Raw genomic sequence first — 95,839 nt, 5'->3', positions numbered from 1 at the left:
TTCCCGGCCAGGGGGGGGGGGGCAGGGCGCCCCCGCCCCCGATGACGGGAACCCGCCGAAGCCACGGGGGCGCGGGTGACGGGCCCGCCGGAGCCGAGGAGGCGCGGGTCGCGCACGAAGGGCCCGCATCCGACAGGCGGATGCGGGCCCTCGAGAGGTGCTGCTGCTTACGCGGGGAGCACGAACTGGATCTCGAGCGTGACGGTCACGTCGTTGCCGAGCGTGAAGCCGCCGGCCTCGAGGGCCGCGTTCCAGGTGACGCCGAAGGCGGTGCGGTCGATCTTGGTGGTCGCCGAGAAGCCGAGCTTGGTCTGGCCGTAGCCGTCGACGACGAGGCCGCCGAACTCGCTCTTCAGGGTGACGGGCTTGGTGACGCCACGGAGGGTCAGGTCGCCGTGCACGAGGAACTCGTCGCCGCTCTTCTCCTCGATGCTGGTCGAGACGAAGGTCATCTTGGGGTGCTCCTCGGCCAGGAAGAAGTCGCCGGTCTGCAGGTGACCGTCGCGGTCCTTCTGGTTCGTGTTGACCGACGCGACGTCGATCGAGGCCGTGACCTTGCTCGCGGTGTGGTCCTCGGCGGTGACGAGGGTCGCGTCGAACGACTCGAAGCTGCCCTTGACCTTGCTGATGGCGAGGTGACGGACGCTGAAGGAGACCTCGCTGTGCGTGGGGTCGAGGTTCCAGGTGCCGGCGGGGATGGTCTCGGTGGTGATTGCCATGGTGTTCTCCTGTTGGTCTGGGTGACTGATGTGACGATGTCCGGTGGTGCGATGACGTCTGGGGTTTCGGTGACGTGTCACCGAAGGTCGGTACGAGTATATGCAAGTGCATCCACCCCTGACGAATTCCCGTGACGCCGGGTTTCTCCGCGCAGGGTCGCTCAGGCGGGTCGCTCGTCGGGCGAGACCGTCTTCGACGGGTCGGTCTCGGCGAGGTCGCCGAGCGCCGCGTCGATCGCGGTCATGACCTCGGCGGGCAGCTTCACGCCCGCGGCCTTGACGTTGTCGCCGACCTGCTCGGGTCGCGAGGCGCCGATGATGGCCGACGCCACGTTGTCGTTCTGCAGCACCCAGGCGATGGCGAGCTGGGCCATCGTGAGGCCCAGATCGGCGGCGATCGGCTCGAGCTTCGCGACACCGGTGAGCACCTCGTCGGTGAGGAACCTCTTGATCGAGCTAGCGCCTCCCTTGTCGTCCGTGGCGCGGCTGCCGGCGGGCAGCTCGGCGCCCGGCTTGTACTTGCCGGTGAGCACGCCCTGCGCGACCGGCGACCAGACGATCTGGCCGAGACCGTGCTGCTTGCTGGTGGGCACGACCTCCTGCTCGATGACGCGCCAGAGCATCGAGTACTGCGGCTGGTTCGAGATGAGCTGCACGCCGTACTTGACGGCCAGCTCGTGCCCGGCACGGATCTGGTCCGCGTTCCACTCGCTGACCCCGATGTAGAGCGCCTTGCCCTGGCGGACGACGTCGGCGAACGCCTGCATGGTCTCTTCGAGCGGGGTGTCGGCGTCGTAGCGGTGCGCCTGGTAGAGGTCGACGTAGTCGGTGCCGAGACGACGGAGCGACCCGTCGATCGACTCGAGGATGTGCTTGCGGCTCAGCCCGACGTCGTTGTGACCGCGGGGCCCGGTCGGCCAGTACACCTTCGTGAAGATCTCGAGCGACTCGCGACGCTCGCCCTTGAGCGCGTCGCCGAGAACCTGCTCCGCCGCCGTGTTCGCGTACGCGTCGGCGGTGTCGAAGGTCGAGATGCCGGCGTCGAGCGCGGCACGGACGCACCGCGCGGCGACGTCGTTCTCGACCTGCGAGGCGTGGGTCAGCCAGTTGCCGTACGTGATCTCGGAGATCTTGAGGCCGCTGTTTCCTAGGTATCTGAAGTCCATGTCGTCAAACTACGCGCCTCGGGTGGCCGACGGGCTGCCCCCCGACCGGGGGACGTTAACGGGAGATGACGGGAAGCTGGCAATTCCCCGGCAGCCGGGGGATCCGACCAAACCGATTTTCGAGCACCCCCCGAACCGGTGCCATACCCGAGGTGAGAACCCTCGGACGAGGGGCGCCGCCGACTGCCGCCCCGGCGCCGACCCCGAATCGCGCGACCTGCTGAGCATCACGCTGCTCGACGACACCCACGACCAACCCGACCTCTTTTGACAGGAGAGTGACCCGTGTCGACTGACCCGACGCACAATCCCGACCTGCTGGCAGCCGGTGAGCCCGCCCCGCTGCTGACCCCGCAGGCGCCGGCCTCGCCCGAGACGTTCGTCCCCAACCGAGGAGGCGCGGCGACGGCCGGCGAAGGACTCGCCGGCTTCCAGCTCCCCGACTGGTCCGCCCTCGAGTGGATCGGCTACTCGTCGCTCGTCGTCATCTCGCTGCTGCTCACCGCGGTGGCCGTCTCGACGCTCTGGTGGATGCTGCACGCGTGGCGCTCGAAGGACAACCTCGAGGGCAGCCAGTTCAGCGAGGACCCTCTCGACGCCGCGCACTCCTTCACCTTGCTGGTGCCGGGTCGGCACGAGGAGGAGGTCATGGGCCAGACCCTCGACCGACTCGCCCTGCAGGACCACCCGGACTTCGAGATCATCGCGATCGTCGGTCACGACGATCCCGGCACCGAGCGCGTCGCCCGCGAGGCCGCCGCGCGCCACCCCGAGCTGATCCGCGTGATCGTCGACTCGAGCGTGCCGAAGAACAAGCCGAAGGCCCTCAACCTCGCGCTGCAGTCGTCGCGGGGCGAGATCGTCGGAGTGTTCGACGCCGAGGACGAGGTCCACCCGCGCCTCCTGACGCTCGTCGACTCGCGTTTCACCGAGACCGACGCCGATGTGGTGCAGGGCGGCGTGCAGCTGATGAACTTCCAGAGCAGCTGGTGGAGTCTCCGCAACGTGCTCGAGTACTACTTCTGGTTCCGGTCGCGTCTGCACTTCCACGCCAAGGAGAAGTTCATCCCCCTCGGCGGCAACACGGTCTTCGTGCGCAAGGAGTGGCTCGACTGGTCGGAGGGCTGGGACGCCGAGTGCCTCGCCGAGGACTGCGAGCTCGGGGTCCGACTCTCGAGCGCCGGTGCGAAGGTCGTCGTGGCCTACAGCCCCGAGGTCGTCACCCGCGAGGAGACCCCCGGCACCTTCGTGTCTCTGCTCAAGCAGCGCACCCGCTGGAACCAGGGCTTCATGCAGGTCTACGGCAAGGGCGAATGGAAGAAGCTCCCCCGACTCCGTCAGCGTCTGATGGCCCGCTACCTGCTCACCATGCCCTTCATCCAGGCGGCCACCGGGCTGATGATCCCGATCTCGATCGCGCTGATCCTCACGGTCAAGGTCCCGACGGCGATCGCGCTGGTCTCGTTCATCCCCCTGGCGCCGACACTCGTGCTGCTGGCCGTCGAGTTCACGGGTCTCCGCGAATTCGGTCGCACCTACGGGCAGAAGGTCCGGGCGCGCGACTACTTCCGACTCGTCTGGGGTCTGCTGCCTTACCAGATCTTCCTGGCCCTGGCCGCCGTCCGGTCCGTCTGGCGACAGGTCCGAAAGCTGAACGCCTGGGAGAAGACGGAGCACACGGGCGCCCACCGACCTGCCGCCGTGCCCGCCCCGCTCGGGCACGCCGCCCCGACCCCGACGACCGACGCGGCGGGCCGTTCGACCGACGACCTCGCCCTGACCGGAGGTGGTGACCGATGACCAGCATCCTCGACCGACCAGCCGACACGACCGTCGCACCGGACGCACCGATCCGGCCGCGTCCGGCCGAAGCGGATCGCGCCCCCCGGGTGTCGTGGCTCCGACGTCACGGCGCCTCTCTGCTCTGGCTCCTGCCCGTCCTCGCCGTCGCCGCCGTCGTGCAGAGCCTCAACATGGCCGGCTCGCCGCAGCGGATCGACGACGAGGGCACCTACGTCGCCCAGGCCTGGGCCGTGCAGAACCTCGGCGAACTCGCCCATTACACCTACTGGTACGACCACCCGCCCGTGGGCTGGCTGCAGATCTCGGCGTACACGGCCCTGACCGGCGCGTTCTCGCGCTACAGCATCGCCGTCCTGGCGGGCCGCGAGGCCATGGTGTTCTTCACCGTCGTCGCGGTCGCCCTGCTCTGGGCGCTGGCCCGCAGGATCGGGCTGAGCCGCGTGGCCGCCTCGGTCGCCGCCCTCGTGTTCGCCGTCTCCCCCCTCGCCGTGCAGTTCCACCGCACCGTGTACCTCGACAACGTCGCGACCCCGTGGCTCCTCGCCGCCTTCCTGTTCGCCCTGAGCAGGCGGCACCAGCTGGCCGGCTACGCGGCGGCCTCCGCGTCGTTCGGCATCGCCGTCCTGTCGAAGGAGACGTACCTGCTGGCCCTGCCGTTCCTGGCCTGGGTCATGATCCGGGGAGCCGACCGCTCGACGCGTCGGTACACACTGTCCATCGCCTCGGCGCTGCTCGTGCTGATCGGCCTCTCGTACATCGCGCTCGCCGGGGTCAAGGGCGAGCTGCTGCCGGGCGCCGGGCGCGTCAGTCTGCTCGAGGGGATCACGTTCCAGCTCGGCACCCGCGAGTCGAGCGGCTCGATCCTCGACACGGGCAGCCTCTTCTTCGCCACCGTGTCGCAGTGGTGGCAGCTCGACATGGTCGTGATCGTGCTGGGCGCGGCGGCCTCGGTCGTCGGCGTCTTCCTGACGAGGGTCCGGCCGATCGCCGTGATGATGGTCTTCCTCATCGCGTTCATGTTCCGCCCGGGCGGCTATCTGCCCGTCCCCTACGTGATCATGATGCTGCCGTTCGCGGCGCTGCTGATCGCGGCGGTGTCGGACTCGGCCGTGCGCTCGCTCCGCGCCCGACGCGAGAGCCGGCTCGGCACGGCGGCCGGCCGCTCCGGCGCCGTCGTCTGGGTCGCCGTGACCGCGGTGGCCGCCGTCGCCATCGTGCCGCTCTGGACGACCCAGCTCCGCGGGTTCTTCCTCGCGGACCTCGACGCCCCGATGCGCGACGCGCAGGGATGGATCTCGGACAACGTGCCGAAGGACAGCCGACTGCTCGTGGACGACGCGATGTGGGTCGATCTCGTCGACGACGGATTCGCTCGGGACAACGTCATCTGGTTCTACAAGCTGGACACCGACGGCGCCGTCCGGGCGCAGTCGCCGAACGGCTGGCGCGACAGCGACTTCATCGTCACGACCGAGTCCGTCCGCACCTCGGGCGGCTCCTCCGAGGGCATCCGTCAGGCCCTCGACAACTCGACAGTCGTCGCGTCGTTCGGCAGCGGCGACCAGGAGGTCGACGTGCGTCGCATCGACACCGACGGGGCCGCCCAGGCCGCGACCGACGCCGACGCCGACGCCGCGGCCCGATCGCAGGTCGGTCGCGAACTCGCCCAGAACCCGTCGCTGCAGGTGTCCGACGTGTTCCGCCAGGCGCTCACCGACGGCCGGGTCGACCCGAGGGCGATGATCGTCCTGGGTCAGCTCGCCGCGGCCGGCCCGATCAGCGTCGCCGACCCCGCCTCGCTGCCGGGCGAGTCGGAGGGGCTCTTCCGTCAGCTGGAGATCATCCCCGCCGACGGTCGGTCGGTCGACGATCTGGCCGCCGTCGTCGACGGACTCGGATCGACCTACGCTCCTGTCGGCGCCGACCCGACCGATGACGGCCTGATCGCCACCTGGTCCGCCCTCCCGCCGAGCGGCCTGCTCGGCTGAGCCGCACGGCGGCGCGTGGTCGATCCGACGCGCGCCGCCCCTCCTCCCGCCGGCTCCTCCTCGAGCCGGATCCCGACCGGAAAGGAACCACCTCATGGCACCCGCCATCAGCACCATCCGAACCCCCGCCTCCTCCCGCCGCCGACTCACCGCCGCTCTCGCCCTGGGCGTCGCCGCGACCGCCGCCGTGGCCGCCTCGGTGGTGGGAGTCTCGCCCGCCCAGGCCGCCGAGGGCGACGGCTGGGTCCGTGTCGGCCACCTGTCGCCCGACACCAAGTCGGTCGACGTCACCCTCACCTCGATCAAGGGCGGTCAGGTCGTCATGGACCTCGACGACGTCACCTACGGTCAGGTCAGCCCCTACGAGGCGCTGCCCGCGGGCACGTACGTCGTCTCGATGACCGCCGCCGACGCACCGGCCGCCGAACCGGTGATCAGCACCAACGTCACCGTCGAGAGCGGGCAGCCGATCACCGCGCTGGCGTACGGCGAGAACGACGACCTCCAGACCGAGGTCTTCACGGACGACCTCACCGCCCCCGCGCCCGGCGAGGCGAAGCTCCGCCTCGTGCAGGCGGCGAACGTCACCGACACCGTCGACGTGGCGACCAGCACCGGCACCACGATCGCCAGCGACGCCCCCTTCGGCAGCGCCACCGGGTACGCCAGCGTCGACGCCGGCCCGTGGACGCTCGACCTGACGGGCGACGACGTCGAGGGTTCGGCCGACGTCGACCTCGCCGCAGGCAGCGTCAACACGCTGTTCGTGCTGGACAACTCGACGGGTGGACTGACCGTCGTACCCGTCGTCGACAGCGCGTCGACCGCCGAGACCCCGCAAGGGGGCGTGCAGACCGGAGGCGGCTACCTCGCCGAGCACCCGGCCGACGAGGCCTCCAGCGAGACGCGGGGCTTCTGGGCGTCCGTGCTCGGCTTCCTCCGCATCGGCTGACGCCGCGGCGGAGCGAATGGACGGACGAGGAGGCGCGACTCGGCGCCGCCGGGCACCGCGCCTTTTCGACCGGCACGACGATGACAGCACAGTGAGGAACGACATGACGAAGAAGACGAGACTGCTGCTCGCAGCGGCGGTCGTGGTGGCAGTGACCGTCACGGCCGGGATCGCCTCATTCGTCGTCGGCCCGTTCGGCGGTTCGCCGGACGAGGCGGGCGGACGGACGGGCGCGACCAGCGACCCCGGCATCACCCCCACCTCGGCACCCGAGCGGACGCCCGACCAGATCGGCGAGGCGTTCCTCGACGACTGGGTCGACTCCGACGGGCGCGTCGTCCGCCGCGACCAGGGCGACGACACCGTCAGCGAAGGCCAGGCGTACGGTCTCCTCGTGGCGGTCGGCGTCGACGACGAGAAGGCCTTCGACACCATCTGGGAGTGGACCACCGACAACCTCGTGCGCGACGACGGTCTGCTCGCCTGGCAGTGGGCGGACGGCGCCGTGGTCGACGACGGCCCGGCGAGCGACGCCGACGTGGACGCCGCTCGGGCGCTCGTGCTCGCCGGCGACGCCTTCGACCGCCCCGATCTGGCCGCGGCGGGCGTCGAGCTCGGCGGCGTCGTGCTCGACACGATGACCGCATCGACCGACGTCGGGCGGATCCTCCTCCCCGGGTTGTGGGCTCAGGGCGATGCGCCGTGGTCGTACAACCCCTCGTACGCCTCGCCCGCGACCTTCCAGGAGCTCGGCGCCGCCAGCGGCGACCCGCGCTGGGACGAGCTCGCGGCCGGCTCGCGCGCCGTGACGACGGAGATCCTCGACTCGACCGCGCTGCCCAGCAACTGGGCGCAGGTCGCACAGGACGGCACGGTCGTGCCCCTGCCGAGCGCCGACGGATCGAGCGGCACCGTCGAGTACGGCTACGACGCCGCCCGCCTGCCCCTGCGGTACGCCGAGTCGTGCGACCCGGCCGATGTGGCCCTCGCCGCGCGTCTGGCGCCGGTGCTCCAGCGCTACGACGAGCTGCCCATGCAGCTCGACCTGGGGGGCCAGTCGACCGGAGCCGACAAGAGCCCGTTGGCCTACGCGGCCCGGGCGGCCGCCGAGGCCGCAGCCGGCGACCGGCAGGCGGCGGCCGACGACCTGCGTCGCGCCGACGAGGTCGCCACCTCGACCCCCACCTACTACGGCACGGCCTGGTCGGCGCTCGCAGCCCTGCAGCTCGACGGCACGTCGATCGGTCCGTGCTCGCCTCTGGAGGAGGACTGACATGAACCCCACCACCTGGCTCCGCGAGCACACGAAGGCCGCCGTCGCGATCGGCGTCGCCGTCGCGCTGGCCGTCGGGGGCGTGACCGTCGCGGCCGTCGCGGCGCAGCCCGACGGCGCATCGTCGACATCGACCGGCACCGAGGAGGCGCGGGGCGGCTCGACCCCGTCCGTCTCGACCGAGGGGTTCCAGGACCCGGCGGCCCAGACGTACACCGCGCCTCCTGCGGGCGCCGAGCCCGTTCGGGTGCGGATCCCGTCGATCGGCGTGGACTCGGGGCTCGAGGATCTCGGCCTCGGGGCCGCCGGCGAACTGGACGCTCCCGAGGCGTGGATGTCGGCCGGCTGGTACGAGGACGGCGTCGTGCCCGGGGGAGTAGGCCCCGCGATCATCGCCGGTCACGTCGACTCGTCGACCGGGCCCGCGGTGTTCGTCGATCTGCCCGAGCTCGAGCCCGGCGACGAGGTGCTCGTGACCCTGTCGACCGGCGAGGTCCACACCTTCTCGGTGACCGGCAGCGAGACGGCCCCGAAGGCGAACTTCCCGACCTCGGACGTCTACGGGAGCACGCCCACCCCGACACTGCGGCTCATCACCTGCGACGGACGATTCGACTCGTCGACCGGGCACTACGAGGACAACCTGATCGTCTTCGCCGACCTGGTCTCGTGACCGGCTCGAACCCATCCGAACCCGACCCGACCCGACCCGACCCGACCCGACCCGAACGGGAGTAGACCCACCATGAACGACGCGCTCGTGATCATCCCCACCTACGACGAGAAGGACAACCTCGACTGGATCGTCGGCCGCACGCTCGACTCCGGCGCCGCGGTGGACGTCCTGGTCGTCGACGACGGCTCGCCCGACGGCACCGGCGAGCTGGCCGACGCCTACGCCGCCCGCGACTCCCGTGTGCATGTGCTGCACCGCACCGAGAAGGCCGGCCTCGGCGCCGCCTACCTCGCCGGCTTCGCCTGGGGTCTCGAACGCGGCTACGACGCGCTCGTCGAGATGGACGCCGACGGCTCGCATCACCCCGAGCACCTCCCCGGCATGCTCGAGCTGCTGCGCGACAACGACCTCGTGCTCGGCTCACGCTGGGTGCCCGGCGGCCGCGTCGAGAACTGGCCGATGCGCCGCGAGCTGCTCAGCCGCGGCGGCAGCTGGTACACCCGGGGCGCCCTCGGCATCCGCGTCGCCGATACGACCGGAGGGTTCCGGGTGTTCCGCTCGTCGGCTCTGCGCCGCATCGACCTCGACGAGGTGGAGTCGCGCGGCTACTGCTTCCAGGTCGACCTGCTCTGGCGTGCCCTGCAGGCCGGTCTCCGGGTCGTCGAGACGCCGATCACGTTCACCGAACGCGTCCACGGCGCCTCGAAGATGAGCGGCTCGATCGTCAGGGAGTCCCTGACCAAGGTGACCCTGTGGGGTCTCCGTCGCCGGTCGCTCGCGCTCGTCGAGCTGATCGTGCGGCACCGCCGCCTGCCGAGCGTCCGTGCGACGTCGCACCGAGTCGGACCCTCGAGCGGCGGCGTGTCGACGCGCTAGCGACCGACGGCGGACGGCGCACGCGCGCCCGGGCCGGTCGGGCCCGGGCGCGCGTCATCGAGGGCTCCGGCGTCAGCGGACGATCGCCACCGAGTGCGCCGGCAGCAGCAGACTGGACCCGGGTTCGATCGACGCGTCGCTGGCGAAGAGGACGGTGCTGCTCGGCACGGCGACCCGCGCCTCCTCTGCGGCGAAGTTGATCGCGATGCGGAGCTCGCCGCGCGTGAGCACGAGCCAGCGGGCGTCTGCGTCGTAGTCGACCGAGACGGAGTCGAAGCGGGGGTCGGTCAGGTCGGGCTCGCTGCGCCGCAGGGCGCCGAGACGACGGTAGGCGTCGAGCAGCACGGCGTGGCGACCCGACTCGAGCTCGGACCAGTCGAGCTTACTGTTCTCGAACGTCGACGGCTCCTGCGGATCGGGCACGGACGATTCGTCCCAGCCCATCTTCGCGAACTCGGCGATGCGGCCCTTCGCCGTCGCCTCGCCGAGATCGTGCTCGGGGTGCGAGGTGAAGAACTGCCACGGGGTGGACGCCGCCCATTCCTCGCCCATGAAGAGCATCGGCGTGTACGGGCCCGCGAGGGTCAGGGCCGCCGCGATGACGAGCTGACCGTCGTCGAGGCTGGCGGCGAGACGGTCGCCGATCGCCCGGTTGCCGATCTGGTCGTGGTTCTGGTTCGCGACGACGAGGCGCCAGGTCGGCATGTGGTCGGTGTCGACCGGCTGTCCGTGCGTCGCCTCGCGGAACGACGACCAGGTGCCGTCGTGGAAGAACCCCTTCGTCAGCACCTTCGCGAGCGCGCCGAGCGGCTCGAAGTCGGCGTAGTAGCCGGTGGTCTCGCCGGTCAGCGCGACGTGGACGGCGTGGTGGAAGTCGTCGCTCCACTGCGCGTCGAGGCCGTAGCCCTGACGGTGCTCGGGGCCGAAGCCGCCGCCGTCGCGGGGGGTGATCAGGGTCGGGTCGTTGAGGTCGCTCTCGGCGATCAGCGACAGCGGGCGACGCAGGTGCGCGCTCAGGGCGGCCGTCCGCTCGGCGAGCTCTTGCAGCAGGTGCACCTCGCTGTCGTCCTTCAGGGCGTGCACGGCGTCGAGTCGCAGACCGTCGACGTGGTAGTCGCCCAGCCACATCGCCGTGTTGTCGAGGATGAACTCGCGCACCTCGTGCGCACCGTCGTCGTCGAGGTTGACGTTGTCGCCCCAGGTGTTGGCGTGCTTGCTCGACAGGTACGGGCCGAAGAGCGGCAGGTAGTTGCCCGAGGGGCCGAGGTGGTTGTACACGACGTCCTGGATGACCCCGAGCCCCGCGGCGTGCGCGGCGTCGACGAAGCGCTGATACGCCTCGGGTCCGCCGTAGTTGTCGGTGACCGTGAACCAGTCGACGCCGTCGTAGCCCCAGTTCCAGCGGCCGTTGACCCCGTTGACCGGCAGCAGCTCGACGAGGTCGACGCCGAGGTCGACGAGGTAGGGCAGCTTGCCGATGGCCGAATCGAGGGTGCCCTCGGGGGTGAAGGTGCCGATGTGCAGCTCGTAGACCACGGAGCCGGCCAGCTGGCGGCCGGTCCACGCGGCGTCGGTCCAGGCGAAGGCGCCGGGGTCGTAGGTCTCGCTGAGACCGTGCACGCCGTCGGGCTGACGGCGCGAGCGGGGGTCGGGCAGGGGGGTGTCGCCCCCGTCGAGCACGAACCCGTAGCGGTGACCGGGCGCGCGGTCGAGATCGGGGGAGGCGCGCCACCAGCCGGTCTCGGGCTCGTGCGTCAGCGGCAGCAGCTCCCCGTCGAGGTGCAGCTGCACGGTGGTCGCTTTCGGGGCCCAGACGTCGTAGACGCTCATCGGTCTCCTCGGGTCGGTGTCGGTGTCGGGTCGGTGTTCGGCTGCGGTCGGTGAGTCGCGACATGCCGCCCACCTCGGGAGGTGAGCGGCATGTCGTGACTCCTCGACCAGGGGAGACGGTAGTCGGGCGCGGAGCGGCGCGGACGGGCGGGTCAGTCCTCTGCGGGGATCAGCAGGGCGACGGGGTACATGTCGAGCACCTCCGCCAGTCGCAGGCGACCGCCCTCGTGACGGCGACCCGTGAGGACGTCGCGATACGCGCCTCCTGCGGTCAGGACCTCGGTGTCGTCCCAGCCGCCGGCCTGCTCGAGGGAGACGGGGAGGCGCGTGGCGATCGCGATCGCGCCCCCGCGATCGACGGCGACGGCCGAGACGGCCTGCTCGCCGAACACCGGCAGCGCGGCGTAGCGGGTGAACAGGTCGGGGCGGTCGCGACGCAGCGTCAGGGCGCGATGCGTGACGAGCAGCTTCGCCGCGCCCGTGTCGTCGACCGGGGGAGTCGCGCCCGAGCGGATCGCCTCGAGGTAGAGACGACGCAGATCGAAGTCGACCGGGCGACGGTTGTCGGGGTCGACGAGCGAGAAGTCCCACAGCTCGCCGCCCTGATAGACGTCGGGGCTGCCCGGACCGATCAGCTGCATCAGCGTGACGCCGAGCGAGTTGCTGTACCCGGGGCCGCGGAGGACGTCGACGATGCGCTCGACCTCGTGCCGCACCTCCTCGTCGTCGAAGACGGCGTCGACGGCCGAGTGCATGCGCTCTTCGAAGGCCTCGGCCTCGTCGGTGCGGTCGGTCCAGGTGGTCGACGAACCGGCCTCGCGGGAGGCCTTCTCGGCGTAGGCGTGCAGGCGCTCGCGCGACGCGGGCCACGAACCGACGACCGTCTGCCAGAGGATGTTCTCGAACGGCCCGTCGCCCATCGGCGCGAGGTCGCGGAGGCGCTGGAGGGTGGCGGCCCACTCGTGCGCGACCTCGGAGAGCACCGAGATGCGCGCCCGCACGTCGGCGCTCCGCTTCGTGTCGTGCGTCGACAGGGTCGTCATGCCGAAGGGGCGCTCGGCGAGGCGGCCCTGCTGGCGGGCGTGGAACTGCGCCGGAGTCACCGAGAACTCGCTGGGGTCGGCGCCCACCTCGGTCAGCGTCGCGAGGCGGCTGTAGCGGTAGAACGCGGTGTCTTCGACGCCCTTCGCCATCACCATGCCGCTGGTCTGCTGGAACCGCACCGACGCGGGGTGCGTCTCGTCGCGCAGCACGGCGACGACCCGCTCGACGGCATCGGCGAGCTCGGGGCGGTGACGCGTCGCGACGGACGCGGCCTCGGTCAGCTGCTCGGAGCCCTGCGGGAGGTAGCTGCGGTAGACGGGGAACGCCGCGGCCAGCTCGGCCAGGGCGTCGACGACCTCGGGGTCGACGGCGCCGCCGCCCGCGATCAGTCGCGCGAGGCGGTTGATCTCGCTGCCGAGGATGCCGTCGGCGATGCCGCGCTTGGTGCCGAGGATCATCTCGTGCCAGTCGACCGCCTCGTCGCCGGTCGACTCGTCGGCACCGGCCGCGCGCTCGTCGGCGTCGACGCCGGTCGCACGGCGGAGGCGCGAGTCGAGCCCGTCGAGCGCCGCGGCGCCGCTCGGGTCGACGAACAGCCGGTCGAGGTCGGCGAGGGTGTCGTACCCGGTGGTGCCCGCGGTGGCCCAGTCTTCGGGGAGGCGCTCGTCGCCTTCGAGGATCTTCTCGACGAGCACGTGGGCACGACCCGTGAGGGCGGCCAGGCGGTCGAGGTAGCCCTTGGGGTCGGCCAGGCCGTCGGGGTGGTCGACCCGGAGGCCGTCGACGAGCCCGTCACGGAACCACCGCCCGATCTCGACGTGCGACTCGTCGAAGACGCGCCCCTCTTCGACCCGGATGCCGGCGAGCGTGTTCACCGCGAAGAAGCGCCGGTAGTTGAGGTCGGAGTCGGCGCGCTTCCAGTGCACGAGCTCGTAGTTCTGCCGCGCGTGGACGGCCGCAGCGTCGTCGCCGTCGCCTCGCGTGCCCGGGGCGATCGGGTACACGTTGTCGTAGTAGTGCAGCTCGTCGCCCTCGACGGAGAGGCCCTCGATCGACCCGTCGGCCGGCGCGGGCTCGCCGAGCACCGGCAGCAGCACCTTGTCGCCACCGGCCGCCCAGTCGACGTCGAACGCGTCGGCGTAGCGGGACTCGCGGCCGTGGGTGAGGAGGTCCCACCACCAGACGCTGGACTTCGGCGTCGCGACGCCGACGTGGTTCGGGACGATGTCGACGAGCACGCCGAGGCCGTGCACGTGCGCACGGTCGGAGAGCGTGTGCAGACCCACCTCGCCGCCTCGCGCGGGGTCGACCCGGCTGTGGTCGACGACGTCGTAGCCGTGGTCGCTGCCCGGCTCGGCCTCGAGCACGGGCGACAGGTAGACCCAGTCGGCCCCGAGGTCGCGGAGGTAGGGGACGACGTCGGCCGCGGCGAACAGATCGAAGGAGGCGCGGATCTGCAGGCGGTACGTCGAACGCGGGTGTCGGGTCGAGTCGTTTCGGGTCACTGGTCTTCCTCGGCCGTGGCTCGGAGGACGACGAGCGAGCGACCCACCACGGGGAGTCGGTCGCCGGCTCGCAGAGCGGTGGGCGTCTGCGGTGTCGAGGGGGGCTGGACGGTGGTGGCGGCGCGGGTGGCCGTCGGCGTGCGGGGTGCGGCGTTCGCCGGCGGCGGCGGCACGTCGACGGTGCTGTCGACGACGACCTCCCAGCCCTCGGCGTACTCGTCGGGCGGCAGCACGAAGGTGACCGTGTCGGCGCTGGCGTTGAAGTAGAGGACGAAGTTGACGTCGGTGATGCGACCGCCGCGGGCGTCACGCCCGCGGATGCCGTCGCCGTTCAGGAACATGCCGATCGCCTTGGCGTACGACTCGTTCCACTCGCCCTCCTGCATGGCGTCGCCCTCGGTGGTCAGCCAGACGATGTCGGGCAGGGGCTCGCCCTCGCCGCGGGTGACCGGTCGGCCGTTGAAGTAGCGCTGGCGACGGAACGTCGGGTGGTCGTGCCGCAGCTTGATGACCTCGGCGACGAACTCGATCAGATCGCGGTCGGCGCTGTCCCAGTCGATCCAGCTGAGCTCGTTGTCCTGCGCGTAGGTGTTGTTGTTGCCCTTCTGCGTGCGACCGAGCTCGTCGCCGTGCAGCAGCATCGGGACGCCCTGGCTGAGCAGCAGGGTGGCCAGGAAGCTGCGCTGGCGCTGCTCGCGGAGCGCGCGGACGGCGCCGTCGTCCGTCTCGCCCTCGACGCCCGAGTTCCAGGAGCGGTTGTGGCTCTCGCCGTCGTTGCCGTCTTCGCCGTTGGCGTCGTTCTGCTTGTCGTTGTAGCTGACCAGGTCGCGCATCGTGAAGCCGTCGTGGGCGGTGACGAAGTTGATGCTCGCCACCGGGCGGCGGCCGTCGCGCTCGTACAGGTCGGCCGAGCCGGTGATCCGGCTGGCGAACTCGCCGAGGGTCGAGGGCTCGCCTCGCCAGAAGTCGCGGACGGTGTCGCGGTACTTGCCGTTCCACTCCGTCCACTGGGGCGGGAAGTTGCCCACCTGGTACCCGCCGGGGCCGACGTCCCACGGCTCGGCGATCAGCTTCACCTGCGACACGATGGGATCCTGCTGCACGAGCTCGAAGAAGGTCGACAGCCGGTCGACCTCGTAGAACTCGCGGGCCAGCGACGCGGCGAGGTCGAAGCGGAAGCCGTCGACGTGCATCTCGGTGACCCAGTACCGCAGGCTGTCCATGATCAGCTGCAGCGAGTGCGGGTGACGGACGTTCAGGCTGTTGCCGGTGCCCGTGTAGTCCATGTAGTAGGTCTTGTCGTCGTCCATCAGCCGGTAGTACGCGGCGTTATCGATGCCCTTGAACGACAGGGTCGGCCCGAGGTGGTTGCCCTCGGCCGTGTGGTTGTACACGACGTCGATGATGACCTCGATGCCGGCCTGGTGCAGCACCCGCACCATGGTCTTGAACTCCTGCACCTGCTGACCGATGTCGCCCGTGGCCGAGTACGCGGCGTGCGGGGCGAAGAAGCCGATGGTGTTGTAGCCCCAGTAGTTGCTGAGGCCCTTCTCGAGCAGCGTGTTGTCTTGCACGAACTGGTGCACGGGCATCAGCTCGAGCGTCGTGATGCCGAGCTTCTTGAGGTGGTCGATGATCGCCGGGTGCGCGACGCCGGCGTAGGTGCCCCGCTCGTCCTCCGGGATGTCGGGGTGGGTCTGGGTGAGCCCCTTGACGTGAGCCTCGTAGATCACCGTCTCGTCGTAGCTGTACCGGGGGGCGCGGTCGCCCTGCCAGTCGAAGAACGGGTTGATCACGACGCCGAGCATCATGTGCGGGCCCGAGTCCTTGTCGTTGCGCGAGTCGGGGTCGCCGAAGTCGTACGCGAAGAGCGCTTCGTCCCAGTCGATCTCGCCGCAGGTCGCCTTGGCGTACGGGTCGAGCAGCAGCTTGTTCGGGTTCGCGCGAGAGCCCGAGGCGGGGTCGTACTCGCCGTGCACGCGGTAGCCGTAGCGCTGGCCGGGCTGCACCGTGGGCAGATAACCGTGCCAGACGTACGCGTCGACCTCTCGCAGATCGACCTGCGTCTCGACCCCGGCGTCGTCGAACAGGCAGAGGACCACACGCGTGGCGGCCTCGCTGAAGATCGCGAAATTCGTTCCGCTGCCGTCGTAGGTCGCGCCGAGTGGGTAGGGATTGCCGGGCCAGGTATGCATCGAACCTCCGATTGGGACTCGCTCAGCCTACGGGCGAACGGGGAGGGCGTCCGGCGCCGTGCGACGCGTACGGTGGCGACCATGTCGAACATCGTCGTTCCCACCCGCCCGACCCGCGCCTCCTCGGCCATCGCCCCGACGGGAGGGCGCTCGTGAAGATCGTCGTGCTCGGCGCCACCGGCCACGTCGGCGGCTACCTCGTCCCTCGGCTGGTGTCGACCGGTCACGAGGTGGTCGCGGTCAGTCGTGGCACGTCCGAGCCGTACCGCGCCCACGCCGCCTGGGGCTCCGTCGAACGGGTCGTGCTCGACCGCGACGCCGCCGAGGCCGACGGCACGTTCGGTGCGCAGGTGGCCGCGCTCGAGGCCGACGTCGTCGTCGACATGATCTGCTTCACCGTCGACAGCGCCACGCATCTGCTCGACGCGCTGCGCGGGACGGGGACCGCACTGGTCAGCTGCGGAACGATCTGGGTGCACGGCCCGGCGGTCGAGGTGCCCATCACCGAGGAGGCGCGTCGGACGCCGTCCGGCGAGTACGGCACGCAGAAGGCCGCCATCGAGGAGCTGCTGCTGCGCGAGTCGCGGCGACCCGGCGGCGTGCAGTCGACGGTGCTCCACCCGGGCCACATCACCGGACCGGGCTGGCCCATGATCAACCCGCAGGGCAACCTCGACCTCGGCGTGTGGGAGGCGCTCGCCGCGGGCCGCGAGGTCGTGCTGCCCGACCAGGGGTCCGCGACCGTGCACCACGTGCACGCCGACGACGTCGCACAGGCGTTCCAGCTCGCGGTCGACCGGTTCGGCCAGGCGGCCGGCGAGGCGTTCCACGTCGTGTCGGAGCGCGCCGTCTCGCTCCGCGGCCTCGCCGAGGCCGTCGCGCGGGAGTACGGGCAGGAGGCGCGGCTCCGCTTCGTCCCGTTCGACGAGTTCCGCACGCTGGTCTCCGACGAGGCGGGCGACGCTTCGTGGCAGCACGCGTGGCGCAGCCACTCGATGAGCATCGAGAAGGCGCGTCGGCTGCTCGGCTACGCACCCCGGTACACGACCGTCGAGGCCGTCGTCGAGGGGCTCGAGTGGCTGGCGGCCGACGGGCGGCTCACGCTGCGCTGAACGCGGTCGCGCCCGCACCCCTGTCGAGGTGCGGGCGCGAACGGGCGGGGTGTCAGCGCCTGGTCACCGCCGCGAGAGCGTCGACGACGCCCTCGCCGAAGTAGCCGTTGTCGGCGACCGTGCCGGTGCAGGCCGCGACGCCGGCGGGGCAGGCCGTGTCGGTGGCCTGCTTCTCGAGCAGGCGCGTCAGCTCGGCGCCTTGGGCCTTCGGGTGCGTGGATTTCAGCAGGGCGAGCACGCCGGCGACGTGCGGCGAGGCCATCGAGGTGCCGGACTTCGTGCCGTAGCCGCCGTCGAGCACGGTCGAGAGGATCGCCGAACCCGGGGCGGCGACGTCGATGACGCCCTCGCCGTAGTTCGAGAAGCTCGACTTCGCGCCCGCCGAGGTGGTCGACGACACGGTCACGACGCCGTCGAGCTCGGTCGGGATGTCTTCGCAGCCGGCGTCGATCTGCCGCACGACGGGGGTCGTGTCGTTCGGGCTGGCGTCGTCGACGGTCTTGTTCGCGAGGTCGATCGACGAGTTGCCGGCGGCGGCGACGTTCACGACGCCCTTCTTGTCCTGCGTGTACTGCACGGCCCGGTCGACGCTCGTCTTGACGGCGAGCTGGTCGACGTCGGAGTCGCACCAGAACTGCCACGGGTCGACGTAGTAGCTGTTGTTGGTGATGGACGCGCCGGTCGAGGCGGCGTACATGAAGCCGCAGATCGCCGCCTCGGGGTAGATGAACCCGTCGTCGCTGACGACCTTGACGGCCGAGATGCGCACACCGGGGGCGACGCCGACGATGCCGACGCCGTTGCGGGCGGCGGCGATCGTGCCGGCCACGTGCGTGCCGTGATCGCTCGTCGTGGGCTGCCAGGCGTCGTACGACCGGTCGGGCGTGCCGGCGAGGCAGCCGGCCGAGGCGCGGGTGTCGATGTTCGGCTGCAGGTCGGGGTGGTCTCCCTCGATGCCCGAGTCGAGCACGGCGACGAGCACCTTCCGGCTGCCGTCGGTGATCTGGTGCGCCTGGTCGGCCTTGATCGCCTTGTTGTCCCACTGCTGGGCCTCGAGCGGGTCGGCGACGACGGTGGTCTGCGCTTCGAGTCGTCGCTCGGGCGAGGCGGCGTCGGCGCGACCGGGCTTCCCGGGCTTGCCCGGCTTGCCGTGCCCCGGTCCGTGGCCGGTGCCGGGGGGCGTGACGCCCACCCCGAAGGTCGGGTCGGTGGCCGTGACCGGTGCCGTGCGGGTCGCCCCGACCGAGTCGACGCCGCGCGTGGCCCGCAGGGACGCGGCGAAGTTCGCGTTGTCGGACTGCGCCACGATCACGCCGATCTCGTCGTATGCGGCGATCACCGCGCCTCCGGCCGTTCCGACGGCCCTCTCGATCTTGTCTACCTGACCGCGGTTCGCCTTCTCGACGTTGACGGTGTAGTTCATCAGCGGCCCGGCGACGACCGGGAGCGTCGGCGTGACCGGCTTGCCGACCGGCGCGGACGCAGGAGGCGCGGCGAACGCGACCCCGGAGCCGACGGCGGTCAGACCGAGGGCGAGGGAGGCGGTGAGACAGGTGGCGAGCACGCGACGGCGTGCGCTGCGGGGGTTCTTCGGGAAGGACATCGGACTCCTCGTCGGGCGCCGGTGGGTCGGCGCACCTTTGATAGGGAAATCTAAGGTTCCCGGCGGCGTCGCGCAGCGGGCACTTCGCGGGACCGGCGTTGTCCCCCATCCGGGGCACGGAGGCCGAGGAGGTGCGGCGCACCTGGGCGCGCCCGCCCGCGCTATGCTCATCGCACAACACACGGGAGTCCGGTGAGCCGGGCTGAGAGGAAGCGAACCACGCTTCGACCGTCGAACCTGATCCGGATCATGCCGGCGCAGGGAGGAGATCACATGTCTGTCCGCACGTCCACCACCGGTCGCGAGGCCGCCACCGCGACGAAGACCCCGGCGAGGCGCTGGCGCGTCGTCGACATCGTCGTCGCCAGCGTCATCGGCGTCGCCTCGGGAGTCGTCTTCTGGGCCTGGGGCGTCGCCTACTACGGCACCGACGTGCTGCTGAGCTTCTCGGGCGGGTTCCAGGGCATCTTCAACGGCATGTGGCTGTTCGCCGGGGTGCTCGGCGGCATCGTCATCCGCAAGCCCGGCGCCGCGGTCTACACCGAGGTGGTCGCCGCGGTCGTGTCGATGCTGATCGGCACGCAGTGGGGCTTCTCGGTGCTGATCTGGGGCATCGTCCAGGGGCTCGCCGCCGAGATCGTGCTCGCGCTGTTCCTCTACAAGTCGTGGCGTCTCGGGGTGGTGCTGCTCGCCGGCACGGTCGCCGGTCTCGCCGTCGGCCTGATGGACATCACGTTCTCGTCGACCGCCGCGGCGCTCGCACCCGAACGGCAGTTCGTCTACGTCGCCTCGTCGATCGTGTCGGGTCTCGTCATCGCCGGGTTCCTCTCGTGGCTCGCCGCTCGAGGGCTCGCCCGCAGCGGCGCCCTGAACCGCTTCGCCTCCGGTCGGACGACCGAGACCCTGGTCTAGCGGGGCGCGGGCGTGGCGTCCGTGCCCGCACCGGGCGGGGCCCGCGTGACGGCCCGCGGGTGGGGCTGGCGGCACGCGGGGCGGCGCGCCCGCGCGGTCTCGGGCCTCGACCTCGACATCGAGCCCGGTGAGAAGGTGCTGCTGCTCGGAGCCTCCGGTGCTGGCAAGTCGACGCTGCTCGCCGGTCTGGCCGGCGTGCTGGGCGGCGACGAGGACGGCGACGCCGAGGGCGAGCTGCTCGTCGACGGGCGGCCGCCCGCCTCGCAGCGCGGGCGTGTCGGACTCGTGCTGCAGGACCCCGACTCGCAGGTGGTGCTCGCCCGCGTGGGCGACGACGTGGCCTTCGGCTGCGAGAACCTCGCCGTGCCGCGCGACGAGATCTGGCGCCGGGTGCACGAGTCGCTCGACGCCGTCGGGCTCGACCTGCCGCTCGCCGCCTCGACCTCCGAGCTCAGCGGCGGTCAGAAGCAGCGTCTGGCGCTCGCCGGCGCGTTGGCGATGCGACCCGGGCTGCTCCTCCTCGACGAGCCCACCGCGAACCTCGACCCGGTCGGCGTCGTCGAGGTGCGCGACGCCGTCGCCCGGGTCGCCGAGGCGACGAAGGCCACGCTGGTGGTGGTCGAGCACCGCGTGTCGGTATGGCTGCCCGTCGTCGATCGCGTCGTCGTGCTCGCCGCCGACGGGGGAGTGCTCGCCGACGGCCGACCCGACGAGGTCCTCCGGGCGCAGCGCGACACGCTGACCGCCGCGGGCGTCTGGGTGCCCGGGGTCGACGTCCCGACGCCCCCGCGGAGACGGGCGACCGGTGACACGCTGCTCGAGGCGCACGGACTCGCCGTCGGTCGGCGCGGCCCGCGCGGTGCGGCGGTGTCCTCCGACATCGGTCTGTCGGTCGTCTCCGGCCGAGCGCTGGCCGTGACGGGGCCGAACGGCGCCGGCAAGTCGACGCTCGCCCTCACCGTGGCGGGTCTCCTGCCGCCGGTGGCCGGTCGGCTCGTCGCGTCGTCGGCCCTGGCGGGCGACGCCGGGCCGTCGCCCGTGCGATGGCGACCGCGCCAGCTGCTGACCCGCATCGGCACGGTCTTCCAGGACCCCGAGCACCAGTTCCTCTCGACGACGCTGCGCCGCGAACTGGCCGTGGGGCCGCGGGCGCTGGGCGTCCCCGCCGCCGAGATCGACCGCCGGGTCGACGCGCTGCTCGAGCGTCTGCGCCTCGACCACCTCGCCGCGGCGAACCCGTTCACGCTCTCCGGCGGGGAGAAGCGCCGACTGTCCGTCGCGACGATCCTGGCCTCGCGGCCGTCCGTGCTCGTGCTCGACGAGCCCACCTTCGGTCAGGACGCCCGCACCTGGCGCGAGCTCGTGGCGTTCCTCGCCGAGCTCCTCGACGACGGCCGGGCGGTCGTGACGGTGACGCATGACGCCGATCTCGTGGCGGCCCTGGCCGACGACGTCCTCGACCTGCCGGCCGGCTCGGCGACCGGAGGGGCGTCGTGAGCATCCTGACCACCATCGAGACCACCGGCGTCGTGGGCCGCGTCAACCCGGTCGCGAAGCTGCTGGCCGCCCTCGTCATCGCGGTCGTGCTGCTGCTCTCGATCGACTGGGTCTCGGCGGGGACGGCGCTCGCCCTCGAGCTGATGCTCCTGCCCTGGGCGGGGCTGACGGCCCGGCAGCTCGCCGTCCGCACCTTCCCGCTCTGGATCGCCGCCCCCTCCTCGGTGCTGGTGACCGCGGTCTACGGTCGTGACGGAGGCGCCGTCCTGATCGACTGGTGGGTGGTGTCGGTCACCGAGGGGTCGCTCTCCCTGGCGGCCGCGATCGGCCTCCGCATCCTCGCCGTCGGCATCCCGGGCATCGTCCTCCTCGCGACCACCGACCCCACCGACCTGGCCGACGGTCTCGGCCAGGTGCTCCGCCTCCCGGCCCGGTTCGTGCTGGGCGCGCTCGCCGGTCTCCGTCTCGTGGGGCTGTTCATGGACGACTGGCGTCAGCTGGCTCTGGCCCGTCGGGCGCGCGGCGTCGCCGACTCGGGCGGTCCGATCGGGGCCCTCCGGCGGTTCGGTCAGCAGGCCTTCGCCCTGCTCGTGCTGTCGGTCCGCCGCGGCAGCAAGCTCGCGACCGCGATGGAGGCCAAGGGCTTCGGCTCGGACGAGCCCCGCACCTGGGCCCGCCCGTCGGTGTTTGCCGGGCGCGACGTCGTGCTCGTCGGTCTCGGCGTCGCCGTGGCCGCGATCGCCGTGACGGCCGCCGTCGCCGCCTCGACCTGGTCGTTCGTCCTTGCCTGACCGCGTCGACGCCGTGATCGAGCGCATCCTGCAGCACACCGAGGAGGCGCGGGTCGCCGACCAGCCCGCCGTCGTCCTGATCGACGGCCGCTCCGGTTCGGGCAAGACGACCCTGTCACGCCGCCTGTGCGCAGCCTGGCCCGCACACCTCGGTCCCGTCCGCCTCGTCCACCTCGACGACGTCTACCCGGGCTGGCACGGACTCGAGGCGGCGTCGGAGGCCGTGCCGACGACGATCCTGCGGGGGACGCCCCGCGGCTGGCGGCGATGGGACTGGCAGCTGGACCGACCGGGGGAGTGGGCGGCCCTGGACCCGGCCGTCTCGGTGATCGTGGAGGGTGCGGGGTCGGTGACCCGCGCCTCCTCGGCTCTGGCGACGACGCGGGTCTGGCTCGAGCTCGATCGCGACGAGCGACGACGACGGGCGCTCGCACGCGACGGAGCCGCCTACGAGCCGTGGTGGGACGTCTGGGCCGAGCAGGAGGAGCGGCATCTGGCCAGGCATGCGCCTCGGACGCTCGCCGACATCGTCGTCGACGCGTAGGCAGGCGCGGGCTCGTTCGACCCCGGGGTGGTCGACCTGGCGCGATCGGCTCACACGCGTTAGCCTTTCCGAGGCCAGTGCATGAATGCCCTGGTCTCATGAGAGTGGGTGGCATGTGAGTACTTCGGATTCCGGTGGACGATACGGCAGTCGACGGCTGTTCCTCGCCGCGGGCGCGACCGTGGCGGCGGCAGCGCTCGTCCTCGACGGCGGGGGAGCAGCACCCGCCGTCGCGGCCGGCCCGACCGATGCGGACGACCCTCACGTCGCGGTCAACGTGAAACGGATCGGGGCACGCGGCGACGGGCGGACGAACGACACCGTGGCGTTCCAGCAGGCCCTCGATCTCGCCGCCAAGGTGCGCGGTCGCGTCGTGGTGCCGGCCGGCGCGTATCTGATCGACTCCGTCTCGGTGCCGATGCTCGTCAAGATCCAGGGGCTGGGCGCCGACATCAGCCGGTACGGGTCGGGGACGAGCGGTGGCGTGAACCTGCGCCATCTGCCCACGTCGACCGCGCCGATGGTCGTGGTGACGGGCCCGGGTACGACCCTCGAGGGGCTGACCCTGCAGGGCAACGGATCGGACGCGCCGCTGCTTCGGGTCGACAACGGGTTCGAGTCGCGCTTCGACCGGGTGCACCTCGCCAACGTGGCGGGCACGGCTCTGCTCGCCCAGCGGGTCAACAACGCGTTCTGGTCGGATGTCTTCGTCAACAACTGCGGCACCGAGACCGACGCCGCGATGGTGGTCAGGTCGCCGCCGGCCGAGATGAGCCTGACGAACTCGAACACGCTCACCTGCGTCGATCTGACCATCGAAGGCAGTCCGGGGCCCGCGCTCGACCTCGGCTGGGGCGGGTCGGGCGAGCACTTCGTCGAGTTCGTGCGACTGGTCGCCCCGCACATCGAGGCGCTGCAGACCGGATCCGCGCCGGAGGCGGTGATCCGGGTGGGGAACGTCCGTCACGTCGAGCTCGTCAGCCCGTTCCTCTACGGCGGCGGCGGGCCCCTGATCGAGCATCGGCGACAGCGCCCGCGCGGTGTCGTGCTCGAAGGGGGGATCCGCGTGATGGGCGGGGCGCTGCTCGGCGTCGACCCGGCGAAGGCGACGGCGAACGACCACCTCGTTCGCCTGACGGACGGCGACGACTTCGCCCTGATCGGCACGCGGCTCGGACGCTTCACCGGGGCGGCCGTCGCCGTCGGGGCCGATTATGGCGCGAACGTGATGATCGATCCGACCACGCGCATCCAGCTGTCGAAGGGGGCGTCGCCGGTGCGTGACGAGCGACCCGCTCGGGCGCTGCCCGTCTGGGGTTGGCCCGGCGGCGTCACGGCGGCGGCGGACGTCGAGGTCGGCCGCCATCTGCTCGCGGGGCGCGCGACCGCGCCGACGGCTCAGCCGCTGCCGGCGGCCGCACTCGGTGCGGCGCCGATCGTCGCGGCGGGCGGCGACTCGGCGGGTTCCGTGCGCTACACGCCCGGGGCGGCCGCGAAGGCGGGGCCCCAGGTGCGACTGAGGTTCGCCGCACCGTTCGCCACCCCGCCGACGGTCGTGCTGACGGCGCAGTCGGCCGCCGCCGCAGCGAGCCGACCCTACGTCTCGGTCACGAAGGACCACGTCGAGATCTGCGTCGTCGAGCCGCTGCCGGCTGCTCAGCGCGGAGAGGTCGCGTTCGGCTATCAGGTGGTGGGCTGACGGCGGCCGTCCACCGGCCCGGCCCCGCCTCGGGCGGTCAGGCCCCGCCGAGCTCGTGCGAGCGATCGGATCAGAACGAACCGCCTCCACGACCGCCGAGGGTGTCCTTGCCGTCGCCGTCCCAGTCGCCGGCGAAGGCGGCACCCGTGCCGGGGCCGTAACGGAACTGCAGGCCGTACCGATCGGTGCCCGTGGCGGGCTGCGTCATCTCCAGGTCGTTGTAGAGCGCCCAATCCGAGTGTCCCTGCTGGCGGGGCGGTGCGTAGGGGAACCGGAATCCGAGCGTGTCCTCACCGTCGCCGTCCCAGTCGCCGACGGTGATGAGCGCCGTCGGGAACCGAGCCTCCACGTCGACGACCCGAGCGGTGCGCGCCGTCGAGAGGTCGTTCGTGATGTGGAAAAGGCCGTTACGGAGGATGGCAAGGGAGTCTCTGCCGTCACCGTCCCAGTCGCCGACGAAGATCCGGTCGCCCGAGCGGCCGAATGCGATCGAGAAGTCGGCCTTGCCGCCCTCCCAGCGATTAGTGAAGTGGAAGGTGTTGCCGCGACGCACGGCGAGTGTCGCGACGCCGTCGCCGTCCCAGTCGCCCACATAGGTCTCGTCGGTGGTCTTCCCGTAAGAGACTGCGCGGTCCGTGTAGGCCGCCGTCGTCTCGGGCTGCAGGTAGTAGGTGTTGCCGCGACGCGCGGCGAGACTGTCTCGGCCGTCGCCATCCCAGTCGCCGACGAAGAGCGAGTCGTTCATACGCCCGAACACGACGGAACCGGCGAGTACCGGGCTCGAGGGGAAGTCCGAGAAGCCGACGATGGTCCCGTACCCCCCGGTGGCCCCGCCCTTGGCCTGAGCCGGGACGGCGATGGTCGCGGTGAGTCCGACCGCGACGGCGAAGGCGGCGATGGTGCGGACGGTGGTGCTGGACTTCATGGTTCCCCCTCTGGTGGTCGGTGTGTCGCACGGCCACCAGGGGCCATGTCGAGCGCACCTCGACTCTATGGCGTGCCCGCTGCCGTAAAGCGACCGTTCGGTAACGGATCGACGACGAAGAGCAGCGGATGACCCTGCCGGCGGTCGTGCTGCCGGCGCAGTCGGCCCCCTCGCGCGGTCAGGCCCAGCCGAGCTCGTGCAGCTGCTCGTCGTCGATGCCGTAGAAGTGGGCGATCTCGTGGACGAGGGTGACGTGGATCTCGTCGGCCAGCGCCTCCTCGTCGTCCACGGCGGCCAGGTGCGGTTCGCGGTAGAGGATGATGCGGTCGGGCAGCTCGCCGAAGCCGTACTGGCCCCGTTCGGTCAGAGCGACGCCGTCGTACAGGCCGAGCAGGTCGAGTGAGCCGTCTTCGGGGCGGTTTTCGGTGACGAAGACGATGTTGTCGAGCCCGTCGACCATGTCGTCGGGCAGCAGATCGAGCTGATCGACGACCATCTCGTCGAAGCGCTCGGCGCTGATCGCGGCCGGGTCGATCCCCGACGGCCCGTCGTCGTCAAGTCGGTGCGGTTCGTCCACGCGCCTACTCTCGCACGCCCCGTCCGTCTTCCCCTGGGCGCACAAAGAAGCCCCGCCACGAGGGCGGGGCTTCTTTGTCTCATCAGGGTGAGTAACGGGGCTTGAACCCGCGGCCTCCTAGACCACAACCAGGCGCTCTACCAGCTGAGCTATACCCACCATGTGCACTCGCCGAAGCGGTTGCAACGAGAAGACTCTACTACAGCCTGGAGGCCCATTCGTCCACGACGGTCTTCGAGATCGCCTGCACCTCTTCGGTGGTCGGACCGGGCTCGGAGACGAAGCCGGCACGGCGGTAGTACTCGAGCTCGCGGATCGACTCGAGGATGTCGGCGAGGGCCCGGTGGCCGCCGTTCTTCTGCGGGGCGTTGAAGTACACGCGGGGGAACCAGCGCCGGGCGAGCTCCTTGATCGACGACACGTCGATGCTCCGATAGTGAAGGTGACCGTCGACGCGCGGCATGTACTTCGCGAGGAACGCCCGGTCGGTGCCGATGGTGTTGCCGGCGAGCGGCGCCTGCTGCTTCGTGGGCACGTGCTTGAGGATGTACTCGAGCACCTCGAATTCGGCCTCGGCAAGGCTGACGCCGTTCGGGATCTCGTCGATCAGACCCGACGACGTGTGCATCTCGGTGACGAAGTCGCCCATGTTGTCGAGCGCCGACTGATCGGGCTTGATCACGATCGTGAAGCCGGGGTGGACGGGGGTGAGGTCGAAGTCGGTGATCACGACGGCGACCTCGACCAGTTCGTCGACGCTGAGGTCGAGACCGGTCATCTCGCAGTCGATCCAGACCAGACGGTCGTTCGCTGAAGCCATGGGGGGAGTCTAGCCGCGTGGCCGTCGGGCACCGCGCCTCCTCGGGGCCGGTCCACGAGTCGCGACACGCCGCCCGCCTCGAAGAGCGAGCGGCGTGTCGCGACTCCTCGACGGCGGGGGAGCCGAGGAGGCGCGGGTCGGCACCTCAGGTCAGGTCGCCCGCCCCGATGGCCTCGGCCTCGACGGCGGCCGGCTCGGGCCCGTCGTCGACGCGACGGAGCGCCTTGCGGGCCGCGACCACCACCACGAGGGCGACGGCGACGCTCGCCGCGGCGAACACGTACGCCGCGCTCGGCGCGATCGTGTCGGCCAGGAGGGTCGCGACCGGAGGCGCCACCGCTCCGCCGAGGAACCTCACGCCCGAGTAGGCGCTCGAGGCGACCGAGCGGGGCAGGTCGGTGGCCTCCATCACCGACTCGGTCAGAACCGTGTTGAGCACGCCGAGCACGAGCCCGCCGACGACGACGCAGACGACCAGGGCCGCAGGGGTGCCGACGACGATCGCCGCGGCGACGAGGTCGAGCGCCAGCAGGGGGAGGGCGATCTTCAGCACGGTGGTGCGCTTCATCCGGGCCGTGAGCATCGGCGCGACCCAGACCGAGGTGACGGCCAGCCCGACGCCCCAGCCGAAGAACGTGAAGCCGATGCCGAGCGCCCCGAAGCCGAGCGGATAGGGCGTGTAGGCGAGCAGCACGAAGAAGCCGATGTTGTAGAACAGCGCGGTCGCGGCGAGGGCGCCGAGCGCCGGACGGGCCAGGGCGCGGAAGGGCGCCGAGAGCCGGGTCGGCGTCGGCTTCTCCATCGAGCCGGATTTCAGGAACAGCACGATCGCGATGAACGCCACGGCCATCAGGGTCGTCACGCCGAAGAACGGGCCGCGCCAGCTCACCGAGCCCAGCAGGCCGCCGATCAGCGGTCCGATCGCGATGCCGAGCCCGAGCGCCGCCTCGTACAGGATGATCGCCGAGGCCGTGCCGCCGCTCGCGGCGCCCACGATCGTGGCGAGGGCCGTCGAGATGAAGAGCGCGTTGCCGAGCCCCCAGCCGGCACGGAACCCGATGATCGACCCGACGTCGCCGCTCGTGGCTGCGAGCAGGGCGAACACGACGATCAGCGCCAGCCCGATCAGCAGGGTCCTCTTCGCGCCGAGTCGGCTCGAGACGAAGCTGGTGAAGAACATCGCGACCCCGGTGACCGCGAGGTAGCTGGTGAAGAGCAGCTCGGTCTGAGTCGGCGTCGCGCGCAGCGACTCGGCGATCGCGGGCAGGATCGGGTCGACGAGGCCGATGCCCATGAACGCGACGACGCAGGCGAACGCGATGGCCCAGACCGCCGTCGGCTGGTGCAGGATGCTGGGTTTCGAGGGCGCTGCCGGAGGCGCGGTGACGGCGGACGAGGAGGCGCGGCTCATGCGGGCACCGCCTCGGTGCTCACGCGGGTGGCGAGCAGCTGCGCGGCGTGGTCGAGCACGCCCCATTCGGCCTCGTCGAGGTCGGCGAACAGCGCCCCGAGGGCGTCGGCCAGCTGGGCCCGCCAGTCGACGAGGGCGCGGGTGCCCTTGTCGCTGATCGCGATCAGCCAGGCGCGCGAGTCGTCGACGTCGGCGATGCGGTAGACGAGCTCGTCGTCGACGAGCCCGCGGAGGAGCTTCGTCATGGTGGGCTGGCTGACGCGGCTCGCCTTGGCGAGGTCGCCCACCCGCAGGCTGCCGTCGGTCGTGAGGATCGACAGCGTGCGCCAGACGGCGGGGGAGGTGGTGCGGCCGGTCTCCTGCGCGGCGATGCGCGTCAGGCGATGGGTCGACGTCAGGAGGGATTCCAGGATGTCGGTCGGCTGTGAAGTCATGCCGAGCAGTCTATAGCCAAGCTATATAGCTTGGCTAATCAAACAGGGGCGACTGACGGACGGCGGCAACCTGGGCACCGACTCCGCGCCTCCTGGTAGACCTGTGGCATGACAGACAGCAAGCCCACCGTGGCCGAGGGATCCGAGTACGTCGTCTTCTTCGAGGGCGGCCCCAGTGACGGCGCCACCGACACGCGCATCAGCACCGACGGCGGCTACGACGACGAGATCACCGACTTCGTGCTGGTCGACGGCATGGAGACCGGCATCGTCTACACCGCCACCGAGGCGAAGATGGTCGGCGAGCAGCTGCAGGTGCACTACTCGCTCGACGTGAAGGACAGCGACCCGGTGGTCGACCCCGAAGACCGGAACGACGACCGCGACAACTGACAGCGGGGGCTCCGGCCACCGACAGCAGGACCGCAGGAGGCGCGGGGGAACATTCCCCCGCGCCTCCTCGTTGTGCCCGGCATGATGCTCGAGCTGTACACGTCCGCCTTCTGCGGTCCCTGCCACGCGGCTCGCGCCGTCGTCGCCGAGGCCCGCGCCCTGGTGCCGGGGCTCTCGGTCGACGAGGCCGATGTGGCCCACCGACCGGGCGACGCCGAGGCACGCGACGTGCGCAGCACCCCGACGATCGTCGTCACCCGCGACGACGGCGAGGTCGTGTTCCGGGCCGAGGGCGCGCCGACGCTCGACAAGCTGCTCGGGGCGCTCGCGCTGGCCCTCTAAGAGCCCCGGGCATAGGCGGTTCATAGGGATCGCGCGGCGCAGCCATCGGCTCGTGCAAGGGGTCCGATAGCCGGGTCGCCGACCGTGGTCGCATGCCAGACGACGACATCCTCAGACCCCTGCCCGCCCCCGCCGGTCCGTTGCGGCTCGACATCGTCGTGCCCGTCCACGACGAGGCCGACACGCTCGAGACCAGCATCGGCGACCTGCACGCCCACCTGACGCGACACGTCGCCGAACGCTGGCGAGTGACCATCGCCGACAACGCCAGCACCGACGGCACGGCCGAGCTCGCCGACCTGCTCGTGGCCCGGCTGCCCGGCGTCACCGCCGTCCATCTCGCCGAGAAGGGACGGGGCCGGGCCCTCAAGCAGGTCTGGTCGGAGTCGCCGGCCGAGGTGCTCGTCTACCTCGACGAAGACCTCTCCACCGACCTCTCGGCCCTCGGCCCCCTCGTGGCGCCGCTGCTGTCGGGGCACTCCGACCTCGCCATCGGCACCCGGCTCAGCCGCTCGTCTCGCGTCGTGCGAGGCGGCAGGCGCGAGTTCATCTCGCGCAGCTACAACTTCCTGCTGGGACGCACGATGGGGGTCGGCTTCAGCGACGCGCAGTGCGGGTTCAAGGCGATCCGGCGCGATGCCGCCGCGCAGCTGCTGCCGCTCGTCGAGGACACCGGGTGGTTCTTCGACACGGAGCTGCTGATCCTGGCCGAGCGGTCGGGCCTGCGGATCCACGAGGTGCCGGTCGACTGGGTCGACGATCCCGACAGCTCGGTCGACATCGTGGCGACGGCGACGGCCGACCTCAAGGGCATGGTGCGCGTCGGTGCGGGCATCGCGCGGGGCACGATCCCCGTCCAGGCCGTGTACGAGGCGATCGGGAGGCGCCCGTTCGAGTCCTCCGCGCCTCCTGCCTTCTTCTCGCAGGTGGTGAGGTTCGGCGCCGTGGGCGCGGCCTCGACGGCGGCCTACGCGCTGCTGTACCTCGTGGCGCAGCAGGTGATGCCCGCCCAGTCGGCGAACTTCCTCTCGCTGCTCGTCACAGCCGTGCTGAACACGGCGGCCAACCGGCGGTTCACGTTCGGGGTCCGAGGCGCGCGGGGCGTCGCCCGCCATCAGCTGCAGGGGCTCGGCGTCTTCATGCTCGCGTGGCTGCTCACCTCGGGGTCGCTCGTGGTGCTGCATGCGGCGGCGCCGTCGGCCGACGCGCACGCCGAGCTCGTCGTCCTGACCGCGGCGAACCTCGTCGCGACCGTGCTGCGGTTCGTGCTGCTGCGGGTCTGGGTGTTCCGGTCGGAGGCGACGCACGTCACCCCGGGCCCGGCCGACGACCGGATGCCCCGAGAGTCACCGGGCACGGCGCCCGACCCGACCGCGCTGTCCGACACGGTCACGGGCGACGACGACGTCACGGCGGTCGGCCGATGAGCGCCGGCACGACCTCGATGCCGGTCGAGCGTCCTCTCGCCGACCGTCCTCTCGCCGACCGTCCGGAGGCTGCGCGTGCTGTCGGCCCGCGCCTCCGTTCTCTCGGTCGACGCTTCGTCCGCGGCCGGGAGGGAGCGGCGGCGTGGGAGCGCCCCGCCTTCATCGCCCTGCTCGTCGCGACCGCTGGGTTCTATCTGATCAACCTGTCGGCGAACGGGTGGGCGAACTCGTTCTACTCGGCCGCCGTGCAGGCGGGTTCGCAGAGCTGGGAGGCGTTCTTCTACGGATCGTCCGACGCGGCGAACTCGATCACCGTCGACAAGCCGCCGGCCAGCCTGTGGTTCATGGCGCTGTCCGTCCGCCTGTTCGGGTTGTCGTCGTTCAGCATCCTGCTGCCCGAGGTGCTGATGGGTGTGGCGACCGTCGGCCTCGTCTGGGCCACGGTGCGTAGGCACTCCTCCGCGACGGCCGCCTTCGTGGCGGGCGGTGTGCTCGCGCTCACGCCGGTGGCCGTGCTGATGTTCCGCTTCAACAACCCCGACGCGCTGCTCGTGCTGCTGCTGACCCTCGCGACGTACCTGACGCTCCGCGGTGTCGAGTCGGGGCGCATCCGCTGGGTGGTGTGGGCCGGCGTCGCCATCGGCTTCGGGTTCCTGACGAAGCAGCTGCAGGCGTTCGTCATCCTCCCCGTGCTGGCCGGCGTCTATCTGATCGCGGCGCCCGTCATCCTGCGCAAGCGGGTGCTGCATCTGCTGGCGGCGCTCGCCGCGGTGGTCGTGTCGGCCGGATGGTGGGTCGCCGTCGTCGAGCTGGTGCCCGAGAGCATGCGGCCCTACGTCGGCGGTTCGCAGAACGACTCATTCCTGGAGCTCACCTTCGGCTACAACGGCCTCGGACGGCTGACCGGTGACGAGACCGGCAGCGTGACGGGAGGAGGCGGTGGTGCGGCAACCGGGGCGACCGGCATGTGGGGGGAGACCGGCATCACGAGACTCTTCACCGGCGAGTTCGGCGGTCAGATCACCTGGCTGCTGCCCGCCGCGCTGATCGTCGGACTCGTCGCGCTGGTGCTGCTCGGTTTCCGGCACCGGACGTCCGCACGGCGGGCGACCCTGCTGCTCTTCGGCGGCTGGATGGTGCTGACCGCGCTCGTCTTCAGCTTCATGTCGGGCATCTTCCACGCGTACTACACCGTCGCCCTGGCGCCGGCGATCGCTGTGACCCTCGGAGCCGGGGCCGACGTGCTGTGGCGTCGTCGACACCGCCTCGTCGTCCGGATCGTCCTCGCCGTGACGGCCCTGCTGACCGGGGCCTGGGCATGGGTGCTGCTGTCGAGATCCGAGTCGTGGCAGCCCTGGATCAGGTTCGTCGTCGTGGGCCTCGCCCTCATCGGAGCCGTGCTCGTCCTGCTGCCCCGCCGGGGGCGCGCGCTCACGGTGGCCACCCTCGCGGTGCTGCTCACCGGCTCGCTCCTCGCCCCGGCCGCCTACTCGGTCGAGACCGTGGCGACCGCGCACACGGGGTCGATCGTGACGGCCGGGCCGTCGGTGTCGGGAGGCATCGGCGGATTCGGCGGCGGCGGCGCCGGCGGTGGCGGTGGCGCGGGTGGTTTCGGCGGAGGCGGCACCGGTGGTGGTGCCGGCGGGCCCGGCGGCGCAGCGGGTGGCACGCCTCCGCAGATGCCCACGGGCGGTTTCGGAGCGACCTCGCCGGGGACGGCAGGAGGCGCGGGCACCGGCACCGGGACGTCACCCGCAGGCGGTGGTGCGGGCGGCGGCGGTGCGGGGTCCCTGCTCGGCGCCGGCACCGTCAGCGACGAACTGGCCGCCGTCGTCGGGGCGGACGCCGACGACTACACCTGGGTGGCGGCTGCTGTCGGCTCCAACGGCGCCGCGGGGTATCAGTTGGCGACGGGTGATCCCGTCATGGCGATCGGCGGGTTCAACGGCAGCGACCCGTCGCCGACGCTCGAGGAGTTCGAGCAGTACGTCGCCGACGGAGAGATCCATTACTTCGTCGGAGGGTCGATCGGCGCGTCGAACGGCGGCAGCTCGGAGTCGAGCGACATCGCGGCCTGGGTCGAGGCGAACTTCACACCCACCGAGGTCGACGGGGTCACGCTGTACGACCTGACCGACCCCGTCGGCTGACCCGCCGTCACACCGCCCGACACGAACCGGACACCGCGCGCTGGCGCGGTGTCCGGTTCACCACGCGGTGCCCGACGGAGCCGGGACGGACGAGGAGGCGCGGTATCGTTGATCGTCCGCCCCCGTAGCTCAGCGGATAGAGCAGGAGCCTTCTAATCTCTTGGTCGCAGGTTCGATTCCTGCCGGGGGCACCACGTGGTCGCAGGTTCGATTCCTACCGGGGGCACCACCACGCGGCGATGACTCCTGCCAGACGTCTCAGGCGAAGCGGAAGCAGTCGGTGGCGTCGGCGCGACTCCAGAACTCGCCGATCTCGACGAACCGTCGCTGACGGGCGATGAACCGCTTGGCCCGGTACTTCTCGCCCTGCGGGTCGGCGAACCGCTCGACGTACCCGAGCACCTCCCCGCCCGGGCGGGTGACCCGTGCGAGATCGTCACGGACCTGCACGAGTCGCAGACCCCCTCGGGTCTCGTCGAGCTGGAGTCGGGGTTCGTCGTGCGTGTGCGTGCTCGCCGAGGCGAGCGGGGTGTGCAGGGCGGGGAAGGCGGTGGTGGTCATGAGGTGCTCCTGAGGTCATCCGGCCGATGCTGTCGAGAACACCTCCGACGCTACGGTCGACCACCGACATTCCCGCGGCCGACCGCACCCGATGGCGCGACCGCGACCGCGACCGCGGCCCCCACCCCTCAGCCCGCCGCAGCCCCGCCCCGCCCGGTCAGCGCCCCGTGCCGTCGACCGCGAGCGGCTCGATCGCCGCCAGCTCGTCGTCCGTGAGCGCCGCGCCGTGCAGGGCGTCGAGGCTGTCGTCGAGCTGCGCGACGGACGACGCGCCGATGAGCGCGCTCGTGACCGCGGGCTGCCGCAGCACCCAGGTCAGGGCGAGCTGCGCGAGCGACTGGCCCCGCGCCTCCGCGATGCCGTTCAGGCCCCTGACCCGCTCGAGGTAGGTCTCGCTGAGGGCCTCCTCGGTGAACCAGCGGCCCTCGGCCATGCGGGAGCCCGCGGGCGCCTCGCCCGAGAGGTAGCGCCCGGTGAGCAGTCCGCCGGCGAGGGGCGAGAAGACGATCGATCCGACCCCCCGCTCGAGGAGGGTGTCGAAGAGGCCGTTCTCGGGCTTGCGGTCGAACATGTTGTAGCGCGGCTGGTGGATGAGCAGCGGCACCCCCTCGGCGGCGAGCGCGTCCGCCGCGGCGACCGTCTGCTCGGGCGAGTAGTTCGAGATGCCGGCGTAGAGGGCCTTGCCCTGGCGGACGGCCGTGGCGAGGGCGCCCATCGTCTCCTCGATCGGGGTCTCGGGATCGGGCCGGTGCGAGTAGAAGACGTCGACGTAGTCGAGACCCAGGCGACCGAGGCTCGCGTCGAGCGACGACAGCAGGTACTTGCGCGATCCGCCGTCGCCGTACGGACCCGGCCACATGTCGTAGCCGGCCTTCGACGAGACGACGAGCTCGTCGCGGTACGGGCGCAGGTTCGCGGCGACGATGCGACCGAACTGCTCTTCGGCCGAGCCGTAGGGAGGCCCGTAGTTGTTCGCGAGGTCGAAATGGGTGACGCCGCGGTCGAACGCACGGAGGACGATGTCGCGCTGGGTCTCGAGCGCGCGATCGGTGCCGAAGTTGTTCCAGAGACCGAGCGAGATGCGCGGCAGTCGGAGGCCGCTCCGGCCGGTGCGTACGTAGTCGAGCTTCGAGTACCGTGCGTCGTCGGCGACGTAGGGGGTGAAGGGTGATCTCATGGCAACACCCTAGGGTGCGGCGGTGCGGGCGCCCCGGTCCTCTCGGTGGGCGGGGGAGTACATTCCGGGGCGAGGGCGACCCGTCGGTCAGAGGACCGCGTGTCGTCACCGTTCTCCGTCGCCTCGCTGCCGCGGGCGACGACCTACAGAGAGGTGCTCGACGATGAGCGACCAGACGACGACGAGACAGACCTGGGTGGCAGTCGGCCCCTCCGGGACGGTGGGCTCCATCCACCGCACGGACGAGGGCTTCGCGGTCCGCATGCCTTCGCGCGACTCCGACGAGGGCGCGGTGTTCCCGACCCTGGCCGTGGCGAAGAGCGCGCTGTTCGCGGCGCTCGGACCCGGCGCGGACTACCCGGAGTTCCACGAGCACTGACACCGGCCGCCGATATCGGCCACCGCACCGGGCGCGGTCATGATCCCTCCCCGGTCGACCCGTCGCCGTCGCCGTCCACAGGGAGGCGCGGTACGGGTCGATCGGCGGCCCCGCGGTCGCGAGACTCGCCCCATGACCGACATCATCACCCTCACAGGGACCATCGCCACCGATCCGCGCACCGTCACGACCGAGGCCGGCCTCGACATCGCCAGCTTCCGCCTGGCGAGCACCATCCGTCGCTACGACCGCTCGACCGACACCTGGTCGGACGGCGAGACGAACTGGTACACCGTCACCGCCTTCAGGGCCATCGCCGGCAACGTCGCGGCCAGCGTCAAGAAGGGCGACCGCGTGCTCGTCACGGGCCGCCTCCGAGTGCGCCCCTGGCAGAACGGCGACCGATCGGGCACCACCGTCGAGATCGACGCCGACGCGATGGGGCACGACCTCCGGTGGGGCCGATCGACCTTCACCCGGTCGTCGGCCGCCGCCGTGGCGCCGTCGTCGAGCGACGCACCCGAGCAGGTCGAGCAGCCCGAGCGGGCGGACGACACGGACGGCGTGGACGCCGAGGAGGCGCGGCGCGGGTCTCCCACGACGCCCGCGGCCGACGGATGGTCGGTCGCGCCCCTCGGCGCCGACGAGTCGGGTGCCTCGACGCCCGGTGCCGACGGGCCGGGCGTGCGCGACCTCGAGAGCATCGACACGCCCTTCTGATCGACCCGTAGAATCGGCAGCGGCTCCGCCCGGGCCGCATGATCGTCCGCGAAGAGGAAGGCCCGCCGTGCCCCGCTCGCGTCTCGCGCCGTCCGCCATGGTGCTGCTGGCCCTGGCCTTCGGGGCGGCGGGCTGCACCTCGAGCCCCGACCCGGTCGCGACCGACCCCGTGCCGAGCGCATCCGCGACGGCGGCGGCCACCTCCCTCGCGGCGGACGCCCCGATCGACGAGGCCCGCGCCTTCTTCGACCGGGTCAACAGCTCGTACCTCGACGGCGGGGGAGCGACCGACGGGCGGTCGCTCGTCGACAACCTCGTCGCGGCCGGGTTCGACAAGGCCGACATGCAGGTCACGAGCGACACGACGTCGATCGGTCGAGAGGCCGACTCGATCCAGTTCTCCGTGCTGCGCGGCGAAGACTGCCTCGTCGGTCAGGCGGGGTCGACCGGCTACTCCAGCCAGGTCGCCCCGGTGCTCGGCACGGGCGACTGCCTGATCGGCACGACGCGGACCATCGACTGGTGACCCGGGCGCCATCGGCGCCCTCCTCTTCGTTCTCACCCACCGGGGCGCATCGCCCTGCCCGATAGACTGGACCCCATGGCCGAATACATTTACTCGATGGTGCGCGCCCGCAAGGCGGTCGGCGACAAGCTGATCCTCGACGACGTCACGATGTCGTTCATCCCAGGCGCCAAGATCGGCGTCGTGGGGCCCAACGGCGCCGGCAAGTCGACGATCCTGAAGATCATGGCGGGGCTCGACACCCCCAGCAACGGCGAGGCGAAGCTCAGCCCCGGCTACACCGTCGGCATCCTCATGCAAGAGCCAGAGCTCGACGAGACCAAGACCGTGCTCGAGAACGTCCAGGAGGGCGTCGGTCCGATCAAGCAGAAGCTCGACCGCTTCAACGAGGTGTCGGCCGCCATGGCCGAGCCCGACGCCGACTTCGATGCGCTGCTCGCCGAGATGGGCACCCTCCAGGAGGACATCGACGCCGCCGACGCGTGGGATCTCGACTCGCAGCTCGAGCAGGCGATGTCCGCCCTCCGCACGCCCCCGGGCGACGCCGAGGTCGCGAACCTCTCCGGTGGTGAGAAGCGCCGCGTCGCGCTGTGCAAGCTGCTGCTGCAGAAGCCCGACCTCCTCCTGCTCGACGAGCCCACCAACCACCTCGACGCCGAGAGCGTGCTCTGGCTCGAGCAGCACCTCAGCAAGTACCCCGGCGCCGTGCTCGCCGTGACCCACGACCGGTACTTCCTCGACCACGTCGCCGAATGGATCGCCGAGGTCGACCGCGGTCGTCTCTACCCCTACGAGGGCAACTACTCGACCTACCTCGAGAAGAAGGGCGAGCGCCTGCAGGTGCAGGGCAAGAAAGACGCCAAGCTGGCGAAGCGCCTCGCCTCCGAGCTCGAGTGGGTCCGCAGCAACGCCAAGGGCCGCCAGGCGAAGTCCAAGGCGCGTCTGGCCCGCTACGAAGAGATGGCGAACGAGGCCGAGCGCACACGCACCCTCGACTTCGAGGAGATCGTGATCCCCGTCGGGCCGCGACTCGGCTCGCAGGTCATCGACGCGCACAAGCTGCACAAGTCCTTCGGTGACCGCGTCCTGATCGACGATCTCTCGTTCACGCTGCCCCGCAACGGCATCGTCGGCGTCATCGGCCCGAACGGCGTCGGCAAGACGACCCTGTTCAAGACGGTCGTCGGTCTCGAACCGCTCGACGGCGGCGAGCTCAAGGTCGGCGAGACGGTCGACATCTCGTACGTCGACCAGAGCCGCGGTGGCATCGACCCGAACAAGAACCTGTGGGAGGTCGTCTCCGAGGGGCACGACTACATCCAGGTCGGCAAGACCGAGATCCCGTCGCGGGCCTACGTCTCGCAGTTCGGATTCAAGGGCCCCGATCAGCAGAAGAAGGCCGGTGTGCTCTCCGGTGGTGAGCGCAACCGCCTCAACCTGGCGCTCACCCTCAAGCAGGGCGGCAACCTCCTGCTGCTCGACGAGCCCACGAACGACCTGGACGTCGAGACCCTCGGCAGCCTCGAGAACGCTCTGCTCGAGTTCCCCGGCTGCGCCGTGGTCATCACCCACGACCGGTGGTTCCTCGACCGCATCGCGACGCACATCCTCTCGTGGGAGGGGCTGAACGACGACGGCACGCCGAAGTGGTACTGGTTCGAGGGCAACTTCGAGGCCTACGAGGAGAACAAGATCGAACGTCTCGGTGCCGACGCCGCCAAGCCCAGCTCGGCGACGTACCGCAAGCTGACCCGCGACTGAGATGACCCGCCTGCACGTTCCGACCCGGGTCCGCTGGAGCGACCTCGACGGGTACCGGCACGTGAACAACGCGTCGATGCTGCGCCTCCTCGAAGAGGCGCGCATCGACGCGTTCTGGTCGGTCGACGGCGAGGTCGACCAGACGTCGGGCGCGGCGGTGCTCGACGGCAGCCCCGGTGCCGACACGATGACCCTCATCGCTCGTCAGGAGCTCGAGTACCTGCTGCCCATCCCGTACCTCAGGGCGCCGCTCGACATCCAGGTCTGGGTCGGTCGGCTCGGCGGCGCCAGCCTCGAGGTCTGCTACGAGGTGTGGTCACCACTCGGCGTCGAACCGCGGCAGCTCTTCACCAAGGCGGCGACGACCATCGTGCTCGTCGACGCACCGACGAACACGCCGCGACGGATCTCGGCCCGCGAACGCGCCGCATGGGAGCCCTTCGTCGAGCCGCCGCTGACCTTCCGTCGTCGCTGAGTCGAGACGCACCGAACCCGCGCTCGAGCACCTTGAGCGTCCTCGAGAAGCCCCGCACCGCCCGGCCCCGCACCGCCGTCAGGCTCGGGGGACGCGGATCATGCCCTCCTGCGCGACGCTGGCGAGCAGTCGACCCGACCCGTCGTAGATGCGACCGAGCGCGAGTCCGCGCCCACCGGTGGCGTTCGGGCTCTCCTGGACGTAGAGCATCCACTCGTCGGCGCGGCCCGGGCGGTGCCACCACATCGCGTGGTCGAGGCTGGCGGCCTTCAGCCCGGGGGTGATCATCGGCACGCCGTGCCGACGGTAGATCGTCTCGAGCAGCGTGTAGTCGCTGGCGTAGAGCAGGGCGGCGCGGTGCAGATCGAGGTCGTCGGGCAACGGCGACGTCGCCTTCATCCACACGGCCTGGTGTGCCACCCGGGCGCCGTCGATCGTGAAGTAGACGGGCGACGGCACGTGCCTCATGTCGAACGGGCGGGCGGCCCAGGCACGGGCCACGGGGTGGTCGACGGCCGACAGCAGCTCGGAGTCGCTCGGCACGTCGTCGGGCCCGGGGAGGTCCGTCGGCATCTCGACCTGGTGGTCGAGGCCGTCGTCGAGGGTCTGGAACGAGGCGATCATCGACAGGATGGGCACGCCGTCCTGCGACGCCTGAGTCCGTCGGGTGGCGAACGACCGCCCGTCGTGGATCCGGTCGACCGTGAACGTGATGGGGATGCTGAGATCGCCGGGGCGGAGGAAGTACGCGTGCAGCGAGTGCACCGCGCGTTCCCCGCCGATCGTCCGCTGAGCGGCGACCAGCGACTGGGCCATCACCTGACCGCCGAATACGCGCCCGAGGGGCTCCCACTGCGAGGTGCCGGTGAAGACGTCTTGGCCGCCGACGTTGCCCGCGGGGGCCAGGTCGAGGGTGGCGAGCAGGCTCTGCAGCGGATCGTCGGTCATCCGATGTAGTTTAGGGGGCCGATGAGCACGACATTCACCCTCCCCGACTCCCTTTCCCTCAGCGACCTCGCGACCTATCTGGGGCGGGCGGGCCGGGTCGAAGACGGCTCCGTGCGTCTCATCGCCGGCTCCGGCGTGCTCGCGGTCTACACGGCCGTCTTCTACCCCCTCGGGCTGCTCGACGAGAGCCCCACGGTGCTCGGTCTCCGCACCTACCAGCTCGACGACTCGCCCGTCTTCGACGCCGTGGTGCCCGTCCGGTCGATGAAGGAGCGGCTGGTCAGGCTGCAGAACGACGTCGTCGACCCCACGGCGCCGGTCACGGTGTCGCTCCCGGTCGAGGTCAACACGGTCACCTGGGCCGCGATCTCGCCGCCGCGCGGCGGCTGGTCGCCGCTGCCGGGCGCCGACGAGGGCGTCCTGCGGGCGACGGCGACCTCGGGCATCGACGAGATCGCGGCGGCGCTGCCCGAGAACGCCGGCGAGCAGATCGTGCACCGCGTGCGCTCCGAGGTCTGGTCGCGCTCCGTCCCGGGTCTCGAGCATGTGCCCGCCGGGGCCGCCTTCGCCGGTCTGAGCCTCGGGTTCCTGGTCGAGGGCGACGAGGTCGCGCTCTTCGAGACCGGCCCGTGGACGCGGCTGACGACCAGTCGGGGCCACGTGCTCGTCAAGCGCCGCGCCTCCCTGCTCGGCGGCTGACGCGATCCGACCCGCACGCGAGTCGACCCGCACGCGAGTCGACCCGCACGCGGTCAGACCCGCACCCCGGTCGGGATCCGGACGGACCCCGAGGAGGCGCGGGTCGCCCGGGCGGGCACCCGTCGGTCAGGCGGACGGCGCGTTCACCATCGCGTGGGCGGCGCGTTCGAGGTAGGCCCAGAGGGTGGCGTCGTCGAGCGGCGACAGCGACAGCTCGTCGACGGCCGTGCGCATGTGCAGCAGCCAGCGGTCGCGCGCCTCGGGTGTCACGGTGAAGGGCGCGTGGCGCATGCGCAGGCGAGGGTGCCCGCGCTCCTGGCTGTAGGTCGTCGGACCGCCCCAGTACTGCTCGAGGAACCCCGTCAGTCGCTGGATCGCCCCCTCGAGGTCGGCTTCGGGATACATCGGCCAGAGCACGTCGTCGTGCCGGACCCCTTCGTAGAAGCGCCGCACGAGTCGCTCGAAGGTCGGCCGACCGCCGATCTGCTGCCAGAAGTTGCCTTGGGCGGCGTCCTGTCCGAGACCGGCGCGGAGGGTGACGGGCTGACCCGCGCCTCCTGCGCTCGGGGGGCCGACGGGCAGGCCGGGGCCGCCGCCGAGACCGGACGACGGGGGAGTCGGGGGCAGATCGGTCACTTGCGCTTGCCCTTCGGGATGTGCGGCGTCGGCGAGGTGCGGGGCGGACGTGCGCCCTGGACGGAGGAGGCGCTGTCGAAGCCCGTGAGGACGACGCTGGTCAGCGACGGCAGCACGATGTCGAGCGCATCGGTGGTCTTCTTCAGCCGGGCGCGCAGCTCGCGGTCGACGGTGTCGCGATCGGACGATCGCGTCTTCACGACGATGCGGATGACGACGTGCTCTTCGGCGATCGACTGGATGCCCCAGACCTCGGGCGTCTCGAGGATCGCGCGCTTCCAGCGGGGGACGGCGGCGAGCTCGGTCGCGGTCTCGAGCATGGCGTCCTGCACCTGGTCGACGTCGGCCGAGTAGGGCACGGCGAGGTCGATGACGACGCGGGTCCAGCCCTGCGACATGTTGCCGACCCGGAGGATCTCGCCGTTGCGGACGAACCAGAGGACGCCGTTGACGTCTCGGATCTGCGTCACACGGATGCCGACGGCCTCGACGACCCCGGCGGCCGGCCCGACGTCGACCACGTCGCCGACCCCGAGCTGGTCTTCGGCGACCATGAAGACGCCGTTCAGCAGGTCTTTGACGATGTTCTGGGCGCCGAAGGCGAGACCGGCGCCGACGACGCTGGCCGCCCCGACGATGGCGACGATGTCGAAGTTGAGCTCGCCGAGAACCAGCACGAGGGCGATGCCGGCGATCAGCACGGTCACGACGTTGTTCAGCACGCTGCCGAGGGTGCGCGTGCGCTGCACGACGCGGACGGCCTGCAGCGGCGAGGCCATCAGCGCCTGCGTGTCGTCGACGTTCTGCTTGCGCTTGATGCCGTTGACGACCTGGTCGACGATCCGACGGATGGTGAAGTGCAGCGCCACCCGGAGGAGCACCGCGACCACGATGATTCCGGCGATGCGGATGGGGATGCCCCACATCTTCCAGAAGGCGTCCCAGTCGAAGGAGACGGGGGCGGCGGGGTCGGTGCCGGCGGCGAGGAGGAGGAGAGTCATCGTCGACAAGTGAAGCACGGGTCGTCAGGTCTCTGCGGTGAGGCCGCTGATCGCCGAAGCGGCAGACCCTCTGAGAAGGTCTGCCGCTTCGGGTGCGGGGCGGTGCCGGCGGGGCGGTGCCGGCGGGCCGACTAGCGCTCGTCCGCCGCCTGGGCGCGCAGGGCGCGCTCGACACCCGAGACGCTCTCGCTGACGATGCGGCGGAGGGCCGGCACGTCGGGGTTGGCCTCGAGCCACGCGTACGACGCGTCGACGAGGGCCTGGTCGGCGAGGCCGGCCGGGTAGAGCCCCGAGACGAGCGTGTCGGCGATGTGGTAGCTGCGCGACTCCCAGATGCCCGTCAGCGACGAGAAGTACCGGTCGACGAGCGGCTGCAGGATCACCGGGTCGTTCGCGTGCTGGAACCCGAGCGTCGTGGCCCGCACGATGGCGTTGGGCTGGTCGGCGCTGTCGACGATCGAGGCGAACGCGGCCTCCTTGCCCGCCGTCGTCGGGAGGGTCGCTCGCGCGCGGGCGGCGGCCTGCGCGCCGTTGGCCGTGTTGTCGGCGGCCAGGGCCTCGTCGATCTCGGCCTCGCCGGCGCCGCCGACGAGCACGAGGCCCTCCAGCAGCTGCCAGCGGAGGTCGGTGTCGACGGTGAGGCCCTCGAGGGCGACCGATCCGTCGATCAGACCGGCCAGCGCCTCCTTGTGGGCCTCGGTCGACGCGATCGCCGCGAAGAACGTGACGAACTGGAACTGGGCGTCCGACCCGGCCTCGGCGGCCTGCGCCAGGGCCCACAGGCCGTCGCCGACCTCGGTGACCGTGGAGGCGCGGCGCGCGGGGGCGACGTAGCTGCGGGCCGTCTGCAGCAGCTGCGAGAGCGTCGTGCGGATGGTCGTCGACTCGGTCTCGGTCGCGATGTTGTCGAGCACGAGGCGGACGTAGTCGGACGGCGAGGTCTCGGCGTCGCGGGTGGCGTCCCAGACGGAGCCCCAGACGAGGGCGCGCGCCAGCGGGTCGGCGATCTCCGAGAGGTGCGCCAGCGCCGTCTCGAGCGAGGTCTCATCGAGACGGATCTTCGCGTAGGCGAGGTCGTCGTCGTTGATGAGCACGAGGTCGCCGCGCGTCAGGCCGACGAGCTCGGGCACCTCGGTGCGGGTGCCGTCCACGTCGATCTCGACACGGTCGGTGCGGACCAGCGAGCCGCCCTGCAGGGCGTAGAGGCCGATCGCGAGACGGTGCGGGCGGATCGTCGGGTAGTCGGCCGCCGCCTCCTGCAGCACCGCGAACGAGGTGATGACGCCGTCGGCGTCGACCTCGAGCTCGGGGCGGAGGGTGTTGACGCCCGCCGTCTCGAGCCACAGCTTCGACCAGCTGGTCAGCTCGCGACCCGAGGTGGCCTCGAGCTCGACGAGGAGGTCGCTGAGCTCGGTGTTCGAGTGGTGGTGCTTCTGGAAGTACGCGGCGACGCCGGCGTAGAACGCGTCGATGCCGACCCAGGCGACCAGCTGCTTCAGCACCGATCCGCCCTTGGCGTACGTGATGCCGTCGAAGTTGACCTGGACGTCCTCGAGGTCGTTGATCGTGGCGACGACGGGGTGGGTCGAGGGAAGCTGATCCTGGCGGTAGGCCCAGCTCTTCTCCATCGCCTGGAACGTCGTCCAGGCCTCGGTCCACTCGGTGGCCTCGGCCGTCGAGATGGTCGACGCCCATTCGGCGAACGACTCGTTCAGCCAGAGGTCGTTCCACCACTTCATGGTGACGAGGTCGCCGAACCACATGTGGGCGAGCTCGTGCAGGATCGTGACGACGCGGCGCTCCTTGATGGCGTCGGTCACCTTGCTGCGGAACACGTACGTCTCGACGAAGGTCACGGCGCCCGCGTTCTCCATCGCGCCGGCGTTGAACTCGGGCACGAAGAGCTGGTCGTACTTCTCGAACGGGTACGCGTACTGGAACTTCTCCTCGTAGTACCCGAAGCCCTGGCGGGTCTTCTCGAAGATGTAGTCGGCGTCGAGGTACTCGGTGAGCGAGCGACGCGTGAAGATGCCGAGGGGGATGGTGCGGCCGTCGGCGCTCGTGAGGTCGCTGCGGACGACGTCGTAGGGGCCCGCGATGATCGCGGTGATGTAGCTCGAGAGCACGGGCGTGGGCGCGAAGGTCCAGGTGCCGGTCTCGCCGTCGACGACGGGCTCGGGGGTCGTCTGGTTGCTGACGACCTGCCAGCGGGCGGGCGCCGTGACGGTGAACTGGAACGTCGCCTTGAGGTCGGGCTGCTCGAACACGGCGAAGACCCGGCGGCTGTCGGGCACCTCGAACTGCGAGTAGAGGTAGACCTCGCCGTCGACGGGGTCGACGAAGCGGTGCAGACCCTCGCCGGTGTTCGTGTACTCGGCGTCGGCGACGACCTCGAGCACGTTCTCGGTCGCGAGGCCGTCGAGCTGGATGCGCACGCCGTCCGAGACGGTCGCGGCGTCGAGCGCCGTGCCGTTCAGCACCACGGAGTGCACGGTGCGGGTGAGGGCGTCGATGAAGGTCGAGGCGCCCGGGGTCGCGGTGAAGCGCACGGTGGTCGTGCTGCCGAACACCTCGTCGCCGCGGGTCAGGTCGAGGTCGATCTCGTACGACTGCACGTCGACGATGCTCTTGCGCTCCTGCGCTTCGACGCGGGTGAGGTTCTCTCCGGGCACGGTGGCTCCATCCGTATAGGTAGTGAGGGGACTCGTGGTCCGCTGAAAGCCTAGACCGGCCGTCGTGACGCGGGGTGTTGACTGGGGTGATGACCGACACCGTCGCCCCCGCTCCCCGAACCGCCGTCGACTTCTGGTTCGACCCCTCGTGCCCCTGGGCCTGGATGACCAGCCGCTGGATCGACGAGGTCGCCGCGCACCGCGATCTCGACGTGACCTTCCACATCATGAGCCTCGCCGTGCTCAACGAGGACAACGACGTCAGCGACGAGTACAAGGCGAACTTCGCCCGCATGCTCCGCTACACGCGTCTCGTCACGGCCGTCGGCGAGCTGCACGGGCAGTCCGCCGTCAAGCCCCTCTACGACGCCCTCGGCACGCGCATCCACCCCGGCGGCGAGACCGACGCCGACGTGGTCATCCCCGCGGCGCTCGCCGAGGTCGGCCTGCCGGCCGACCTCGCGCGGTACGCCGACACCGACGAGTACGACGCGCAGATGCGCGCCAGCCACTTCGACGGGATCGAGCGCGTCGGACAGGACGTCGGCACGCCGGTGATCGCCGTGAACGGCACCGCCTTCTTCGGGCCGGTCATCTCGCCCGCGCCGAAGGGCGACGAGGCCGCCCGCCTCTGGGACGGCGTCGTCGCCGTCGCCTCGTACCCGGGGTTCTTCGAGATCAAGCGCACCCGCACGGTCGGGCCGATCTTCGACTGACGACCCGCGCCTCCTCGGCTCGAGGGCCCCGCCGCCGAGGAGGCGCAGGTCGCGATCCGTCCGCCGGCCCGGTTCTATGATGATCACCATGCGCATCCACGTGGCGACCGATCACGCCGGCCTCGAGTTCAGCCAGACGGTCATCCAGCACCTCTCCGACGCGGGCCACGACGTGACCGACCACGGGCCGACCTCGTACGAGCCCCTCGACGACTACCCGTCGTTCTGCATCGCGGCGGCGAGGGCGGTCGTCCGCGATCAGCGCGAGGGCCACGACGCGCTCGGCGTGGTCTTCGGCGGTTCGGGCAACGGCGAGCAGATCGCCGCGAACAAGGTCGAGGGCGTGCGAGCCGCACTGGTCTGGAACGACTCGACCGCCCGTCTGGCCCGACAGCACAACGACGCCAACGTGATCGCCATCGGCGCGCGTCAGCACACCGAGTCCGAGGCGCTCGCCTTCATCGACGCCTTCGTCGCCGAGCCCTTCAGCCACGACGAGCGTCATGCGCGACGCATCGCGCAGGTCGGCGAGTACGAGACCACCGGGGCCATCGCCGGGCACCCGGTCGACTGACGACGTAACGTCGAGTGCGGCGGGCGCCCCGGTCGGGGTCCCCGCCGCTTCGTCGTCCCGGCCCCGCCGCCGGGACCTCACCCCGAGAGAGGGAGCACCGTGCCCGAGGGTCATTCCGTCCACCGCATCGCCAACCAGTTCGAGCAGAGCTTCGTCGGGCACCGAGCCGCGGTCAGCTCGCCTCAGGGGCGCTTCGCGGCCGGGGCCGAGAGGCTCGACGGCGCGACCATGGTGGCCGCGAAGGCCGTCGGCAAGCAGATGTTCCTCGAGTTCGACAACGGGCTCTGGCTGCACGTGCACCTGGGGCTCTACGGGGCCTGGGACTTCGCGGGCGAGATCGCGACGGGGCACTCGATGGCCGAGTCGCGGCGTCGCCGGGCCGCCACGCGCAAGGCCGAGAACGCCCCCGACGACGACGGCGAGCACTCGATGGCGAGCATCGGAGCGCCGCGCACGAGTCGGGTGCGCATGGCCGAGCAGGAGAAGGCCGAAGACGACATCGAGTCGTTCCCGCCCGAGCCGGTCGGCCAGGTGCGGGTGCGGCTGCTCACCGACACGGCGGTCGGCGACCTGCGCGGTCCGACGAAGTGCGAGGTGCTCGATGCGGCGGGAGTCGACATGGCGATCGCCAAGCTCGGCCCCGACCCGCTGGTCGACTCGCCCAAGAAGGGCGCCGACCGGTTCGTGTCCGTCGCGGGCAAGAAGCGCACCCCGATCGGTCTGCTGCTGATGGATCAGAGCGTCGTCAGCGGCATCGGCAACATCTACCGGGCCGAACTGCTCTTCCGGGCGCGGCTCAACCCGCACACCCCCGGCAACCAGGTGCCCGAAGAGGTGCTGCGCGCCCTCTACAAGGACTGGACGAAGCTCCTGAAGAGCGGCGTCGAGCTGGGCCAGATGATGACCATGGACGGTCTGACGAAGGCGCAGCACGCCAAGGCCCTCCGCAGCCGGGCCGACCGGCACTGGGTCTATCACCGCGAAGGACTGCCCTGCCGGGTCTGCGGCACGAACATCGTCATGGAGATGGCCGCGGGTCGGAAGCTCTACTGGTGCCCGACCGACCAGACTTGAGCCCATGCGGCACACCCCCACGTTCGTCCTGACCGATGTCGACGAGGTCAGGCGCCTGATCCGCGAGAACCCGTGGGCGACCATCGTGTCGCACACGGCCGCGGGCATCATCGCGTCGCACTACCCCGTGGTGCTCGAGCCCGCCGACCCGGCCGACCCCGACGCGATCTCCATCGTCAGTCACGTCGGCCGCCCCGACGAGCGCTCGCACGAGCTCGGCGAGCACGAGGCCATGGTGATCATCCAGGGCCCGCACGGCTACATCTCGCCCGGCTGGTACCCCGCCGAGCAGATCGTCCCGACCTGGAACCACGTCACCGCGCATCTCTGGGGCGTCCCCGAGATCCTGTCCGACGACGAGAACTTCCGAGTGCTCGGCGAGCTCGTCGACCACTTCGAGAACGTGATGCCCGAGCCCGTGTCGCTCGCTCTCGACGAGGAGGGCTCCCGCCGCGTCGCGAAGGGCACCGTCGGCATCCGCCTGCGGGTGACGCGGTTCGACGCCCGCCTGAAGCTCAGTCAGAACAAGCCGCCGGAGGTCGTCGACCGCATCGTCGACGAGCTCGAGCACGGCCGGCACTACGCGCAGCCGGCGCTGGCCGCCGAGATGCGACGGGTGCGCGACCGATGAGTCTCGTCGACGCCCCGACCGGGGGAGCCGAGGAGGCGCGGGGCCTGATCCTGACAGACGCCCGCCTCGTCGGCAGCGACGGCTCCCCGGTCGACGTGCTGATCGAGTCGGGCGAGGTCTCGGCGATCGCCCCCGGCATCACCCCGGCTCCCGGCGTCGACGTGGTCGACCTCGGCGGGCGCTGGCTCGCACCCGGTCTCTGGGACTGGCACGTGCACATGGACCAGTGGGCGCTCGCCCGGCGTCGACTCGACCTCTCGACCGCCCGCTCCGCCGCCCACGCGGCGTCGCTCGTCGGCGAGAAGCTGCGCGACGACCCGCCGCCGAGCGGGCAGCCGCTCGTCGGCTACGGCTTCTTCGACGCCCTGTGGGCCGACGAGCCGACCCGCGGGGTGCTCGACTCCGTCAGCGGCGACGTGCCCGTCGTGCTGGTCAGCAACGACCTGCACGCGGCGTGGCTCGATTCCGCGGCCCTGGCACGATACGGCTACGGAGGCCACCCCACGGGTCTGCTGCGCGAGCAGGACGCCTTCGACGTCAGCACGCGGGTGAGCGCGGTCCCCGACGAGCTGCTCGACCGGTGGGTGGCCGAGGCGTCCGCCGCCGCGGCCGCGCGTGGCGTCGTCGGCATCGTCGACCTCGAGATGTCGTTCTCGATCGACCGGTGGGCCCGACGGGTCGCCGGCGGCGACCGCAGCCTCAGGGTGTCGGCCGGCGTCTACCCCGCCGACCTCGACCGGGTGATCGAGCGGGGCCTCCGCACCGGCGACGTCATCGATGGCACCGGGGGGCTCGTGACCATGGGCCCGTTCAAGATCATCACCGACGGGTCGTTGAACACCCGCACAGCCTTCTGCCACGACCCGTATGCGGGTCTCGAGGGCACCCCCGCGGCTCGGGGCCTGTCCGCCTACGACGCCGACGAGCTCGTCGACTGGCTGCGCCGCGCCTCCTCGGCCGGGCTGGTGCCCGCGGTGCACGCCATCGGCGACGCCGCGAACGCCCTCGCGCTGGACGCCCTCGAGGCGGTCGGCTGCGGCGGGAGCATCGAGCACGCGCAGCTCGTCGACGCCCGCGACGTCGCACGGTTCGCCCGGCTCGGCATCGTCGCGAGCGTGCAGCCCGAGCACGCGATGGACGACCGCGACGTGGCCGACCGTCTGTGGGCGGGGCGCACCGATCGCGCCTTCGCCTTCGAGTCGCTCGCCGCCGCCGGCGTGACGCTGCGACTCGGGTCCGATGCGCCCGTGGCGCCGCTCGACCCGTGGGTGTCGATGGCCGCCGCCGTGTCGCGGTCCCGCGACGGACGCGAGGCCTGGCACCCCGAGCAGCGTCTGGTCTCGTCGGTCGCGCTCGCGGCGTCGACTCGCGGGCGATCGTCGGTGGAGGCGGGATCGGTGGCGGACCTCGTCGTGACGGAGTCCGACCCTCTGTCGGCGGCGGACGCCGACCTCCGGGCGTTCGACGTCGCGGCGACCCTGCTGGGCGGCCGCTTCACCCACGTCGCGCTCGGCTGACCCGGGCGTCTGCGGTCCGCTTCCGCGCAGGCGGGGCACGACGGAGGCCGCCGCCCCGAGGGGCGACGGCCTCCGATCGTCTGGAGCGGGAGTCTCAGCCGGCGACGTGAGCGGCGAGGAACCAGCGGTCCTTCTCGAGGCCGCGCGAGATCTCGATGGCGACGTCCTGGCTCGAGGCGTCGAGCTCGCCGAGCTCGTCGATCGCGGTGCGGACCGCGACGAGCGAGGCGTCGATCTGGGCCACGAGCTCGGCGATCGTGGTGTCGATCTGGTTGAAGCCGGGCGAGGTGGGCGGGATGACCGTGTTGGCGGCGACGGTGGCGATGCGCCCGTCGACGGGCAGCCCGAGGGCGACGACGCGCTCCGCGGCGAGGTCGGCCCACTCACGTGCGTGGTCGACGACCACGTCGATCAGCTCGTGGACGGCGATGAACGCGATGCCGCGGACGTGCCAGTGAGCCTGCTTGCCGTTGACCGACAGCGCGGTCATGTCGGTGACGATCTGGCTGAGGAACTGGGCGACGCCGGCAGCGACGTCGGGGTCGACGGATCCCTGGGGGACGGTGCGGGTGAGGTCGGTCATGACGTGGTCCTTTCCTTGACGATGTGGTCAACGCTAGAGGTCTGAGAAGATTCCGCAAGCAAGCTGAGGCTCGGCTCACGTAGGCCAGCCTCGCCTCACCGAGAGCGTCGGAGGCGGGGGATAACCCCACCCGGGTTCCGGTCGCTGGCACCATGGGTCGGACGCCGGCCGTCGACCAGGCTCGACAGCATGAACCAGGAGACCCCCATCACGACCCCGAACCCCTACCTCTCGCCGCCGCGGCAGGCCGGCGGCTACGCCCGACGCTGGCGCGGCCTGCCCCGCGAGCTCGGCTACATCGCGCTGTCGGCGGTGCTCGTGGTGGTGGTGCTCATCGCGGCCAACATCGCCCTCCGCGGGTGGGAGACCTCCGGCGGCTACATCGCGAGCCTCCTGTCGCTCGCCGTCGTGGTGTTCGTCTCCCTCTGGGCGGCGCGCTGGTTCGGCACCTTCGAGGTGACGCGGCTGCGGTGGGCCTCCGACCGCCCGATCCGCCCCGTCGACTGGACGCCGAACACGACGTGGGGTCGCTCCGACAAGCGCATCGTCCGCGCCGTGTCCGTCGTCGCGAACCCGCACTACTGGCTCTACCTCCTCTACGCGGTCGTCGTCTTCCCCGCGGTCGCGGGGTTCACCTCGTTCGTCACATTCGCGGCGCTCGCCGTCCCGCTGGGGCTCGTGCTCCTGGGCGTGCTGATCCTCACCGCCGTCGTGCCGTGGAACATCTACTCCCTGGGCGACGCGCTCAGCGGGTCGACCGTCGGGTTCATGGCCCTCGCCGTGGGCGTGGTCGTCCTCGCCGCGGTCGTCCTGCTGCTGCCGTACGTGCTGCACGGGTTCGTCGTGATGCACCAGGCGATCGCCGCGGCCATGCTCGGCGGGTTCCGCTCCGACGAGCTCGAGGTGGAGCTCGCCGACCGCGAGATCTCCCGCACGGCGGCCCTCTCCGCCGAGGGCACGGCGCTCCGCCGCCTGGAACGCGACATCCACGACGGCCCGCAGCAGCGACTCGTCCGGCTCCAGATGGATCTCGCCGCCGCCTCCCGCGCCGTCGACACCGACCCCGACAAGAGCCGGAGCCTCATCGAGGAGGCGCGGGTGCAGTCCCAGGAGGCCCTCGAGGAGCTGCGGGCGCTGTCCCGCGGCTTCGCGCCTCCTCTGCTCCTCGACCGCGGTCTGCTCGCCGCCCTCGAGTCGCTGGTCGACCGGGCGACGATCCCGACCACGCTGCTCGACCGGGTGCCCGCCCACGTGGTCCTCCCGGTCGACATCGAGCGCAACGCGTACTTCATCGCCTCCGAGCTGGTCACGAACATCGGCAAGCACGCCGAGGCGTCGTCGGCCGACATCGTGGTGCGCACACGGCAGGCGCCCGACGGCATGGGGCTGCTCCTCGAGCTCGTGGCCACCGACGACGGCCGCGGCGGGGCGGGGCTCCGCGACGGGCACGGCCTGGCCGGGGTGCAGGAGCGCCTGGTGGGACTCGGCGGGTTCCTCGACATCTCGAGCCCGGCGGGCGGGCCGACCATCGTGACGGTGAGCATCCCGCTGACCGGGAGCCCGACGACGCCGACGATGCCGACGGAGACCGTGGTCTCCCTAGACTGACCGGATGGCCGACAGCACCCTCGATCCCGCCCTCCGTGTGGTGGTCGCCGACGACTCCGTGCTGCTGCGCGAAGGACTCGTCCGACTGCTCGACGAGATCGGGGTCGTGGTCGTCGGGGCCTACGGTGACGCCGACGAGCTGCTCGCCGCGCTCGACGCGGACCTCCCCGACGTGGCCGTCCTCGACGTGCGCATGCCCCCCTCGCACACCGATGAGGGGGTGCGCGCGGCCATCGAGATCCGCTCGCGCCGACCCGGCACGTCGATCCTGCTGCTCTCGCAGTACGTCGAGGTGGCCTACGCCCGAGACCTCCTCGAGGCGGGTTCCGGGGGAGTCGGCTACCTCCTGAAAGACCGCATCGCGTCGCTCGACGAGTTCCGCGACGCCCTCGAGCGGGTGGCGAACGGAGGCACGGTGCTCGACCCGCAGGTCGTGTCGCAGCTGCTCGGTCGGCGCAGCGACCCCCTCGCGGCGCTGACGCCGCGTGAACGCGAGGTCCTGACCCTGATGGCCGAGGGGCGGACGAACGCCGCGATCGCGTCGGCGCTCGTGATCGGCACCGGCGCCGTCGAGAAGAACGTCACCTCGATCTTCCAGAAGCTGCTGCTCGAAGACAGCGGCACCGACCATCGCCGCGTGCTCGCGGTGCTGGCCTACCTGCAGCACTGACACCGGCACCGGCACCGGCACCGGGGGCGGCACCGACCACCCGCCGGCCGCATCGCGCGGGGCGACGCAGGGGAGGGGCGCCGGCCAGGACCCTCGGGTAGCCTGTGGCGATGTCCGCGCCAGCCCCGACCCCGACCCCTCCGGGCGCGTCGGCGGCGCCGTACTGGGGCGATCGCATCGTGGGTCTCGAAGGCCTCCGCGGGCTGGCGGCGATGGCCGTGCTCTCGTACCACGTGGCGCACGTCCTGACGCGCGACGTCGAGGACGAGACGATGCCCCTGCTCGTCTTCTTCATGCACCAGGGCCTGAGCCTGTTCTTCGTGCTCTCGGGGTTCCTGCTGTTCTGGCCGTTCGCCACCCGCATCATCGAGGGTCGTGAGCTGCCGTCGCTGAGGCGCTACGCCACGAACCGGTTCCTGCGCATCTGGCCGGCCTACGTCGTCGTCCTCCTGATCGTCAACTTCGTCCTGCAGATGTCGTTCCTGTCGCAGAACGAGTTCGGTCGGCTGCCGTGGTGGAAGACCCTGGTCGACCTGACCCTTCTGCACTCCTACCTGCCCGGCACGCTGCGGACGGGTCTCGAGGTCTCGTGGACGCTGACCGTCGAGCTGACCTTCTACCTCGTGCTCCCGTTCCTGGCGATGCTCGGTCGGCACGTCGCGCTCCGCACCTCCGGCTGGATCGGTTCCCTCGTGCCGGTCGGGGCGATGTTCGTCGCCGGTGTCGCCGGCAAGATCTGGCAGCACACGGTGGGCGAGACGTCGGGCCTGAGCGGTGGGGACCTCGCGTGGTCCGACAACTGGTTCTCCGTCGTGAGCCGCAGTCTGCTGCTGCACGCCGACCTCTTCGCCTTCGGCATGGCCGCCTCGCTGCTCTACATCGCCGTCCGGCGGGGGGCCGCACCTCGAGTGGCCGTCTCCGCTCTCCGCGGCACGCTGCTCGTGATCATCGGGGCCGCCTTCGTGGTGGCCTGGATCGGCTCGACCCCCGAGTTCCAAGACACCTTCGCGTCCATCGGCTTCACGGGCGTGCTGCTGCTCATGGTGCTGCCGGCCCACGGCGACCGTCTGGGTCTCATCGCCCGGTTCTGCGACTGGGCGCCCGTCCGTGGCCTCGGGGTCATCTCGTTCAGCGTCTACCTGTGGCACATGCCGGTCATCCGCATCATGCAGGACCTCCTCGATCCCGGTCAGGGCGGACGCGCGCTGTACGTCCTCTATCTCGTCGTGACCGTCGCGATCACACTGACCCTCGCGACGATCACCTACTGGGCGGTCGAGAAGCAGGCGCTGCGCCTCAAGCCGACGGGCAGGCCCGCCCGCGGCGGCGGCGCCTCGGGCCTCGGCGCGACGGCACCGGGAGACGACGCGCTGGCCGAGCGGTCGTCAAGCCCGGGTGCCGAGCGGTCGTCAACCCCGGGTCGAGTCGGCGGGTGACGCCGCCTCGTCGAGGATGAGCTCGTGCAGCTCGCGGCCGAGTCTCTCGTAGCCGGCTGCCGTGGGGTGGATGCCGTCTGCGCTCGTGGCCGGGGCCCACTGTCCGTCGGCTCCTCTCGCGAAGAGCCAGGGATCGATGAGCGGATAGCCCTCGCCATAGGCCCATGAGGCCAGGTCGGCCTCGTAGGCCAGGGCCTCCTCGGGGGCGGGCTGGTAGGGCGGGATCGCCGCGATCAGCACGCGGTCGGCGCCCACCGTGCCGATGATCGACTCGTACGACGCCTCGGCCTCGGCGAAGCTCGTGCCGTGACGCACGTCGTTCGTCCCTCCCATCAGCACCAGGACGTCGGCGTCGACGGGCGAGACGGCGGCGGCCATCTGCTCGACGGTCGCGCCGGCACGGGCCCAGCCGCCGGCGAACACGACTCCGTCGCCCTGCGCGTAGGTCATCCACGACTCGTCGTCGAGTCCGTTGCCGAGGAACCCGCTGCGGCCTGCGCTCAGCGAGTCGCCGACCACCGCCACCCGGAGATCGTCGGCGGACGCCGCCGGTGCCACACCGCCTTCGGCACGCGGGGCCGTGGTGCTCGGTGCGGAGCAGGCGGACAGCGCCACGGCCAGTGCGGCGGCCGTGACGGTGGCGGCGGTGCCGAGCACGCGCGCCCGTCGGCGGACGGAGCGGCGGGGCGACGATCCCGGGGTCATGGCGCCATTCTGCGGCACCCGCGGTCGCTGCGCGAATCGCTCAAGGCGATCCGGTATTGATATGCTAAAGTTGATATCTGTTCATGGTTATCGAGCAGGGGAGTCCCGACACGTGATCTACAGACCCGAGATCGACGGCCTCCGGGCCGTGGCGGTCGTCAGCGTCATCCTGTTCCACGCGGGGGTGGCCGGCTTCGCAGGCGGTCTCGTCGGCGTCGACGTGTTCTTCGTGATCAGCGGTTATCTGATCACGGGCATCATCGTGGGCCAGCGGTCACGGGGCACCTTCACCCTCCGGTCGTTCTGGGCTCGCCGCATCCGGCGCATCGCGCCGGCGCTGCTCGTGGTCATGGCGGCGTGCACGCCGTTCGCGGTCCTCTGGATGATGCCGGACGAACTCGAGAACTTCGGCCAGTCGCTCGTCACGACCCTGCTCTCCGGCAACAACGTCCTGCTGTACCTGTCGAGCGGCTACTTCGACACCGCCTCCGAGTTCAAGCCGCTCATGCACACCTGGAGCCTCGGCGTCGAAGAGCAGTTCTATCTGCTCTTCCCCCTGCTGCTGCTCGCCCTGCTGGCCCTCGGGCGTCGGGCGGCGGCATCGGGCGTCGTCGTCGTCGGGCTCGTCAGCTTCGGGGTCGCCGTCTGGTGGTCGTCCACCGACCCCGATGCGGCCTTCTACCTGCTGCCCGCCCGATCGTGGGAGCTCCTCGTCGGGGCCGGGCTCGCCCTGTGGCACGCGCGGCCCGGCGCCGAGGCTGCGCCGCGCCTCCTCGGCCCTCGTGCCGCCTCCGCGGCTGCGACCGCGGGGCTCCTCGCCATCGTCGCCACCGTCGTGGCCGTCGACGGCGGCTCGGCCGTCTCCCCGTTCGTCCTGGTCGTCCCGGTCGTCGGTGCCGCCCTCGTCATCGCCTTCGCGCGCGAGGGCACCCCGGCCGCCCGGGTGCTCTCTCGGCCGCCCGTGGTGCTGGTCGGCCTCATCAGCTTCAGCGCCTACCTCTGGCACCAGCCCCTGTTCGCCTTCGCCCGCATCTGGTCGCCCGAAGAGCCCCCAGTCGGGGTCTTCCTCGTGCTCTCGGTCGTCTCCCTCGCGCTCGCCTGGCTCACCTGGCGCTTCGTCGAGACGCCGTTCCGATCGCCCGACACGGTCCGCCGCCGGGTCTTCGCCCCCGCGGTCGGGTCGGCCGTCGTGCTCGTCGCCGCCGCGGGCCTCGTGCTCCATTCGACCAACGGTCTGCCTGGTCGCATCTACGAGCCGGAGGTCCTGGCCGACGGCGCCACGGACGTCACGTACGTCCAGCGCCTGATCGAGAACGACGCCGAGCGCTTCGTCGACGACGACCGGCTCAACGTCTTCGTCGTCGGCAACAGCTTCTCGCGCGACCTGGCCAACGCCGTCCTCGAGACCTATCCGGAGGCGCGGCTCGAGATCATCCATCAGCCCGGGGTCCTCGGATGCCTCCGCGACCAGCCGACGCCCGCCCACTTCGACGAGCGTTACCAGGCGGCCGAGCTCATCCTCTACGCCACCGATCGGGAGTACCCGACGTGCGTGCGAGACGATCTCGCGCAGGCCGTGGCGGACGGCAAGGAGATCTTCTACGGCGGCGCCAAGAACTTCGGCGACAATGCGAACTGGATCGCACGCCAGGCGCCCGACGAGCGTGCCCTGCTGACCAACTCCGTCCCCGACGAGATCGTCGAGATGGACCACGTCGCCCGCGATCTGATCCCGGCCGAGCACCTCGTGCCCTGGCTCGACCTCGCGGTGGACGGCCGCGTGCCCATCACCGACGACGAGGGGCGCATCCTCTCGCCGGACCGCATCCACTTCACGAAGTACGGCGCCGCCTACTTCGGGGAGCGGGTGCTGCCGCAGACGGGACTCGACGAGATCATGAGATCGGTGACCCCGGAGGACTGAATCGGAGGGGATGACGGGAATCGAACCCGCGCCATCAGTTTGGAAGACTGAGGCTCTACCATTGAGCTACATCCCCGGACGCGGCCTCGGCCGCATGGGTAGAACCACTATAAACCATCTGCCGGATCGTTCAGTCACCGGTCGCTCGCGTCGGCTAGACTGACCGCGGCCTTTTCCCCGACCCGACCTCAACGGGACAACACGGGGTGAGACCGTTCCAGGTGATACACGGGGCGTAGCGTAGTGGCTAGCGCGTCCGTTTTGGGGGCGGAAGATCGCAGGTTCGAGTCCTGTCGCCCCGACGATCGTCTACCTGCTGTCTCGGATGTGAGTTCAGCGTCGCCAACACAGGAGAAGCCCCACATTGGTCCAGACCACGGTTGAAAAGCTCAGCCCCACGCGCGTCAAGCTCAACATCGTCGTGACTCCCGACGAGCTGAAGCCCAGCGTCACGCACGCCTACGGGCACATCGCCGAGACCATCAACATCCCCGGCTTCCGCAAGGGCAAGGTCCCGCCGCCCATCATCGACCAGCGCGTCGGTCGCGAAGAGGTGCTGAACCACGCCGTGAGCGAGAGCCTCGACAAGTTCTACCGCGAGGCCGTCACCGAGACCGAGATCCGCGTGCTCGGCCGCCCCGAGGCCGACGTCGTCGGCTGGCCCGACGTCAAGGACTTCTCGGGCGACCTCACCATCGCCGTCGAGGTCGACGTGCGTCCCGACTTCGACCTGCCCGACTACGAGGGCATCGAGCTCACGGTCGACACGGTCGAGATCTCCGACGACGAGGTCGACGAAGAGCTCGCGAACCTCCGCACCCGCTTCGGCACGCTCGTCACCGTCGACCGTCCCGCCACCACGGGCGACTTCGCCCAGATCGACCTCACGGCCACGATCGGCGACGACGAGGTCGACACCGCCAAGGGCATCTCGTACGAGCTCGGTTCGGGCGAACTGATCGAGGGCATCGACGAGGCCCTCGAGTCGCTCACCGCCGGTGAGAGCACCACCTTCGAGTCGAAGCTGCTCGGCGGCGACCGCGAGGGCGAGACCGCGCTCATCGCCGTCACCGTGACCGCCGTGAAAGAGCGCGAGCTCCCCGAGGCCGACGACGACTTCGCTCAGATCGCCAGCCAGTTCGACACGATCGACGAGCTCAAGGCCGACCTGCGCGAGCAGCTCGCCAAGTCGAAGTCGTTCGGCCAGGGCGGCCAGGCTCGCGACCAGGTCGTCGAGAAGCTCCTCGAGTCGGTCGAGATCCCCGTCCCCGAGAAGCTCGTCGAGGACGAGGTGCACCGTCACCTCGAGCAGGAGAACCGCCTGGAGGACGACGAGCACCGCGCCGAGGTGAAGGAGAGCAGCGAGAAGGCCTTCCGCAACCAGATCCTCCTCGACGCCATCGCCGAGAAGGAAGAGGTCAAGGTCGAGCAGGACGAGCTCACCCAGTACCTGATCCAGGGTGCCGCCCAGTACGGCATGGAGCCGGGCGAGTTCATCAAGGTCCTCGACCAGAACGGTCAGATCCCCGCCATGGTCGGCGAGGTCGCCCGCAGCAAGGCCCTCGCGGTCGTGCTGTCGAAGGCCAAGGTCGTCGACGGCGAGGGCGCGGCCGTCGACCTGTCCGCCTTCACCGCCACGGCGGGTGTCGGTTCGGACGACGACGACCACGAGGGTCACGACCACGCGTAGTCGACACGTCTGAGGTCGACCGCCGGTCGACACGAGAGGGCCGGGTGCAGAACGCACCCGGCCCTCCGTCGTCCCCGGCACCGCGCCTCCTCGGTCGGCCCGACGCCGGAGCCGGACACCCGTCGCCACCCGCTATCTGCCGTGGGCGAACAGTCCGGAACCCGTGCGTTGGACCCTATAGATTCGACAGCAAGCGACAACGAATGGGAGCTCCACCATGGCCGATGTGACACTGCCCAACAGTGTTTTTGACCGACTGCTCAAAGACCGCATCATCTGGCTCGGCTCCGAGGTGCGCGACGAGAACGCCAACGAGATCGCAGCGAAACTCCTGCTCCTCGCCGCGGAGGACAGCGAGAAGGACATCTACCTGTACATCAACTCGCCCGGCGGGTCGATCACCGCGGGCATGGCGATCTACGACGCCATGGAGTTCGTGCCGAACGACATCGTCACGGTCGGCATCGGCATGGCGGCCTCGATGGGTCAGCTGCTGCTGACCGCCGGCACCAAGGGCAAGCGCTACATCACGCCGAACGCGCGTGTTCTGCTGCACCAGCCGCACGGCGGCTTCGGCGGCACCTCGTCCGACATCCAGACGCAGGCGCAGCTCATCCTCTCGATGAAGCGACGTCTCGCCGAGATCACGGCGGCTCAGACGGGCAAGACCGTCGAGCAGATCAACGAGGACGGCGACCGCGACCGCTGGTTCACGGCCGAAGAGGCCCTCGAATACGGCTTCGTCGACCACATCCGCGGTTCGGCCACCGACGTCGTCGGCGGCGCCGGCACCGACCAGTCGTAGCCCCCACCCGATCGTCAGCACAGAAAGAGAAGAACACATGGAACTCCCGATGATGGGTGGTGCGGGCCGCGTCCAGACCCCCGATTCCCGGTACATCCTCCCCAGCTTCGAAGAGCGCACGGCTTACGGATACAAGCGCCAGGACCCCTACGCCAAGCTGTTCGAAGACCGCATCGTCTTCCTGGGCGTGCAGGTCGACGACGCATCGGCCGACGACATCATGGCGCAGCTGCTCGTGCTCGAGAGCATGGACCCCGACCGCGACATCACGCTCTACATCAACTCGCCCGGCGGCTCGTTCACGGCCATGACGGCGATCTACGACACGATGCAGTACATCCGTCCCGAGATCCAGACGGTGTGCCTCGGTCAGGCCGCGTCGGCCGCCGCGGTGCTGCTCGCCGCCGGTCAGCCCGGCAAGCGACTCGCCCTCCCCAACGCCCGCGTGCTGATCCACCAGCCGTCGACCGGCGGCAACAGCGGGGGCCAGGCGTCCGACATCGAGATCCAGGCCGCCGAGGTGCTCCGCATGCGCACCTGGCTCGAAGAGACGCTGTCGTTCCACTCGAACAAGACCCCCGAAGAGGTGAACCGCGACATCGAGCGCGACAACATCCTCGGCGCACAGGAGGCCCTGGCCTACGGTCTCGTCGACCAGGTGCTGACCTCGCGCAAGAACCAGCCGGCGCTCACGCGCTGACCGATTCCGACCACGGTCGCCTCGAAGCCCCGGACCACGCGGTCCGGGGCTTCGACGCGTCGGCGGATCCGACGCCCGGCCCGCGTGGGTCCGTCGGCGTCGGAGGATCGCGTTAGGCTCGATGCACGACGACCGTCAAGGGTCGCCGATCTTCACGCCACGAAGGAGGCCGGGCATGGCACGTATAGGTGAGAGCGCCGATCTGCTCAAGTGCTCGTTCTGTGGAAAGAGCCAGAAGCAGGTCCAGCAGTTGATCGCCGGCCCCGGCGTCTACATCTGCGACGAGTGCGTCGAGCTCTGCAACGAGATCATCGAAGAGCGCCTCGCCGAAGCCGGCGAAGAGCCCACCAGCGAGTTCGACCTGCCGAAGCCCCGCGAGATCTACTCGTTCCTCGAAGAGTACGTGATCGGCCAGGACGCGGCGAAGCGCTCTCTCTCCGTGGCCGTGTACAACCACTACAAGCGCATCCGCGCCGCCTCGACCCTCACCGCCGCCGAGTCCTTGGCCGACGAGGTCGAGATCTCGAAGTCGAACATCCTGCTCATCGGTCCGACGGGCTGCGGCAAGACCTATCTGGCGCAGACTCTGGCCAAGCGTCTCAACGTCCCGTTCGCCGTCGCCGATGCGACCGCCCTGACCGAGGCCGGCTACGTCGGCGAAGACGTCGAGAACATCCTCCTCAAGCTCATCCAGGCCGCCGACTACGACGTCAAGCGGGCCGAGACGGGCATCATCTACATCGACGAGATCGACAAGATCGCCCGCAAGGCCGAGAACCCCTCGATCACTCGAGACGTGTCGGGCGAGGGCGTGCAGCAGGCGCTGCTCAAGATCCTCGAGGGCACGGTCGCCTCCGTGCCGCCGCAGGGCGGTCGCAAGCACCCGCATCAGGAGTTCATCCAGGTCGACACGACCAACGTGCTGTTCATCGTGGCCGGTGCGTTCGCGGGGCTCGAAGAGATCATCTCGAACCGCGCGGGCAAGCGGGGCATCGGCTTCGGCGCCCCTCTGCACAGCAAGGAAGATGAGGCGGCCCTCTTCAGCGAGGTCCTGCCCGAAGACCTGCACAAGTTCGGTCTGATCCCCGAGTTCATCGGCCGTCTGCCGGTCGTGACGACGGTGACCCAGCTCGACCAGCCGGCGCTCATGCAGATCCTCACCGAGCCGAAGAACGCCCTCGTGCGTCAGTACCAGCGCATGTTCGAGATCGACGGCGTCGAGCTCGAGTTCGATCGCGGCGCACTCGAGTCGATCGCCGACCTCGCCGTCCTCCGGCAGACGGGTGCTCGGGGGCTGCGGGCCATCCTCGAAGAGGTGCTCGGGCCGATCATGTTCGACGTGCCCTCCGACGACACCGTGGGCAAGGTCGTGGTGACCCGTGCCTCCGTGCTCGAGAACGCGGCGCCGACCATCGTGCCCCGCGTCGTCGAGCAGCGCACCGAGAAGTCCGCGTAGCCCCGAGCGGGTCCGGCGGGTTCCCGTCATCGGGGGCGGGTCAGCGCTGACCCGCCACCGACGACACGAACCCGCCCCAGTGCGCGCCGACTACGCGAGACCGCGACGGGCCAGCAACGGCTCGACCCGCGCCTCCCTGCCGCGGAAGTCGCGGAACGCCTCGAGGGGATCCTTCGAGCCACCGACACCCAGCAGGCGTGAACGGAACCGGTCGCCGTTCGCGCGGGTCAGGCCGCCGTTCTCCTCGAACCATTCCACGGTGTCGGCATCGAGCACCTCGCTCCAGATGTACGAGTAGTAGCCCGCGTCGTATCCGCCTGCGAACGTGTGGGCGAAGTGCGTGCTCGAGTAGCGGGGCGGGACGGACGCGAGATCGAGACCGACCGCGGCCAGCGCCTCCTTCTCGAACGCCTCGACGTCGACGACCGCCTCGGCCTCGGCCGACGACAGCGAGTGCCACGCCTGGTCGAGCAGGGCGGCGGCGAGGTACTCGCTCGTCTCGAACCCCTGGCCGAACCCCTGCGACGCGACGAGGGCGTCGACCAGTCGGGTCGGCAGGGGCTCGCCGGTCTCGTGGTGCACGGCGTAGTTCGCCAGCACGTCGGGCCAGAGCATCCACATCTCGTTGACCTGGCTCGGGAACTCGACGAAGTCGCGGAACACGTTCGTGCCCGAGAAGGTCGGATACGCGACGCGGGCGACGAGCCCGTGCAGCGCGTGACCGAACTCGTGGAAGAACGTCGTCACCTCGTCGAGCGTCAGCAGCGTCGGCTGGCCGGCGGGCGGCTTCGGGACGTTCAGGTTGTTGACCACGACGGTGGGCAGCCCCGTGAGGCCCGACTGCGACACGAGGGGGTTCATCCATGCGCCGCCGCGCTTGCTGTCGCGGGTGTGCAGGTCGAGCACGTAGAGGCCGACCGGTGCGCCGTCGTCGTCGGTCACCTCGAAGACCCGTGCATCGGGGTGGTAAGCCACGAGATCGGGTCGTTCGGCGAAGTGCAGACCGTACAACCGGCCCGCTGCGAAGAAGATCCCGTCGTGCAGCACCCGCTCGGCCTCGAACCAGGGTCGCATGGCCGCGGTGTCGACATCGTGCTCTTCTGCGCGGACGAGCTCGGCGACGAACGCCCAGTCGGAGGCGGCGATCGGCCGCCCGGCCCGACGCTCGAGCTCGGTCTGCTCGGCACGGGCGTTGCGAGCCGCAGGAGGCGCGAGTCGCGCGAGCAGATCGGCCACCGCCTCGGGGGTGCCCGCCGTCTCACCTGCTGTGACGTACGCGGCGTGACTGGCGAAGCCGAGCAGCTCGGCACGCCGGGCCCGCAGACGCACGATCTCGAGCACGAGGTCGCGATTGTCGAACGGCCCGCCGCGGCGCCCGCGCGACAGCGACGCGTCCATGATGCGCTCGCGCAGAGCCTCGTCGGTCAGGGCCGCGAGATAGGGGTGGCCGCTGAAGAGCACGAGCGTGATGACGTACTGGCCGTCGAGTCCCCGGTCGCGGGCGGCCTCGGCGGCGGCCGCGACGGCACCCGCGTCGAGCCCGTCGAGCTCGGCGACGTCGTCGACGACCACGGCGAGGTCGTTCGTGTCGGCCAGCAGGTTCTTCTCGAAGCGGGTCGTCAGCGTCGACAGCCGCCCGTTCAGGTCGCGCAGCCGGGTCTTGTCGTCGTCGCCGAGGGCTGCACCCGACCGGACGGCGTCGTCGACCAGCCGCTCGATGAGATAGCGCTGCTCGCGCGTCAGGTCGAGGTCGTCGCGCCGTTCGTGGAGGCTCCGCAGGCGGGCGAACAGCCGCGGGTCCAGGCGGATCGCATCGGTGTGGGCGGCGAGTCGAGGCGCCAGGTCGAGCTCGAGGGCGTCCGTGGCCGCGTTCGAGTCCGACGACGTCTTGTTGAAGAAGACGTGGCCGACCCGGGCGAGGGTGGCGCCGCTCCGTTCGAGCGCGTCGAGGGTGTTCTCGACGGTCGGCTCGGCGGGGTCGGTGGCGATCGCCTCGACCTCCGCCAGCTGCTCGGCGAAGCCGGCCTCGAACGCGGGCAGGTAGTCGTCGTCGGTGATGCTCGCGAACGGCGGCAGCGAATACGGCAGCGTGCTGGGGGCGAGGAGCGGGTTCGTCATGGCCCGAGCCTAGGCCGGTCCGCGGGCCCGCCCGGGGAGTCACGACACGCCGCGGGGCCGCCGGGGCCGCGGCGAGTCGTGACCCGTCGATGCCGGAGGTGAGGGCGAGGGCGGGGGCGGAGCCGAGGAGGCGCGCTAGGGTCGCCGCATGAGCGGACGACCTCGCGACACGGCCCGGTACACGCACGGGCACCACGAGAGCGTGCTGCGGAGTCACACGTGGCGCACCGTCGACAACTCTGCGGCCTACCTCGTGCCGCATCTGACGCCCGGAGCGAGCGTGCTCGACGTGGGGTCGGGCCCCGGCACGATCACGGTCGACATGGCCGAGCGGGTCGCCCCCGGTCTCGTGGTGGGCGTCGACTCGTCGACCGGGATCGTTGCGCAGGCGACGTCGCTCGCGGCCGAGCGGGGGCTGGCGGCCGTCCGTTTCGAGACGGCCGACCTGTTCGCGCTGCCCTTCGACGACGACTCCTTCGACGTCGTGCACGCCCATCAGGTGCTGCAGCACGTCGGCGACCCGGTCGCGGCGCTCCGCGAGATGCGTCGGGTGGCGCGCCCCGGGGGAGTCGTCGCAGCCCGCGATGTCGACTACCACGGCTGCGTCTGGGCGCCCGAGAACCCCGGGTTGCAGCGGTGGATGGACGTCTACCAGGCGGTGCACCGCGGCAACGGCGGGGAACCGGACGCAGGGAGGCGCCTCAAGGGCTGGATGCTCGAGGCGGGGTTCGACGAGGTCGCGAGCAGTGCGTCCGTCTGGTGCTTCGCCTCCGACGAGGAGCGCACCTGGTGGGGCGACAGCTGGGCCGCTCGAGCGACCGAGTCGGCGTTCTACGCCGACGCCGTCGAGAAGGGCGCCGCCACCCACGACGAGCTGCACGCGATCGCCGAGGCCTGGCGCCGCTGGCGCGACGCCCCCGACGGCTGGCTGATCATGCCCCACGGCGAGGTGCTCGGCCGCGCCTGACCTCGTCGAGGAGTCACGACACGCCGCTCACCTCGAGAGGTTAGCGGCGTGTCGTGACTCCTCGACCTGTCGATCGGTGGCTGAACCACTTAGCCATGGATATCGTTATGCCATGAGTCGAGAGTGGTTGGTCGTTCTTCTGGTCACCGTGTGCGTCGTGTCGATCGTCGACGCGATGACAGCCGCGCTGGCGGGGGTGCAGAGTGTTCTGTGGTCGTCGATCAGGGTCGCAGCCATGATCGGGCTGATCGTGGCTGCGTGCCGTCGCCCGTCTGCAGAGCGATGAGGAGTCACGACACGCCGCTCACCAGAGAGGTGAGCGGCCTGTCTGACCCTCGACGGGAGGAGGGGCGGGCTAGTCCTCGTCGTCGGCGGGCTCGTGCACGTGGGCCTCGCCGGTCACGGCGTCGACGCGGATGACCGTGCCGTCGTCGAGCTCGACCACGGGGCGACGCTCGAGCCAGGTGAGCGTCCAGCGCCAGGTCGACGCGTCGACGCCCTGTTCGGCGAGCTCGCGTTCGACGGAGGCGATCGCCCCGAGGACGGGTGCATCGAGGTCGGCCGGCGCCGCGCCTCCTACGCTCCACCGCGTACCGAGCTGCATCAGGCGCCCGCCGCCGGTGCCGCAGCGGACGTGTCGGCCGGCTGCTCGGCGAACACGATGTCACCCACGGCGAGCTCGTCGCCCTCGGCGAACGTCAGATCGGCGATCTTGCCGACCGCCGCGAGATCCCCCGCGGCGAGGCGGACCAGCGCCAGCTGAGCGGCCGGCGCCGTGATCACGGCCGTCGACACGGGGGTCTTCTGCGAGGCCTTCGCATCGGACTTCGCCCGGCGCACGAAGATCAGCGCCTGCCCGACGAGCCCGACCAGCCCGGTCGCGGACTCGCCCTCGGACAGACCGAGCTCGGCGACGGTCGGCCACGCCGCCTGGTGGATGGACTCGTCGTGCGTCCACGACCAGACCTCTTCGGTCGCGAACGGCAGGTACGGCGCCAGCAGTCTCAGCAGCCCCTCGAGCACCGTGCGGAGGGCGAGCACTGCCGAGGCCTGCTCGGCCGGTGTCGTCGCACCGTAGGCGCGCTCTTTGACCAGCTCGAGGTAGTCGTCGCAGAAGGTCCAGAAGAACTTCTCGGTCGTCTCGAGCGCCCGGGCGTGGTCGTAGCCCTCGAGCGCCTCGGTGGCGGTCTCGATGACCGACGCGAAGGTGGCGAGCAGGTCGCGGTCGAGCGGCTCGGTGACCGAGTGCTCGCCCGAGGGCAGCTCGAACGAGTAGACGAACTTGGCGGCGTTCAGCACCTTGATCGCCAGTCGGCGGCCGATCTTGATCTGCTTCGGGTTCTGCGGGTCGAACGCCGCGTCGGTGCCCAGACGGCTCGAGGCCGCCCAGTAGCGCACCGAGTCCGAGCCGTGGTCGTCGAGCATCGCGGCCGGGGTGACGACGTTGCCCTTCGACTTCGACATCTTCTTGCGGTCGGGGTCGACGATGAAGCCCGAGATCGAGGCGTTCCGCCACGGGACGGTGCCCCCCTCGAGCTGCGCGCGCAGCATCGTCGAGAACAGCCAGGTGCGGATGATGTCCTGCCCCTGGGGGCGCACGTCGTACGGGAACACGAGGTCGAACAGCTCGGGGTCGGCCTCCCACTTGCCGGCCAGCTGCGGGGTGAGCGACGAGGTCGCCCAGGTGTCCATCACGTCGAGCTCGCCCTGGAACCCGCCGGGGACCCCGCGCTGCGACTCGTCGTAGCCGGGCGCGGTGTCGGACGACGGGTCGACGGGCAGCTGCGCCTCGCTCGGCACGATCACCTCGTCGAAGACGGGGTTGCCGTCGCCGTCGAGCGGGTACCAGACCGGGATCGGCACGCCGAAGAAGCGCTGGCGCGAGATCAGCCAGTCGCCGTTCAGGCCGTTGACCCAGTTCTCGTAGCGCACGCGCATGAACTCGGGGTGGAACGCGACCTCGCCGCCGCGCTCGAGCAGCGTCGACTTGAGCTGCTCGTCGCGAGCGCCGTTGACGACGTACCACTGGCGCGTCGAGACGATCTCGAGGGGCTTGTCGCCCTTCTCGAAGAACTTGACGGGGTGCGTGATCTTGCGGATCTCGCCGACCAGCTCGCCCGAGGCGGTCAGCTGCTCGACCACGGACTGCTTGGCGCTGAACACGGTCTTGCCGGCCAGCTGCGCGTAGGAGGCGCGACCCGCCTCGGACTCGATCGCCGCCGGCGCCTCGCTGACGAACCGACCGTCGAAGCCGATCACGGCGCGGTTCGGCAGCTGCAGCTCACGCCACCACACGACGTCGTTGGTGTCGCCGAAGGTGCAGACCATCGCGATGCCCGAGCCCTTGTCGGGCTGCGCCAGGTGGTGCGCCACCACGGGCACCTCGACGTCGAACAGGGGGGAGCGGACGGTCGTGCCGAACAGCGCCTGGTAGCGCTCGTCGTCGGGGTGGGCGACGAGGGCGACGCAGGCGGGCAGCAGCTCGGGGCGCGTCGTGTCGATCAGCACGTCGCCCTGGCCGTCGGTGCGGTGGAATGCGAGCTTGTGGTACGCGCCCGGCATGTCCTTGTCTTCGAGCTCGGCCTGCGCCACCGCGGTGCGGAAGGTGACGTCCCACAGGGTCGGGGCGTCGGCCTGGTAGGCCTCGCCGCGCGACAGGTTGCGGAGGAACGCCTTCTGCGCGATGGCCTGCGAGTCGTCGCCGATCGTGCGGTAGCTCTGAGTCCAGTCGACCGAGAGGCCGAGCTTGCGCCAGACGTCCTCGAACTGCTTCTCGTCTTCGACGGTCAGGCGCTCGCACAGCTCGACGAAGTTGCGACGCGAGATGGGCACCTGGTCGGCGGCCTTCGAGGACTTGTTGTCGCCGCCCTCGAAGGGCGGGGTGAAGTCGGCGTCGTAGGGCAGCGAGGGGTCGCAGCGCACGCCGTAGAAGTTCTGCACGCGACGCTCGGTGGGCAGGCCGTTGTCGTCCCAGCCCATCGGGTAGAAGACGCGCTTGCCGCGCATCCGCTCGAACCGCGCCTTGACGTCGGTGTGCGTGTAGCTGAACACGTGACCGATGTGCAGGCTGCCCGAGGCGGTCGGCGGGGGAGTGTCGACCGAGAAGACGGAGGCGCGGGTCGCGCCGTCGCGGTCGAACCGGTAGGTGCCGGAGTCCTCCCAGACCTGGCCCCAGCGGGCCTCGAGTCCTTCGAGGGCGGGCTTCTCGGGCATCGCTGACGGCATCTGGCTCTCCGGTTCTGTGGGCGGCACCGTGTCGGTGGGGAGGTGCCTGGTTGTGGGACGCCGATCAGTCTACGCGTGGCGATCCGCGCCTCCTCGGGGGTGCGCTCTCTGCACCTGTGCGCACGCTGCACTGGTACTGACATGACAGGACTGGTAGTGTCGCTGCGTTTTTGCCGACGCTGGGGTCGACGCCATCACCCGACGAACTGGAGGCACCCGATGTCCGCCAAGAAGCAGCACAGCACGAGACCCGCCCGGCGATCGCTCACCACCGACGACGTCACCGTCGTCGAGGAGGGTCTGCTCAAGCGCGCGGTCAGCGCCGCAGCCCTCGGCAACGCCATGGAGTGGTTCGACTTCGGCGTCTACGCCTACATCACGACGACGATCGCGCAGGTGTTCTTCCCGCCCGGGAACGACGCGCTCAACATCCTCTTCACCTTCGGTACGTTCACCGCCGCGTTCATCGTGCGCCCGATCGGCGGCGCGTTCTTCGGCCCGCTCGGTGACCGGATCGGCCGCCAGAAGGTGCTCGCGGTCACGATGATCCTCATGGCGGCCGGCACGCTCGCCATCGGGCTGATCCCGTCGTACGCGACCATCGGGATCTGGGCGCCCATCCTGCTGCTGCTGGCGCGCCTCCTGCAGGGCTTCTCGACCGGCGGCGAGTACGGAGGCGCGGCCACGTTCATCGCGGAGTACTCGCCCGACAATCGTCGCGGCTTCATGGGCTCGTGGCTCGAGTTCGGCACGCTCGGCGGTTACGTGCTGGGCGCCTCGCTCGTCACGGCCCTGCAGGTGGCGATGAGCGAGGAGGCGCTGCTCGCCTGGGGCTGGCGGATCCCGTTCCTGATCGCCGGGCCGCTGGGCCTGATCGGGCTCTACCTGCGCCTCAAGCTCGAGGAGACGCCGGCCTTCCAGAAGCAGCAGGAGGAGGCCGCCGGTCGCGAGCACGTCAAGGTGCCGCTCGTGAAGCTCTTCGCCGAGAACTGGCGGGCGCTGATCGTCTGCATCGGCCTGGTGCTGGTGTTCAACGTGACCGACTACATGCTGCTGTCGTACATGCCGACCTACCTCACCAACACGCTCGGCCGCAGCGCGACCTCGGGGCTGCTGCTCGTGATCGTCGTGATGGTGCTGATGATGATCGTCATCACGTTCAGCGGGCGCCTGAGCGACCGGTTCGGCCGTCGACCCGTGCTGTTCGCCGGCTGCATCGGGTTCCTGGTGCTGTCGTGGCCGGCCCTCAAGCTCGTGCAGTCGGAGAGCACGCCGCTCGTCTTCGTCGGCCTGCTCGTGCTCGGCCTGGTGCTCGTCACGTTCACGTCGACCATGCCGTCGACGCTGCCCGCGCTGTTCCCGACGATCATCCGCTACGGCGCCCTGGCCATCGCGTTCAACGTGTCGGTCTCGCTGTTCGGCGGCACGACGCCGCTCGCCACCGAGGCGCTGGTCGTCTGGGCCGAGGGGAAGGGCTTCTCGTGGGCCCACGACATCCCCGCCTTCTACCTGATGGCCGCGGCCGTGATCGGCCTCGTCGCCGTGTGGTTCACGAAGGAGACGGCCAACGAGCCGCTGCTCGGCTCGGGGCCATCGGTCGCGACCGATGTCGAGGCGCGCGAGCTGGTCGAGGCCTACGCCGACGAGTCGAGCGAGGTCGCGAAGTCGGACTGGGCGCTCGAGTGGGCTCAGTCCGGCCCGATCGACGTGGTGCGCGTGGACGGCGATGGGGAAGCCGCCCCGCGAGGCTGACCGGCGCACGTGTGCCCGGGCGCACGGGTGCCCGGTTGCCCGGTTGCCCGGGCGCACGGGTGCAGGGGTGCCCGGGTGCCCGGGGCGCACGGGTGCGGCGGGTGCGTGTCATCGGGGGCGGGTCAGCGCCGACCCGCCGCCGATGACACCGACCCGCCGCACCCCTCTGGGCGAGCGCTAGGGGCGGGCGGCGAGCAGCGCCCGCGTGTGGGGGTGCTGCGGCGAGGCGAAGACGTCGGCCGTCGGCCCCTGCTCGACGATGCGCCCCTCGTGCATCACGGCGACGCGGTCGGCCATGTGCCCGATCACGTCGAGGTCGTGCGAGATGAAGAGGTACGACAGGTCGTCGTCGCGCTGCAGGTCGTCGAGCAGATCGAGCACCTGGGCCTGCACCGACACGTCGAGGGCCGAGACGGGCTCGTCGCAGACGACGACGCGGGGCCGCGGGGCGAGCGCGCGGGCGATGGCGACGCGCTGCTGCTGCCCGCCCGAGAGCGACGCGGGGCGACGGGGCGCGAGCCCTGGGGGCAGCCCCACCCGTTCGAGCAGCGCCTCGATCTCGGCCCGTACGGGCGCCGTCCGCAGGCTCCGACCCGCGGTGATCGCGTCGGCGAGCAGCTGCTCGACGGTCAGGCGGGGGTCGAAGGAGCTCGCCGCGTCCTGGTAGATCGCGCCGAGCGAGGCGCGGCGGGCGCGGCGATCGCGTTCTCGCAGGGGAGACCAGGGCTCCCCGAGGAGGCGCACCGCACCTCCGTCGGGTTCGTCGAGCCCCAGGAGGAGGCGCGCGGTCGTGGTCTTGCCGCTTCCGGAGGCGCCCACCAGGCCGAGCGTCTCGCCCGCGCGCAGCTCGAGGGACACGTCGTCGACCGCGAGCCGGGCCGCCCGCCCGCGGGTCGCCGGGAAGACGCGTCGGAGGCCCTCCGCGGAGAGCACGACGTCGTCGACCGGAGCCGCCGCCTCCTGCGCCGCCGCCTCCCTCGCCTCCTGCGCCGCCGCCTCCCGCGCCTCCTGAGCCTGCGCCTCCTGCTCCTCGCCGACGTCGCCCCGCGACAGGCGTCGCCCCCGGGGCACGCCGCCCGGCAGCGCCGCGACGAGCCGCCGCGTGTAGTCGGCCCGCGGGGAGTCGAGCACGTCGGCGGTGGGCCCCTGCTCGACCACGACGCCGTCTCGCATCACGAGCACCCGGTCGGCCAGGCGCCGCACGACGCCCAGATCGTGACTGATGGCGAGGACGGCGGTGCCGCCGTCGCGGAGGGCGGCCAGACGGTCGACGACGAGGCGCTGCACCTCGGCGTCGAGGGCCGTCGTCGGCTCGTCGGCGACGACGACGTCGGGTCGGAGGACGAGGGCGGCGGCGAGGAGCGCCCGCTGCCGCAGCCCGCCCGAGAGCTCGCCGGATCGCTGACCGAGACGGGTCTCGGGGTCGGGCATGCCGACTTCGGCGAGGACGTCGAGGGCGCGCTCTCGACGCTGCCGGGGTCCTAGGTCGGTGTGCAGCCGGAGGGCGTCGTCGATCTCGCGTCCGATCGGGCGCAGCGGGTCCAGCGAGACGAGGGCGTCCTGCAGCACGAGACCGATGCGCGCACCGCGGACCCGACGCCAGGCGCGGTCGTCGAGGGTCGAGAGGTCGCGGTCGCCGAGGGTCAGCCGATCGACGTCGACCCGGCCGCCGCTCAGCCCGAGCAGCGAGCGCGCGGTGACGCTCTTGCCCGAACCCGACTCGCCGACGAGGGCCACGCACTCGCCGGGCGCCACCGAGAACGAGACGCCGTCGACCACGGTCGCCGACCCGAACGAGACGCGCAGACCGTCGACCACCAGCCCGTCCGCCGCCGTGCCGTCTCGCGCTGCGGTGGTCATGAGGAGTCCCTCCCTCGTCGGGCGAGCCCGCGGCCGAGCACCGTCGCGGCCGCGGCCGTCACGACGACGGCCAGCCCGGGGAACACGGTCATCCACCAGGCGGTCGTCGAGTAGGTGCGACCGGCCGAGAGCATGGCGCCCCACTCCGGGGCGGGCGGGGGAGCACCGAGCCCCAGGTAGCTGAGCGACGACGCCCAGACGACGGCCTGCCCGAGACCGAGCGTCGCGAGCACGACGACGGGCGCCAGCGCGTTCGGCAGCACGTGCCGCAGCAGGACGGTGCCCGGTCGCCTCCCGAGCACCACGGCCGCCTCGACCATCGCCGAGCGGCGCACCCGCACGACCTGACTGCGCACGATGCGCGCGTAGCCGGGTGCGGTGGCGAGCCCGACGGCGATCGTCGCGGGCACGGCGCCCGGCCCGGTGAAGGCGATGACGACGAGCGCGAGCAGCAGACCGGGCAGGGCGAACAGGACCTCCAGGAGGCGGCTGACCCCGGCGTCGGCGACACGCCCCGGCAGCCGACCGCCGCCGAAGCCGGCCGCGACCCCGAGGGCCACGCCGAGTCCGGTGCCGATCAGGGTGGCGACGGCCCCGATGGACAAGGAGGCGCCGGTGCCGTGGATCACGCGCGTCCAGATCTTTCGCCCCGACTCGTCCGTGCCGAACGGGTGGGTGAGCGACGGCGGAGCGAAGGCGTCGGCGGGGGAGATCGCCAGGGGATCGCCCGGTGCGAGCAGCTGCGGGGCGACCGCGGCCAGCACGACGAGGGCCAGCACGATCGCGGCCACCGCCTCCGGGGGTCTCACGCGGGAGCCGCCGCCCGCCCGCTCACGGCCTCGGCGTCGGGGGAGCTCGGCGAGCACGGTCATGCGGCAAGCTCCCGGGGGTCGACGGCGCGCTCCGCCAGGTCGCCGAGGGCGACCACCACGACGTACGCGAGGGCCGAGGCGAGCGCCACCCCCGTCACCAGGGGGATGTCCCTCAGCGTGACGGCCTGCAGCAGCGTGCGACCGAGCCCGGGCCGGGCGAAGATCGACTCGACCACGACGGCGCCGCTCAGCAGCGAGCCGAACGCCCAGCCCGAGAGCGCGAGCCCCGGCAGGGCCGCATGACGCAGCAGATGACGGCGGAACAGTCCCGACCGCGACTCGCCGCGGGCTCGTGCCGTCAGGGCGAACGGCGCGGTCGACGCGTCGAGGAGCGAGTCGCGGGTCACCTGCCCGAGGAACCCGGCGACCGGGATCGCCAGGGTGACGACCGGCAGCACGATGCCGAGGGGCGTGCCGGTGCTGACCGGCGGCAGCCAGCCCAGCTGCGTGCTGAAGACCAGCACGAGCACACCCGCCAGCCAGAAGTGCGGCACCGCCGAGGCGACGATCTCGAGCGACGACGAGACCGCCCCGGCGACGCGCCCGCCGAGGGTCGCCCACCAGGCCGTGCCCAGGGCGAGCAGCCACGCGACCACGAGCGACAGCACGGCGAGCAGCAGCGTGCCGGGCAGCTGGTCGAGCAGCAGACCCGCCACGTCGGTGCGCAGGGAGTACGAGGTTCCCAGGTCTCCGACGGCCAGCCGGCCCAGCTGCGCGAGGTACTGCAGGAGGAGCGGGTCGTCCAGTCCGTACTGCTCGCGGACCAGGGCGATCGCCTCCGCCGAGGCCTGCGACCCCGGGCCGCCGAGGATCGCCTCGGCCGGGTCGCCGGGCACGAGCCGGATCGCGAAGAAGATCAGCGTGGCCACGGCCCAGAGCACGACGAGCGCCCCGACCAGGCGACCGACCAGCCACCGGACGGGTGCGGGCACGACCCCGCGCCTCCTCGGCTCCTGCCCGGTCGACGACCGGATGACGGCCCGACCCTCAGCCGACGGTGTACGCGTCATACAGCGTGACCGCCGAGACCGGCGGCAGCGCCCGCACGCCGGCGACCGCCGAACGGGCCAGGTAGTGGTTCTGCTGGTCGTAGAGGGGCAGCACGGTGTAGCTCTCGAGCACGATCTTCTGAGCCTGCTCGTAGAGGTCGGCGCGCTCGTCGGCGTCCGAGGTCTCGGCCGCCCGCGTCAGCAGGTCGTCGAGGGCGGGGTCGCTCAGCTGGGCGAGGTTGGCGAAGTAGCCGCTCGGAGCCGGGGTGATGCCGTCGGTGTCGTAGAGGATCCGCAGCACATCGGGGCCGACCTTCGTGTACGGCGCGCTCACGAGGTCGTAGTCGTTCGCGGCCAGGGCGCCGTACCAGCTCGACAGGTCGAGCGGCGAGAGCGTCACCTCGAAGCCGAGGTCGCGGGCGCCGGCCTGCACCTGCTCGAAGAGCGACTGCTCGGCGGGGATCGACTGGTTCGTGCTCACCGGGAACGCGAGCGAGAGGCGCTCGCCGTCTTTCGTGCGGTAGCCGTCGGAGTCGCGCTCCGTCCAGCCGGCGTCGTCGAGGAGCGCTCCGGCCGCGTCGACGTCGACCTCGAACAGCGACGGGTCGGAGTATGCGAGCGGCTCGACGCTCGACAGGGGCGAGTACGAGCGCTCGGCGGTGCCGAAGAACAGCGAGTCGATGCCGTCGGTGACGTCGACGCCCGTGATGAAGGCCTCGCGCACGCGCTCGTCGTCGAAGGGCGCCTTGCCCGAGTTCAGCTCGATGCGGTTGACGGCGCCGGGGCGGGGAGCGTCGATCTCGGCCAGGGCGTCGTCCTTCTCGGCGGCGACGAGGGTGTCGGGCTGGACGTTGTCGATGACGTCGACCTGCCCGGCCTGCAGCGCCGAGTAGCGCGCCGCCGAGTCGGGGATGAAGCGCCAGACGACCTCGTCGAGGTACGCGGGGCCGTCGTGGTCGGCGTCGGCGGGCGGCGACGAGTAGTCGTCGTTGCGGGTGAGCACGATGCGGTCCTGCTTGGTCCACGACTCGACCACGAACGGACCGGTGCCGACGGGGGACTCGCAGTTGACCTCCTGGCTGCGCTCGAGCGCAGCGGGCGACTCCATCGCGACCCAGGGCTGCGTCAGCGATTCGAGCAGCGCGCTGTCGGGGGCGCTCAGGTCGAAGCGCGCCGTCTGCGCGTCGACGACCTCGACGCCGGTGACCTTGCCGAGGGCGAGGTAGCCCGTCGACGACAGGGTCTCGGGGTCTTGCAGGTGGGCGACGTTGGCGGCGACCGCGGCGGCGTCGAACGGCGTGCCGTCGCTGAAGACGACGTCGTCGCGGAGGTCGAACGTCCAGCTGAGGCCGTCGGCGGACTCCTCCCATGAGGTCGCGAGCCAGGGGACGATCTCGCCCGACCCGTTCTTCGAGACGAGCGACTCGAGGTACTGGGTGGAGACCAGGGCCTGGGGGTAGTTGCCGCCGACGTGCGGGTCGAGGCAGGTCGGCTCGGCGTCGCCCGTCGCATAGGTGAGGGTGCCGCCCGAGCGCGGGGTGGCGGACCCCGTGGCCTCGCCGCCGGTCGTGCACCCGGCGAGCAGGAGTGCGCCGACGGTGGTCAGGGCGAGGAGGGCGGGCAGACGGGTGCGCATGGGACTCCGGGTGATCGGGAGGGGCGGGCCGGGTGAGGATGACGCCGTCACGGTCGTCGACGCTGACTCCGGGACGGCGGAACACGTTTATGGACGGAGTCCAACAAGTGCACCGATCGAGTGTACCGCCATGATGGAGGGCATGTCAGACCCGTCACGGCGCCCGATCGGCCGCCCTCGCCGCTCGTCGGCCGGGATGCTCGCCGACGCCGCCGCCGAGCTGTTCCTCGAGAACGGCTGGTCGGGGACGACCGTCGACCAGATCGCCCAGCGGGCCGGGGTCAGTCGGGGCACCTTCTTCAACTACTTCGACTCGAAGGCCGACCTCTTCTGGCTCGACCTCGACGTGAGTCTGGCGGGTCTCGGGGAGCTGCTCCGCGCCTCCTCGGGATCACCGCCCGTGCGCAGCGTCGAGGCGGCGCTGGTCGCCGTCGGCCGAGCCCACGACCCGGCCCGGGTGCCCTGGGCGTTGACGCAGTCCGAGGCGATGGGTCTCGGCGACGAGCTCGTCGCATCGGCGGCCGTCCGCGTCGTGCGGCTGCAGTCGGTCGTCGCCGCCCATCTCGCCGAGGCCTCCGGCGGGCGACGGGGCGAGCTCGATCACGAGGTCGCGGCGGCATCCCTGGTGGCCGCCGCGGTGGCCGCGATCACCCACTGGGCGAGATCGGGAGTCGGTCGTCGCCCGCTCGGCGACGTGATGGCCGACGCCCTGGGGCCGGTCGCCGACGGTCTCGACGCCGTCGCATGCCCGTCGACCGCCTCCTGACGACCCGGGAGGCGCATCCTCGTCAGTGCGTCGGCGTCGACCCGGTCGACGGTGACGTCGGCGAGAGGACGTCGACGATGTCGGCCCTCTTCGGGAACACCCACTTGTTCATGGCCCAGTAGCGGAACACCATGGCGATGAGCGTGCCGATGATCGGGCCGCTGATGAAGTCCGCCACCTCCTGCGTGGCGAACGACACGTTGGGGACCTCGAGACCGAGGCCGTAGCGGGAGAGGTAGAGCGGGGCCGAGTTGAGGCCGACGCCGATGACGCTGACGACGACGAACAGCAGCATCTCGTGCGCGGTGTGGCGGTCGCCGCGGTCGTCGAACGACCACTTCTTGTTCATCCAGTACGACACGACGGTCGCGACGATGATGCCCAGTGCGAGGGCCGTCACGGGGTGCTGGGGGATGACGAAGAGCTTCAGGCCGTAGTTGATCACCATGGTGATGACGAACCCGATGCCGCCGACCACGAGGAATCGAAGGGCTGAGGGGTTGGCTCGGGCCAACCGGATCACTGCATTCACCGGATCACCCTAGCGCCCGTCGTCAGCGAGATCGTCGAGCGGCACGGCATGGCACGGCACGTGGCCGGGTCGACGGCCCGCGCCACTGGGGAGACGAGAAGACGCCCGCCTCTCTGTCGTGACAGAGCGGCGGGCGTCTTCGAGGTGGAACTGATCACATCGTCGGGGTAGCGGGATTCGAACCCACGACCTCCTCGTCCCGAACGAGGCGCGCTACCAAGCTGCGCCACACCCCGATATGACTGGCCACGATGTTCTGCGACCGGAGCAACCTAACCATGGTAGCAAACGAATCGCGTGGGTCATGACCGCCGATGCCGTCGACACCGGCGGCCCGCATGTCAGGCCGTGAGGGTGACGACGACAGCCTCCGGACGGCAGTCGAACCGGACGGGGGCGTAGATAGAGGTCCCGAGACCGGCGGAGATCTCGAGGTGAGCCGTCCGTCGTGCGTGGCTCCACGTGCTGAGGCCGCTGACCTTGCTGCGGGGGATGTCGCAATTCGTGACGAGCGCACCGTAGCCGGGCACACGGACCTGGCCGCCGTGGGTGTGCCCGCCGAAGACGACGTCGGCCCCGTTGGTGACGAACGAGTTCAGCACCCGCTGATAGGGCGCATGGGTCAGCGCGATGCTCACCGGCTCGGGCCCGCCGCGGTCGTCCTGCCAGCCGACGTTCTCTCGCAGATCGTCCAGGGCGCCAGGGAGGCGATCGAGACGATCCCACCCTCGGTGCGCGTCGTTGACGCCGAAGAACTCGAGTCTCGACCCACGGACCTCGATCGCTCTGGCCGTGTTGTTGAGGTCGAGCCAGCCGAGACCGGTGAAGAACGACTCCATGCGGGCGATGTCGAGCGGCGCGGGGGTGCGGTGGGCCTTGCTGGGTCCGCCGAAGTACGCGAGGGGGTTCTTCGGTGTGGGGGCGAAGTAGTCGTTCGACCCGTGGACGAAGACGCCCGCGACGTCCCGGAACGGCTCGAGCGTGTACTCGAGGGCCTCGTGGGCGTCCACATGCCCGATGTTGTCGCCTGTGTTGACGATGAGATCGGGCTCGTAGACCGAGAGACCCCGCACCCACTCCTGCTTCTCGGTCTGCCAGGGCGCGAGGTGGAGATCGCTGAGGTGCAGGATCGTGAGACTGCGCGAACCGGCCTCGAGGATGGGCAGCACCTCGTGCCGCACCGTGAACCGGTTGCGTTCGACGAGCGAACCCCAGGCGAAGGCGCCCAGGCCGACGGCCGCGCCCACCATCGCGGTCGCGGCCGTCGTCCGTGCAGGACTCAGTGGACTCATGTGCAGTTCCCGGGGTCCTTGCCCTCGGCATCGCCGTAGAGCTGCAGACGCACCGGGCCGGTCCGGTCGACGGTGGAGCCGGCGGCCGGGTCGGAGGCGACCACCTGGCAGACGTTGTCGGCCGAGCCCTTCACGTACCCGGCCACTGAGACGTTGGCCGCCTCGAAGCCCGTGCCCGCGAGCGCGGACACCGCGTCGTCGAACGAGTCGCCGACCACGTCGGGGACCGTGACCGCGTTGCCGCCGTCGCTCGTGTAGACCGTCACGGAGGTGCCGGACGAGACGCGCGAACCGGCGCTCGGGCTGGTCGTCGTCACGGTGCCCAGGGGCTGTTCGGACTTCTGGCGACCACCGTCGACGTACGAGAGTCCGAGAGCCCGCAGACTGGTGGCGGCCTCTTCGGCCGTCTTCCCCGTCACGTCGGGCACGCTGAGGGAGGAGGTGCCGCGGACGACCGACGGATCCGCCACCGGGAACGCGGTGCCGGGGTAGACGGTGTTGTTGACCGTCTGCACGTCACGGAAGAAACCGGCACGCGCGTTGGCGTAGGTCGTCCCGGTCGCAGGCGAGTAGGCCGACCGGAGACTGACCTTGCCCTTGACGTTGCCCATCCACACGGCCGTGGCGAGCTTGCTCGTCGAGCCGATCAACCAGATCTGGTCCTTCTCGGTCGTGGTGCCCGTCTTGCCGATCTCGGGGTAGCCGTCGTAGGGGAGTCCTCCGACGCCGGTGCCGCCGTTCGACCAGAGCTGCGACATGCCCTGGATGGTGGCCGCGGCGATCTCGGGGTCGAGCGCCTGGTTGCACTCCTGCGGCTGACCGCCGATCTTCTGGCCGTCGGCGTCGACGATCTGGTCGACGATGATCGGCTTGCAGTACTTGCCGCCGGCGGCGATGCCGGCGTAGGCGGCCGCCATCGTGAGCGGAGCGATCTCGTTCGTCCCGAGGAACGACGAGGGGTTCTGGTACTGGAGCTCCGTGCCATCGGCACGGTGCACACCGAGCGAGGTGGCCACGTCCCGGATGTCGCGCAGGTCGAGCTTCTGGGCCATCGCGGCGTACGCGGTGTTGATCGACAGCGCGGTGGCGCGCTGTGCGGTCACGTAGCCCGGATTGCGCCCGTCGTCGTTCTTCGGTGCGAACCCCTGCGGGAAGTCCGAGCTGACAGTGCTGAGCGATTCTCCCCCGAAGGTCATGGGGGTGAACGGACGCGGCCTGCCGTTGACCGACTCGCTCAGGCCGTGGCCGTTCTGCAGCCAGTCGATGAGCGTGAACGGCTTGTAGGTCGAACCGGTCTGGAACCCGCCCGAGCCGCCGTAAGGCTTGTCGGTGCTGTAGTTGATGGCCGTGACGTTCGGGTCGGTCACCTCGGGGTCCTCGTTGAGGTTGCGGTTCTGGGCCATGACGATGACCCGACCGGTGCCGGCCTCGACCGAGTTGACGGCGCTGCCGAGGATGAGCGCGGACTCGGTCGGAGGTGCGTAGCGATCGATCTGGGCGCGGGCGCTCGCGGTCAGGTCGAGATTGATGGTCGTGTAGACCTTGTAGCCGCCGGTGCTCCAGTTGGCCTCGCGCTCTTCCGCGTCGGCACCGAGTGAGGGGATGTCCTTGATGCTCTTCTTGACGTAGTCGCAGAACTGCTGCGCACCTGCTGCGGTGACCGCGGTGCAGCCCTGCGACGGGGTGGTCAGCTTGACGTAGTCGGCGGGGTTCGCCACGACCGCTGCGTCGTAGGTCTCCTGATCGATGTACTTCTCGCCGAGCATGCTGGCGAGGATGACGTTGCGGCGATCGACGTTGCCCTGGTAGTTGTCGGGCGTGCCGAGGTTGCGCTTCTCGGGGTACTGCACCATGGCGATGAGGCTGGCCGCCTCGGTCGCCGTCAGGTCGGACGCCGCCTTGTTGTAGTAGTGCTGCGAGGCCGCCTGGACGCCGTACGCCTGGTCGCCGAAGTACGCGATGTTCAGGTACGCGAGGAGGATGTCGTCCTTGCTGTACTTCTTCTCGAGCCCGATGGCGAACTTCATCTCCTGCAGCTTGCGGTCGATGCTGACCTCTTTGGCCTCCTTGATGGCCTTGGCCTGCTCGTCGCCGGTGAGACCCTGCGCCTCGGCCAGGCGGATGTTCCGCACCAGCTGCATCGTCAGGGTCGAGCCGCCACCGCTCTCTCCGAGCCCGCCGGCGAGTGAGCCGACTCCGGCTCGGACCAACGACGTCAGGTCGACACCGCCGTGCTCGTAGAAGCGGCGGTCCTCACCGGCGACGACGGCGTTCTTGAGATTGGGGGAGACCTCTTCCCACTTCAGAGCGACGCGGTTCTGCGCGTAGAGCGTCGCGAAGGGGACGTCTTGACCGTTCTGCTTGCCGTACAGCACGTTGCGCTGCTGCAGCTTTCCGATCTCGATGTACTCGGGGATCGACTCGAAGACGCCGATGGAGCTGGATGCGGTCATGCCGGCGACGGCGATGGCGGGTGTCACACCGATGGTGACGAGCAGACCGGCCAGGACGCTGAAGCCGACGAAGCCGAAGAGCGCGCCGACGACGGACGTCGGCTTCGATTTTGGGTCAGACATAAGATCAGGGTAAGTGACAACCCGGAAAACCAAGCTGAACGGAACGACAAATGGTCCTTTGGGAGTACATGACGACGCCGCTGATGGTGCACAACAGCACCGCGATCCTGAACAACTGGGGGAGTGACGGCTGGGAGCTCGTGCAGGTGACGCAGGGGCCCGAGGGCGGCCCGGTCGCCTGGTTCAAGCGTCAGAAGCAGGACGACTGATGGCCGACGTCGCCGCCCGTCTGGCCGAGTTGGGGCTCGCTCTCCCCGCGGTCGCGACGCCCGCAGGCGCCTACGTCCCCGCCGTGCGCACCGGCTCGTACGTCTACACGGCGGGTCAGCTGCCCTTCGTCGACGGCGCTCTGCCCGCGACGGGCAAGGTCGGTGAGGGCGATGGTCTGGTCGACCCCGCCGCGGCCAAGGAGTACGCGGCCACGTCGGCACTGAACGCCCTCGCGGCGGCCGCCTCCGTGCTCGATTCGCTCGACGACGTCGTGCGCGTCGTCAAGGTGACGGGCTTCGTCGCCTCCGACCCGGCGTTCAGCGGTCAGCCCGGTGTGATCAACGGCGCGTCCGAGCTCCTCGGCCGGGTGTTCGGCGACGCGGGCATCCACGCCCGCAGCGCGGTCGGCGTGGCCGTCCTCCCTCTCGACTCGCCCGTCGAGGTCGAGATCGTCCTCGAGGTCCGCCCCCTGGCCTGACCCTGCGGCTCAGCGCATCTCGGCGGTGATGACCCCCATCACCGCCGAGTCCGCGAGCGTCGTGGTGTCGCCGACCTCGCGTCCTTCGGCGACGTCGCGCAGGAGTCGTCGCATGATCTTGCCCGAGCGGGTCTTCGGCAGTTCGTCGACCAGCACGATCGTGCGCGGGCGGGCGATGGCGCCGATGCGGTCGGCGACGTGCGCTCGCAACCGGGCCACCGCCTCCTCGGGGGTCACGCTCCGCCTCTTCTTGTCGCGGAGAACTACGAACGCGACGACGGCCTGACCCGTGGTCTCGTCGGCGGCTCCGACGACGGCGGATTCGGCGACGAGCGGATTCGACACCAGCGCCGACTCGATCTCGGCGGTCGACAGGCGATGCCCCGAGACGTTCATGACATCGTCGACGCGGCCGAGCAGCCAGATGTCGCCGTCGTCGTCGCGTCGGGCGCCGTCTCCGGCGAAGTAGCGGTCGCCGAAGCGGCCCCAGTAGGTCTCGACGTACCGGTCGCGGTCGCCCCAGATGCCGCGGAGCATCGACGGCCAGGGCTCCGTGACCACGAGGAGGCCGCTCTCGCCGTCCGCCACCGGCACGCCCTGGTCGTCGACGACGTCGACGACGATGCCGGGCACGGGGGTCTGGGCGGCGCCGGGCTTCGTCGTCGTCACTCCGGGCAGGGGCGAGATCATCATCGCGCCCGTCTCGGTCTGCCACCAGGTGTCGACGATGGGCGTCGTCCCCGACCCGATCACCTCGCGGTACCAGAGCCACGCCTCGGGGTTGATGGGCTCGCCGACGGATCCGAGGAGGCGCAGCGACGTCAGATCGCGAGCCTGCGGGATCTCGCGTCCCGCCTTCATGAACCCGCGGATGGCCGTGGGCGCCGTGTACAGGATGGTCACCCCGTACTTCTCGACGAGATCCCACCAGCGCCCGGGGCCGGGGGAGTCGGGTGTGCCCTCGTAGAGCACCTGGGTGGCCCCGTTGGCGAGCGGCCCGTAGACGACGTAGCTGTGCCCGGTGATCCAGCCCACGTCGGCGGTGCACCAGTAGACGTCGGTCTCGGGGCGGAGGTCGAACACGTTCCTGTGCGTGTAGGCGACCTGCGTCAGGTAGCCGCCCGACGTGTGGAGGATGCCCTTCGGTCTGCCCGTCGTGCCGCTGGTGTAGAGGATGAACAGCGGATGCTCCGCCTCGAACATCTCGGCGGTGTGCTCCGCTTCGACGCCCTCGAGGGCCTCGTGCCACCAGAGGTCGCGCCCCTCCACCCAGTCGACGGCGTTCTCGCCCCGCCTGATCACCAGCACGTTCTCGACCGTCGACCGCCCGCCGAGCGCCAGTGCCGCGTCGACCGCTGGTTTGAGGGGCGAGACGCTGCCCTTCCGCCACCCGCCGTCGGCGGTGATCACCAGCGTGGCCTCGGCGTCGTCGATCCGTGCGCGGAGGCTCTCGGCGCTGAAGCCGCCGAACACGACCGAGTGCACCGCGCCCAACCGGGCGACCGCGAGCATGGCGACCACCGCCTCCGGGATCTGCGGCAGGTAGACGACCACCCGGTCGCCCGGCCCGACGCCCAGCGACGACAGCAGGTTGGCGGCCCGCTTCACGTCGGCCGTCAGCTCGGCGTAGGTGACCGCGCGTGCGTCACCGGGCTCGCCTTCCCAGAGGAGGGCGACGCGCTCACCGTGGCCGGCCTCGACGTGGCGGTCGAGGCAGTTGTAGGCGACGTTCAGCGTGCCGTCGGCGAACCACCGTGCGAACGGGGGATCGGACCAGTCGAGGGTCTCGGTCGGTCGGCGACCCCAGGTCACGCACGCGTCGGCCTGCTCGGCCCAGAAGGCCGACCGGTCCGCGTGCGCGCGATCGGCCAGATCGCGGGTGGCGACGGCGTTCGAGGCGAACACCGGGTCGGGGGCGAACGTGGACGCCTCTCTCGGAGGGGTCGGGGTTCCGTCGGCCATGTCGGACCTTTCGCGTCGTTGCGGGAGGCGCGGGCTGACCCGCACAGGAAGCGAGACTACCCCCGGGGTCTTTCCGGGTCGGCCTGTCCGATCACGGAAGATCGACGTGTCGCGCGTGGCGAGGCGGGCCCATCCTGGGGTACAGTTAACGCAGTCGGATTCAGTTCCGACTCGCAATGCGTTGATTCCCCCCAATCGCGTGTTGCGGTGGCGGCGCCGGTTCCCCCCAATCGGCGCCGCCCCTCTTCGTTTAACCCGGAGATCACCCTCCACGGGTGAGGGCGATCACCCCTCCACATCGTCGGCATGGCGTCGTCGTCGTCCCCAGGCGCTGCACCGAACCGTCTGCTCCGGTGGCCTGTCCTCTAGCGTCCGGCTATGACTCCGATCCAGACCTCGACCACCCTCTCGGCCGCCCCTGCCGCCCCCTCGCCGCGTCCCGTCGATCACCCGTCGGTCACCCGCGGAGTCGACCTGGGGCGCTTCGTCCCCGCGGCGTCGCGCGGCCGTCTCGAACATCGGGGTACAGTAGGCGCGAACGGGGTACAGAACCTGCCCGGCTCCTCTCGCGGGGCTCCCTTCGGCCCGTTGCGCGAGATCATCGACGAACCGGGCGTGACCGACGTCTTCGTGAACGGCGGAGGGGGCACCTGGGTGGATCGCGGCCACGGCCTCCTGCCCGACGGTCGCATCCACCTGTCCGACGACGTCGCACGGCATCTGGCGGTACGACTCGTGGCGGCGGGCGGTCGACATGTCGACGAGGCCAGCCCCTGTGTCGACGTGCGCCTCGACGCCGGCATCAGGGTCCATGTCGTCCTGCCGCCCGTGTCGACGGCGGGCACCCTCCTCTCCATCCGCCTGCCGCGCCGGACGCCCCTCACGCTCGACGGGCTCTCCGCGCAGGGGTTCTTCGACGACGTCGACGAGAGCGAGGTCAGGAGGTGCGTGGGCCGGCGCGCGAACATCCTCATCACAGGGGCGGGCGGGGCGGGGAAGACCACTTTCCTGTCGAGTCTCCTCGCCGAAGCGGATCCGACCGATCGGATCGTGACCATCGAGGACGTGGCCGAGCTCCGGATCGATCATCCGCACGTCGTCTCGCTCGAGACGCGTCAGCCCAACCTCGAGGGCGTCGGTGGAGTCGATCTCGCCCGTCTGCTGCGCGAGGCGCTGCGCATGCGCCCGGACCGACTCGTGGTGGGGGAGTGCCGCGGAGTGGAGGTGCGCGATCTGCTGTCGGCCCTGAACACCGGGCACGACGGAGGTGCCGGCACTCTGCACGCGAACGGTCTGGCCGACGTCCCCGCCCGTCTCGAGGCGCTGGGCGCGGTCGCCGGGCTCAGCCCCGCGGCGCTGGCGCGACAGGCCGTCAGCGCGTTCGACGCCGTGTTCCATCTGGAGCGGACCGCCGAGGGTCGGCGTCTCGCCCAGATCGGGCACCTCGTGCTCGATGCGGACGGCGCCTTGACGGCTCGGGCGGGGCTCGCTCGTCGTGCCGCCTGAGCGGCGGCGCCGTCTCGTCACCGTCACCCCCGCCTCGACGGTCGTCGAGCGCGTCGCCGTGCTGCTGTCCGCCGGCGTCGTCCCGGCCTCGGCCTGGCGGCATGTCGCCGAGTCGGAGCCTCCGGGGCCCGTCCGCGAGGTGACGTTCGCCGTCGCGACCGAGGCCGTGACCGGCATGCCGATCTCGGAGGCGCTCGCGGCCGCTCTGGGCGGACGACCCTTCGCACGCGCGCCCGACGGCCCGCGTCACGAGCTCGACTGGCGGCAGGTCGCCTGTGCGTGGTTCGTCGCGGAGCGCAGCGGTGCGCCCCTGGCCGACTGCCTGCGGACGTTCGTGGCGGGCCTTCGCGCAGCCGAGGCGGCGCGGCGCGACGTCGAGGTGGCCTTGAGCGGGCCTCGCTCGACGGGGCGCATCGTGCTGGCGCTGCCGCCGGTGGGTCTGCTGTTCTCCATGGGCATGGGCTTCGACACGGCGGGCGTGCTGGTCGGCACGCCCGTCGGCTGGGGCTGCCTCGCGGTCGGCGCGGGCCTCTTGGCCCTCGCTCGGGCCTGGAACGCACGACTCGTCCGCGGTGCCACGCCCGAGGGGCCCGTCCCCGGTCTGCGCCTGGAACTGCTGGCCGTCGCGGTCTCGGGCGGTGCGTCGTGGGACTCGGGCCTCGCGCTCGTGCGGTCCGCCCTCGAGCTGCTCCCGACGGCTGATGCGGACAGGTCCGGGGCCGCAGCGGAGGACGGCGCCGAGCGCGACTGCCTCGAGGTGCTCGATCTCTCGCGCCGGGCCGGTGCTCCCGCCGGCGAGCTGCTCCGGGCGACCGCCCGTGAACGGCGACTCCGCAGCGCCGCGGACTCCCAGTCGGCCGCCGCACGACTCGGGTCGACCCTCATGCTGCCGCTCGGCCTCTGCGTCCTGCCGGCGTTCCTGGTCGTCGCCGTCGTGCCGCTCGTCGTCTCGCTCGTCTCCTCCACAACGGCGAGCTGGTGAGACCGGTCCCCAGCGGTGCCGGTGCCGACGCCGGTCGGCCGCGGCGACGTCGGAGACTCGGACCACGCCACACCGAGTGGTCCTGTAGAGAGTAAGGAACCCCATGACACCGCATCCCGCCCTCGACACCGAGAACACGACCGTCCTCACCGGCCAGGACGGCGGTCGCCGCGCCGGCCCGCTCCGTCGCCTGCTCACGGCCGACGACGGCGCGGCGACCGCCGAATACGCGATCGTCATCATGGCCGCGGTGGGGTTCGCCGGTCTCCTGGTCGTCATCATGCGTTCGGACGAGGTGCGGGGCACCCTGTCCGATCTCGTCCGGTCCGCCCTGACGGTGGGCTGACATGGCCTGCGTCGCACCGGGGCGCAGCCGGTTCCCGTCCGACGTCGGCAGCGTCACGGCCGAGTTCGCCGTGGTGGTGCCAGCGCTCCTGTCCGTCGTCGGTCTCGCCCTCGTGGGCGCCGGTGCGGGGATGCAGGCCATCCGCCTGTCGGACGCCGCGGCGGTCGTCGCGCGGCAGACGGCCCGAGGCGGCGGCGACGCCGTCCCGGCGACGCTCGCGGCTCTCGCGCCGGGCGCGAGCGTCTCCACGTCGTCGGAGGGCGATCTGGTCTGCATCCGGCTCACGCGGGTGGTGGCACTCGGGCCCGTCGAGGGTCTCGAGCTGACCGGTCGGAGCTGCGCCCCGAGGGCCGGCGGATGACCTCGACACCGCACCCGCGCCTCCTGCCCGGCGACGACGGGGGATCGGCGTCCGTCGTCGCCATGGGACTGCTGCTGATGATCGTCGCGCTGGTGCTCGCCGTGACGGGCACGGCGCGGGTCCTGGTCGAGCGCAGTCGGGTGGCGGGGGCCGCCGACGCCTCGGCCCTGGCGGGCGCCGACGTGGCCTCAGGGTTGACGGCCGGGGTCGTCTGCGATGCCGCGAGCCGGGCGGCCGAGGCCAACCGGGCCGCCCTCGTGGCCTGCGAGACGGACGGATCCATCGTCACCGTCAGGGTGTCGAGCACGCTCGGTCTCCTGCCCGTGGCGGCGTCCGCGACGGCGGGTCCGCCACCCGCCGAGGCGGTCGGGTCACCGGCGACGCCGTGAGCGAGTCGCGCGTGCGGTGTGTGTATGGTGTGCCTGTCGGCAGCCACCACGTCGCCCTCGCCGGAGGGGACGTCGTCCCCGACGGCCTCGCCGATCGGTCTCGATCGGCCGTCTACGTTCCACAATCCAAGGAGTCCCGTGCCAGGCACGAAGAAACTGGTCATCGTCGAGTCGCCCGCGAAGGCCAAGACGATCGCCCAGTACCTCGGCAGCGGATACGAGGTCCTCGCATCCGTCGGCCACATCCGCGACCTCATCGAGCCGAAGAACCTGCCGCCCGAGCTGAAGAAGGGCTCGCTGGGCAAGTTCTCCGTCGACGTCGAGAACGGCTTCGAGCCCTACTACGTCGTGTCCGACGCCAAGAAGAAGACCGTCTCCGATCTGAAACGCGCCTTGAAGACGGCCGACGAGCTCTACCTCGCGACTGATGAGGACCGCGAGGGCGAGGCCATCGCGTGGCACCTGCTGCAGGAGCTCAAGCCCAAGGTCCCCGTCAAGCGGATGGTCTTCCACGAGATCACGAAAGACGCCATCCAGAAGGCGCAGGAGAACACCCGTGAGCTCGACACGGCGCTCGTCGACGCCCAGGAGACCCGCCGCATCCTCGACCGTCTCTACGGGTTCGAGGTGTCGCCCGTCCTCTGGCGGAAGGTCGGCCCCGGTCTCTCCGCCGGTCGCGTCCAGTCGGCTGCGACACGACTCGTGGTCGATCGCGAACGAGAGCGTCTCGCCTTCGTCTCCGCCACCTACTGGGACCTCACCGCGACCTTCGAGCCCTCGACCGAGTCGGTCCCGTTCTCGTCGAAGCTGGTGCGGATCAACGGCTCACGCGTCGCGAGCGGTCGCGACTACGACGACCGCGGGCAGCTGAAGAACGAGTCCGTCTCACTCGACGAGTCGACCGCGCTCGCCCTCTCACGGGCCCTCGAGTCCGCCGGCGTCACGATCGAGGTCACCTCCGTCGAGTCGAAGCCCTACACGCGTCGTCCGGCAGCGCCGTTCACGACGTCGACCCTGCAGCAGGAGGCGGCGCGGAAACTGCGCTTCTCGGCTCGTCAGACCATGAGCGTCGCGCAGTCGCTCTACGAGAACGGCCACATCACCTACATGCGCACCGACTCGCCGTCGCTCTCGCAGCAGGCGATCGATGCGGCCCGCAACCAGGCGTCGAAGCTCTACGGTGCCGAGACCGTTCCGGCCAAACCCCGCCTCTACACGGGCAAGAGCAAGAACGCCCAGGAGGCGCACGAGGCGATCCGCCCGTCGGGCGACACCTTCCGCACGCCGTCCGAGATGTCGACCACCCTCCGCGGCAACGACTGGAAGCTCTACGACCTCATCTGGAAGCGCACGGTCGCGTCGCAGATGGCCGATGCCAAGGGATCCACGGCGTCCGTCGTCGTGGCGGCCACGACCCCCGATGCGGTCGAGGGGATCACCCCGCGCAGCGGCGCGGGCACCCTGGCGGAGTTCACCGCATCGGGAACCGTCATCACGTTCCGCGGGTTCCTCAACGCGTATGAAGAGGGACGCGACGAGGACCGCCACGGCTCGGCCGAGCCGGCCGACGCCAAGCTCCCTCCCCTGACGGTCGGGCAGAACCTCGCCCTCGACGCGGTCGAGGCCAAGGGCCACGACACGAGCGCCCCTCCCCGCTACACGGAGGCGAGCCTCGTCAAGACGCTCGAAGAGCTGGGCATCGGTCGCCCGTCGACCTACGCCGCGATCATGTCGACCATCGTCGACCGCGGTTACGTGACCCCTCGGGGCACGGCGCTCGTGCCGAACTGGATCGCCTTCTCGGTCGTGAGACTGCTCGAGGACTACTTCGGCGACCTCGTCCAGTACGACTTCACCGCGAGCATGGAAGACGACCTGGACCTGATCGCCGGGGGCGGCGCCGATCGGGTCGACTGGCTCAACGGCTTCTACTTCGGCAACGAGCAGCACCGTGGTCTCCGCAAGGTGGTGGACAACCTCGGCGACATCGACGCACGGGACATCAACTCCATACCGCTCGGCGAGGGGCTCACCCTCCGCATCGGACGGTACGGCCCCTACCTCGAGGCGCCGGGCTCGGACCCCGAGACTCCGCGTCGGGTGAACGTGCCGGAGGACCTCGCTCCCGACGAGTTGACCGCCGCGAAGGCTCGCGAGCTGATCGACGCGCCCGTCATCGGCGATCGCGTGCTCGGCGTCAATCCCGAGAGCGGCAAGGAGGTCATCGCGAAAGACGGCCGTTTCGGCCCTTACGTGACCGAGCGGACTCCCGAGGAGGTCGATGCGGATCCCGCCACCGGCGAGGTCGTCGAGGCCCCCGCGCCCGCTGCGACGGAAGGCACCGGGGCGAAGCCGAAGAAGGCGCCGGCGAAGAAGGCCGCTCCGAAGGAGCGGACCTCGTCGCTGTTCAAGAGCATGGACGTCGACACCGTCGATCTCGAGACCGCCCTCCGGCTTCTCGACCTGCCCCGTGTCGTGGGTGTCGACCCCGAGAGCGGCGAGGAGATCCAGGCGCAGAACGGCCGCTACGGCCCGTACCTGAAGAAGGGCGCCGACACGCGGTCGCTCACCAGCGAGGATCAGATCTTCGACATCGACCTGGCCGGTGCGATCGAGCTCTACGCTCAGCCGAAGTACGGTGCCAAGCGCGCCAGCAGCGCCCTGAAGGAGTTCGAGGCCGATCCGGTCAGCGGCAAGCCCATCAAGGTCAAAGACGGTCGCTTCGGGCCCTATGTCACCGACGGCGAGACCAATGCGACCATCCCCCGCGGTGAGACCGTCGAGGAGGTCGACTTCGAGCGCGCTGTGCAGCTGATCGCCGACAAACGCGCCAAGGGGCCTGCGAAGAAGCCGGCGGCCAAGAAGCCCGCTGCCAAGAAGCCGGCTGCCAAGAAGCCGGCCGCGAAGAAGCCCGCGGCCGCCACCAAGGCGACCACGACCAAGGCCGCCACGACCAAGGCGACCGCGACCAAGGCCGCTGCTGCGAAGAAGCCCGCTGCGGCGAAGCCCGCTGCGGCCGAGAAGCCGGCAGCTGCGAAGAAGCCCGAGTAGTGGCGGGCCTCTTCATCACGCTCGAGGGCGGCGACGGATCGGGGAAGACCACGCAGGCCGGTCTGCTCGAGGCCTGGCTCGTCGAGAGCGGCAGGTCCGTCGTGCGGACGCGCGAGCCCGGGGGGACCGACCTCGGGCTCGAGCTCCGCGAGATCGTCCTGCATCGTCGCGGTCACATCGCCCCGCGTGCTGAGGCCCTGCTGTACGCCGCCGATAGGGCGCACCACGTCGAGACGCTGGTCCGGCCCGCCCTCGACCGGGGCGACGTCGTCCTGCAAGACCGGTACATCGACTCGTCGGTGGCCTACCAGGGTGCCGGCCGGGTCCTCGGCGGAGACGAGATCCGATCGCTGTCCGAATGGGCGGTCGACGGGTTGGCCCCCGACCTCACCGTCCTGCTCGACCTCGACGAGGCCGAGGGGCGACGTCGGCTCGACAGCGCCCGCACCGAGTACGACCGGCTCGAGTCCGAGAAGTCCGACTTCCACGCGCGCGTCCGTGCCGCGTACCTGGCTGTGGCCGAGTCCGAACCCGAGCGGTTCGTGGTCGTCGACGCGTCTCTGCCGCAGGCGGAGATCGCGTCGCTCATCCGCGACCGAGTCGCCGGCCTCCTGGAGTGACCGTGTCGACACCGTCGTTCTGGGACGGCCTGACCGGTCAGGCCGACGCCATCGAGTCGCTGCGTGCGGCGGCCTCGACCGAACCGGGCAACTCGTCGATGACCCACTCCTGGCTCATCACGGGCCCGCCCGGCTCAGGGCGGTCGAATCTCGCCTACGCGTTCGCTGCGGCGCTCCTGGCCCGCAGCGACGAGGATGCCGAGGCGACCATCCGTCAGGTCGGGGCCCGCTCGCACCCGGACCTCGCGGTGCTGAGCACCGAGCGCATCATCATCACCATCGACGAGGTCCGCACCCTGGTCGCGGCTTCCCAGTTCTCCCCGTCGGTGGGGCGCTACCGGGTGGTCGTCATCGAGGACGCCGACCGCATGACCGAGCGCACGTCGAACCTCCTGCTGAAGGCGCTGGAGGAGCCGCCGCCTCGCACGGTCTGGATCCTCTGCGCGCCCAGCGAGGCCGATCTCATCCCGACCATCCGGTCGAGGGTCCGTGGCGTGCGGTTGCGCGTCCCCTCGGTGGCCGACGTCGCGGCCCTCATCGAGCGTCGCGACGGAGTCGATCACGAGACGGCCGTCGTCGCGGCCCGCGAGGCTCAGAGTCACATCGGCATGGCGCACCGACTCGCCACCAACCCGGAGGCGCGCGACCGTCGCCGACGGACGCTCGAGACCGCGCTCGCCATCCGCTCGGTGTCCGACGCCGTGCAGGCGGCGGCGACGCTGCTCGCGGTGGCCGGCGACGACGCCAAGGCCATCACGACCGAACGCGACGCCGACGAGCGGGCCAGTGCGCTGCGTTCCCTCGGGGTCGAGCCGGGCGGGACGGTGCCTCCGGCGCTCCGCAGTCAGCTGCGGGCGCTCGACGACGACCAGAAGCGCCGTGCCACGCGCAGCCTCCGCGACGGCATCGACCGCATCATGGTCGACCTGCTCTCGCTCTACCGCGACGTCCTGCTCCTGCACCTCGGCGTCGGTGACGACCCCGTCAACCAGAGCATGCGCGGGCGTCTCGACGAGGCGACCCGCGCCTCCTCGCCGGCCAGCACCCTCGCCGTGATGGACGCGATCGCGGTCGCCCGCCGTCGCATCGAGTCGAACGTGTCGCCGGTCCTCGCACTCGAGGCCATGCTCGTCGCCATCAGCAGACACGCGGTCAGGTGAGGCAAGATGGCCGGATGAGCGACCCGACCGCCGCCCCTGGCCTCCGCGAGCGAAAGCGCCTGGCCACGCGGCGGGCGATCCAGGTCGCGGTGCTCGATCTCATCAACGAGCACGGCCTCGAGGCCGTCACGGTCGACATGATCAGTCGACGCGCCGACGTGTCGCCCCGCACGTTCTTCAACTACTTCACCTCCAAGGAGGAGGCCGTGGTCGGAGATCCGCCGCAGCTCTCCGACGGGGCCGAGCTCGAGGCGTTCGTCTCCGATCACGACGGGTCGCTCCTCGACGGTCTGGTGCACCTCCTCGACCACGCCGCGACGACGGCGACCGGCGACCGAGAGCTCGTGCAGCGGCGCCGCGCCGTGCTGCGCGCGTACCCCGAGCTGTTCGCACGGCGGATGGCGTCGGTCCGCGTGTTCGAAGAACGGGTGACCGAGGTCGTCGCCCAGCGGCTCGCAGCCGACGGGGGCCTCGCGTCGACCATCGACGGCTCCGACGGGGCCGACGGCGCTGCGGCTGTGGCGAGCCGGGCCCACCTCGTCGCGCTCGTGGTCATCGCCACGCTGCGGCACGCCTGGGCCGAATGGATCGAAGACGACGACGTCGAGCACCTCGGCGACTACCGGTTCAGCCTCCGCGCCCGGATGGACGACAGCTTCGCCGACCTGCGGCGCCTCGTGTCACGCGAACTCTGAGAATCCGGTACAGTATCTATTCGTGCCGACAGGCACTGGTTGTCGGCCATGGCCGGTATCCGCCGCTTTAGCTCAGTCGGTAGAGCGTCTCACTCGTAATGAGAAGGTCTGGGGTTCGATTCCCCAAAGCGGCTCCAACAGAAGGCCTGGTCAACAGATGATCAGGCCTTCTTGCTGTTCAAGATCGTAGCTTTCTCTGCCCACGTTTTGCCCACACTCGTGCGGCGCGCACCGGCGTCCAGAGCGTCCGCGACTGCATCAAGATCGTCGTCAAAAAGGTCGCTATAGACGTCCAGCGTCATCGCCGCTGAGGCGTGCCCAAGCATGCGCTGGACTGACAAGACCGTCGCGCCACCCGAGATGGCTAGAGACGCCGCGGTGTGCCGGAGCGCGTGCGGTGTCACCTTCGGCACCTCTGGGTGACGCTCAGCAAACTCGGCCGCAGCCGGCACGAAGAAGCGGTTTCGGAAGTTCCAGTTCGGTGACCTTCGACACTCAGCTCGGCAACACCTTCGTCGTCACCATGACAGGTAACGTCACGTCCTCCGCCTTCGGCACCAGCAACATCGCGGGGGCTCCGTCCGTGACCGTGGCAGTCGCTCAGGACGCGACCGGAGGCCGATCGTTCACCTGGCCGAGCAACTGCCGATTCGTTGGAGGCACGGCACCAACGGATACGACTGCGAACACGACGACCTCGGTCACGTTCCGCTACGACCTCGCCGCCGCCAGGTGGTACGAGACGGCTCGAGCCGTTGCCGTCCCCTCCTGAGATCCATCCCCCGCGAAAGGCACAAAGCCATGACCACCGACGACACCACTACTTCGCGGGAGAACGCATGACCAAGAACGTCAAGGGCGGCCCGCGACTTGTTCCGCCGCGCGACGACACGAAGCATGCAGGGGTCAGACGTCGTGAGCACCGCCTCCGATCTGACCTCTGAGCCGGACGAGCCCATCAGCGGAGACACCTGGCAGGCCGGCGAAGGATCGTCCTACCAGCCTTGGTGACGCAGATGGCGGGCGCGCTCACCACGAGCGCGCTCACCACGAGCGCGCTCGCCATTCACACCTCTCGGTTCGCGGCGACGGCCGTGACCAGGCATGGCAGGTCACTGGCGTACGCGCGCACACCCGAGAGCTCACCAGCCTCGACGGTCAGCGCATCATCTACGCCCCCGTCGACAGGCTCACCGAGGCCCCCTGACCCAAGACCACCCGGGTCCACATCAAAGCCCCAGACCCCTCAGCTAAGCCCACCCCACCCCACGCAACCCGGGGGCCGGCCAACACCGAGGGGGACGCCATGCCACGTGCACCGAAGAAGTGCGGCGCACCCCAATGCGAGACACGCGTCATCGCCACCACCTACTGCGACGACCACAAGCCACTCGCATGGCGCACCAAGCCACGACCAGGCAGCACACGACAGTCACGCACACTGAGAGCAGCAGTCCTCAAGCGCGACCCTGTCTGCCGCTGCAACGGATGCCGACGTTGCACCCAACTAGACACCAGCTGCACACGACCAAGCACAGACGACGACCACATCGTCAACGTGGCGAGCAACGGAACAGACGACATCAGCAATCATTAAGGACTGTGTCACCCATGTCACTGGGTCAAGTCTCGACGGGAAGCAGCACAAGCCCGACGAGCCAAGGTCACCTGACGGCACAGCAACCGACGCTGAACACCACGCTCGCTCATCGCTTGCACGGCCCTACACGAACCGCACAGCAGCACACAGGCCAACCTGATCGCGACCACCAACGACGGTGACACCGAAGACCAGGGGCTTCCCCCTCTCCCCACCCCCTCGGGTAGACAGCGGAGAGGTGCTGCTCATTTTGTTGTCTACGGTTCCCCCAGTTTCAGGGCGGGGCGGGCGCGAGGGCGGCGGGTGCGTGCCGAACGTCTTGTTTGACGGCTCCGGAACGGGGTGCGCTCCTCGATCTGGCACATGGCCGCAGGGCAGTTGAAACCGTTACAGGGGCAGCAGGGTGGCGGTAGGCGCTTCTGGTGGCCATGGTCAAGTAGGTCTCCGGAGCATGATGGGGAGATGACGATAAAGGTGCCGGGGGGCCAGCCCGAAAACATAGGCGACATGCTGTCTCAGATGGGCGGTGCGAACAGTTTGGCAAGTCAGCTTGCATCGTCGATGCCGACGACTTACTACGATTCGACTCCCTCCGACACTGAGCGAAACACACGCCGGGCAGCCGATGAAACGGCTAAAGCGACGGAGCACATGCGATCGCTCACCGAGGCCATGGCAGAGAGTGTTCGTCTCTCGGTGGAGACTCGAGCACATGCCGCGCGTGCCGCTGAGGAGACGCGCAAGTCAGGCCGGCACGCGATGGTCATCGGCTACAGCTCGCTCGGCTTATCGGTTGCATCACTTGTCATAGCCGTGCTCGCGTTGATTAGAGGGCTGAGCTAGGGCCAGAACCCGCGCGCCTTTCGCATTCTCCGAGCAGAAGAGCCCCGTCGTGCTGCAGGGCGTCGTCGGTCGTCATCCCCGCGAGCCACGACGAAAACATTTCGATGGTGTCGTTTGCCCACCTGCGCCCAGGGTCAACCGCTGCGTTCACTAGGTCGGCGTCCGGGTTACCACCAGATTCCTGCAGAAGGTCTACGGCGTCGGCCCACATGGTCATTCCGCTGCGGTGTCGGAGGGCCAACCAGTCGCCGGACAACACGTCGGCCGGCCGTAGAGACGCCCGGTACACGGCGATCCGGCCTTGTAGGTCTCGCAGTTGCGCCTGCAGTGGCTCAGTGAGGGGATCCAGCGAGATGAACTGAGCGAGCGCCAGGACAACCGGCTCGGCTGCCTGACGTCGGCGTTCTAGGTATCGGCTTTCCTCGCCGCTATTGCGCTCCTGGCGGGCTAGCCAGATTGCGATGCCCGCGGGGATGCCAACGGCCAGTGCGGGGATGCCCACGTCGACAACCCAATTCAGGTGCCCCACACCATCGCTTTCCTTCGCGAAATCAGGACTCCGACTCTTCGTTGTCAGTGTCCTGCGCGTCAGAGCTGTCGCTTCGAATCAACTTCGTTACGTCCGGGTCGGGACTCTTGCGGGGCAACTGCACATGGGCCCCTACCGTCGCCAGAATGCCTGCTAGGTGCGAGCGGGCATAGTCGTATAGAGATTCAGTTGCATCGGCTTCCCCGATAGCGTCCGCCAATAGGTCATCGGTCACATCCTCGTTCTGATGGATGTACAACGCTCCAACCGTGATGTCGGCCCAGCCGTTGTCCCCTCCTGCATGCAGAGTACCTAGGACGACACGTGCAAGTCTGTCCATGCTTTCGACCCGTTCGGGGGCGTAGCCGACCGACCAGTGGGCATGCTCGTCAGTGGTTCCCGATTGTGTTGCATCTATTCGGATGACTTCTAGATCGACAAGCTGGAATGCGTGCTCGTAATTCATCGCTGTCGCCCCGCGATGACCAGGTCGATCATTGCATTGTTGTTAAGTGGTTGATCATGGCGGCTTTTGGTCCCAGGCCACGTGAATCCGCGCTTCGACGCGCTTCGCCCGTGGCCCACGGCCGAGTCGGTGTGACTTGAGCAGTCATCTACGACATGCGTCTCGAGGCGGGCCCCGACTGCCAGGGCGTACCTGCGTATGGTGGCCAGGGTTGGGTTGGCATCGTAGCGTTCGAACGAGGCGACGGTCGGCTGACTCACGCCCATGCGCTCCGCGATCACGTCCTGAGACAACTTGTGGTCATTGCGGTGCTTCACCAAGCCTCGGAGTAGGCGCACGTGGTCCTCTACAAGGGAGGCCGCCCGGGTCTCGATCGTCTCGATACTCTCGTCCATAGATTGCACTCTATAGGTCACGTCCTGAGGGGCGCATCATGCGAGACCCCAGTTGGAGGGCTCGTAGGCCCAGAACTTCCGAACCGCAAGGCGAATCTGCGCGTTCTGCTCGTCCTCAGTCTTCTCATCGTCGCCATCCCAGTGCAGTTTTTCGTGCGCATGAACGCCGATGAGATGCTGAGGAAGTCGAGGTGGTTCGCCGTGCAGCGCTCGGACCTGTGCGTCGTAGTACTCGACGTTGCCGTCAGCCATAACCCTGCGCACCGATATGTCCTGCCACCTAATTTCATACAACCAGCCGTCCTCGCCTGTCACGAGTCGTATGACCTCGTCTACGGGGATTAGGTCGCCCTGCTCAGCTGCGAGTAGCCGCTGTCGGAACTCCTCGCGGGCGATAGCTTCGCTGTATGGGTTCCACTGGCGTCCTTCGCCTCTAAGTGTGTCCATGAGCTTTCTCACGGTTGCATCGACGTGAGAAAGCTCCCCAGCTCCCTCGGCCCAGACGTAAATCAACGGCATGTGTTGGGAACACCTCGAAATCGGCGCAGACATGAGATGCATCTTAGGTGGACGTTCGCATCATCTCGGCTTCGGGGTAAGGGCTGCCCACGATTTGCCCACAATCGAGGGCGACTGGGGATGAAATTAGATGCTTCCGTTAATGGTACTGGCCTCCGAAAATCAACAGCCAGGCGGTTTCCGGTTTGAGAGATTGATATCATCACCCACTCGTAATGAGAAGGTCTGGGGTTCGATTCCCCAAAGCGGCTCCACAGAAGCCCCGGTCGTCACCGACCGGGGCTTCCGTCGTCTGAGCCCATGACGAGCGTCGTCGTCAATGCTCCGCCGGTCGCGTGTTCCGATCGGTCGGGCGAGGCACCGATCCGAGTCCGATCCGCATGAGCCAGCTGTTGACCGCCGGCACCGCCATCACCCGGGTGATCGCTCCCGCGACCGCTGTGGTGGTCGCGGCGAACCCGACGAGCCACCCGTAGAGCGCCGAGGACACGGGCAGCCCCAATGCCTCGATGACCAGCGGCAGGACCAGGGCGAAGCTCAGGAAGACGGGTATGCCCACCGCGACGATGGTCCGCAGCACGCGCTGGGTCGTGAACCAGATGGCATGCACGGAGGGCGGCTGCGCCTCGGAGTCGGTCGCGGTCCGCTCGTCGGCCGGGGTCATGATCCGTCCTCCGGCGGCCTCCGAGTCGTGGCCATCCGGAAGACCTTCTGGCGGACGTCGCCCACGGCGACCTTGATCTTGACAACTGCGTCGACGATCACCACCTGGCGGCGTTCGACGCGTCCGACCGCGCTCTTCGTCGTGGTGACCGCGTCCAGGACGGCGGCGAG

At 70.5% G+C, this 95,839-nt stretch carries 87 protein-coding genes, 6 tRNA genes, 1 pseudogene and 1 riboswitch (1 of these 95 running past the window's edge); of the genes and pseudogenes, 55 read left to right on the top strand and 39 right to left on the bottom strand.

Annotated features, from left to right (window positions below; all coding sequences use genetic code 11):
* Positions 1-167 precede the first annotated feature (167 nt).
* Complete coding sequence (locus SOM11_RS01255; protein WP_243215189.1) at positions 168-719, bottom strand: YceI family protein; 552 nt, start codon at positions 717-719, stop codon at positions 168-170.
* A 161-nt stretch (positions 720-880) separates the two neighbouring features.
* The gene (locus SOM11_RS01250; RefSeq protein ID WP_320476967.1) at positions 881-1,885 is read right to left on the bottom strand and encodes an aldo/keto reductase family protein; all 1,005 of its coding nucleotides are present in this window, start codon (positions 1,883-1,885) and stop codon (positions 881-883) included.
* Between the two features lie 285 nt (positions 1,886-2,170).
* Between SOM11_RS01250 and SOM11_RS01245 the strand changes: the two genes are divergently transcribed.
* From SOM11_RS01245 to SOM11_RS01220, 6 genes are all read left to right on the top strand, one after another.
* Entirely contained in the window at positions 2,171-3,685 is a 1,515-nt protein-coding gene (locus SOM11_RS01245) for a glycosyltransferase (protein ID WP_243215187.1), read from the top strand.
* Positions 3,682-5,676: an ArnT family glycosyltransferase gene (locus SOM11_RS01240; protein WP_320476966.1), complete on the top strand. Its 1,995-nt coding sequence runs from the start codon at positions 3,682-3,684 to the stop codon at positions 5,674-5,676. The genes SOM11_RS01245 and SOM11_RS01240 overlap by 4 nt, the downstream gene beginning before the upstream one ends.
* A 94-nt stretch (positions 5,677-5,770) precedes the next feature.
* Complete coding sequence (locus tag SOM11_RS01235) at positions 5,771-6,628, top strand: DUF4397 domain-containing protein (protein ID WP_320476965.1); 858 nt, start codon at positions 5,771-5,773, stop codon at positions 6,626-6,628.
* A 103-nt stretch (positions 6,629-6,731) separates the two neighbouring features.
* A complete protein-coding gene (locus SOM11_RS01230; RefSeq protein WP_320476964.1) occupies positions 6,732-7,901 on the top strand; it encodes a glycosyl hydrolase family 8 in 1,170 nt (389 codons plus the stop codon).
* A gap of 1 nt (position 7,902) precedes the next feature.
* Positions 7,903-8,574: a class F sortase gene (locus SOM11_RS01225; RefSeq protein WP_192059892.1), complete on the top strand. Its 672-nt coding sequence runs from the start codon at positions 7,903-7,905 to the stop codon at positions 8,572-8,574.
* 72 nt (positions 8,575-8,646) lie between these two features.
* The gene (locus SOM11_RS01220; protein ID WP_243215184.1) at positions 8,647-9,453 is read left to right on the top strand and encodes a polyprenol monophosphomannose synthase; all 807 of its coding nucleotides are present in this window, start codon (positions 8,647-8,649) and stop codon (positions 9,451-9,453) included.
* A 72-nt stretch (positions 9,454-9,525) separates the two neighbouring features.
* On the opposite strand, the gene treZ is transcribed toward SOM11_RS01220, so the two are convergent.
* The 3 genes from treZ to glgX form a co-directional block, all read right to left on the bottom strand.
* A complete protein-coding gene (treZ, locus tag SOM11_RS01215) occupies positions 9,526-11,283 on the bottom strand; it encodes a malto-oligosyltrehalose trehalohydrolase (RefSeq protein WP_320476963.1) in 1,758 nt (585 codons plus the stop codon).
* 152 nt (positions 11,284-11,435) lie between these two features.
* A complete protein-coding gene (gene treY, locus SOM11_RS01210) occupies positions 11,436-13,832 on the bottom strand; it encodes a malto-oligosyltrehalose synthase (protein WP_320476962.1) in 2,397 nt (798 codons plus the stop codon).
* The gene (gene glgX, locus SOM11_RS01205) at positions 13,829-16,027 is read right to left on the bottom strand and encodes a glycogen debranching protein GlgX (protein WP_192059899.1); all 2,199 of its coding nucleotides are present in this window, start codon (positions 16,025-16,027) and stop codon (positions 13,829-13,831) included. Before glgX ends, treY begins: the two co-directional genes overlap by 4 nt.
* Before the next feature lie 152 nt (positions 16,028-16,179).
* Between glgX and SOM11_RS01200 the strand changes: the two genes are divergently transcribed.
* Positions 16,180-17,139 (top strand): NAD-dependent epimerase/dehydratase family protein, encoded by a 960-nt coding sequence (locus tag SOM11_RS01200; RefSeq protein WP_320476961.1) that lies wholly within the window; start codon positions 16,180-16,182, stop codon positions 17,137-17,139.
* Between the two features lie 52 nt (positions 17,140-17,191).
* Here SOM11_RS01200 and SOM11_RS01195 read toward each other — a convergent pair whose 3' ends face one another.
* Positions 17,192-18,742 carry a S8 family serine peptidase gene (locus tag SOM11_RS01195; RefSeq protein ID WP_320476960.1) on the bottom strand — a complete coding sequence of 517 codons (1,551 nt, stop codon included), beginning with the start codon at positions 18,740-18,742 and terminating at the stop codon, positions 17,192-17,194.
* Between the two features lie 171 nt (positions 18,743-18,913).
* Positions 18,914-19,024, top strand: a riboswitch (TPP riboswitch).
* Between SOM11_RS01195 and SOM11_RS01190 the strand changes: the two genes are divergently transcribed.
* From SOM11_RS01190 to SOM11_RS01170, 5 genes are all read left to right on the top strand, one after another.
* Positions 19,016-19,654 (top strand): ECF transporter S component, encoded by a 639-nt coding sequence (locus SOM11_RS01190; RefSeq protein WP_320476959.1) that lies wholly within the window; start codon positions 19,016-19,018, stop codon positions 19,652-19,654. (Overlaps the previous riboswitch by 9 nt.)
* A gap of 12 nt (positions 19,655-19,666) precedes the next feature.
* Positions 19,667-21,151 (top strand): ABC transporter ATP-binding protein, encoded by a 1,485-nt coding sequence (locus tag SOM11_RS01185; protein WP_414655433.1) that lies wholly within the window; start codon positions 19,667-19,669, stop codon positions 21,149-21,151.
* Entirely contained in the window at positions 21,148-21,942 is a 795-nt protein-coding gene (locus tag SOM11_RS01180) for an energy-coupling factor transporter transmembrane component T family protein (RefSeq protein WP_371740691.1), read from the top strand. Before SOM11_RS01185 ends, SOM11_RS01180 begins: the two co-directional genes overlap by 4 nt.
* Entirely contained in the window at positions 21,935-22,486 is a 552-nt protein-coding gene (locus tag SOM11_RS01175) for an ATP-binding protein (protein ID WP_320476958.1), read from the top strand. The genes SOM11_RS01180 and SOM11_RS01175 overlap by 8 nt, the downstream gene beginning before the upstream one ends.
* A gap of 115 nt (positions 22,487-22,601) precedes the next feature.
* A complete protein-coding gene (locus tag SOM11_RS01170; RefSeq protein WP_320476957.1) occupies positions 22,602-24,185 on the top strand; it encodes a glycosyl hydrolase family 28-related protein in 1,584 nt (527 codons plus the stop codon).
* 70 nt (positions 24,186-24,255) lie between these two features.
* Here SOM11_RS01170 and SOM11_RS01165 read toward each other — a convergent pair whose 3' ends face one another.
* The 6 genes from SOM11_RS01165 to SOM11_RS01140 form a co-directional block, all read right to left on the bottom strand.
* Positions 24,256-25,110, bottom strand: a complete 855-nt coding sequence (locus SOM11_RS01165; RefSeq protein ID WP_320476956.1) for a hypothetical protein — start codon at positions 25,108-25,110, stop codon at positions 24,256-24,258.
* Positions 25,111-25,288: 178 nt separating this feature from the next.
* A complete protein-coding gene (locus tag SOM11_RS01160; protein ID WP_320477098.1) occupies positions 25,289-25,606 on the bottom strand; it encodes a metallopeptidase family protein in 318 nt (105 codons plus the stop codon).
* A 167-nt stretch (positions 25,607-25,773) separates the two neighbouring features.
* Positions 25,774-25,846, bottom strand: a tRNA-His gene (locus SOM11_RS01155).
* A 40-nt stretch (positions 25,847-25,886) separates the two neighbouring features.
* Positions 25,887-26,507: an oligoribonuclease gene (gene orn / locus SOM11_RS01150; protein WP_192059912.1), complete on the bottom strand. Its 621-nt coding sequence runs from the start codon at positions 26,505-26,507 to the stop codon at positions 25,887-25,889.
* Between the two features lie 145 nt (positions 26,508-26,652).
* On the bottom strand, positions 26,653-27,918 hold the full coding sequence (locus SOM11_RS01145; RefSeq protein WP_320476955.1) for an MFS transporter: 1,266 nt from the start codon (positions 27,916-27,918) through the stop codon (positions 26,653-26,655).
* The gene (locus tag SOM11_RS01140; protein WP_192059916.1) at positions 27,915-28,352 is read right to left on the bottom strand and encodes a MarR family winged helix-turn-helix transcriptional regulator; all 438 of its coding nucleotides are present in this window, start codon (positions 28,350-28,352) and stop codon (positions 27,915-27,917) included. The genes SOM11_RS01145 and SOM11_RS01140 overlap by 4 nt, the downstream gene beginning before the upstream one ends.
* Positions 28,353-28,460: 108 nt before the next feature.
* On the opposite strand from SOM11_RS01140, the gene SOM11_RS01135 reads away from it, so the two are divergent.
* The 5 genes from SOM11_RS01135 to SOM11_RS01115 all read left to right on the top strand — a co-directional run bounded on the left by SOM11_RS01135 (position 28,461) and on the right by SOM11_RS01115 (position 32,858).
* Positions 28,461-28,745: an oligoribonuclease gene (locus SOM11_RS01135; protein ID WP_243214208.1), complete on the top strand. Its 285-nt coding sequence runs from the start codon at positions 28,461-28,463 to the stop codon at positions 28,743-28,745.
* A gap of 81 nt (positions 28,746-28,826) precedes the next feature.
* Positions 28,827-29,087, top strand: a complete 261-nt coding sequence (locus SOM11_RS01130; protein ID WP_192059919.1) for a thioredoxin domain-containing protein — start codon at positions 28,827-28,829, stop codon at positions 29,085-29,087.
* Positions 29,088-29,179: 92 nt separating this feature from the next.
* The gene (locus tag SOM11_RS01125; RefSeq protein ID WP_320476954.1) at positions 29,180-30,514 is read left to right on the top strand and encodes a bifunctional glycosyltransferase family 2/GtrA family protein; all 1,335 of its coding nucleotides are present in this window, start codon (positions 29,180-29,182) and stop codon (positions 30,512-30,514) included.
* Positions 30,511-32,664, top strand: a complete 2,154-nt coding sequence (locus SOM11_RS01120) for a glycosyltransferase family 39 protein (RefSeq protein WP_320476953.1) — start codon at positions 30,511-30,513, stop codon at positions 32,662-32,664. Before SOM11_RS01125 ends, SOM11_RS01120 begins: the two co-directional genes overlap by 4 nt.
* A 118-nt stretch (positions 32,665-32,782) precedes the next feature.
* A tRNA-Arg gene (locus SOM11_RS01115) sits at positions 32,783-32,858 on the top strand.
* A gap of 64 nt (positions 32,859-32,922) precedes the next feature.
* On the opposite strand, the gene SOM11_RS01110 is transcribed toward SOM11_RS01115, so the two are convergent.
* Complete coding sequence (locus SOM11_RS01110; RefSeq protein ID WP_320476952.1) at positions 32,923-33,225, bottom strand: hypothetical protein; 303 nt, start codon at positions 33,223-33,225, stop codon at positions 32,923-32,925.
* Between the two features lie 157 nt (positions 33,226-33,382).
* Positions 33,383-34,402, bottom strand: coding sequence for an aldo/keto reductase (locus SOM11_RS01105; protein ID WP_192059924.1), 1,020 nt, complete (start codon positions 34,400-34,402; stop codon positions 33,383-33,385).
* Between the two features lie 163 nt (positions 34,403-34,565).
* Between SOM11_RS01105 and SOM11_RS01100 the strand changes: the two genes are divergently transcribed.
* The 5 genes from SOM11_RS01100 (at position 34,566) to SOM11_RS01080 (ending at position 38,263) form a co-directional block, all read left to right on the top strand.
* Complete coding sequence (locus SOM11_RS01100; RefSeq protein WP_320476951.1) at positions 34,566-34,781, top strand: methyltransferase; 216 nt, start codon at positions 34,566-34,568, stop codon at positions 34,779-34,781.
* Between the two features lie 132 nt (positions 34,782-34,913).
* On the top strand, positions 34,914-35,501 hold the full coding sequence (gene ssb / locus SOM11_RS01095) for a single-stranded DNA-binding protein (RefSeq protein WP_320476950.1): 588 nt from the start codon (positions 34,914-34,916) through the stop codon (positions 35,499-35,501).
* 67 nt (positions 35,502-35,568) lie between these two features.
* A complete protein-coding gene (locus SOM11_RS01090; protein ID WP_320476949.1) occupies positions 35,569-36,027 on the top strand; it encodes a DUF6993 domain-containing protein in 459 nt (152 codons plus the stop codon).
* A gap of 75 nt (positions 36,028-36,102) precedes the next feature.
* Positions 36,103-37,788: an energy-dependent translational throttle protein EttA gene (ettA, locus tag SOM11_RS01085; RefSeq protein WP_192059933.1), complete on the top strand. Its 1,686-nt coding sequence runs from the start codon at positions 36,103-36,105 to the stop codon at positions 37,786-37,788.
* 1 nt (position 37,789) lies between these two features.
* Positions 37,790-38,263: a thioesterase family protein gene (locus SOM11_RS01080; RefSeq protein ID WP_320476948.1), complete on the top strand. Its 474-nt coding sequence runs from the start codon at positions 37,790-37,792 to the stop codon at positions 38,261-38,263.
* 78 nt (positions 38,264-38,341) lie between these two features.
* Here the strand turns inward: SOM11_RS01080 and SOM11_RS01075 are convergent, their stop codons facing one another.
* Positions 38,342-39,211 carry an acyl-CoA thioesterase gene (locus SOM11_RS01075; protein ID WP_192059936.1) on the bottom strand — a complete coding sequence of 290 codons (870 nt, stop codon included), beginning with the start codon at positions 39,209-39,211 and terminating at the stop codon, positions 38,342-38,344.
* 21 nt (positions 39,212-39,232) lie between these two features.
* Here SOM11_RS01075 and SOM11_RS01070 point away from each other — a divergent pair, with 21 nt between their 5' ends.
* Positions 39,233-39,910, top strand: coding sequence for a hypothetical protein (locus tag SOM11_RS01070; RefSeq protein WP_243214200.1), 678 nt, complete (start codon positions 39,233-39,235; stop codon positions 39,908-39,910).
* A gap of 126 nt (positions 39,911-40,036) precedes the next feature.
* Here the strand turns inward: SOM11_RS01070 and SOM11_RS01065 are convergent, their stop codons facing one another.
* The 3 genes from SOM11_RS01065 to pepN form a co-directional block, all read right to left on the bottom strand.
* Positions 40,037-40,393, bottom strand: a complete 357-nt coding sequence (locus SOM11_RS01065) for a globin (RefSeq protein ID WP_243214216.1) — start codon at positions 40,391-40,393, stop codon at positions 40,037-40,039.
* Between the two features lie 149 nt (positions 40,394-40,542).
* Positions 40,543-41,547: a mechanosensitive ion channel family protein gene (locus SOM11_RS01060; protein WP_320476947.1), complete on the bottom strand. Its 1,005-nt coding sequence runs from the start codon at positions 41,545-41,547 to the stop codon at positions 40,543-40,545.
* A gap of 131 nt (positions 41,548-41,678) precedes the next feature.
* On the bottom strand, positions 41,679-44,219 hold the full coding sequence (gene pepN / locus SOM11_RS01055) for an aminopeptidase N (RefSeq protein ID WP_320476946.1): 2,541 nt from the start codon (positions 44,217-44,219) through the stop codon (positions 41,679-41,681).
* Positions 44,220-44,308: 89 nt separating this feature from the next.
* On the opposite strand from pepN, the gene SOM11_RS01050 reads away from it, so the two are divergent.
* The 5 genes from SOM11_RS01050 (at position 44,309) to SOM11_RS01030 (ending at position 48,731) form a co-directional block, all read left to right on the top strand.
* A complete protein-coding gene (locus SOM11_RS01050; protein WP_320476945.1) occupies positions 44,309-44,935 on the top strand; it encodes a DsbA family protein in 627 nt (208 codons plus the stop codon).
* Positions 44,936-45,023: 88 nt separating this feature from the next.
* Positions 45,024-45,509: a ribose-5-phosphate isomerase gene (locus tag SOM11_RS01045; protein ID WP_320476944.1), complete on the top strand. Its 486-nt coding sequence runs from the start codon at positions 45,024-45,026 to the stop codon at positions 45,507-45,509.
* 99 nt (positions 45,510-45,608) lie between these two features.
* Positions 45,609-46,583, top strand: coding sequence for an Fpg/Nei family DNA glycosylase (locus SOM11_RS01040; RefSeq protein ID WP_320476943.1), 975 nt, complete (start codon positions 45,609-45,611; stop codon positions 46,581-46,583).
* Between the two features lie 4 nt (positions 46,584-46,587).
* The gene (locus SOM11_RS01035) at positions 46,588-47,214 is read left to right on the top strand and encodes an FMN-binding negative transcriptional regulator (RefSeq protein WP_243214195.1); all 627 of its coding nucleotides are present in this window, start codon (positions 46,588-46,590) and stop codon (positions 47,212-47,214) included.
* Positions 47,211-48,731 (top strand): amidohydrolase, encoded by a 1,521-nt coding sequence (locus SOM11_RS01030; RefSeq protein ID WP_320476942.1) that lies wholly within the window; start codon positions 47,211-47,213, stop codon positions 48,729-48,731. The genes SOM11_RS01035 and SOM11_RS01030 overlap by 4 nt, the downstream gene beginning before the upstream one ends.
* A 94-nt stretch (positions 48,732-48,825) precedes the next feature.
* Here SOM11_RS01030 and SOM11_RS01025 read toward each other — a convergent pair whose 3' ends face one another.
* Positions 48,826-49,314: a Dps family protein gene (locus SOM11_RS01025; protein WP_055794695.1), complete on the bottom strand. Its 489-nt coding sequence runs from the start codon at positions 49,312-49,314 to the stop codon at positions 48,826-48,828.
* 189 nt (positions 49,315-49,503) lie between these two features.
* On the opposite strand from SOM11_RS01025, the gene SOM11_RS01020 reads away from it, so the two are divergent.
* The 3 genes from SOM11_RS01020 to SOM11_RS01010 all read left to right on the top strand — a co-directional run bounded on the left by SOM11_RS01020 (position 49,504) and on the right by SOM11_RS01010 (position 53,028).
* Positions 49,504-50,922, top strand: a complete 1,419-nt coding sequence (locus SOM11_RS01020) for a sensor histidine kinase (RefSeq protein ID WP_320476941.1) — start codon at positions 49,504-49,506, stop codon at positions 50,920-50,922.
* Between the two features lie 4 nt (positions 50,923-50,926).
* Entirely contained in the window at positions 50,927-51,592 is a 666-nt protein-coding gene (locus SOM11_RS01015) for a response regulator transcription factor (protein ID WP_192059954.1), read from the top strand.
* 110 nt (positions 51,593-51,702) lie between these two features.
* The gene (locus SOM11_RS01010; protein ID WP_320476940.1) at positions 51,703-53,028 is read left to right on the top strand and encodes an acyltransferase; all 1,326 of its coding nucleotides are present in this window, start codon (positions 51,703-51,705) and stop codon (positions 53,026-53,028) included.
* On the opposite strand, the gene SOM11_RS01005 is transcribed toward SOM11_RS01010, so the two are convergent.
* Positions 53,002-53,733, bottom strand: coding sequence for an SGNH/GDSL hydrolase family protein (locus tag SOM11_RS01005; RefSeq protein ID WP_320476939.1), 732 nt, complete (start codon positions 53,731-53,733; stop codon positions 53,002-53,004). The genes SOM11_RS01010 and SOM11_RS01005 overlap by 27 nt on opposite strands.
* A 112-nt stretch (positions 53,734-53,845) precedes the next feature.
* On the opposite strand from SOM11_RS01005, the gene SOM11_RS01000 reads away from it, so the two are divergent.
* Entirely contained in the window at positions 53,846-55,657 is a 1,812-nt protein-coding gene (locus tag SOM11_RS01000) for an acyltransferase (RefSeq protein WP_320476938.1), read from the top strand.
* A gap of 5 nt (positions 55,658-55,662) precedes the next feature.
* Here SOM11_RS01000 and SOM11_RS00995 read toward each other — a convergent pair.
* Positions 55,663-55,733, bottom strand: a tRNA-Gly gene (locus tag SOM11_RS00995).
* 153 nt (positions 55,734-55,886) lie between these two features.
* Here SOM11_RS00995 and SOM11_RS00990 point away from each other — a divergent pair.
* From SOM11_RS00990 to clpX, 5 genes are all read left to right on the top strand, one after another.
* Positions 55,887-55,959, top strand: a tRNA-Pro gene (locus tag SOM11_RS00990).
* A 62-nt stretch (positions 55,960-56,021) separates the two neighbouring features.
* A complete protein-coding gene (gene tig, locus SOM11_RS00985; protein ID WP_192059962.1) occupies positions 56,022-57,347 on the top strand; it encodes a trigger factor in 1,326 nt (441 codons plus the stop codon).
* Between the two features lie 217 nt (positions 57,348-57,564).
* Positions 57,565-58,152 (top strand): ATP-dependent Clp protease proteolytic subunit, encoded by a 588-nt coding sequence (locus SOM11_RS00980; protein ID WP_192059964.1) that lies wholly within the window; start codon positions 57,565-57,567, stop codon positions 58,150-58,152.
* Positions 58,153-58,189: 37 nt separating this feature from the next.
* Positions 58,190-58,852: an ATP-dependent Clp protease proteolytic subunit gene (locus SOM11_RS00975; RefSeq protein ID WP_279292988.1), complete on the top strand. Its 663-nt coding sequence runs from the start codon at positions 58,190-58,192 to the stop codon at positions 58,850-58,852.
* A gap of 175 nt (positions 58,853-59,027) precedes the next feature.
* Positions 59,028-60,308, top strand: coding sequence for an ATP-dependent Clp protease ATP-binding subunit ClpX (gene clpX, locus SOM11_RS00970; protein WP_192059966.1), 1,281 nt, complete (start codon positions 59,028-59,030; stop codon positions 60,306-60,308).
* A 90-nt stretch (positions 60,309-60,398) separates the two neighbouring features.
* Here clpX and SOM11_RS00965 read toward each other — a convergent pair whose 3' ends face one another.
* Positions 60,399-62,426 (bottom strand): M3 family metallopeptidase, encoded by a 2,028-nt coding sequence (locus SOM11_RS00965; protein ID WP_320476937.1) that lies wholly within the window; start codon positions 62,424-62,426, stop codon positions 60,399-60,401.
* A 148-nt stretch (positions 62,427-62,574) separates the two neighbouring features.
* Here SOM11_RS00965 and SOM11_RS00960 point away from each other — a divergent pair, with 148 nt between their 5' ends.
* Together SOM11_RS00960 and SOM11_RS00955 are read left to right on the top strand one after the other, a co-directional pair.
* The gene (locus SOM11_RS00960) at positions 62,575-63,393 is read left to right on the top strand and encodes a methyltransferase domain-containing protein (RefSeq protein ID WP_320476936.1); all 819 of its coding nucleotides are present in this window, start codon (positions 62,575-62,577) and stop codon (positions 63,391-63,393) included.
* Between the two features lie 112 nt (positions 63,394-63,505).
* Positions 63,506-63,679 carry a hypothetical protein gene (locus tag SOM11_RS00955; RefSeq protein ID WP_320476935.1) on the top strand — a complete coding sequence of 58 codons (174 nt, stop codon included), beginning with the start codon at positions 63,506-63,508 and terminating at the stop codon, positions 63,677-63,679.
* 69 nt (positions 63,680-63,748) lie between these two features.
* On the opposite strand, the gene SOM11_RS00950 is transcribed toward SOM11_RS00955, so the two are convergent.
* Both SOM11_RS00950 and valS read right to left on the bottom strand, forming a co-directional pair.
* Positions 63,749-63,997, bottom strand: a complete 249-nt coding sequence (locus SOM11_RS00950) for a hypothetical protein (RefSeq protein ID WP_192059974.1) — start codon at positions 63,995-63,997, stop codon at positions 63,749-63,751.
* Positions 63,997-66,606, bottom strand: a complete 2,610-nt coding sequence (valS, locus tag SOM11_RS00945) for a valine--tRNA ligase (protein ID WP_192059975.1) — start codon at positions 66,604-66,606, stop codon at positions 63,997-63,999. The genes SOM11_RS00950 and valS overlap by 1 nt, the downstream gene beginning before the upstream one ends.
* Before the next feature lie 231 nt (positions 66,607-66,837).
* Here valS and proP point away from each other — a divergent pair, with 231 nt between their 5' ends.
* A complete protein-coding gene (proP, locus tag SOM11_RS00940) occupies positions 66,838-68,370 on the top strand; it encodes a glycine betaine/L-proline transporter ProP (protein ID WP_320476934.1) in 1,533 nt (510 codons plus the stop codon).
* A 177-nt stretch (positions 68,371-68,547) separates the two neighbouring features.
* Here the strand turns inward: proP and SOM11_RS00935 are convergent, their stop codons facing one another.
* The 4 genes from SOM11_RS00935 to SOM11_RS00920 are packed head-to-tail and all read right to left on the bottom strand — an operon-like array spanning position 68,548 to position 73,727.
* Positions 68,548-70,230, bottom strand: coding sequence for an ABC transporter ATP-binding protein (locus SOM11_RS00935; protein ID WP_320476933.1), 1,683 nt, complete (start codon positions 70,228-70,230; stop codon positions 68,548-68,550).
* Entirely contained in the window at positions 70,227-71,102 is an 876-nt protein-coding gene (locus tag SOM11_RS00930) for an ABC transporter permease (protein ID WP_320476932.1), read from the bottom strand. The genes SOM11_RS00935 and SOM11_RS00930 overlap by 4 nt, the downstream gene beginning before the upstream one ends.
* Positions 71,099-72,034, bottom strand: a complete 936-nt coding sequence (locus tag SOM11_RS00925; RefSeq protein ID WP_320476931.1) for an ABC transporter permease — start codon at positions 72,032-72,034, stop codon at positions 71,099-71,101. Before SOM11_RS00925 ends, SOM11_RS00930 begins: the two co-directional genes overlap by 4 nt.
* Before the next feature lie 55 nt (positions 72,035-72,089).
* Positions 72,090-73,727, bottom strand: a complete 1,638-nt coding sequence (locus tag SOM11_RS00920; RefSeq protein ID WP_320476930.1) for an ABC transporter substrate-binding protein — start codon at positions 73,725-73,727, stop codon at positions 72,090-72,092.
* Between the two features lie 142 nt (positions 73,728-73,869).
* Here SOM11_RS00920 and SOM11_RS00915 point away from each other — a divergent pair, with 142 nt between their 5' ends.
* Positions 73,870-74,493 carry a TetR/AcrR family transcriptional regulator gene (locus tag SOM11_RS00915; protein ID WP_320476929.1) on the top strand — a complete coding sequence of 208 codons (624 nt, stop codon included), beginning with the start codon at positions 73,870-73,872 and terminating at the stop codon, positions 74,491-74,493.
* Positions 74,494-74,515: 22 nt separating this feature from the next.
* Here the strand turns inward: SOM11_RS00915 and SOM11_RS00910 are convergent, their stop codons facing one another.
* The 4 genes from SOM11_RS00910 to SOM11_RS00895 all read right to left on the bottom strand — a co-directional run bounded on the left by SOM11_RS00910 (position 74,516) and on the right by SOM11_RS00895 (position 78,893).
* Positions 74,516-75,025: a GtrA family protein gene (locus SOM11_RS00910; RefSeq protein WP_320476928.1), complete on the bottom strand. Its 510-nt coding sequence runs from the start codon at positions 75,023-75,025 to the stop codon at positions 74,516-74,518.
* A gap of 162 nt (positions 75,026-75,187) precedes the next feature.
* A tRNA-Pro gene (locus SOM11_RS00905) sits at positions 75,188-75,261 on the bottom strand.
* 105 nt (positions 75,262-75,366) lie between these two features.
* The gene (locus SOM11_RS00900; protein WP_320476927.1) at positions 75,367-76,317 is read right to left on the bottom strand and encodes a metallophosphoesterase; all 951 of its coding nucleotides are present in this window, start codon (positions 76,315-76,317) and stop codon (positions 75,367-75,369) included.
* On the bottom strand, positions 76,314-78,893 hold the full coding sequence (locus SOM11_RS00895; protein WP_192058670.1) for a transglycosylase domain-containing protein: 2,580 nt from the start codon (positions 78,891-78,893) through the stop codon (positions 76,314-76,316). The genes SOM11_RS00900 and SOM11_RS00895 overlap by 4 nt, the downstream gene beginning before the upstream one ends.
* Before the next feature lie 50 nt (positions 78,894-78,943).
* On the opposite strand from SOM11_RS00895, the gene SOM11_RS00890 reads away from it, so the two are divergent.
* Together SOM11_RS00890 and SOM11_RS00885 are read left to right on the top strand one after the other, a co-directional pair.
* Entirely contained in the window at positions 78,944-79,102 is a 159-nt protein-coding gene (locus SOM11_RS00890; protein WP_192058668.1) for a hypothetical protein, read from the top strand.
* Positions 79,102-79,581 (top strand): RidA family protein, encoded by a 480-nt coding sequence (locus tag SOM11_RS00885; RefSeq protein ID WP_243213649.1) that lies wholly within the window; start codon positions 79,102-79,104, stop codon positions 79,579-79,581. The genes SOM11_RS00890 and SOM11_RS00885 overlap by 1 nt, the downstream gene beginning before the upstream one ends.
* Positions 79,582-79,590: 9 nt before the next feature.
* Here the strand turns inward: SOM11_RS00885 and acs are convergent, their stop codons facing one another.
* Complete coding sequence (gene acs / locus SOM11_RS00880; RefSeq protein WP_192058664.1) at positions 79,591-81,543, bottom strand: acetate--CoA ligase; 1,953 nt, start codon at positions 81,541-81,543, stop codon at positions 79,591-79,593.
* A gap of 378 nt (positions 81,544-81,921) precedes the next feature.
* Here acs and SOM11_RS00875 point away from each other — a divergent pair, with 378 nt between their 5' ends.
* The 10 genes from SOM11_RS00875 (at position 81,922) to SOM11_RS00830 (ending at position 90,790) form a co-directional block, all read left to right on the top strand.
* Entirely contained in the window at positions 81,922-83,049 is a 1,128-nt protein-coding gene (locus SOM11_RS00875; protein ID WP_320476926.1) for a TadA family conjugal transfer-associated ATPase, read from the top strand.
* On the top strand, positions 83,039-84,031 hold the full coding sequence (locus SOM11_RS00870) for a type II secretion system F family protein (protein ID WP_320476925.1): 993 nt from the start codon (positions 83,039-83,041) through the stop codon (positions 84,029-84,031). The genes SOM11_RS00875 and SOM11_RS00870 overlap by 11 nt, the downstream gene beginning before the upstream one ends.
* Positions 84,032-84,134: 103 nt before the next feature.
* The gene (locus SOM11_RS00865; protein WP_320476924.1) at positions 84,135-84,377 is read left to right on the top strand and encodes a DUF4244 domain-containing protein; all 243 of its coding nucleotides are present in this window, start codon (positions 84,135-84,137) and stop codon (positions 84,375-84,377) included.
* Position 84,378: 1 nt separating this feature from the next.
* Complete coding sequence (locus tag SOM11_RS00860) at positions 84,379-84,738, top strand: TadE family type IV pilus minor pilin (RefSeq protein ID WP_320476923.1); 360 nt, start codon at positions 84,379-84,381, stop codon at positions 84,736-84,738.
* A complete protein-coding gene (locus SOM11_RS00855; RefSeq protein ID WP_320476922.1) occupies positions 84,735-85,127 on the top strand; it encodes an Rv3654c family TadE-like protein in 393 nt (130 codons plus the stop codon). The genes SOM11_RS00860 and SOM11_RS00855 overlap by 4 nt, the downstream gene beginning before the upstream one ends.
* A gap of 138 nt (positions 85,128-85,265) precedes the next feature.
* The gene (topA, locus tag SOM11_RS00850) at positions 85,266-88,178 is read left to right on the top strand and encodes a type I DNA topoisomerase (RefSeq protein ID WP_320476921.1); all 2,913 of its coding nucleotides are present in this window, start codon (positions 85,266-85,268) and stop codon (positions 88,176-88,178) included.
* Positions 88,178-88,798, top strand: coding sequence for a dTMP kinase (tmk, locus tag SOM11_RS00845; RefSeq protein ID WP_192058650.1), 621 nt, complete (start codon positions 88,178-88,180; stop codon positions 88,796-88,798). The genes topA and tmk overlap by 1 nt, the downstream gene beginning before the upstream one ends.
* Positions 88,795-89,958 carry a DNA polymerase III subunit delta' gene (locus SOM11_RS00840; protein ID WP_243213642.1) on the top strand — a complete coding sequence of 388 codons (1,164 nt, stop codon included), beginning with the start codon at positions 88,795-88,797 and terminating at the stop codon, positions 89,956-89,958. Before tmk ends, SOM11_RS00840 begins: the two co-directional genes overlap by 4 nt.
* A gap of 14 nt (positions 89,959-89,972) precedes the next feature.
* Positions 89,973-90,653, top strand: coding sequence for a helix-turn-helix domain-containing protein (locus SOM11_RS00835; protein ID WP_320476920.1), 681 nt, complete (start codon positions 89,973-89,975; stop codon positions 90,651-90,653).
* Positions 90,654-90,714: 61 nt separating this feature from the next.
* Positions 90,715-90,790: transfer RNA gene (locus SOM11_RS00830), tRNA-Thr, on the top strand.
* A 24-nt stretch (positions 90,791-90,814) separates the two neighbouring features.
* Here the strand turns inward: SOM11_RS00830 and SOM11_RS00825 are convergent.
* A pseudogene (locus SOM11_RS00825) lies at positions 90,815-91,069 on the bottom strand (tyrosine-type recombinase/integrase); the annotation flags it as partial.
* 65 nt (positions 91,070-91,134) lie between these two features.
* Here SOM11_RS00825 and SOM11_RS00820 point away from each other — a divergent pair.
* On the top strand, positions 91,135-91,425 hold the full coding sequence (locus SOM11_RS00820) for a hypothetical protein (protein ID WP_320476919.1): 291 nt from the start codon (positions 91,135-91,137) through the stop codon (positions 91,423-91,425).
* A 1,290-nt stretch (positions 91,426-92,715) separates the two neighbouring features.
* Entirely contained in the window at positions 92,716-93,096 is a 381-nt protein-coding gene (locus SOM11_RS00815) for a hypothetical protein (protein WP_320476918.1), read from the top strand.
* A gap of 551 nt (positions 93,097-93,647) precedes the next feature.
* Here the strand turns inward: SOM11_RS00815 and SOM11_RS00810 are convergent.
* The 5 genes from SOM11_RS00810 to SOM11_RS00790 all read right to left on the bottom strand — a co-directional run.
* Positions 93,648-94,091, bottom strand: a complete 444-nt coding sequence (locus SOM11_RS00810; RefSeq protein ID WP_320476917.1) for a hypothetical protein — start codon at positions 94,089-94,091, stop codon at positions 93,648-93,650.
* Positions 94,088-94,486: a helix-turn-helix transcriptional regulator gene (locus SOM11_RS00805; protein WP_320476916.1), complete on the bottom strand. Its 399-nt coding sequence runs from the start codon at positions 94,484-94,486 to the stop codon at positions 94,088-94,090. Before SOM11_RS00805 ends, SOM11_RS00810 begins: the two co-directional genes overlap by 4 nt.
* 36 nt (positions 94,487-94,522) lie before the next feature.
* A complete protein-coding gene (locus SOM11_RS00800; RefSeq protein ID WP_320476915.1) occupies positions 94,523-95,038 on the bottom strand; it encodes a hypothetical protein in 516 nt (171 codons plus the stop codon).
* Between the two features lie 283 nt (positions 95,039-95,321).
* Positions 95,322-95,669, bottom strand: coding sequence for a hypothetical protein (locus SOM11_RS00795; protein WP_192058646.1), 348 nt, complete (start codon positions 95,667-95,669; stop codon positions 95,322-95,324).
* Positions 95,666-95,839: the 3' end of a hypothetical protein gene (locus SOM11_RS00790; RefSeq protein WP_320476914.1), read on the bottom strand. It continues 507 nt past the right edge of the window; only the last 174 of its 681 coding nucleotides appear in the window; its start codon lies off the right edge, out of view; it ends in the stop codon at positions 95,666-95,668. The genes SOM11_RS00795 and SOM11_RS00790 overlap by 4 nt, the downstream gene beginning before the upstream one ends.

This window comes from Frigoribacterium sp. CFBP9029, assembly GCF_034045305.1.
GTDB lineage: Bacteria > Actinomycetota > Actinomycetes > Actinomycetales > Microbacteriaceae > Frigoribacterium.
The sequence above is the reverse complement of the archived record's forward strand: the minus strand, read 5'-3'. Positions and strand labels throughout refer to the sequence as shown.

Coding starts and splice junctions, on each gene's coding strand:
- SOM11_RS01255 (WP_243215189.1), bottom strand. CDS start 719: ATGGCAATCACCACCGAGACCATCCCCGCCGGCACCTGGAACCTCGAC.
- SOM11_RS01250 (WP_320476967.1), bottom strand. CDS start 1,885: ATGGACTTCAGATACCTAGGAAACAGCGGCCTCAAGATCTCCGAGATC.
- SOM11_RS01240 (WP_320476966.1), top strand. CDS start 3,682: ATGACCAGCATCCTCGACCGACCAGCCGACACGACCGTCGCACCGGAC.
- SOM11_RS01235 (WP_320476965.1), top strand. CDS start 5,771: ATGGCACCCGCCATCAGCACCATCCGAACCCCCGCCTCCTCCCGCCGC.
- SOM11_RS01230 (WP_320476964.1), top strand. CDS start 6,732: ATGACGAAGAAGACGAGACTGCTGCTCGCAGCGGCGGTCGTGGTGGCA.
- SOM11_RS01225 (WP_192059892.1), top strand. CDS start 7,903: ATGAACCCCACCACCTGGCTCCGCGAGCACACGAAGGCCGCCGTCGCG.
- SOM11_RS01220 (WP_243215184.1), top strand. CDS start 8,647: ATGAACGACGCGCTCGTGATCATCCCCACCTACGACGAGAAGGACAAC.
- treZ (WP_320476963.1), bottom strand. CDS start 11,283: ATGAGCGTCTACGACGTCTGGGCCCCGAAAGCGACCACCGTGCAGCTG.
- glgX (WP_192059899.1), bottom strand. CDS start 16,027: ATGCATACCTGGCCCGGCAATCCCTACCCACTCGGCGCGACCTACGAC.
- SOM11_RS01195 (WP_320476960.1), bottom strand. CDS start 18,742: ATGTCCTTCCCGAAGAACCCCCGCAGCGCACGCCGTCGCGTGCTCGCC.
- SOM11_RS01190 (WP_320476959.1), top strand. CDS start 19,016: ATGTCTGTCCGCACGTCCACCACCGGTCGCGAGGCCGCCACCGCGACG.
- SOM11_RS01165 (WP_320476956.1), bottom strand. CDS start 25,110: ATGAAGTCCAGCACCACCGTCCGCACCATCGCCGCCTTCGCCGTCGCG.
- SOM11_RS01160 (WP_320477098.1), bottom strand. CDS start 25,606: ATGGTCGTCGATCAGCTCGATCTGCTGCCCGACGACATGGTCGACGGG.
- orn (WP_192059912.1), bottom strand. CDS start 26,507: ATGGCTTCAGCGAACGACCGTCTGGTCTGGATCGACTGCGAGATGACC.
- SOM11_RS01145 (WP_320476955.1), bottom strand. CDS start 27,918: ATGAGCCGCGCCTCCTCGTCCGCCGTCACCGCGCCTCCGGCAGCGCCC.
- SOM11_RS01140 (WP_192059916.1), bottom strand. CDS start 28,352: ATGACTTCACAGCCGACCGACATCCTGGAATCCCTCCTGACGTCGACC.
- SOM11_RS01135 (WP_243214208.1), top strand. CDS start 28,461: ATGACAGACAGCAAGCCCACCGTGGCCGAGGGATCCGAGTACGTCGTC.
- SOM11_RS01130 (WP_192059919.1), top strand. CDS start 28,827: ATGATGCTCGAGCTGTACACGTCCGCCTTCTGCGGTCCCTGCCACGCG.
- SOM11_RS01125 (WP_320476954.1), top strand. CDS start 29,180: ATGCCAGACGACGACATCCTCAGACCCCTGCCCGCCCCCGCCGGTCCG.
- SOM11_RS01120 (WP_320476953.1), top strand. CDS start 30,511: ATGAGCGCCGGCACGACCTCGATGCCGGTCGAGCGTCCTCTCGCCGAC.
- SOM11_RS01110 (WP_320476952.1), bottom strand. CDS start 33,225: ATGACCACCACCGCCTTCCCCGCCCTGCACACCCCGCTCGCCTCGGCG.
- SOM11_RS01105 (WP_192059924.1), bottom strand. CDS start 34,402: ATGAGATCACCCTTCACCCCCTACGTCGCCGACGACGCACGGTACTCG.
- SOM11_RS01100 (WP_320476951.1), top strand. CDS start 34,566: ATGAGCGACCAGACGACGACGAGACAGACCTGGGTGGCAGTCGGCCCC.
- ssb (WP_320476950.1), top strand. CDS start 34,914: ATGACCGACATCATCACCCTCACAGGGACCATCGCCACCGATCCGCGC.
- ettA (WP_192059933.1), top strand. CDS start 36,103: ATGGCCGAATACATTTACTCGATGGTGCGCGCCCGCAAGGCGGTCGGC.
- SOM11_RS01080 (WP_320476948.1), top strand. CDS start 37,790: ATGACCCGCCTGCACGTTCCGACCCGGGTCCGCTGGAGCGACCTCGAC.
- SOM11_RS01075 (WP_192059936.1), bottom strand. CDS start 39,211: ATGACCGACGATCCGCTGCAGAGCCTGCTCGCCACCCTCGACCTGGCC.
- SOM11_RS01070 (WP_243214200.1), top strand. CDS start 39,233: ATGAGCACGACATTCACCCTCCCCGACTCCCTTTCCCTCAGCGACCTC.
- SOM11_RS01060 (WP_320476947.1), bottom strand. CDS start 41,547: ATGACTCTCCTCCTCCTCGCCGCCGGCACCGACCCCGCCGCCCCCGTC.
- SOM11_RS01050 (WP_320476945.1), top strand. CDS start 44,309: ATGACCGACACCGTCGCCCCCGCTCCCCGAACCGCCGTCGACTTCTGG.
- SOM11_RS01045 (WP_320476944.1), top strand. CDS start 45,024: ATGCGCATCCACGTGGCGACCGATCACGCCGGCCTCGAGTTCAGCCAG.
- SOM11_RS01035 (WP_243214195.1), top strand. CDS start 46,588: ATGCGGCACACCCCCACGTTCGTCCTGACCGATGTCGACGAGGTCAGG.
- SOM11_RS01030 (WP_320476942.1), top strand. CDS start 47,211: ATGAGTCTCGTCGACGCCCCGACCGGGGGAGCCGAGGAGGCGCGGGGC.
- SOM11_RS01025 (WP_055794695.1), bottom strand. CDS start 49,314: ATGACCGACCTCACCCGCACCGTCCCCCAGGGATCCGTCGACCCCGAC.
- SOM11_RS01020 (WP_320476941.1), top strand. CDS start 49,504: ATGAACCAGGAGACCCCCATCACGACCCCGAACCCCTACCTCTCGCCG.
- SOM11_RS01015 (WP_192059954.1), top strand. CDS start 50,927: ATGGCCGACAGCACCCTCGATCCCGCCCTCCGTGTGGTGGTCGCCGAC.
- SOM11_RS01010 (WP_320476940.1), top strand. CDS start 51,703: ATGTCCGCGCCAGCCCCGACCCCGACCCCTCCGGGCGCGTCGGCGGCG.
- SOM11_RS01005 (WP_320476939.1), bottom strand. CDS start 53,733: ATGACCCCGGGATCGTCGCCCCGCCGCTCCGTCCGCCGACGGGCGCGC.
- SOM11_RS00980 (WP_192059964.1), top strand. CDS start 57,565: ATGGCCGATGTGACACTGCCCAACAGTGTTTTTGACCGACTGCTCAAA.
- SOM11_RS00975 (WP_279292988.1), top strand. CDS start 58,190: ATGGAACTCCCGATGATGGGTGGTGCGGGCCGCGTCCAGACCCCCGAT.
- clpX (WP_192059966.1), top strand. CDS start 59,028: ATGGCACGTATAGGTGAGAGCGCCGATCTGCTCAAGTGCTCGTTCTGT.
- SOM11_RS00965 (WP_320476937.1), bottom strand. CDS start 62,426: ATGACGAACCCGCTCCTCGCCCCCAGCACGCTGCCGTATTCGCTGCCG.
- SOM11_RS00960 (WP_320476936.1), top strand. CDS start 62,575: ATGAGCGGACGACCTCGCGACACGGCCCGGTACACGCACGGGCACCAC.
- SOM11_RS00955 (WP_320476935.1), top strand. CDS start 63,506: ATGAGTCGAGAGTGGTTGGTCGTTCTTCTGGTCACCGTGTGCGTCGTG.
- SOM11_RS00950 (WP_192059974.1), bottom strand. CDS start 63,997: ATGCAGCTCGGTACGCGGTGGAGCGTAGGAGGCGCGGCGCCGGCCGAC.
- valS (WP_192059975.1), bottom strand. CDS start 66,606: ATGCCCGAGAAGCCCGCCCTCGAAGGACTCGAGGCCCGCTGGGGCCAG.
- proP (WP_320476934.1), top strand. CDS start 66,838: ATGTCCGCCAAGAAGCAGCACAGCACGAGACCCGCCCGGCGATCGCTC.
- SOM11_RS00935 (WP_320476933.1), bottom strand. CDS start 70,230: ATGACCACCGCAGCGCGAGACGGCACGGCGGCGGACGGGCTGGTGGTC.
- SOM11_RS00930 (WP_320476932.1), bottom strand. CDS start 71,102: ATGACCGTGCTCGCCGAGCTCCCCCGACGCCGAGGCCGTGAGCGGGCG.
- SOM11_RS00920 (WP_320476930.1), bottom strand. CDS start 73,727: ATGCGCACCCGTCTGCCCGCCCTCCTCGCCCTGACCACCGTCGGCGCA.
- SOM11_RS00915 (WP_320476929.1), top strand. CDS start 73,870: ATGTCAGACCCGTCACGGCGCCCGATCGGCCGCCCTCGCCGCTCGTCG.
- SOM11_RS00900 (WP_320476927.1), bottom strand. CDS start 76,317: ATGAGTCCACTGAGTCCTGCACGGACGACGGCCGCGACCGCGATGGTG.
- SOM11_RS00895 (WP_192058670.1), bottom strand. CDS start 78,893: ATGTCTGACCCAAAATCGAAGCCGACGTCCGTCGTCGGCGCGCTCTTC.
- SOM11_RS00890 (WP_192058668.1), top strand. CDS start 78,944: ATGGTCCTTTGGGAGTACATGACGACGCCGCTGATGGTGCACAACAGC.
- SOM11_RS00885 (WP_243213649.1), top strand. CDS start 79,102: ATGGCCGACGTCGCCGCCCGTCTGGCCGAGTTGGGGCTCGCTCTCCCC.
- acs (WP_192058664.1), bottom strand. CDS start 81,543: ATGGCCGACGGAACCCCGACCCCTCCGAGAGAGGCGTCCACGTTCGCC.
- SOM11_RS00875 (WP_320476926.1), top strand. CDS start 81,922: ATGACTCCGATCCAGACCTCGACCACCCTCTCGGCCGCCCCTGCCGCC.
- SOM11_RS00865 (WP_320476924.1), top strand. CDS start 84,135: ATGACACCGCATCCCGCCCTCGACACCGAGAACACGACCGTCCTCACC.
- SOM11_RS00860 (WP_320476923.1), top strand. CDS start 84,379: ATGGCCTGCGTCGCACCGGGGCGCAGCCGGTTCCCGTCCGACGTCGGC.
- SOM11_RS00855 (WP_320476922.1), top strand. CDS start 84,735: ATGACCTCGACACCGCACCCGCGCCTCCTGCCCGGCGACGACGGGGGA.
- SOM11_RS00835 (WP_320476920.1), top strand. CDS start 89,973: ATGAGCGACCCGACCGCCGCCCCTGGCCTCCGCGAGCGAAAGCGCCTG.
- SOM11_RS00815 (WP_320476918.1), top strand. CDS start 92,716: ATGACGATAAAGGTGCCGGGGGGCCAGCCCGAAAACATAGGCGACATG.
- SOM11_RS00810 (WP_320476917.1), bottom strand. CDS start 94,091: ATGAATTACGAGCACGCATTCCAGCTTGTCGATCTAGAAGTCATCCGA.
- SOM11_RS00805 (WP_320476916.1), bottom strand. CDS start 94,486: ATGGACGAGAGTATCGAGACGATCGAGACCCGGGCGGCCTCCCTTGTA.
- SOM11_RS00800 (WP_320476915.1), bottom strand. CDS start 95,038: ATGTCTGCGCCGATTTCGAGGTGTTCCCAACACATGCCGTTGATTTAC.
- SOM11_RS00795 (WP_192058646.1), bottom strand. CDS start 95,669: ATGACCCCGGCCGACGAGCGGACCGCGACCGACTCCGAGGCGCAGCCG.